115 protein-coding genes and 1 tRNA gene (2 of these 116 cut by a window edge) are annotated in these 111,621 nt (G+C 74.6%); 60 read left to right on the top strand and 56 right to left on the bottom strand.

Annotation, left to right across the window (positions count from 1 at the left end; all coding sequences use genetic code 11):
* The 5 genes from HL054_RS02045 to HL054_RS02065 form a co-directional block, all read left to right on the top strand.
* Positions 1–775, top strand: the 3' portion of a protein-coding gene (locus HL054_RS02045) for a 4-hydroxybenzoate 3-monooxygenase (protein WP_369137021.1). The gene continues 410 nt to the left of window position 1, outside the view; the window shows 775 of its 1,185 coding nt (coding positions 411–1,185); its start codon lies off the left edge, out of view; the stop codon is at positions 773–775.
* A 139-nt stretch (positions 776–914) separates the two neighbouring features.
* Complete coding sequence (locus HL054_RS02050; protein ID WP_369137022.1) at positions 915–1,766, top strand: mycofactocin-coupled SDR family oxidoreductase; 852 nt, start codon at positions 915–917, stop codon at positions 1,764–1,766.
* A 182-nt stretch (positions 1,767–1,948) separates the two neighbouring features.
* Positions 1,949–2,572: a DUF222 domain-containing protein gene (locus tag HL054_RS02055; protein ID WP_369137023.1), complete on the top strand. Its 624-nt coding sequence runs from the start codon at positions 1,949–1,951 to the stop codon at positions 2,570–2,572.
* Positions 2,573–2,609: 37 nt separating this feature from the next.
* Positions 2,610–3,140: an HNH endonuclease signature motif containing protein gene (locus tag HL054_RS02060; protein ID WP_369137024.1), complete on the top strand. Its 531-nt coding sequence runs from the start codon at positions 2,610–2,612 to the stop codon at positions 3,138–3,140.
* Positions 3,141–3,276: 136 nt separating this feature from the next.
* A complete protein-coding gene (locus HL054_RS02065) occupies positions 3,277–4,329 on the top strand; it encodes a GGDEF domain-containing protein (protein ID WP_369137025.1) in 1,053 nt (350 codons plus the stop codon).
* Here HL054_RS02065 and HL054_RS02070 read toward each other — a convergent pair.
* The 3 genes from HL054_RS02070 to HL054_RS02080 all read right to left on the bottom strand — a co-directional run bounded on the left by HL054_RS02070 (position 4,319) and on the right by HL054_RS02080 (position 7,563).
* Positions 4,319–5,086, bottom strand: coding sequence for an aspartate/glutamate racemase family protein (locus HL054_RS02070; RefSeq protein WP_369137026.1), 768 nt, complete (start codon positions 5,084–5,086; stop codon positions 4,319–4,321). The two genes, HL054_RS02065 and HL054_RS02070, sit on opposite strands and share 11 nt — an antisense overlap.
* Before the next feature lie 59 nt (positions 5,087–5,145).
* On the bottom strand, positions 5,146–6,696 hold the full coding sequence (locus tag HL054_RS02075; protein ID WP_369137027.1) for an NCS1 family nucleobase:cation symporter-1: 1,551 nt from the start codon (positions 6,694–6,696) through the stop codon (positions 5,146–5,148).
* Positions 6,697–6,870: 174 nt separating this feature from the next.
* Positions 6,871–7,563 carry a GntR family transcriptional regulator gene (locus HL054_RS02080; RefSeq protein WP_369137028.1) on the bottom strand — a complete coding sequence of 231 codons (693 nt, stop codon included), beginning with the start codon at positions 7,561–7,563 and terminating at the stop codon, positions 6,871–6,873.
* 140 nt (positions 7,564–7,703) lie between these two features.
* On the opposite strand from HL054_RS02080, the gene HL054_RS02085 reads away from it, so the two are divergent.
* On the top strand, positions 7,704–9,104 hold the full coding sequence (locus HL054_RS02085) for a TonB-dependent receptor (protein ID WP_369137029.1): 1,401 nt from the start codon (positions 7,704–7,706) through the stop codon (positions 9,102–9,104).
* Positions 9,105–9,122: 18 nt separating this feature from the next.
* Here the strand turns inward: HL054_RS02085 and HL054_RS02090 are convergent, their stop codons facing one another.
* Positions 9,123–9,752: a cytochrome b/b6 domain-containing protein gene (locus HL054_RS02090; RefSeq protein WP_369137030.1), complete on the bottom strand. Its 630-nt coding sequence runs from the start codon at positions 9,750–9,752 to the stop codon at positions 9,123–9,125.
* The gene (locus HL054_RS02095; RefSeq protein WP_369137031.1) at positions 9,736–10,464 is read right to left on the bottom strand and encodes a molybdopterin-dependent oxidoreductase; all 729 of its coding nucleotides are present in this window, start codon (positions 10,462–10,464) and stop codon (positions 9,736–9,738) included. Before HL054_RS02095 ends, HL054_RS02090 begins: the two co-directional genes overlap by 17 nt.
* Positions 10,465–10,662: 198 nt before the next feature.
* On the opposite strand from HL054_RS02095, the gene HL054_RS02100 reads away from it, so the two are divergent.
* A complete protein-coding gene (locus HL054_RS02100; RefSeq protein ID WP_369137032.1) occupies positions 10,663–12,495 on the top strand; it encodes a lytic transglycosylase domain-containing protein in 1,833 nt (610 codons plus the stop codon).
* A gap of 10 nt (positions 12,496–12,505) precedes the next feature.
* Here HL054_RS02100 and HL054_RS02105 read toward each other — a convergent pair whose 3' ends face one another.
* The 4 genes from HL054_RS02105 to HL054_RS02120 all read right to left on the bottom strand — a co-directional run bounded on the left by HL054_RS02105 (position 12,506) and on the right by HL054_RS02120 (position 15,820).
* Complete coding sequence (locus HL054_RS02105; protein ID WP_369137033.1) at positions 12,506–13,609, bottom strand: maleylacetate reductase; 1,104 nt, start codon at positions 13,607–13,609, stop codon at positions 12,506–12,508.
* Entirely contained in the window at positions 13,606–14,508 is a 903-nt protein-coding gene (locus HL054_RS02110; protein ID WP_369137034.1) for a dioxygenase family protein, read from the bottom strand. The genes HL054_RS02105 and HL054_RS02110 overlap by 4 nt, the downstream gene beginning before the upstream one ends.
* An 85-nt stretch (positions 14,509–14,593) precedes the next feature.
* Positions 14,594–14,989 carry a TIGR03618 family F420-dependent PPOX class oxidoreductase gene (locus HL054_RS02115; RefSeq protein ID WP_369137035.1) on the bottom strand — a complete coding sequence of 132 codons (396 nt, stop codon included), beginning with the start codon at positions 14,987–14,989 and terminating at the stop codon, positions 14,594–14,596.
* An 81-nt stretch (positions 14,990–15,070) separates the two neighbouring features.
* A complete protein-coding gene (locus tag HL054_RS02120) occupies positions 15,071–15,820 on the bottom strand; it encodes an SDR family oxidoreductase (RefSeq protein ID WP_369137036.1) in 750 nt (249 codons plus the stop codon).
* A gap of 117 nt (positions 15,821–15,937) precedes the next feature.
* Between HL054_RS02120 and sigJ the strand changes: the two genes are divergently transcribed.
* Positions 15,938–16,825, top strand: coding sequence for an RNA polymerase sigma factor SigJ (gene sigJ, locus HL054_RS02125; protein WP_369137037.1), 888 nt, complete (start codon positions 15,938–15,940; stop codon positions 16,823–16,825).
* Positions 16,826–16,834: 9 nt separating this feature from the next.
* Here the strand turns inward: sigJ and HL054_RS02130 are convergent, their stop codons facing one another.
* The 3 genes from HL054_RS02130 to HL054_RS02140 all read right to left on the bottom strand — a co-directional run bounded on the left by HL054_RS02130 (position 16,835) and on the right by HL054_RS02140 (position 21,781).
* Positions 16,835–17,803, bottom strand: coding sequence for an anti-sigma factor RsbA family regulatory protein (locus HL054_RS02130; RefSeq protein ID WP_369137038.1), 969 nt, complete (start codon positions 17,801–17,803; stop codon positions 16,835–16,837).
* Between the two features lie 122 nt (positions 17,804–17,925).
* On the bottom strand, positions 17,926–20,022 hold the full coding sequence (locus tag HL054_RS02135) for a SpoIIE family protein phosphatase (RefSeq protein WP_369137039.1): 2,097 nt from the start codon (positions 20,020–20,022) through the stop codon (positions 17,926–17,928).
* A 190-nt stretch (positions 20,023–20,212) separates the two neighbouring features.
* Positions 20,213–21,781 (bottom strand): MFS transporter, encoded by a 1,569-nt coding sequence (locus HL054_RS02140; RefSeq protein ID WP_369137040.1) that lies wholly within the window; start codon positions 21,779–21,781, stop codon positions 20,213–20,215.
* Between the two features lie 237 nt (positions 21,782–22,018).
* On the opposite strand from HL054_RS02140, the gene HL054_RS02145 reads away from it, so the two are divergent.
* Entirely contained in the window at positions 22,019–23,656 is a 1,638-nt protein-coding gene (locus tag HL054_RS02145) for an APC family permease (RefSeq protein ID WP_369137041.1), read from the top strand.
* 78 nt (positions 23,657–23,734) lie between these two features.
* Here HL054_RS02145 and HL054_RS02150 read toward each other — a convergent pair whose 3' ends face one another.
* Positions 23,735–25,294, bottom strand: a complete 1,560-nt coding sequence (locus tag HL054_RS02150; protein WP_369137042.1) for a DHA2 family efflux MFS transporter permease subunit — start codon at positions 25,292–25,294, stop codon at positions 23,735–23,737.
* A gap of 90 nt (positions 25,295–25,384) precedes the next feature.
* Here HL054_RS02150 and HL054_RS02155 point away from each other — a divergent pair, with 90 nt between their 5' ends.
* Both HL054_RS02155 and HL054_RS02160 read left to right on the top strand, forming a co-directional pair.
* Positions 25,385–25,981: a TetR/AcrR family transcriptional regulator gene (locus HL054_RS02155; RefSeq protein ID WP_369137043.1), complete on the top strand. Its 597-nt coding sequence runs from the start codon at positions 25,385–25,387 to the stop codon at positions 25,979–25,981.
* A gap of 108 nt (positions 25,982–26,089) precedes the next feature.
* Positions 26,090–26,272: a hypothetical protein gene (locus tag HL054_RS02160; RefSeq protein ID WP_369137044.1), complete on the top strand. Its 183-nt coding sequence runs from the start codon at positions 26,090–26,092 to the stop codon at positions 26,270–26,272.
* 62 nt (positions 26,273–26,334) lie between these two features.
* Here HL054_RS02160 and HL054_RS02165 read toward each other — a convergent pair whose 3' ends face one another.
* On the bottom strand, positions 26,335–27,576 hold the full coding sequence (locus HL054_RS02165; protein WP_369137046.1) for a DUF2786 domain-containing protein: 1,242 nt from the start codon (positions 27,574–27,576) through the stop codon (positions 26,335–26,337).
* Between the two features lie 197 nt (positions 27,577–27,773).
* Between HL054_RS02165 and HL054_RS02170 the strand changes: the two genes are divergently transcribed.
* The 4 genes from HL054_RS02170 to HL054_RS02185 all read left to right on the top strand — a co-directional run bounded on the left by HL054_RS02170 (position 27,774) and on the right by HL054_RS02185 (position 31,277).
* On the top strand, positions 27,774–28,556 hold the full coding sequence (locus HL054_RS02170; protein ID WP_369137047.1) for an isocitrate lyase/PEP mutase family protein: 783 nt from the start codon (positions 27,774–27,776) through the stop codon (positions 28,554–28,556).
* 40 nt (positions 28,557–28,596) lie between these two features.
* A complete protein-coding gene (locus HL054_RS02175) occupies positions 28,597–29,130 on the top strand; it encodes a class I SAM-dependent methyltransferase (protein WP_369137048.1) in 534 nt (177 codons plus the stop codon).
* Between the two features lie 90 nt (positions 29,131–29,220).
* Positions 29,221–30,399 carry an acyl-CoA dehydrogenase family protein gene (locus HL054_RS02180; protein WP_369137049.1) on the top strand — a complete coding sequence of 393 codons (1,179 nt, stop codon included), beginning with the start codon at positions 29,221–29,223 and terminating at the stop codon, positions 30,397–30,399.
* A 173-nt stretch (positions 30,400–30,572) separates the two neighbouring features.
* On the top strand, positions 30,573–31,277 hold the full coding sequence (locus HL054_RS02185) for a response regulator (RefSeq protein WP_369137050.1): 705 nt from the start codon (positions 30,573–30,575) through the stop codon (positions 31,275–31,277).
* Between the two features lie 132 nt (positions 31,278–31,409).
* Here the strand turns inward: HL054_RS02185 and HL054_RS02190 are convergent, their stop codons facing one another.
* From HL054_RS02190 to HL054_RS02225, 8 genes are all read right to left on the bottom strand, one after another.
* Complete coding sequence (locus tag HL054_RS02190; RefSeq protein ID WP_369137051.1) at positions 31,410–32,114, bottom strand: response regulator; 705 nt, start codon at positions 32,112–32,114, stop codon at positions 31,410–31,412.
* Positions 32,115–32,199: 85 nt separating this feature from the next.
* Positions 32,200–32,835 carry a signal peptidase I gene (locus tag HL054_RS02195; RefSeq protein WP_369137052.1) on the bottom strand — a complete coding sequence of 212 codons (636 nt, stop codon included), beginning with the start codon at positions 32,833–32,835 and terminating at the stop codon, positions 32,200–32,202.
* Positions 32,836–32,885: 50 nt separating this feature from the next.
* Positions 32,886–33,515, bottom strand: a complete 630-nt coding sequence (locus HL054_RS02200) for a TasA family protein (protein ID WP_369137053.1) — start codon at positions 33,513–33,515, stop codon at positions 32,886–32,888.
* Positions 33,516–33,767: 252 nt separating this feature from the next.
* A complete protein-coding gene (locus HL054_RS02205; protein ID WP_369137054.1) occupies positions 33,768–35,234 on the bottom strand; it encodes a sensor histidine kinase in 1,467 nt (488 codons plus the stop codon).
* Positions 35,231–35,617, bottom strand: a complete 387-nt coding sequence (locus tag HL054_RS02210) for a response regulator (RefSeq protein WP_369137055.1) — start codon at positions 35,615–35,617, stop codon at positions 35,231–35,233. The genes HL054_RS02205 and HL054_RS02210 overlap by 4 nt, the downstream gene beginning before the upstream one ends.
* Before the next feature lie 188 nt (positions 35,618–35,805).
* Positions 35,806–36,471: a DUF3618 domain-containing protein gene (locus tag HL054_RS02215; RefSeq protein WP_369137056.1), complete on the bottom strand. Its 666-nt coding sequence runs from the start codon at positions 36,469–36,471 to the stop codon at positions 35,806–35,808.
* Positions 36,472–36,488: 17 nt separating this feature from the next.
* A complete protein-coding gene (locus tag HL054_RS02220) occupies positions 36,489–37,073 on the bottom strand; it encodes a phage holin family protein (RefSeq protein WP_369137057.1) in 585 nt (194 codons plus the stop codon).
* On the bottom strand, positions 37,070–37,879 hold the full coding sequence (locus tag HL054_RS02225; RefSeq protein ID WP_369137059.1) for a hypothetical protein: 810 nt from the start codon (positions 37,877–37,879) through the stop codon (positions 37,070–37,072). The genes HL054_RS02220 and HL054_RS02225 overlap by 4 nt, the downstream gene beginning before the upstream one ends.
* Before the next feature lie 341 nt (positions 37,880–38,220).
* Between HL054_RS02225 and HL054_RS02230 the strand changes: the two genes are divergently transcribed.
* Complete coding sequence (locus HL054_RS02230; protein ID WP_369137060.1) at positions 38,221–39,111, top strand: siderophore-interacting protein; 891 nt, start codon at positions 38,221–38,223, stop codon at positions 39,109–39,111.
* Between the two features lies 1 nt (position 39,112).
* On the opposite strand, the gene HL054_RS02235 is transcribed toward HL054_RS02230, so the two are convergent.
* From HL054_RS02235 to HL054_RS02245, 3 genes are read right to left on the bottom strand one after another with little or no spacing between them, the layout of a single operon-like run.
* The gene (locus HL054_RS02235) at positions 39,113–39,769 is read right to left on the bottom strand and encodes an NADPH-dependent F420 reductase (RefSeq protein ID WP_369137062.1); all 657 of its coding nucleotides are present in this window, start codon (positions 39,767–39,769) and stop codon (positions 39,113–39,115) included.
* Between the two features lie 43 nt (positions 39,770–39,812).
* The gene (gene ypfJ, locus HL054_RS02240) at positions 39,813–40,736 is read right to left on the bottom strand and encodes a KPN_02809 family neutral zinc metallopeptidase (protein ID WP_369137063.1); all 924 of its coding nucleotides are present in this window, start codon (positions 40,734–40,736) and stop codon (positions 39,813–39,815) included.
* Entirely contained in the window at positions 40,733–41,365 is a 633-nt protein-coding gene (locus tag HL054_RS02245) for an SIMPL domain-containing protein (protein WP_369137064.1), read from the bottom strand. Before HL054_RS02245 ends, ypfJ begins: the two co-directional genes overlap by 4 nt.
* 114 nt (positions 41,366–41,479) lie before the next feature.
* On the opposite strand from HL054_RS02245, the gene HL054_RS02250 reads away from it, so the two are divergent.
* The 4 genes from HL054_RS02250 to HL054_RS02265 all read left to right on the top strand — a co-directional run bounded on the left by HL054_RS02250 (position 41,480) and on the right by HL054_RS02265 (position 45,890).
* Entirely contained in the window at positions 41,480–41,926 is a 447-nt protein-coding gene (locus HL054_RS02250) for a nitroreductase family deazaflavin-dependent oxidoreductase (protein WP_369137065.1), read from the top strand.
* The gene (locus HL054_RS02255) at positions 41,830–42,750 is read left to right on the top strand and encodes an SDR family NAD(P)-dependent oxidoreductase (RefSeq protein WP_369137066.1); all 921 of its coding nucleotides are present in this window, start codon (positions 41,830–41,832) and stop codon (positions 42,748–42,750) included. Before HL054_RS02250 ends, HL054_RS02255 begins: the two co-directional genes overlap by 97 nt.
* A gap of 123 nt (positions 42,751–42,873) precedes the next feature.
* Positions 42,874–43,233 carry a HEPN domain-containing protein gene (locus tag HL054_RS02260; RefSeq protein ID WP_369137067.1) on the top strand — a complete coding sequence of 120 codons (360 nt, stop codon included), beginning with the start codon at positions 42,874–42,876 and terminating at the stop codon, positions 43,231–43,233.
* Entirely contained in the window at positions 43,233–45,890 is a 2,658-nt protein-coding gene (locus HL054_RS02265) for a ParA family protein (RefSeq protein ID WP_369137068.1), read from the top strand. The genes HL054_RS02260 and HL054_RS02265 overlap by 1 nt, the downstream gene beginning before the upstream one ends.
* On the opposite strand, the gene HL054_RS02270 is transcribed toward HL054_RS02265, so the two are convergent.
* The 3 genes from HL054_RS02270 to HL054_RS02280 form a co-directional block, all read right to left on the bottom strand.
* Positions 45,887–47,422, bottom strand: a complete 1,536-nt coding sequence (locus tag HL054_RS02270; protein ID WP_369137069.1) for an FUSC family protein — start codon at positions 47,420–47,422, stop codon at positions 45,887–45,889. The genes HL054_RS02265 and HL054_RS02270 overlap by 4 nt on opposite strands.
* A gap of 76 nt (positions 47,423–47,498) precedes the next feature.
* Complete coding sequence (locus tag HL054_RS02275) at positions 47,499–48,470, bottom strand: aldo/keto reductase (RefSeq protein ID WP_369137070.1); 972 nt, start codon at positions 48,468–48,470, stop codon at positions 47,499–47,501.
* Between the two features lie 36 nt (positions 48,471–48,506).
* Positions 48,507–49,562 (bottom strand): winged helix DNA-binding domain-containing protein, encoded by a 1,056-nt coding sequence (locus tag HL054_RS02280; RefSeq protein ID WP_369137071.1) that lies wholly within the window; start codon positions 49,560–49,562, stop codon positions 48,507–48,509.
* 112 nt (positions 49,563–49,674) lie between these two features.
* On the opposite strand from HL054_RS02280, the gene HL054_RS02285 reads away from it, so the two are divergent.
* From HL054_RS02285 to HL054_RS02295, 3 genes are all read left to right on the top strand, one after another.
* The gene (locus HL054_RS02285) at positions 49,675–50,643 is read left to right on the top strand and encodes an isopenicillin N synthase family dioxygenase (protein WP_369137072.1); all 969 of its coding nucleotides are present in this window, start codon (positions 49,675–49,677) and stop codon (positions 50,641–50,643) included.
* Between the two features lie 124 nt (positions 50,644–50,767).
* Entirely contained in the window at positions 50,768–51,199 is a 432-nt protein-coding gene (locus HL054_RS02290; protein ID WP_369137073.1) for a DUF1801 domain-containing protein, read from the top strand.
* A gap of 48 nt (positions 51,200–51,247) precedes the next feature.
* The gene (locus HL054_RS02295; protein ID WP_369137074.1) at positions 51,248–52,867 is read left to right on the top strand and encodes an ABC-F family ATP-binding cassette domain-containing protein; all 1,620 of its coding nucleotides are present in this window, start codon (positions 51,248–51,250) and stop codon (positions 52,865–52,867) included.
* 100 nt (positions 52,868–52,967) lie between these two features.
* Here HL054_RS02295 and HL054_RS02300 read toward each other — a convergent pair whose 3' ends face one another.
* Entirely contained in the window at positions 52,968–54,188 is a 1,221-nt protein-coding gene (locus HL054_RS02300) for an amino acid deaminase/aldolase (protein ID WP_369137075.1), read from the bottom strand.
* 109 nt (positions 54,189–54,297) lie between these two features.
* On the opposite strand from HL054_RS02300, the gene HL054_RS02305 reads away from it, so the two are divergent.
* The 3 genes from HL054_RS02305 to HL054_RS02315 are packed head-to-tail and all read left to right on the top strand — an operon-like array spanning position 54,298 to position 57,447.
* Complete coding sequence (locus tag HL054_RS02305) at positions 54,298–55,626, top strand: D-arabinono-1,4-lactone oxidase (protein WP_369137076.1); 1,329 nt, start codon at positions 54,298–54,300, stop codon at positions 55,624–55,626.
* A 1-nt stretch (position 55,627) separates the two neighbouring features.
* A complete protein-coding gene (locus HL054_RS02310; RefSeq protein WP_369137077.1) occupies positions 55,628–56,233 on the top strand; it encodes a TetR/AcrR family transcriptional regulator in 606 nt (201 codons plus the stop codon).
* Entirely contained in the window at positions 56,230–57,447 is a 1,218-nt protein-coding gene (locus HL054_RS02315; protein WP_369137079.1) for an MFS transporter, read from the top strand. Before HL054_RS02310 ends, HL054_RS02315 begins: the two co-directional genes overlap by 4 nt.
* Positions 57,448–57,562: 115 nt before the next feature.
* Here the strand turns inward: HL054_RS02315 and HL054_RS02320 are convergent, their stop codons facing one another.
* From HL054_RS02320 to HL054_RS02330, 3 genes are all read right to left on the bottom strand, one after another.
* Positions 57,563–58,453 carry an oxidoreductase gene (locus tag HL054_RS02320; RefSeq protein ID WP_369137080.1) on the bottom strand — a complete coding sequence of 297 codons (891 nt, stop codon included), beginning with the start codon at positions 58,451–58,453 and terminating at the stop codon, positions 57,563–57,565.
* Between the two features lie 39 nt (positions 58,454–58,492).
* Entirely contained in the window at positions 58,493–59,731 is a 1,239-nt protein-coding gene (locus HL054_RS02325) for an MFS transporter (protein WP_369137081.1), read from the bottom strand.
* A gap of 160 nt (positions 59,732–59,891) precedes the next feature.
* Complete coding sequence (locus HL054_RS02330; RefSeq protein WP_369137082.1) at positions 59,892–61,073, bottom strand: zinc-dependent alcohol dehydrogenase; 1,182 nt, start codon at positions 61,071–61,073, stop codon at positions 59,892–59,894.
* A 311-nt stretch (positions 61,074–61,384) separates the two neighbouring features.
* Here HL054_RS02330 and HL054_RS02335 point away from each other — a divergent pair, with 311 nt between their 5' ends.
* The gene (locus HL054_RS02335) at positions 61,385–62,551 is read left to right on the top strand and encodes a M23 family metallopeptidase (protein ID WP_369137083.1); all 1,167 of its coding nucleotides are present in this window, start codon (positions 61,385–61,387) and stop codon (positions 62,549–62,551) included.
* A gap of 215 nt (positions 62,552–62,766) precedes the next feature.
* Positions 62,767–63,684, top strand: a complete 918-nt coding sequence (locus HL054_RS02340) for a cation diffusion facilitator family transporter (RefSeq protein WP_369137084.1) — start codon at positions 62,767–62,769, stop codon at positions 63,682–63,684.
* Positions 63,685–63,832: 148 nt separating this feature from the next.
* On the opposite strand, the gene HL054_RS02345 is transcribed toward HL054_RS02340, so the two are convergent.
* Positions 63,833–65,377: an MFS transporter gene (locus HL054_RS02345; protein ID WP_369137085.1), complete on the bottom strand. Its 1,545-nt coding sequence runs from the start codon at positions 65,375–65,377 to the stop codon at positions 63,833–63,835.
* A 78-nt stretch (positions 65,378–65,455) separates the two neighbouring features.
* Here HL054_RS02345 and HL054_RS02350 point away from each other — a divergent pair, with 78 nt between their 5' ends.
* The gene (locus HL054_RS02350; protein WP_369137087.1) at positions 65,456–65,974 is read left to right on the top strand and encodes a metallophosphoesterase family protein; all 519 of its coding nucleotides are present in this window, start codon (positions 65,456–65,458) and stop codon (positions 65,972–65,974) included.
* Positions 65,975–65,985: 11 nt separating this feature from the next.
* On the top strand, positions 65,986–66,819 hold the full coding sequence (locus HL054_RS02355) for a putative RNA methyltransferase (protein ID WP_440347921.1): 834 nt from the start codon (positions 65,986–65,988) through the stop codon (positions 66,817–66,819).
* 140 nt (positions 66,820–66,959) lie between these two features.
* Here HL054_RS02355 and HL054_RS02360 read toward each other — a convergent pair whose 3' ends face one another.
* Positions 66,960–67,238, bottom strand: a complete 279-nt coding sequence (locus HL054_RS02360) for a GlsB/YeaQ/YmgE family stress response membrane protein (protein WP_369137089.1) — start codon at positions 67,236–67,238, stop codon at positions 66,960–66,962.
* A 285-nt stretch (positions 67,239–67,523) separates the two neighbouring features.
* Here HL054_RS02360 and ctaD point away from each other — a divergent pair, with 285 nt between their 5' ends.
* Positions 67,524–69,275 (top strand): aa3-type cytochrome oxidase subunit I, encoded by a 1,752-nt coding sequence (gene ctaD, locus HL054_RS02365; RefSeq protein WP_369137090.1) that lies wholly within the window; start codon positions 67,524–67,526, stop codon positions 69,273–69,275.
* Positions 69,276–69,424: 149 nt separating this feature from the next.
* Positions 69,425–70,654 (top strand): phosphoserine phosphatase SerB, encoded by a 1,230-nt coding sequence (serB, locus tag HL054_RS02370; RefSeq protein ID WP_369137091.1) that lies wholly within the window; start codon positions 69,425–69,427, stop codon positions 70,652–70,654.
* Between the two features lie 7 nt (positions 70,655–70,661).
* On the opposite strand, the gene HL054_RS02375 is transcribed toward serB, so the two are convergent.
* Both HL054_RS02375 and HL054_RS02380 read right to left on the bottom strand, forming a co-directional pair.
* Positions 70,662–71,231 (bottom strand): nicotinamidase, encoded by a 570-nt coding sequence (locus HL054_RS02375; RefSeq protein ID WP_369137092.1) that lies wholly within the window; start codon positions 71,229–71,231, stop codon positions 70,662–70,664.
* Positions 71,232–71,284: 53 nt separating this feature from the next.
* Positions 71,285–72,577, bottom strand: coding sequence for a nicotinate phosphoribosyltransferase (locus HL054_RS02380; RefSeq protein WP_369137094.1), 1,293 nt, complete (start codon positions 72,575–72,577; stop codon positions 71,285–71,287).
* A 62-nt stretch (positions 72,578–72,639) separates the two neighbouring features.
* Between HL054_RS02380 and clpS the strand changes: the two genes are divergently transcribed.
* Together clpS and HL054_RS02390 are read left to right on the top strand one after the other, a co-directional pair.
* The gene (gene clpS, locus HL054_RS02385; RefSeq protein ID WP_369137095.1) at positions 72,640–72,936 is read left to right on the top strand and encodes an ATP-dependent Clp protease adapter ClpS; all 297 of its coding nucleotides are present in this window, start codon (positions 72,640–72,642) and stop codon (positions 72,934–72,936) included.
* Between the two features lie 31 nt (positions 72,937–72,967).
* Complete coding sequence (locus HL054_RS02390; protein WP_369137096.1) at positions 72,968–73,480, top strand: DUF2017 family protein; 513 nt, start codon at positions 72,968–72,970, stop codon at positions 73,478–73,480.
* Here the strand turns inward: HL054_RS02390 and HL054_RS02395 are convergent.
* Positions 73,419–73,775, bottom strand: coding sequence for a hypothetical protein (locus HL054_RS02395; protein WP_369137098.1), 357 nt, complete (start codon positions 73,773–73,775; stop codon positions 73,419–73,421). The two genes, HL054_RS02390 and HL054_RS02395, sit on opposite strands and share 62 nt — an antisense overlap.
* A 124-nt stretch (positions 73,776–73,899) precedes the next feature.
* On the opposite strand from HL054_RS02395, the gene HL054_RS02400 reads away from it, so the two are divergent.
* The 7 genes from HL054_RS02400 to HL054_RS02430 all read left to right on the top strand — a co-directional run bounded on the left by HL054_RS02400 (position 73,900) and on the right by HL054_RS02430 (position 79,123).
* Complete coding sequence (locus HL054_RS02400; protein WP_369137099.1) at positions 73,900–74,373, top strand: Mov34/MPN/PAD-1 family protein; 474 nt, start codon at positions 73,900–73,902, stop codon at positions 74,371–74,373.
* 166 nt (positions 74,374–74,539) lie between these two features.
* On the top strand, positions 74,540–74,818 hold the full coding sequence (locus tag HL054_RS02405) for a MoaD/ThiS family protein (RefSeq protein ID WP_369137100.1): 279 nt from the start codon (positions 74,540–74,542) through the stop codon (positions 74,816–74,818).
* 42 nt (positions 74,819–74,860) lie between these two features.
* On the top strand, positions 74,861–75,811 hold the full coding sequence (locus HL054_RS02410) for a PLP-dependent cysteine synthase family protein (protein WP_369137101.1): 951 nt from the start codon (positions 74,861–74,863) through the stop codon (positions 75,809–75,811).
* The gene (locus HL054_RS02415; protein WP_369137102.1) at positions 75,808–76,479 is read left to right on the top strand and encodes an HAD-IA family hydrolase; all 672 of its coding nucleotides are present in this window, start codon (positions 75,808–75,810) and stop codon (positions 76,477–76,479) included. The genes HL054_RS02410 and HL054_RS02415 overlap by 4 nt, the downstream gene beginning before the upstream one ends.
* A gap of 13 nt (positions 76,480–76,492) precedes the next feature.
* Complete coding sequence (murI, locus tag HL054_RS02420) at positions 76,493–77,308, top strand: glutamate racemase (RefSeq protein ID WP_369137103.1); 816 nt, start codon at positions 76,493–76,495, stop codon at positions 77,306–77,308.
* Positions 77,299–78,039: an MBL fold metallo-hydrolase gene (locus HL054_RS02425; RefSeq protein WP_369137104.1), complete on the top strand. Its 741-nt coding sequence runs from the start codon at positions 77,299–77,301 to the stop codon at positions 78,037–78,039. The genes murI and HL054_RS02425 overlap by 10 nt, the downstream gene beginning before the upstream one ends.
* Positions 78,040–78,163: 124 nt before the next feature.
* On the top strand, positions 78,164–79,123 hold the full coding sequence (locus HL054_RS02430; RefSeq protein ID WP_369137105.1) for a DNA polymerase domain-containing protein: 960 nt from the start codon (positions 78,164–78,166) through the stop codon (positions 79,121–79,123).
* Positions 79,124–79,181: 58 nt separating this feature from the next.
* Here the strand turns inward: HL054_RS02430 and gndA are convergent, their stop codons facing one another.
* The 3 genes from gndA to HL054_RS02445 form a co-directional block, all read right to left on the bottom strand.
* Positions 79,182–80,621: an NADP-dependent phosphogluconate dehydrogenase gene (gene gndA / locus HL054_RS02435; protein WP_369137106.1), complete on the bottom strand. Its 1,440-nt coding sequence runs from the start codon at positions 80,619–80,621 to the stop codon at positions 79,182–79,184.
* A 66-nt stretch (positions 80,622–80,687) separates the two neighbouring features.
* Positions 80,688–81,176: a thioredoxin-dependent thiol peroxidase gene (bcp, locus tag HL054_RS02440; protein WP_369137107.1), complete on the bottom strand. Its 489-nt coding sequence runs from the start codon at positions 81,174–81,176 to the stop codon at positions 80,688–80,690.
* Positions 81,177–81,256: 80 nt separating this feature from the next.
* Positions 81,257–81,661 carry a YjbQ family protein gene (locus HL054_RS02445; RefSeq protein WP_369137108.1) on the bottom strand — a complete coding sequence of 135 codons (405 nt, stop codon included), beginning with the start codon at positions 81,659–81,661 and terminating at the stop codon, positions 81,257–81,259.
* A 49-nt stretch (positions 81,662–81,710) separates the two neighbouring features.
* On the opposite strand from HL054_RS02445, the gene HL054_RS02450 reads away from it, so the two are divergent.
* The gene (locus HL054_RS02450) at positions 81,711–82,199 is read left to right on the top strand and encodes a MarR family winged helix-turn-helix transcriptional regulator (protein ID WP_369137109.1); all 489 of its coding nucleotides are present in this window, start codon (positions 81,711–81,713) and stop codon (positions 82,197–82,199) included.
* Positions 82,200–82,234: 35 nt separating this feature from the next.
* Here HL054_RS02450 and HL054_RS02455 read toward each other — a convergent pair whose 3' ends face one another.
* The gene (locus HL054_RS02455; RefSeq protein WP_369137110.1) at positions 82,235–83,026 is read right to left on the bottom strand and encodes an SRPBCC family protein; all 792 of its coding nucleotides are present in this window, start codon (positions 83,024–83,026) and stop codon (positions 82,235–82,237) included.
* On the bottom strand, positions 83,023–83,601 hold the full coding sequence (locus tag HL054_RS02460; protein ID WP_369137112.1) for an ArsR/SmtB family transcription factor: 579 nt from the start codon (positions 83,599–83,601) through the stop codon (positions 83,023–83,025). The genes HL054_RS02455 and HL054_RS02460 overlap by 4 nt, the downstream gene beginning before the upstream one ends.
* Before the next feature lie 94 nt (positions 83,602–83,695).
* On the opposite strand from HL054_RS02460, the gene rph reads away from it, so the two are divergent.
* Positions 83,696–84,418, top strand: coding sequence for a ribonuclease PH (gene rph, locus HL054_RS02465; protein ID WP_369137113.1), 723 nt, complete (start codon positions 83,696–83,698; stop codon positions 84,416–84,418).
* Positions 84,415–85,017 (top strand): RdgB/HAM1 family non-canonical purine NTP pyrophosphatase, encoded by a 603-nt coding sequence (gene rdgB / locus HL054_RS02470; RefSeq protein WP_369137114.1) that lies wholly within the window; start codon positions 84,415–84,417, stop codon positions 85,015–85,017. Before rph ends, rdgB begins: the two co-directional genes overlap by 4 nt.
* 4 nt (positions 85,018–85,021) lie before the next feature.
* Here the strand turns inward: rdgB and HL054_RS02475 are convergent, their stop codons facing one another.
* Positions 85,022–85,651 (bottom strand): hypothetical protein, encoded by a 630-nt coding sequence (locus tag HL054_RS02475; RefSeq protein ID WP_369137115.1) that lies wholly within the window; start codon positions 85,649–85,651, stop codon positions 85,022–85,024.
* On the bottom strand, positions 85,648–87,732 hold the full coding sequence (locus HL054_RS02480) for a glycosyltransferase family 2 protein (RefSeq protein ID WP_369137116.1): 2,085 nt from the start codon (positions 87,730–87,732) through the stop codon (positions 85,648–85,650). Before HL054_RS02480 ends, HL054_RS02475 begins: the two co-directional genes overlap by 4 nt.
* Before the next feature lie 193 nt (positions 87,733–87,925).
* Here HL054_RS02480 and HL054_RS02485 point away from each other — a divergent pair, with 193 nt between their 5' ends.
* Both HL054_RS02485 and HL054_RS02490 read left to right on the top strand, forming a co-directional pair.
* Positions 87,926–88,189, top strand: coding sequence for a hypothetical protein (locus HL054_RS02485; protein ID WP_369137117.1), 264 nt, complete (start codon positions 87,926–87,928; stop codon positions 88,187–88,189).
* 55 nt (positions 88,190–88,244) lie between these two features.
* Positions 88,245–89,168, top strand: coding sequence for a DUF6910 family protein (locus HL054_RS02490; RefSeq protein WP_369137118.1), 924 nt, complete (start codon positions 88,245–88,247; stop codon positions 89,166–89,168).
* A 9-nt stretch (positions 89,169–89,177) separates the two neighbouring features.
* Here HL054_RS02490 and HL054_RS02495 read toward each other — a convergent pair whose 3' ends face one another.
* Both HL054_RS02495 and HL054_RS02500 read right to left on the bottom strand, forming a co-directional pair.
* A complete protein-coding gene (locus tag HL054_RS02495) occupies positions 89,178–89,789 on the bottom strand; it encodes a class I SAM-dependent methyltransferase (protein ID WP_369137120.1) in 612 nt (203 codons plus the stop codon).
* Between the two features lie 48 nt (positions 89,790–89,837).
* Positions 89,838–89,918: transfer RNA gene (locus HL054_RS02500), tRNA-Leu, on the bottom strand.
* A gap of 88 nt (positions 89,919–90,006) precedes the next feature.
* Between HL054_RS02500 and HL054_RS02505 the strand changes: the two genes are divergently transcribed.
* From HL054_RS02505 to HL054_RS02525, 5 genes are all read left to right on the top strand, one after another.
* A complete protein-coding gene (locus HL054_RS02505; RefSeq protein ID WP_369137121.1) occupies positions 90,007–90,243 on the top strand; it encodes a DUF3618 domain-containing protein in 237 nt (78 codons plus the stop codon).
* 100 nt (positions 90,244–90,343) lie between these two features.
* A complete protein-coding gene (locus tag HL054_RS02510) occupies positions 90,344–90,763 on the top strand; it encodes a DUF427 domain-containing protein (RefSeq protein WP_369137123.1) in 420 nt (139 codons plus the stop codon).
* A gap of 32 nt (positions 90,764–90,795) precedes the next feature.
* Positions 90,796–91,089: a metal-sensitive transcriptional regulator gene (locus HL054_RS02515; protein WP_369137125.1), complete on the top strand. Its 294-nt coding sequence runs from the start codon at positions 90,796–90,798 to the stop codon at positions 91,087–91,089.
* A gap of 44 nt (positions 91,090–91,133) precedes the next feature.
* Positions 91,134–91,340, top strand: coding sequence for a heavy-metal-associated domain-containing protein (locus HL054_RS02520; RefSeq protein ID WP_369137127.1), 207 nt, complete (start codon positions 91,134–91,136; stop codon positions 91,338–91,340).
* Positions 91,337–93,601: a heavy metal translocating P-type ATPase gene (locus HL054_RS02525; RefSeq protein WP_369137128.1), complete on the top strand. Its 2,265-nt coding sequence runs from the start codon at positions 91,337–91,339 to the stop codon at positions 93,599–93,601. Before HL054_RS02520 ends, HL054_RS02525 begins: the two co-directional genes overlap by 4 nt.
* Positions 93,602–93,649: 48 nt before the next feature.
* Here the strand turns inward: HL054_RS02525 and HL054_RS02530 are convergent, their stop codons facing one another.
* Positions 93,650–94,270 (bottom strand): TetR-like C-terminal domain-containing protein, encoded by a 621-nt coding sequence (locus tag HL054_RS02530; RefSeq protein WP_369137129.1) that lies wholly within the window; start codon positions 94,268–94,270, stop codon positions 93,650–93,652.
* A 146-nt stretch (positions 94,271–94,416) separates the two neighbouring features.
* On the opposite strand from HL054_RS02530, the gene HL054_RS02535 reads away from it, so the two are divergent.
* Positions 94,417–95,496: an EAL domain-containing protein gene (locus HL054_RS02535; protein WP_369137130.1), complete on the top strand. Its 1,080-nt coding sequence runs from the start codon at positions 94,417–94,419 to the stop codon at positions 95,494–95,496.
* Positions 95,497–95,635: 139 nt separating this feature from the next.
* Here HL054_RS02535 and HL054_RS02540 read toward each other — a convergent pair whose 3' ends face one another.
* Positions 95,636–96,235, bottom strand: coding sequence for a histidine phosphatase family protein (locus HL054_RS02540; RefSeq protein ID WP_369137132.1), 600 nt, complete (start codon positions 96,233–96,235; stop codon positions 95,636–95,638).
* Positions 96,228–97,493 carry an MFS transporter gene (locus tag HL054_RS02545; RefSeq protein ID WP_369137133.1) on the bottom strand — a complete coding sequence of 422 codons (1,266 nt, stop codon included), beginning with the start codon at positions 97,491–97,493 and terminating at the stop codon, positions 96,228–96,230. Before HL054_RS02545 ends, HL054_RS02540 begins: the two co-directional genes overlap by 8 nt.
* Before the next feature lie 161 nt (positions 97,494–97,654).
* Here HL054_RS02545 and HL054_RS02550 point away from each other — a divergent pair, with 161 nt between their 5' ends.
* Positions 97,655–98,509 (top strand): aldo/keto reductase, encoded by an 855-nt coding sequence (locus HL054_RS02550; protein ID WP_369137134.1) that lies wholly within the window; start codon positions 97,655–97,657, stop codon positions 98,507–98,509.
* Positions 98,510–98,584: 75 nt separating this feature from the next.
* On the opposite strand, the gene HL054_RS02555 is transcribed toward HL054_RS02550, so the two are convergent.
* The 3 genes from HL054_RS02555 to HL054_RS02565 are packed head-to-tail and all read right to left on the bottom strand — an operon-like array spanning position 98,585 to position 101,640.
* A complete protein-coding gene (locus HL054_RS02555) occupies positions 98,585–99,664 on the bottom strand; it encodes an NAD-dependent epimerase/dehydratase family protein (protein WP_369137135.1) in 1,080 nt (359 codons plus the stop codon).
* A 30-nt stretch (positions 99,665–99,694) separates the two neighbouring features.
* A complete protein-coding gene (locus HL054_RS02560) occupies positions 99,695–100,783 on the bottom strand; it encodes a DNA glycosylase AlkZ-like family protein (protein WP_369137136.1) in 1,089 nt (362 codons plus the stop codon).
* A gap of 20 nt (positions 100,784–100,803) precedes the next feature.
* Complete coding sequence (locus tag HL054_RS02565) at positions 100,804–101,640, bottom strand: alpha/beta fold hydrolase (protein ID WP_369137137.1); 837 nt, start codon at positions 101,638–101,640, stop codon at positions 100,804–100,806.
* A 94-nt stretch (positions 101,641–101,734) separates the two neighbouring features.
* On the opposite strand from HL054_RS02565, the gene idi reads away from it, so the two are divergent.
* Positions 101,735–102,280: an isopentenyl-diphosphate Delta-isomerase gene (gene idi, locus HL054_RS02570; RefSeq protein ID WP_369137139.1), complete on the top strand. Its 546-nt coding sequence runs from the start codon at positions 101,735–101,737 to the stop codon at positions 102,278–102,280.
* A gap of 13 nt (positions 102,281–102,293) precedes the next feature.
* Here idi and HL054_RS02575 read toward each other — a convergent pair whose 3' ends face one another.
* Positions 102,294–103,253: an anti-sigma factor RsbA family regulatory protein gene (locus tag HL054_RS02575; protein ID WP_369137140.1), complete on the bottom strand. Its 960-nt coding sequence runs from the start codon at positions 103,251–103,253 to the stop codon at positions 102,294–102,296.
* Positions 103,254–103,395: 142 nt separating this feature from the next.
* Here HL054_RS02575 and HL054_RS02580 point away from each other — a divergent pair, with 142 nt between their 5' ends.
* The 6 genes from HL054_RS02580 (at position 103,396) to HL054_RS02605 (ending at position 108,349) form a co-directional block, all read left to right on the top strand.
* A complete protein-coding gene (locus HL054_RS02580; RefSeq protein WP_369137141.1) occupies positions 103,396–104,424 on the top strand; it encodes a methylenetetrahydrofolate reductase C-terminal domain-containing protein in 1,029 nt (342 codons plus the stop codon).
* Positions 104,421–105,185 carry a class I SAM-dependent methyltransferase gene (locus tag HL054_RS02585; protein ID WP_369137142.1) on the top strand — a complete coding sequence of 255 codons (765 nt, stop codon included), beginning with the start codon at positions 104,421–104,423 and terminating at the stop codon, positions 105,183–105,185. Before HL054_RS02580 ends, HL054_RS02585 begins: the two co-directional genes overlap by 4 nt.
* Positions 105,186–105,231: 46 nt before the next feature.
* Positions 105,232–106,296: an FAD-dependent oxidoreductase gene (locus tag HL054_RS02590; protein ID WP_369137143.1), complete on the top strand. Its 1,065-nt coding sequence runs from the start codon at positions 105,232–105,234 to the stop codon at positions 106,294–106,296.
* Positions 106,297–106,461: 165 nt separating this feature from the next.
* Positions 106,462–107,439, top strand: coding sequence for an ice-binding family protein (locus HL054_RS02595; protein ID WP_369137144.1), 978 nt, complete (start codon positions 106,462–106,464; stop codon positions 107,437–107,439).
* Positions 107,433–108,050 (top strand): class F sortase, encoded by a 618-nt coding sequence (locus HL054_RS02600; RefSeq protein ID WP_369137145.1) that lies wholly within the window; start codon positions 107,433–107,435, stop codon positions 108,048–108,050. The genes HL054_RS02595 and HL054_RS02600 overlap by 7 nt, the downstream gene beginning before the upstream one ends.
* A gap of 47 nt (positions 108,051–108,097) precedes the next feature.
* On the top strand, positions 108,098–108,349 hold the full coding sequence (locus HL054_RS02605) for a hypothetical protein (protein ID WP_369137146.1): 252 nt from the start codon (positions 108,098–108,100) through the stop codon (positions 108,347–108,349).
* Between the two features lie 57 nt (positions 108,350–108,406).
* On the opposite strand, the gene HL054_RS02610 is transcribed toward HL054_RS02605, so the two are convergent.
* The 3 genes in view from HL054_RS02610 to HL054_RS02620 are tightly spaced (each overlapping or abutting the next) and all read right to left on the bottom strand, a layout consistent with a single transcriptional unit that may run on beyond the window.
* Positions 108,407–110,788 (bottom strand): SpoIIE family protein phosphatase, encoded by a 2,382-nt coding sequence (locus tag HL054_RS02610; protein WP_369137147.1) that lies wholly within the window; start codon positions 110,786–110,788, stop codon positions 108,407–108,409.
* Positions 110,785–111,483, bottom strand: coding sequence for a biliverdin-producing heme oxygenase (locus tag HL054_RS02615; protein WP_369137148.1), 699 nt, complete (start codon positions 111,481–111,483; stop codon positions 110,785–110,787). Before HL054_RS02615 ends, HL054_RS02610 begins: the two co-directional genes overlap by 4 nt.
* A protein-coding gene (locus HL054_RS02620) for a PucR family transcriptional regulator (RefSeq protein ID WP_369137149.1) crosses the window boundary here: on the bottom strand, positions 111,480–111,621 show its 3' end. Its footprint extends 1,043 nt past the window's final position; the window shows 142 of its 1,185 coding nt (coding positions 1,044–1,185); its start codon lies off the right edge, out of view; it ends in the stop codon at positions 111,480–111,482. The genes HL054_RS02615 and HL054_RS02620 overlap by 4 nt, the downstream gene beginning before the upstream one ends.

The following is a 111,621-nucleotide window of genomic DNA, read 5'->3' on the forward strand; positions in this document are numbered from 1 at the left end:
CACCGTCGACTTCACCGAGCACGGGCGCCGGGTGCGGGTGGAGTGCGACGTGGTGGTCGGCTGCGACGGGTCGCGGACCTCCACCCGCTTCCTCATCCCCGAGGGCAGCGTGCGGACGGACTACTTCCGCCAGTACCCGTTCGCCTGGTTCGGCATCCTCGCCGAGGCGCCCCCGACGGCGGAGGGGCTGGTCTACGCGCGCTCGGAGCGCGGCTTCGCCCTGATCTCCACCCGGTCGCCCCAGGTGCAGCGGCTCTACTTCCAGTGCGACCCGGCGACGTCGGCTGACGACTGGTCCGACGACCGCATCTGGTCGGAGCTGCAGGCCCGGGTCACGGAGGCGGGCATCAGCGTGCCCACCGGGCGGATCTTCCAGAAGGACGTGCTGCACTTCCGCAGCTTCGTCTGCGAGCCGATGCAGTACGGGCGGCTCTTCCTCGCCGGCGACGCCGCGCACACCGTGCCGCCCACCGGCGCGAAGGGCCTCAACCTCGCGATGGCCGACGTCTACGTGCTGGACCGGGCGCTGGGCGCGCGGTTCGCCGACCACGACTCCCGGCTGCTCGAGTCCTACACCGAGACCGCGCTCGCCCGGGTGTGGCGGGCCCAGCACTTCTCCTGGTGGATGACCTCGATGCTCCACCGGTTCTCCGACGTGACGGACTTCGACCGGCGCCGGCAGACGGCCGAGCTGGAGATGGTCGTCAGCTCGCCGTCCGCGTCCCGGATGCTGGCCGAGAACTACGCCGGCCTGCCGCTGGAGCCGGTCGGCTGACCGCACCCGGCTGCGACGGTGCCCCCGGTCGGCCGGGGGCACCGTCGTCGCTGTTCGTGGCACAGAGTGCCACCAAGGTGGCAGAGTCCGGCGCGGGCCGCTCGGCCCACGCGACGACGCAGACCTGGAGGACGACGCGATGACCAACCCGGTTCCGGAAGCGCCCGTGCCGCACGACCCGATCGCCCGGCGGTTCGAGGGGAAGGTCGCCTTCATCACCGGCGCCGCCCGCGGGCAGGGGCGGGCCGAGGCGGTGCGGCTGGCCGCCGAGGGGGCGGACGTCATCGCCGTCGACATCGCCGCCCAGGTGCCGGAGACCCAGTACGAGGGCGCGAGCCCGGAGGACCTCGCCGAGACGGTCCGCCTGGTCGAGGCGCTGGACCGCCGGATCGTCGCCACCCAGGCCGACATCCGCGACTACGACGCCCTGAAGGCGGCCCTGGACGCCGGGGTCGCCGAGCTCGGCCGGCTCGACGTCGTCATCGCCAACGCCGGGACGACGACCGCGGCGAGGACCTGGGAGATCGACGCGGCGCACTGGAAGGAGCAGATCGACACCAACCTGACCGGGCCGTTCCACACCGCCAAGGTCGCGATCCCGATCATGATCGAGCAGGGCACCGGCGGGGCGATCATCTTCACCAGCTCGGTCGCCGGGCTCCGCGGGCTGCCCTACCTGGCCGGCTACGTGGCCGCCAAGCACGGCGTCACCGGCCTGGCCAAGACGCTGGCCAACGAGCTCGCCGAGTACCGCATCCGGGTCAACACCGTGCACCCGCACGGCGTGCAGACCGGCCTCACCGTGCCCGAGCTGTTCCCGATGATCCAGGACGCCAGCCCGACGCTGAGCACCCTCTACATGGGGCAGCTGCCCGACCCGGTCAGCCAGGCCGACGACATCGCCGCGGCCGTGGCCTGGCTCGCGTCCAACGAGGCGCGGCACGTCACCGGCATCCAGCTCCCGGTCGACCTGGGGCGCACCAACCGCTGACCTGCTCGTCGCGGCCGGCGCCGCTCCTCGGCGCCGGTCGCACGGTCTGTCAAGGGCTGGCCGAGATCTGTGGACGCGCGTCTGACCTGGGGATATGCCTGGTGGACCACCTCGTGACGCGCTAGACTCCGTACAGGTGTTCGAAGCGGTCGGGAGGTGTCGTGGGCGAGTTGCAGTCGGCCGTGGACGCCCTCGCCGCGGAGGACCTGACCCATCTGTTCGGGCCGGCGTTGTTGGAGCGGCTGGGTCCGTTGCTGGTGTTGCAGAACGGGATCGCGGCTGAGGTCGCTCGCACGGTCCGGCAGTGCGAGTTGGCCGGGGCGGCGGAGCACGACGGGTTGAAGTCGATGGCCTCGTGGTTGCGCGGGCACGCCCGCCTGTCGACGGTTGAGGCGGGGCGGGTGGTGCGGACCGGCCGGGCGTTGGAGCACCTGCCGGCCACGGCGGCGGCGTTCGCCGACGGTGCGCTGACCGCTGGTCAGGTGGCGACGATCGCCCCGATCGCGGGGGAGGAGCAGCGGGCGGCGGCCGAGGCGCAGGGAGTGGATCTGGGTGCGGTGGACCGGGCGCTGGCCGAGGTGGCGCAGTCCCCGGCGCACGAGCGGCTGGCGCAGGCGGTGCACCACTACCTCGAAGCGCTCGACCCCGACGGCACCGAGCCGGACCCCACCGAGGGGCGTCGACTGAGCATCGCCAAGCACGCGGATGGCAGCGTCAGCGGCCGGTTCGACCTGGATGCGGTGGGTGGGGAGAAGGTGCAGGCGGCGATCGAGTCGATCGTGCAGGCGAACCGGCCCGCTGGGTGATGACCGCACCCGGGCGCAGCAGAACGCCGACGCCCTGGTGCAGTTGTGCGACAACCAGCTCGCCGCCGGCACCCTGCCCACTCTGCGGACGGTGAAGCCGCACCTGGTGGTCACCATCGACGTCGACGACCTCACCGACACGGGCACGACGGGGCCGGGGGCGGCGCGGACGGGGTTCGGTGCCCGGATCTCCGCCGCCCGGGCTCGCTGGCTGGCCTGCGACGCCAGCATCTCTCGGCTCGTGATGGGCCCGGATGGGTTGCCGTTGGACGTGGGCCGGGAGAAGCGGGTCGTTCCACCGCACCTGCGGCGGGCGGTGGAGCAGCGGGACGGGCACTGCGTGTTCACCGGCTGCGCGGCACCCACGCACTGGTGCGACGTCCACCACCTACGCGAGTGGGTCGCCGATGAGGGCGAGACCAGCCTCGACAACTCCGCGCTGCTGTGCGAACGCCACCACACCAAGGTCCACCACGGGTTCCGGGTCGAACGACGACCCGGCGGGCGGTGGCGCACCTGGCGACCCGACGGCACCGAGATCGTGATCGGCACACCGCTGCTCGTCTGAGCCGCGCCGACCACCGTGACCGGCACCGGACGGGCCGCGCCCTCATCCCTCGGGAGGGGATCGGTGTGTGGCGCTCCAGTCGGGCACCTGCCGTACCGATCCAGCAGGCGTGAGGACCCGCCGACCGTCCCGCCCCGTGCCCTCCCGCGCCCTGCCGGGCTGGTGGTGGCGCGGCGGTGAGGCCGTGGGCTACGGCCGCATGCTCGGACTCGGCTCGCTGCTGGCGACGGCCCTGGCCCTCGCCGTGCTGCACCCGACCGCGGTGCAGTGGCCGCAGCTGGCCGCCGTCGGTGCCTTCCACCTGGTCGCGGTGTGGCTGAGCTTCGCCCTGCCCTGGCAGCGCTGGTCGCCGTGGGCGCTGCTCGCCTTCCCCGTCGTCTCGATGGCCGCCCTCGTGATGGTCACCGACGCGGTGCCCGAGCTGGCCGGCGTCCTGGTCGGCTTCTTCGTGCTCTGCTTCGCCTACGCCGGCCTCTTCCTCCCGGCGCGGGGCGGGTGGGTGCTGCTCCCGCTGGCGCTGCCCGCCTACTTCGGCACGCTCGGCGCGGTCACCTCGCCGCTCGTCCTCCGCACCGCCTTCGTCGCGCTGGCTTGGCTGGTCCTCAGCGAGCTGCTGCACCGGCTGCAGTCCCGGCAGCGCGAGCTCGTCGAGCAGCTGCGCGCCGACAACCTCGTCGACCCGCTCACCGGCCTGGCCAACCGCCGCGGCCAGGCCCGCTTCCTCACCGAGGCCGAACCGGGCGACGTCTTCGTCGTCCTCGACCTCGACCACTTCAAGCTGGTCAACGACGAGCAGGGGCACGCCGTCGGCGACGTCGTGCTCGCCACCTTCGGTCGGCTCCTGCAGCAGCAGCTGCGCACCCGGGACCGGGCCTCGCGCTCCGGTGGCGAGGAGATGCTCGTCCTGCTGCGCTGCGGCGACGGCCGGTGCGGCGAGGAGCTCGTCCGGCGGCTCCGGGCGGCCGCGGCCCAGGCCGACCTCGGCGTCACCTTCTCCGCCGGCCTCGCCGTCTACCGCGCCGGCCAGACCGTCGAGCAGGCCATCGCCGACGCCGACCGGGCCACCTACTGCGCCAAGCACGCCGGCCGCGACCAGGCCTGGATCGCCGGCGACCCGCGCAACGGCGTCCCCGACGTCCGCGTCCGCTACCACGACCCGGTGACCACCGGCCTGGCCGTCACCGGCTGACCTCCCACTCCGGTGCGGCCACGGGCGCCCCGACGCCGAACTGCTCGAGCGCGCCCGTGTACCGCTTCGGCGGGGGAGCGGCGAACTCCCCGCGCTTGCCGGTCGACAGCCCGAGCCGCACCAGCCCCTCGACGATCGTCACCGCGGCGGCCACGCCGTCGACCACCGGCACCCCGATCCGCACCGTCAGCTCGGCGGCGAGGTCGGCCATCCCGGCACAGCCGAGCACGATCGCGTCGCAGCCGTCGGTGCCGACGACGTCCGCGCACTCGGCCGCGATCCGGGAGCGCGCCGCCGGGTCGCTCTCCAGCGCCAGCACCGGGATCTCCACCGCGCGCACCGTCCGGCACTGCTCCCGCACCCCGTACCGGCCGGCCAGCTCCCACGCCCGGCCGGTGGTCCGCTGCAGGGTGGTGACGACGCCGAACGTCCGGCCCAGGTACGTCGCCGTCCGCATGCTGGCCTCGGCGATCCCCACGACCGGACCAGCAGCCAGCTCCCGGGCGGCGTCCAGCCCCGGGTCGCCGAAGCAGGCGACGACGTGGCCGTCGGCGCCTGCGGCCTCGCCGGCCGCGATCCGTGCGAGCAGACCAGGCACGGCCAGCGCCTCGTCGTAGTGGCTCTCGATGGACGCCGGCCCCATCTCCGGGTGGACGGCGACGACCGCGGTGCCCGGGCCGGCGGCGGCCCGGGCACTGCGCCCGATCAGGTCGGTCATCGACGCGGTGGTGTTCGGGTTGACGACCTGGATGAGCACGGAACACCTCTCTGCGATCTGTCCGTCGGCCCCGTCGCGGGGAGGGTGGGGTCCTCCGCCTACGCCACGGTCCCGTCGGAGACGCCGGGCTCGGCCGTGTCCAGCGGCACGATCATCGGCCGCACCCGCTCCAGCAGGGCGAAGAGGAAGAAGCCCAGCCCGCAGCCGATGAACCAGCCGTAGTCGCCCACCGAGGCGAACAGCGTGAGCAGGACCGTCGGCACCCCGGCGCCGACCACCGCCATGACGGCGTTCGGGTTGTAGCCGCCGCGGAACCAGTACCGGCCGGTCGGAGCCATCGAGTACATGTCGTCGACGGCGATCCGCTGCCGGCTGGCCAGGTAGTAGCCGGCGATCAGGATGCCGAACAGCGGGCCGATGAGGCTGCCCAGGATGCCCAGGGTGAAGCGGATGCCCTCGGCGCTGTCGTACCAGTTCCACGGGGTGAGCAGCACCGAGCCCACGGCGGCGATCATCCCGCCGGCCCGCCAGCTGATCTTCTGCGGCGAGACGTTGGAGAAGTCGAAGGCCGGGGCGATGAAGTTGGCGACGATGTTGATGCCCACGGTCGCGACGACGAAGGTCAGCCCGCCGAGCAGGATCGCGAACGTGGAGTCGATGGCCTCGACGGTGGCGATCGGGTCGGTGATCAGCTCACCGAACACCGGAACGGTCGCCGAGGCGCAGACGACGGTGAGGATCGAGAAGAACAGGAAGTTCAGCGGCAGCCCGAGCAGGTTGCCGCGCTTGACCGCGGCAAAGCTCTTGCCGTAGCGGGCGAAGTCGCCGAAGTTCAGCATCGGGCCGGAGAAGTAGGAGACGACCAGCGCGATCGCGCCGAGCATCGTGGAGACCGTCGCCCAGCCGCTCAGCGTGGGGCCGGTGTGCAGGCTCAGGTCGATGTTCGACCAGCCGGCCTGGGACACCAGGTAGACCGCCAGCACGATCATGACGACGTAGACGGCCGGGCCGGCGAAGTCGATGAACCGCCGGATCGTCTCCATGCCCCGCCAGAAGAGGGCGGCCTGGGCCACCCACAGCACCGCGAAGGAGATCCAGCCCAGCGCGGCCAGCCCCAGGAACGACGGCTCGAGCAGCGACTCGGCGCCGGGGACGAACTTCAGCCAGATGATGTTCAGGCTGCTCGCGGCCAGGTAGGTCTGCACCCCGTACCAGGCGACCGCGATCAGGCCGCGGATGATCGCCGGGATGTTCGCGCCCTTGACCCCGAACACCGCCCGGTTGATCACCGGGTACGGGACGCCGGTCTTCTGGCTGGGCTTGGCGACCAGGTTCACGAACACCTGGACGATGACGATCCCGACCACGAGCGCGACCAGCACCTGCCAGGCGGCGATGCCCAGCGCGAACAGGCTGCCGGCGGTGACGTACCCGCCGACGCTGTGCACGTCGGACATCCAGAACGCGAAGATGTTGTAGGAGCCCCAGCGCTGCTGACGCAGCGGCGCGAGGTCCTCGTTGGTGAGCCGGGGGTCGTAGTCGGCGCCGATCAGCGCTCCACCGGGGGCGGCCGCGGACGGCGCTGTCCCGGAGTGGCCGGGCGGGACGTCGGGGTCGAGCGCCGTGGGCTCGGGCGAGGTGGTCGTCATGGGGGCTCCTGCGGATCGTCGGCTGGTGCGGCAGCGGCGGGTGACGAGCGCGTCGTGCCCGGGAGGCGCCGGGGGGTCGGCCGTCCGGGATCGACGGCGCGAACGCTAGGGAGCAGGTGTTGCCCACGCGTGTCCCCGCGGGTATATCCGCGGCGGCGGATCGGCAGCAGGAGATCAGCCGTGCTCGGGGATGCCCGCCACGACGTCCTGCAGCCGGGCGTAGTGCACGCCGGTGAGGGCGATCAGCGCGTCGGCGTCCCGGGCGGCGAAGGCGTCGAGCATGGCCACGTGGTCGTCGGCGAGCGCGGCGGTGGCGGCCGCCGACGCGTGCGACATGGGCCGGCCCGGTTCGGTGACGTTCCAGGCCCGTTCGAACATCTGCAGCAGCCGGTGCATCCGGCACGGCTCGATCAGCGCCAGGTGGAACCGGCGGCTCCACCGGTGGTGGTCGGCCACGCCGCCGGTCGCGTTGGCCGCCTCCAACGCCCGCAGCGCCGTCGCCGCGACCCCGACGTCCTCGGCCGTCGCCCGGGCCACCGCGGTGGGCAGCGCCGCCGTCTCCAGGCTCGCCCGGACGACGTACAGCTCGGCCAGCTCGGCGCGGGTCAGCCTGGCGACGACGTAAGCCCCGCGCGGCTGGTGCTCGACCAGCCCCTCGGCCACCAGCGTCTTCAGCGCCTCGCGCACCGGGATGTGGCTGAGGGAGAACCGGGCCGCGACGTCATCCACCGGGATCGCGGCACCCGGCGGCACCCGTCCGGACAGGATGACCGCCCGCAGCTCCTCGAGCACCAGCGCCTGGGACGGGGTGTCGCGGGCGCTGGCCAGGGCCTGCACCCACGGCGCGGGCGGACGCTGCCTGGACACCCGACCGACCCCCTCCACCCGCTGGAGCCGCGGACGCTAGCCGGGCCGTGTTACGGGTCGTCGTCCGATCGACACGCGGTGTCCACCCGTGGCCGCTACCCTCCCGCCACAGCCGAGCGGCAACCACGACAGGAGCCCCCATGGACGCCGGCGCGGACACCCTGCAGAAGGCGCTGCAGATCAACCTCGACCCCCGCTGGTACGGCACGATCGCCGAGATCGGCGCCGGCCAGGAGGTCGCCCGCTGGTTCTTCCGCGCGGGCGGGGCCGCCGGCACGGTCGCGAAGTCGATGTCGGCCTACGACATGTCGGTCAGCGACGCCGTCTACGGCAAGTCCGACCGGTACGTCTCCAAGGGCCGGCTGCAGGCGATGCTCGACCACGAGTACCAGCTGAACCTCGACCGGCTGAGCGACCAGCGCGGTGACGAGACGGCCTTCTTCGCCTTCGCCGACACCGTCGTCGCGCGCAGCTACCGCGGCGGGAACGAGTGCCACGGCTGGATGGGCGTGAAGTTCCAGTCCCACCCGCGCGACGAGGCGAGTCAGGTCGTCGTCCACGTGCGGATGCTCGACGACGAGGCCGCCCTCCAGCAGGAGGCGCTGGGCGTGGTCGGGGTCAACCTGCTGCACGCCGCGTTCTTCCTGCACCACGAGCCCGAGCAGCTGGTGGAGAACCTGCTCGACCGGCTCACCACCGGCCGGATCGAGATCGACATGATCGAGCTGCGCGGCATCGAGTTCCGGGCCGTCGACAACCGGCTGATGGCGCTGAAGCTGGTCCAGCTCGGGCTCAGCGGCGCGGCGATGTTCGGCCCCGACCGCCAGGTGCTGCAGCCCAGCGAGGTGCTCCGGAAGCGGGCGATCCTGGTCGAGCGCGGCAGCTTCCGCCCGCCCACGGTGGTCAACATCGCCATGCTGGAGCAGGCGCAGGAGAAGTTCGTGCAGGACCCCGCGGTCGACGAGCAGGAGGTCCTGCTGCTCACCGAGCTCACCATGGCCAACCTGCGCGCCGGCGGGGACGTCGTCGACCGGCGCGACTTCCTGGCCCGCGCCGACCTGCTGGCCGCCTGCGGGCTGACGGTGCTGATCTCGGACTTCCTCGCCTACCACCGGCTCGCCGCCTACCTGAGCTGGCGCACCGACCGGCGGATCGGCATGGTCATGGGCGTCCCGAGCCTGATCGACATGTTCGACGAGGCCACCCACGCGCACCTGCCGGGCGGGATCCTGGAGAGCTTCGGCCGGCTGCTGAAGAACGACCTCCGGCTGTTCGTGCACCCGATGCTCCGGGACGGCGAGGTCGTCACCGTCGACACCGTCCAGGTGGCCGACGAGCTGCAGCCGCTCTTCGACTACCTCGCCCGCCGCGGCAGCTTCGTCGGGCTCGACGACTACGACCCCGCCCACCTGCCGATCCTCAGCCGGGACGTGCTCCGGCGGATCCCCACCGACGACGAGTCGTGGGAGGCCATGGTGCCGCCCGAGGTGAGCGGCCTGATCCGCAAGCGCGGGTTCTTCGGCTACCCGCGCGACCGCTGACCGCTCAGCGCCGACCGCTCAGCGGTCCTCGAGCTCCTCGGCCCAGGCCGGGTGCTCGTGCCGGGCCCAGCGGCGGGGCACCGTGCCGGTGCGCAGGCTGCGCATCGCGATCGGGTCGCGGAGGGCGAACGAGAGGTGGCCGAGCACCAGCAGGCCCAGGGCGAGGGCGAACCAGTCGTGCATCAGGGTGGCCCCGGTGCGCCAGGCCAGCGGCGCCAGGTCGGTGGCCTGCATGAACGCGCCGGACAGCAGCAGGACGGCGATGGCCCCGGCGCTCAGCGACCCGTTCAGCTTCTGCCCGGCGTTGAACTTGCCCACCGGGATGCGGCCGTCCCGGCGGGTGCGGGAGCGCAGCCACCGCCAGTCGTGCCGGGTGAACCGGTCCAGCCGGCGCAGCTCCGCGCGGTAGCCGGCCGACAGCAGCCCGGCCAGCAGCGGAACCGGCAGCGCCCAGCCCGCCCAGACGTGCACCAGCTCGACCGCCCGCCGGTGCCCGACCAGCACCTGCAGCGAGCTGTTGTAGAGCACGGCCGCGGTGGCGATGCAGACCAGCACCAGCACGCCGACCAGCCCGTGCACCCACCGCGCCGGCCGGCCGAACCGGGCGAACTCGGGCTCGGCGGGCGGGGCGTCAGCCGGTCGGGTCATCGGCCCGGCCGTTGGAGGAACCCACCCAGGCGTCGACCGAGTACCTGCGGTCCTCCCAGTACCCCGGTTCGACGTCGCGGGTCAGCTCGATCCCCGACAGCCACTTCAGGCTCTTGTAGCCGTACATCGGTGCCACGAACAGCCGCACCGGACCGCCGTGGTCGTGGGTCACCGGTCCGTCGAGCATCTGCAGCGCCACCAGGACGTCGTCCCGCCGGGCCTGCTCCAGCGTGAGGCTCTCGGTGTAGGTGCCGTCGAAGGAGGTGAACCGGACCGCGGTGGCGCGGTCGTCGGCGCCGGCGAGGTCGATCAGGTGCGACAGCCGGACGCCGGCCCAGCGGACGTCGGGCACCCGCCAGCCGGTGACGCACTGGAAGTCGCGCACCAGCTCGGTCTGCGGCATCGCGGCCAGGTCGGCCAGGGTGAACCGGCCCGGCTGCTGCACCAGGCCGCCGACGGTCAACCGGTAGTCGCCGGCGTCCTGCTCGTCGACCGCCCCGGTCACGGAGTAGTAGCGGAAGGTGTTGCCGAGCGGGAGCAGCGAGACCAGGCCCGTCGGGTCACGGGTCTGCACCGGTGCCAGCGCGGCGCTCAGCCCGTCCTGCAGGGCGGTGCCGGTGACGATGCCCAGCGTCCCCAGGCCGAGGAGGCCGAGGAAGACCCGCCGGCCCACCGGGGTGCCGGCGGCGGGATCGCGCTGGTCGGCGGGCACGGCACCACGGTAGGCCGCTCCGTCGACCCCAGGAGTTCAGCTGCGGGCATGGCGCCGGTGGCCCGGTCGGCCTACGGTCGGGCTCGTCCGTGTCGGTGTGCCGTCCGGTGCACGTCGCGGGCTCGGCAGCAGGGTCGGCCGAGGGGGAGCATCGGTGCCGGAGCTCGAGCAGTGCAGCCACCCGCGGGCAGCCGCGTCATGAGCCGACGGGCCGGGCGCGGGCTCGGGGCGGGCCTGGCGGCCGGGTCGCTGGTCGCCGTCCTGGCGGTGCTGCCCGCCGCCAGCGCCAGCCCGACCGCGGCCACCCCGGTGGCCGCACGTGCGACCCCCGGTCCAGCGCCCCAGGACCGCCCCGTCCGGTCGGTCGTCCCGGGCGCCACGGCCCCGGACGTCGCTCCGCCGGCTGCCGACCGCCCCGACGTCGAGCCGGCCGCTCCCACCACAGCCCCTGATCTGCCCGTGCCGGCTCCCCCGGTCGCTGCGCCGGCCGACCCGGTGCATCCGGTCGCGGTGCCGCCCGCGCTGCCCCGCCCTGCCGGCGAGGCGTCGCCGCTGGCCGGGAACGGCATCCCGACGACCGCGCTGGCCGCCTACGCCCGGGCCGCGGCCGGCGCCGACTGCGACATCGACTGGTCGCTGATCGCCGCGATCGGCCGGGTGGAGTCGAACCACGGCCGGTTCGCCGGCGCGGTCCTGCACACCGACGGCACCTCGACGCCCCCGGTCGTGGGCATCCCGCTGACCGGGGCCGGCACCGCCCGGATCATGGACTCCGACGGTGGCCGGTACGACCGCGACACCGTCTACGACCGGGCGGTCGGCCCGATGCAGTTCATCCCGGCGACCTGGGCCCGCTACGGCGCCGACGGCGACGGCGACGGGGTGGAGGACCCGTTCACCCTCTTCGACGCCGCCGCGGCCGCGGCGGACTACCTGTGCGCGGCCGGCGGCGACCTCACCGGCCCGGCCGGTCAGGCGCGCGCCGTGTTCGCCTACAACCACTCCGACGAGTACGTCGCCTCGGTGCTCCGGCTCGCCGCCACCTACGCCGGGACGACGCCGCTGCCGGACCTGCCGCCCGCCGCTCCGGTGCGCCCGCCGGCCCGGGTCCTGCCGGTGCCCGTGCTGCCCCCGCCTGCCCTGCCCCCGCGTGCTCTGCCCGCGCCTTCCCTGCCGGTGCCCGACCCGCCGGTGGTGGCGGCGCCGGAGCCGCGGGCGCCGGAGGTGCCGGTGCCCGGTCCGCCGGTGCTCGCTGCGCCGGCACCAGCCCTGCCCCTGGAGCTGCCGGCTGCCGACCCGGTGGTGCCGCCGGCGCCCGCCGCCCCGGAGCAGCTGCAGCCCGCCGAGCCCGAGCCGACCGCGGACCCCGAGCCGACCACGGAGCCCGAGCCGACCGCGGAGCCCGAGCCGACCGCGGAGCCGGCGCCTCCCGCGGACCTCGCGCCCGTGCAGCCCGCGCCCGAGGTGGTCCCCGGGCCCGGCGACGAGCCGACACCGACCGAGGTGCCCGCGCCCCCTGTCGAGCCGGCTCCCGAGGCGACGCCGGACCTGGTGCCCCGCGACGAGCCGGCACCGACCGAGGAGCCCACACCCCCCGCCGAGCCCGCCCCCCAGCCCGCCCCCGAGCCGGCGCCCGAGGTGACGCCCGAGCCCGGCGTCGAGCCAGCACCGGAGCCGGACCCGGAGCCCGAGCCCGACCCGGAGCCGGCCCCTGACACCTGCCTCGGCGGAGCAGCACCGGCGACGGTCGACCTGGTCGACGGCACCGGCGACCCGGCGGTCGCCGCCGCGGTGGCCGAGGGGCTGACCGCGGCCGGGCTGACCGTCGGCGCGGTGAGCACCGGGGAGGTCGCCGCCTCGGGCATCGAGCACCCGGCGGCTTCAGCGGCCGGCGCCGAGTGGCTGGCCGCTGCACTGGGCACGGGCGGGTCGCGGGTGGCCGACGTCCCGCAGGTCACCCTCGTCCTCGGCCCGGCGGACGCGGCCGGGCTGGTCGCGGCCGTCGCCGCGCTGCCCGACTGCGGCGGCTGATCGGACGCGCTCAGCCTGCGGCGAGCGCCGCCGGGTCGACGCCGGCGACGGCGGCCTCGAGCAGCGCGGTCAGCCTGTCGCCGGTCAGCGGCCGCGGGTTGGCGTACGGGCTGCCCAGCACGGTTGCCACGATCTCCGGCACGTCGGCGGCGGACAGCCCGAGGGCGGCCAGCGCCGTCGGCGCGCCCAGCCGGCGGGCCAGCTGCCACAGCGCGGTCGCCGGGGCGTCGGAGGACAGCGCGGCGGCCAGCGTCCGGTGCGCGAACGGCGCGGCGGGCAGGTTGAACGCCAGCGAGTACGGGAACAGCGCGGCGTGCGTCTCGGCGTGCGGCAGCCCGAAGGCGCCGCCCAGCGTGTGGCAGAGCTTGTGGTGCAGCGCCATCGTGGTCGCCGCCAGGCAGCAGCCGCACAGCCACGCGGCGGTCAGCGCGGCACCGCGGGCCGCGGCGTCGGCGGGGTCCTCGACCAGCCGGGGGAGCGCCGCCAGCATCGCCTCGGTCGCGCTCGCCGCCATCGCGTCGGTGAGCGGGGTGGCGTCCGGCGCGTACAGCGCCTCCGCAGCGTGCGCGACCGCGTTCAGCCCGCTGGTCACCGACGTCGCCACCGGCAGCCCGGTGGTGAGCTGCGGGTCGTAGACCACCGTGCTCGCCCGCACCGCGTCGCTGCGCCCCGTCGTCTTCACGCCGTCGCTGGTCACGCCCCAGACCGGGGTCATCTCCGAGCCGGAGTAGGTGGTGGGCACCGCCAGGTAGGGCACCCCGGCGTCCCGGGCGACCGCCTTGGCCAGGCCGATCGTCGAACCGCCGCCGACGGCCAGGCACGCGTCGGCACCGCGGAGCGCGGCGACCGCGGCCGCGATCGACCCGACCGGCACGTGCTGCACCGCACCGGCGTGCACCCCGGCCGCCCGGTCGCCGAGCAGCCCGGCGACCCGCTCACCCAGCCGCCGCTGCCCCGGCGTGCTCAGCACCAGCACCCGGGACCAGCCCAGCCGGCCGACCTCCGCGGGCAGCTGGTCGACGGCGCCGGGCCCGAACACCACTCGGGGCACCGGCGCGGCGACGAAGGACCGGCCCGCCGCGAACCGCTCGAGCACCGGGTCGGCGCTGCTCATCCCGCCGCCGTCGGCTCGGCGCGCTCCACCACGAGGTCGACCTGGGCGTGCCGGAAGGGGTTGGCGACGCCGGAGCGCGCCGCCTCCGCCGCGTCGTCCACCGGGTCGAAGTCGCGGACCAGGCTGCGCTTGACGGCGAACACCGCGTCGGAGTCCAGGTACGGGCTGCCGGCCACGAAGATGTGCGTCGTCACCGGCACGAATCCGTCGGCGTCGGCGATGAAGTGCACGTGCGCCGGCCGGTTCGGGTGCCGCCCGGTGGCACCGAGCAGCCGGCCGACCGGTCCGTCGGTCGGGATCGGGTACCAGCTGGGGACGACGGTGCTGAACCAGAACCGGCCCTCGTCGTCGGTGGTGAACAGCCCCCGGCCGTTGCCCGCGGGCTGCACGTCGGGGCGCTGGACGTCGTAGAAGCCGTTCTCGTCGGCCTGCCAGACGTCGACCGACGCGCCGGGCACCGGGTCGCCGACGGTGGTGAGCACCCGCCCGGTGACCACGCACGGTTCCCGCCCGCCGACCAGGTCGATGGAGTCGCCGTTGGCCCGGACCGGCGACTCGGTCATGTGGAAGGGACCGAGCACGGTGGCCTCGGTGGCCCCGGCGACCTTGCGGTGGTTGATGTTCTCCACCAGCGCCGAGATGCCCAGCACGTCGGAGAGCAGCACGAATTCCTGCCGGGTGTCGTCGCACGTCTGGCCGGTGCGGGTGAGGAAGTCGACGGCCGCCTCCCACTCCGCGATGGTCGGCTCGACCTCCCGGACGGCGGCGTGCAGGTGCCGCACCACGGCCGACAGCAGGGCCTGCAGGCGCGGGTCCGCGCTGCCGGCGAAGCTGTCGACGACGGCGTCGGTGACGGTGTCCTCGGTGATGTCCTCGGGCACGACGTCGCGGTCGGTCATGGTGCTGCTCCTCTGCGCCGGCGCGGGGCGCCAGGATAGGCGGTCCAGGTCACCGCCGGTGCGGAGCCGCCGGCACGCCGGGAGGTCAGCCCTGCGGCGAGCTGACCTTGTCCGCCTCGATCGTCACCAGCAGCCGCACCTGGTCCCGGCCGCCGTACCAGGGGTACGGACCGCCGGTGTACTTCTGGGACAGCTGGTCGATGTGCTCGGTGGCGCCGTCGGCGGTGATCGACACGACCCGGCCGCGGACGGCGTAGTAGCGGGAGACGTCCGCCGGGTCGGCGACGTTGACGGCCACCCGGGCGTCCCGCTCCATGTTCTGCACCTTCTGGAAGCTCGCGACGGTGTTGATCAGGATGTTCGTGCCGTCGGTGTCCACCCAGGTCTGGGTCATCTGCGGCGCTCCGTCGGGCATGACGGTGGCCACGAAGCAGGGGCTGGGCTGGTTCAGCAGGTCGAGCAGGCCGGCAGGCAGGTCCACGTGGTTCCTCTCGGGCAGTCAGGTCGGGCCGACCCTGTCACGGCCCAGCGGTGCCCGCCTCCCGTCCTGCCGGCCGGTCCGTCACCTCGCGGGGGCCAGCGTCTCCAGGTACTCCGCGAAGGTGTGCACGCCGATCGTGGCCTCGCCCGCCGGGGTCAGCGCGCCCCCGGCCATCAGCTCCCCGGTCCGGCCCGGCACCTCCTGCACGCGCACCTCGACGTCCTCCCCGCGCCGGTCCAGGACGCGGCGGGCCATCTCCGCCACCGTCATCCGCTCCGGCCCGGCGATCGGCACGGTGACGCCCTGGGCCGGGCCGGTGGCCAGCTCGACCAGCCGGGCCGCCAGGTCGGCCGTCGCCACCGGCTGGGACAGCATCGGCGGCACCTCGGCCACCGGCCCGCTCTGCGGGCGCAGCACCTGGGCGGCGAAGTCGAAGAACTGCGTCGCGCGCAGCACCGTCCACGGCACCGGCCCCGCGGCCACCAGCTGCTCCTGCCGGCGCTTGCCGTAGTAGTAGTCCAGGTCGACGACGTCCGCGCCGACGATCGACAGCACGACCAGGTGCCCCACCCCGGCCCGCCGGCAGGCGTCGAGCAGGTGCTCGGCGACCGACGTGAAGAAGGCCTCGGACGCCTCGCGGGTCCAGACCGCCGCGTTCGAGACGTCGATGACCGCGTCCACGCCCTGCAGCGCGTCGTCCAGCCCTGTCCCGGTGGTGAGGTCGACGCCGGTGGACGGTGCGAGCACCACGCTCTCGTGCCCGGTGCGCGCGACCTCTGCGACGACGGCGCGACCGACGGTGCCGGTGCCCCCTGCAACTGCGATCCTCATGATCGTCTCCTCGTCCCGGGCCCCGGGTGGGCCCGTTCGAGGACAGGACGAGCCGGCCGGGAGGGGTGTGACATGGCACCGGTGTCACAGCCGGAGGGCCCCGACCGTCCTCCCCCAGTGGAGATCAACCGGATCGACGAGCTGGCCGCCACGTTCACCGCGCTGCGGTCGCGGCTGACCGGCATCGCCTACGCGATGCTGGGCACGACCGCCGAGGCCGAGGACGTCGTGTCGGACTGCTGGTTGCGGCTGGTCGCCGCCGACCAGCGGGAGGCGGTGCGCGACGTGGAGGCGTGGTGCACCGTGGCCACCTCGCGCCGGGCGCTGGACGTGCTGCGCTCGGCGCGGGTCCAGCGCGCGGCGTACGTGGGGCCGTGGCTGCCCGAGCCGCTGGTCACCTCGGCCGGGCCGGCGGACGACCCGGCCGACCGGGTGACCCTGGACGAGACGGTCAGCTACGCGCTGATGGTCGTGCTGGAGACCCTGACGCCCGCCGAGCGGGTGGTGTGGGTGCTGCACGAGGTCTTCGGCATGCCCTTCCCCGAGGTCGCCGCCGTGGTCGGGCGTTCGCCCGCCGCGGTCCGGCAGCTCGCGGTGCGGGCCCGGGCGCACGTCGCCGACGGGACGCCCCGGGTCGACGTCGGCGCCCGCGACCACTCCCGCACGGTGCAGGCGTTCCTGGCCGCCGCGGGGGACGGCGACCTCGACCGGCTGCTGACGCTGCTGGACCCGGACGTCGTCCTGACCAGCGACGGGGGAGGGGTCGCCAGCGCGGCACGGCGGCCCGTGCAGGGGGCCGACCGGGTGGGCCGGTTCCTTGTCGGGGTGGCGCGCAAGCTGGCCGCGGCCGACGAGGTCCGCGTGCTCCAGCTCAACGGCGGGCCGGGCTTCGAGTACCTGGCCGGTGGCGTCGTCCAGCTGGTCGGCGCGCTCACCGTCGTCGGCGGCCGGGTGCACCGGGTGGACCTGCTGGTCGCGCCGGCCAAGCTGCCCCGGCACCGCTGAGCCGGGCGGTCAGCGCAGCGAGGTCACCAGGCGCACGGTGAGGCCGTCGCCCTCGTCGAGGATGTCGACGTGGTCGCACAGCTGGCGGGCCAGCCACAGGCCCATGCCACCCCGGGAGAGGTCGGCGCCGTGGGCCGGGCCGTAGCCGGCGAAGGGGGCGTCCATGCCGGGGCCGTGGTCCCGGATCCGGCAGACCACCCGTTCGGCCGAGCCCCACAGCAGCAGCTGCACCGGGCGGCTCCCGTGGCGGAGGGCGTTCGAGCTCATCTCGTCGATCGCCAGGTGCAGGTCCTCGGCCAGCTCCGGCGAGCCGCCCAGGTCGGCCAGCCGGTCGCCGACGGTGTGCCGCAGCCCGATGAAGTCGGCGACGTCGTCCACGCGGAGCAGCGGCTCGGTGCGCTCCAGCGGCTCGTCGGGCACCGGCAGGGCCCGGAGCACGTCGGCGGGGTCGCTGTACCCGGGGTTGGCCTGCCGTCCGGCGGCGGTGACCAGGTACGGGTGCGTGGCCAGCCCGGTCGCGACCACCTCGTCGGGCAGCCGGCTGGTGTCGTACACGCACAGGCCCCACAGCGGGTGGTGGCGCAGCGCCTCGTTGATCACCGCCTCGTACCGTTCCCACTCCAGCCAGTCCCGCGGGGTGGGTCCGAAGACGGTCTCCCCGACGACGCGGAGCCGGCGGCCGGCAGGGGTGTGCTGCTCGGCCAGCTGCCGCAGCGCCGTGATGGCCGCGGGTGTGCGCCCGCGGTAGACCGTCGCAGGGTCGAGCACGAGCACCCGGTCGTCGTCCGCGAGCGCCTCGCGCAGCAGTGGCCCGATGCGCGGGCCGGCCGCGACGACCGCGCCGTCACCGGCCGCCAGGCCGGCGCGCAGGAAGGACTCCGCGTGCGCGGCGAGCTCCTCGGGCGAGTCGTCCAGGACGAGGTCGTGCAGGTACCCCAGTGGTCGTTCGGGGTGCTGGTCGGCCCCGGTCGCGGGCACGCGGGTCTCCCTCTTCGGTCGTCGTCGCCGACGTCCGCCGGTGCGGTGGACACCCACGGTAGGTCACCGGACGGCGGGTGCTCGACGATCGGCGCGGATTCCTACTCGGCGTCACCGCCCGATCACGGAACGGTCGGGTCGGACGGGACGACGGACGGGACCCGGTTCGGGCCGGCCTCCGGCGGCCGCGGCCGGTCCTGCGGGTGCAGCCGGACGGCGACCAGCGCGACGTCGTCCTCGGGGCGGCCGTCGACCAGCCGGGTGATCAGCTCGTCGCACAGCTGCTGCAGCGGCAGGCCGGCCAGCTCGGCGAGGTGCGTCCGCAACCGGTCCAGCCCCGCGTCGAGGTCGGCGTCCCGGCGCTCGATCAGGCCGTCGGTGTAGAGCAGCACGGTCGCGCCGCGGTCAAGGGTCACCACCGACTCGGCGCGCTCGGTCGCCGCGTCGACGCCCAGCAGCAGGTCGGCCTTCCAGTCGGCGAGCACCGCGACCGAGCCGTCGGGGTTCAGCGCCAGCGGCGGCAGGTGCCCGGCGTTCGCCCAGACCATCCGGGTCACCCCGCGCCGTCGCTCGTCGGCGGTCTGCTCGAACCGGGCGACCGCCGCGGTGGCCAGCGTGTCGATCTGGAGCACCGCCATCGCCGAGTCCAGCCCGCGGAGCACCTCGGCGGGGCCGGCGTCGCTGTAGGCGGCGATGCCGCGCAGCAGGCTGCGCACCTGGCCCATCGCCGCGGCCGCCGCGGTGTCGTGGCCGACGACGTCGCCGATGACCAGCATCGTCGCGCCGTTGGGCTGCAGGAACGCGTCGTACCAGTCGCCGCCGACCCGGGCCGCCTCGACCGCCGGCTGGTAGCGCACCACGATCTCGGCGTGGTCGGGCTCCGGCGGGTCGGTCAGCATGCTGCGCTGCAAGGTCTCGGCCATCTGCTGCTGCTGGCCGAACAGGCGTGCGTTGTCCCACGCCAGCCCGGCCCGGTCGGCGACGTCCTGGGCGACCGCGACGTCCTCGGGGCTCGGGGCGTGGCCGACGTCGAAGAACAGGGTGAGCAGGCCGAGGGTCCGGCCGCGGGCCCGCAGCGGCAGCGCCACCTCCGACTCGGGGGCGAGGACCGCCAGCAGGTCGTGCGCCCGCCCCGGGGGCAGCAGCCGCAGGACGTCGTCCCCGGCGAAGGTGACCGCCTCGTCGGCGTGCAGCGCCCGGCCCACCGGTGCGGTCATCGGCATCGCGTCCAGCCGCACCTCGGCGTAGCGCTCCAGCACCGCCCGGCGGGCCGGGTCGACGTGCCAGCTGCCGACGTCGCGGGGTTGGCCGTCGTCGTCGATGACGGTGAGGATGCAGTAGTCGGCCAGCGACGGGACGACGATCCGCGGCAACCGCGCGGTCGCGGCCTGCACGTCCAGGGTGCTGGCCAGTTCCGCGCTGACCCGGGCGAGCAGGGCCAGCCGCCGGGCGGCCCGCTCGGCCATCTCCTGGGCGTGCCGGCGCTCGGTGACCTCGAGGAAGTAGACCGACAGGCCGTCGGGGGTGGGCCAGGCGCGCAGCTCGTACCAGCCGTTGAGCGGTGCCGGGTAGTACGCGTCGAAGGCGACGGGCTCGCCGGTGGCCACGGCCTGCCGGTAGCTGTCCTCGAAGACGCTGTTCACCGCGGCCGGGAACGCGTCCCAGATGAGCCGGCCGAGCAGCTCGTCGCGCGCCTGGCCCAGCAGCCGCTCCGCCGTGGCGTTGACGTGGGTGAACCGCCACTCCACGTCCAGCGAGTAGAAGCCGGCCGGCATGGCCTCCAGCACGCGGCTGACCCGGGCCTCGCCGGCCACCTGCGCGGTGACGTCGTAGGCCACCCCGATCAGCCGTTGCGCGCCGCCCTCGGGGCCGCCGAAGGCCTTGCCCCGGGCGCTCACCCAGCGGGTCTCGCCGTCCGGCCGGACCACGCGGTAGTCGGCCTCGAACTCGCCTTGGGTGGCGATCGTGTGCTGCAGGGCGTCGGTGACCCGGGGCAGGTCGTCGGGGTGCAGCCGGACGTTGAAGGCCTCGATGGTCTGCTCGAAGGTGGCCGGCTCGTAGCCGAACATCTCGATCAGCCGGGTGTCCCAGCTCAACCGGCCGGTGCGCAGGTCCCAGTCGAAGGTCCCGATGCCGGCCGCGGCGATCGCCAGCTCGGCCCGCAGCCGGGTCGCCTCCGCGTCGGATGCCCGGACGCCCTCCATGGACGTCGGCTCCACAGCTGCCCACCCTGTCTCACATCGGTCCCCGGGACCCCCGGGGTCGTGCACGGCTGGCCGTCTGAACCGCGATGTCGAGTTATGTCACGGACGACCGGCCCGGGGCAAGCACCGCGCCCGGACGCCCGGGCCGCGTCGGCGGCCGGAGGCCGGGCCCGCCACCGTCGGGGCGGCGGGCCCGGCACCGGCGTCAGTGACCGGCGGGCACCGGCGCGCCGCGCTGGGGGACCGGGTTCGGCCCGCTGGGGAGCACCAGCAGGCTGACCACCGCACCGAGCAGGAACACCCCGGCGGCGATGAGGAACGCCCGGGTCTCCCCGGCCACCGCGGCGTCGGCGAGCACCGACGGCGACTGCCCGTTGGCGCTGACGTAGGCGGCGGTCGCCGAGGCGGCGAAGGTGTTCAGCAGTGCGGTGCCGAGCGCGCCGCCCACCTGCTGGCCGGTGTTCACCAGGGCCGAGGCGACCCCGGCGTCCGCGGGCGCGGTGCCCGAGGTCGCGGTGTTGAAGCACGAGGCGAAGATCAGCCCCATGCCCGACCCCATGACGAACAGCGCGGGGAGCACGTGCACCGCGTACCCGCTGTCCGCCTCGAGCCGCCACAGGTACAGCAGCCCGGCCATGCCGAGCAGCTGCCCGGTGGTGATCAGGTAGCGCGGGCCGATCCGGGGCAGCAGCCGGGGCACGATGACCGTCGAGCTGGTCAGGATGCCGGCGACGAACGGCAGGAACGCCACCCCGCTCCGCAGCGGGCTGAACCCCTTCGTCTGCTGCAGGTAGTAGGTGAGGAAGAGGAAGACGGCGAACATGCCGATGGCGGCCAGGCCGATGGCCAGGTACGCACCGCCGCGGCGCCGGTCCAGGACCACGCGCAGCGGCAGCAGCGGGTGCGCGACGCGCTGCTGCAGGAGCACGAAGACGACCAGCAGGACGACGGAGACGGCGATCAGCGTGATGGTGACCGGGTCGCTCCAGCCGTCGCTCTCGGCGCGGGCGAAGGAGTAGACCAGCCCGCCGAGGCCCAGCACCGCGGTGACGACCCCGGGGATGTCGAGGTGGACCCCGCTGGCCGGGGGCACCTTGCGGACGAAGCGGATCGCGCCGAGCCCGGCGATCACGGCGATCGGCACGTTCACGTAGAGGCACCAGCGCCAGCTGAGGTACTCGGTGAGCACGCCGCCGAGCAGCAGGCCGATGGCCGCACCGGCGCCGGCGATGGCTCCGAAGATCCCGAAGGCCTTGCCGCGCTCCTTGGGGTCGCTGAAGGTGAGGGTCAGCAGCGAGAGCGCCGAGGGGGCGAGCAGGGCGCCGAAGACGCCCTGCAGGGCGCGTGCCCCGACGAGGGTGCCGAAGCCGGTCGCGGCGCCGCCGAGGGCCGAGGCGAGCGCGAAGCCGATCAGGCCGACCAGCAGGGTGCGGCGTCGGCCGAAGAGGTCGGCCAGCCGGCCGCCGAGGAGCAGCAGCCCGCCGAAGGCGAGCGCGTAGGCGGTGACCACCCACTGCCGGTCGGCGTCGCCGAAGCCGAGGTCGGCCTGGGCGCTGGGGAGCGCGATGTTCACGATGGTCGCGTCGAGCACGACCATGAGCTGGGCCAGGCCCAGCGCGGCGAGGGTCCACCACCGGCGGCTGTGGTCGTGCTCCGCTTCGCGGGAGGCGCTGGCCTTGGCGTCGGCGGTGGCCGTCGCGTCGGCAGCGGTGCCGCCACCGGCGGCAGAGGCGCCGGTGGCGCCGGCCCGGGTGGGTGGTGCGGGTTGGGACACGGAGGACTCCTGGCGGGTGTGCGAGCGGGTGAGCGAGCGGGTGTGCGGGCGGGGGCGCACCGTCGCGCCGGCGTGAGACGCCTGTTGCTTGCTAGGCGCAAGCAACCATCTCGGCGGAGCCGATGTTCCCACCCGCGTCCGACGGTTCGGGGAGCGACGCGGGCAGTGCCGACCCCGTCCCGCGGCGGCGCCCGCCGTGTGCGATAACAACGGCATGACTGCGCGCACGGCTCCGGCATGACCCCTCCGTCCACGGCGCCGCGGCCGGCCGCACGGGTCGAGGGCGTCGCCGTCGACAAGGGGCTCCGGACCGGGGCGCTGGGACTGGTGTCCTCGATCGTCCTGGGCGTCTCCTCGACCGCACCGGCGTACGCGCTGGCGGCCACCCTCGGGTTCGTCGTCATCGCGGTCGGGGTGCAGGCCCCGGCGATCATGCTGCTGGCGTTCGTGCCGATGTGGCTGATCGCGGTCGCCTACTCGGAGCTGAACAAGCGCGAGCCCGACTGCGGCACGACGTTCACCTGGGCCGCCCGGGCGTTCGGCCCGCGGACCGGGTGGATGGGCGGCTGGGGGATCATCGCCGCCGACGTCATCGTGATGGCGAACCTGGCCCAGGTCGCCGGCTCCTACGGGTACCGGCTGCTCGGCCTGGACTCCCTCGCGGAGAGCACGCTCTGGACGACGGTCGCCGGCGTCGGCTGGATCGCGCTGATGACCTGGATCTGCTACCGGGGCATCGAGCCGACCGCCCGGGTGCAGATCGTGCTGCTGGCCGTGGAGGTCGTCGTCCTGGTGGCCTTCGCCAGCTACGCGCTGGTCAAGGTCTACGGCGGGACGGCGCCCGAGGGCTCGCTCACCCCGTCCCTGTCGTGGCTGTGGCCCTCGGGGCTGAGCTGGACGGCGCTCACCGAGGCCACCCTGCTGGCGATTTTCATCTACTGGGGCTGGGACTCCGCGGTCGCGGTCAACGAGGAGACCGCCAACCCCACCCGCTCGCCCGGACGGGCCGCGATCGTCTCCACCGTCCTGCTGGTGGGCATCTACACCGTCGTCTCGGTCGCCACGGTGGCCTTCGCCGGCGTCGGCACCGAGGGGATCGGGCTGGGCAACGAGGCCAACGCCGAGGACGTGTTCAACGCGCTCGGGGCCGCCGTCTTCGGCGACGACCTCTTCGGCCACGTCTTCGAGGCGCTGCTCATCATCTCGGTGCTCACCTCGTCGGCGGCGTGCACCCAGACGACGATCCTGCCGACCGCGCGGGGCTCGCTGTCGATGGCCGCCTACGGCGCGCTGCCCCGGTCCTTCGCCCGGATCCACCCCCGCCACCTGACCCCGACGGTCTCGACCATCTGGATGGGGGCGGTGTCGATCGCGTTCTACGTCGGGCTGACGCTGGTCAGCGAGAACGTGCTGATCGACTCGATCACCGCCACCGGCATGCTGATCGCCTTCTACTACGGCCTGACCGGGTTCGCCTGCGCCTGGGAGTTCCGCCGGTCGCTCCGGGGTCCGCGGGACGTGCTCATGCGGTTCCTGCTGCCCCTGCTGGGCGGGCTGCTGATGCTCGTCGTCTTCGTGCTCGCCTGCGTCGAGTACGCCGACCCCGGCTACGGCGAGACGGTGATCAACGGCGTCGGCGGTGTCTTCGTCATCGGCATCGGTGCGCTGCTGCTCGGCCTGGTGCTGATGGTCGTCTACAGCCGCGTCGCGCCGGCCTTCTTCCGCGGCGAGACGATGCTGCGAGGCACCGGCGACCTGCTGCTGACCGCCGACGCCCGCACCGTGGCGCTGCCGGACTCGCACGAGGCGACGGTCATCGCCCCTGACCGCTCCAACCTGCCGCCCGGCCGCGAGCCCTGGGACCCGCGCGCCTGACCGAGTTCGATCAGGTCACCTGGTCGACGGCTGTCCTCCCGCACCAACGTCGGTGCGGGAGGACGGCGTTCGATCAGGTCACCTGGTCATCGCTGCGCCGTCGGGGCGGGGCTGTGCCGCAGTTCCAGCGACTCGGTGCTGGGCGGGCAGGAACGAGAGCACCACCGCGGCGCCGACCGCGCCGGCCGCAGCGCACACCCAGGAGCCGGCGACCACGCCGTCCAGGAACGCCTGCCGGACCAGCTCCGCCGCGTCGCCGGGCAGCTGCCCGGCGACCGCGAGCCCGGCCGCCACCGAGTCCGCCGCACCGTCGGCCGCGGGCGCCGGGGCGCCGGCCGCGGCGAGCCCGTCGGCCACGGCCGGGCCGTACACCGTGCTGAGCACCGAGCCGACGACAGCGACGCCGAGCGTGCCGCCGACCTCGCGCACCGTGTCGTTGACCGCGGACCCGGCACCGGCCTGGTCGCCACGCAGCGCACCCATCACCGCCTCGGTCGCGGGGCTCGTGACCAGCCCGAGGCCGGCGGCCATCAGCACCATCGCGAGCACGATGCGGCCCCAGTAGGCGGAGTCCAACGTCGTGCCGGTGGCGACCACGAACCCGGCGGCCATGGTGAGCAGCCCGGCCGCGACGACCAGCTTGGTGCCGACCGCCCGCATCGCGACGATGGCCAGCGGCGCGGTGACCCCGATGACCGTGGCGAAGGGCAGGGTCGCCACACCGGCGGTCAGGGTGCCGTAGCCGCGGACGGACTGGAAGTACTGGGTGATCATGAAGATGAACCCGAAGAGGCTGAAGAAGGCCAGCGCGATCGCGCCGCTGCCGACCGACACCCGCGGGTCGCGGAACAGCCGGACGTCCAGCAGCGGCGCCGCGGTGCGCAGCTCGTGGACGACGAAGCCGGCCAGCACCAGCGCGGCCGCCGCGTAGCCGCCGAGCGTGGTGGCCGACCCCCAGCCGTGGCCGGGGGCCTCGATCGTCGTCCAGACCAGCAGACCGATGCCGAGCACCGAGGCCGCGGCGCCGGGCAGGTCGAAGCGGTGGACCGTCGGCGCGGAGGACTCGGGCACCAGCAGCCGGCCGGCGACGACGGCGACCGCGGCGATCGGCAGGTTGACCAGGAAGACCGAGCCCCAGGGGAAGAGCTCCAGCAGCAGGCCGCCGGTGACCGGGCCGATCGCCACCGAGAGGCCGGTGACCGCGGACCAGACGCCCAGCGCGGTGGCCCGCTCGCGGCGGTCGGTGAACGTGGTGACCAGCAGGGCCAGGGTCGCCGGGTAGATGGCCGCGGCGGCGACGCCCATGGCCGCGCGGCCGGCGATGAGCTGGTCGGTGGTGGTGGCGGCCGAGGCCAGCGCGGAGGTGAGGGCGAACGCGACCAGGCCGGCCTGGAGCACCCGCCGCCGGCCGAACCGGTCGCCGAGGGCGCCGCCGAGCAGGAGCAGCGCAGCGAAGGCCAGCGTGTAGCCGTCGACGACCCACTGCAGGTCGCTGGTGCTGGCCGACAGCTCGCGGCTGAGGGTCGGCAGCGCGACGTTGACGATGGTGTTGTCGATGCTGACCAGCAGCACGGACAGGCAGAGCACGGCGAGCACCCACCACCGACGGGTGGTGGGCGCAGGTGGGGGAGTGGTCATCGCGGCCTCCGGCTAGTAGAACGACGTACCAGAACAGTAGGACGACGTTCTACATACTGGCAAGGTCGATCTGTGCAGGAGGATGAGGCCGTGACGGATGTCAGGCCCGGAGCGGGGCGCACCCCAAGCCGAGCGGTCGAGCAGGCCCTGGTCGACGCGGCCGAGCGGGTGCTCGTGCGCGACGGCCTCGGCGCGGTGACCGTCCGCGCGGTTGCCGCCGAAGCGGGGGTGGCGCCGATGGGCGTCTACAACCGTTTCGGCAGCAAGGACGGGCTGATCTCGGCAGTCCTGGTCCGCGGCTTCGACGGGCTGCGGGCCGCGGTCGAGGAGGACACCGACCCCGACCCGGTCGTCCGGCTGGTGGCCAGCGGGCGCAACTACCGGCGCTTCGCCCTGGCCCGGCCGCAGCACTACGCGGCGATGTTCGGCGGGCGGCCGCTGCCCGGCGAGGGCGCCGAGGAGTTGGTCGCGCACGCCACGGCGGCCTTCGGGGCGCTGGTCACGCACGTCCGCTCCGCCATGGCCGGCGGTGCGCTGCGGGAAGGAGACCCCACCGAGACCGCCCAGCTGATCTGGAGCTCCGTGCACGGCGCGGTGAGCCTGGAGCTCGGCGGCGCGGTCCTCACGCCGGACCCGGCAGCGACGTACGAGTCGCTGCTGCAGCTGCTCGTCGCCGGGCTGCGCTGACGGCACTCCCGGGACTGCGCACCTCCCCCCACGGGGGGAGGTGCGCGGGTGGGCGTCCAGTTCCGTGCCGGTCCTGCCGACTCATCCCTCCTACGAGAGGAGCCGGTCATGTTGACCTTGGCGTGCAGTGCGGTGGGGCAGGCAGGGACGACGGCGGCGACGGCGTCGCTGGACGACACCCCGGCAGAGGCCCTCCTGTTCGTGGCCGGGTGGCTCACCACCGCGACCGACCTGACCCACCAGGCGATGCTGGTCCGCGACCTCGGGTCCACCTTCGACGTCCTGATCTAGACGAAGGACCCCCGTGCCCCCTGCCCCTCGCAGGCTCGGGGCGGGCCCCTGCACGGGGGCCGTCAACCGCCAGTGAGTGGGGCGCTCCGGGTGCCGCCGAGGTCGGCGGCGTCGGCCGCCTGGCGGCCGGCGTGCCAGCCCGCCGCGTCCACCGTGCGACCGCTCCGGCGGCGCACCGACGGGAACAGCTCCTCCGTGGCCAGGTCGACGGCCGCCTGCCGGTCCGCGAGCACCGGCGCCAGTGCGCTGCCGTAGGTGGCGGTCGCCTCGGCGCGGGCCTGGTCGCGGGCGTCGGTGAGCCGTTCCTCGATCCGCTGCGCGTAGGAGTAGAAGAAGCCGCGCCGGTAGGCCGTCGTCCGGCCCCGGGACCCGGCCAGCCGGACCGCGTCGGCGAGCGCCCGCCCCGACTGCAGCAGCAGCGAGGTGACCAGCAGCTCCACCGCGTCCAGGTCGCCGGGCATCCCGACCAGCGTCGCGATGCCGAACGCCGGCAGCAGCACCACCCGCACCCCGTTGGCGGACCCGACCGCCTGGACGACGGCTGCCTTGGCCTCCGCGTGCGGGTCGTCGAGGTGCAGCCGCCGGGCCTGCACCTGCCCCGCGGTCGCCGGCGTCCCGGCCCGACGGCCGAGCATGGCCGTGTCGATGGCGTGCCGGGCCATCAGCTCCTGCGCCTTGGCGGTGAGCGCCTCCGCCTCGGCCTCGAAGTCGGTGGACTCGGCCTTGGCCAGCAGCCCGCGGATCCGGGCGAGCGCCCGCGCGTCGACGGCGTCGTCCCAGCTGCTGTCGGCCAGCAGCGCCGCCGACCAGCCCGACGGCGGGGGCAGCAGCTGCTCGAGCCTCGGCAGCGTGCGCAGCAGGCCGACCACCCGCAGCACGTCCCGCCAGCCCGCCGCGGGCGGGATCCGCTCGGTCTGCCACCAGCCGGCGACGGTCCGGGTGCCGCTGTCCAGCTCGGCCAGCTGGACGGTCCAGGCCCACGGCGCCCGGTCGGCGGCCTGCTCGGCGCCGGCCTCGGCGGCGATGACCGCGGCCACCAGCCGGGCCGCGCGGGCGCTCACCTTCCGGCGGACGGCGTGCGTGACGTCGGCGGGCTGCCAGCCGCCCTCCCACAGCAGCGGCAGCAGCCCGCGCAGCACCTCCTGGGCGTGGCCGTCGGAGTCGACCGCCGCGTCGCGGACGAGCAGCCGGTCGACCACCCGGTCGAGCTCGCCGCCGGTCACGCCGGGTTGGCCGGCCAGCCGGGCGCCGGCCAGCAGCAGGCGGAGGACGTCGTCCACGGTCGTCGAGCTCCTCGGGGTCACCGGTCCAGGGTGCCCGGCGCCGGGACGGGTCCGCGGCGCCGGCAGGCGGGTGTGGACACCGCCGTCGGCTGTGGACGGCGGCGCGCACGGTTGGGCGGACCGGCCTCCGCTGCCCGGTCGTCCCGCCGCACCAGGCTAGAGAGGCGGACCGCTGGACCGACGTGTCGACGTGTCGACACGTCGATAGGTTGACCGGCATGACCGACCTCGCCGCCCGCGCGCGCACGTTCCTCGAGCTGCACTCCGCCCCGGGGATCCTGGCCCTGCCCAACGTGTGGGACGTCGTCTCCGCCACGGTCGTCGCCGGCACCCCAGGCGTGCGCGCGCTGGCGACGGCGAGCCACTCGATCGCCGCCACCTTCGGCTACGAGGACGGCGAGAACATCCCCTTCGACCTGCACCTGGGCATGGTCGAGCGGATCGTGCAGGCGGTCGACGTGCCGGTGTCGATGGACCTCGAGGCCGGCTACGGCGACGCGGGGGAGACCGCCCGCCGCGCGATCGAGGTGGGCGTCGTCGGCGGCAACCTCGAGGACGAGATGAAGCCGCTGGACGAGGCGGTGGCCGCGGTCGAGGCGGTGCTGCGGGCCGGCCGGGACGCCGGCATCGACTTCGTGCTCAACGCCCGCACCGACGCCTTCGTCCGGGCCGCTGCGGACGCCGACCCGTCGGCGGTCCTGGCCGAGGCCATCACCCGGGGCAGGGCCTACCTCGAGGCCGGGGCGCCGGTGGTCTTCGTGCCCCGCGTCCTCGCCCGCGAGGACATCGCCGCGCTGGTCGACGCCTTCGGCCCCCGGAAGCTGAGCCTGATCAGCGTGCCGGGCGCCTCGCTGCCGGCCCGGGAGATGGAGCAGCTCGGCGTCGCCCGGGTCTCCACCGGTCCCTTCACCCAGCGGGTGGCCTTGACCGCGCTGCAGGACGCCGCCACCGCGATGGTCGGCGGGGGCACCCTGCCGGCCGGCACCCGCCCGCTGAACTGAGGTGGCTGCGGCCTCCGCCCGACTGGCCTGGGCAGCCGACGTGGCGGGGCCACGGCCGGTGCACCGGGTGCTCGAGGTCGGCTGCGGGCACGGGGTGCTGCTGTCCCTGCTGGCTGCCCGGCTCACCAGCGGCACGGTGGTCGGGCTGGACCGCTCGGCGACGATGACGGCCGCCGCAGCCGCGCGCAACGCCGACGCGGTGGCCGCCGGCCGGGTCGTGCTGCGGACCGCGCCACTGCTCACCGCCGACCTGGACGGCGAGGCCTTCGACCTGGTGGTCGCCGTCCACGTCGGGGTGTTCTGGCGGCCGCCGGCCGACGAGCTGGGCGTCGTCCGGCGGGTCCTCGGCCCGGGCGGCCGCTTCCTGCTGGTCGACCAGCCGTTGCGACCACGGCAGGCGGACGAGGCGGCCGACCGGGTCGCCGCACTGGCGGCGCCGCACGGGCTGGTGGTCTCCGCCGTCCGCACCGGCGACACCCCGCCCCGGCCGTCGATCGCCGTCGAGCTGCGGCCACGAGCCGCACCAGGTGGCACCACGACGCCTGGTACCACCGGCGGGCCCTGTGCCGGGTGAGCTGGGGCACCCTCGGTGGCTGGGGCCGCGGATCGGGCGCAGCATCGGGAGCAGGACGTCGACGACGACGAGAGAGAAGGCACCGCCGCCATGACCGAGCTGCTCCTGCCCGCCGACTTCTTCGGGTTCCAGTCGCTGCTGCCCGAGGACGAGCAGAAGGAGCTCCTCGCGCTGCGTGAGTTCCTGGCTGCCGAGGTCAAGCCGCGGGTCAACGCCGCCTGGGCCGCCGCCGAGTTCCCGCACGACCTGATCCCGAAGATCGCCGAGGCCGACATCGTCGGCCGGTCCTACGACTGGGACGGCCGGCCGCGCGCCTCCCGGCTGTTCACCGGCTTCCAGGCGATGGAGCTGTCCCGCGTCGACCCGTCGATGGCGACCTTCCTGGGCGTGCACAACGGCCTGGCGATGGGCTCGATCATGGTGCTGGGCTCGGAGGAGCAGCGGCAGCGCTGGATCCCGTCGATGATGCGGATGGAGACCATCGGCGCCTTCGGGCTGACCGAGCCCGAGGGCGGTTCCGACGTCGCCCGCGGCATGCGCACCACCGCGCGCCGGGACGGCGACACCTGGGTGCTGAACGGCGCCAAGCGCTGGATCGGCAACGGCACCTTCGCCGACGTGGTGGTCGTCTTCGCCCGCGACGTCGCCGACGACCAGGTGAAGACCTTCGTCGTCGAGAAGGGCACCCCCGGCTTCACCGCGACCAAGATCGAGGACAAGTTCGCGCTGCGCACGGTGCAGAACGCCGACCTGACCTTCACCGACTGCCGCATCACGGCCGGCGACAAGCTGGAGGGCGGCAACACCTTCAAGGACGTCAACAAGGTCCTCAAGGTGACCCGCGGCGGCGTCGCGTGGAGCGGCGTGGGGTGCCAGCTCGGCGCCTACGAGGTCGCGGTCGCCTACGCCAAGGAGCGGGAGCAGTTCGGCAAGCCGATCGGCGGCTTCCAGCTGATCCAGGACCTGCTCGCCCGGATGCTCGGCAACGTCACCGCGAGCCTGGGCATGACCGTCCGGCTGTCCCAGCTGCAGGAGACCGACGAGCTGCGCGACGACCAGGCGGCGCTCGCCAAGAGCTACGTCACCTCCCGCGGCCGGGAGACCGTCGCCTGGGCCCGGGAGCTCTTCGGGGGCAACGGCATCGTGCTGGACTACGACGTCGTCCGGTTCTTCAACGACGCCGAGGCGCTGTACTCCTACGAGGGCACCCGCGAGATGAACACCCTCATCGTCGGCCGGTCGATCACCGGGATGAGCGCGTTCGTGTGAGGACCCCCTCTCCCCCCACGCCTCTCAGGCTCGGCGCGGGCCCCGGAGAGCGGGCCGTCACCCCTTCGGGGTGACGCGTGGCCCCGCGGGCTGGAGCACCTGCCGTGGACTGACGATGACCGGGGAGCACGCCAGAACGGCGTGCGCTGGTGACCAGTCGTGGGGGAGGGATCGTGCCGGGACAGTCCGTGCTCGTGGTCGAGGACACCGACGAGATCCGTGAACTCGTCGTCACCGTGCTGCGCCGCGCCGGGATGGACGTCCGCGAGGCGACCACCGGTGCCGAGTGCCTGACGGAGGTCCGCCGCGAGGCGCCGGACGTCGTCGTCCTGGACCTCGGCCTGCCCGACGCCGACGGCACGGAGGTGTGCCGTCAGCTGCGCGCCGAGACCGACTGCTACGTCCTGATGCTGACCGCCCGCGCAGAGGAGGTCGATCTCCTGATCGGCCTCGCCGTGGGGGCGGACGGCTACATGGCCAAGCCGTTCTCGCCGCGTGAGCTGGTGGCGCGCGTGCAGACGATGCTCCGCCGGCCGCGCACCGTGGCCGTCCCGGAGCCGCGCCAGCCGGAGGCGGACTCCGTGCGCCGGCTCGCCGAGCTCGAGGTCGACCCGGACACCCGGGAGGTGCGGGTCGACGGCGCTGCCGTCGACCTGACCCGCACCGAGTTCGACCTGCTGGCGGCGCTGGTCTCCCGGCCGGGCCGGGTGCTGCAGCGGGAGACGCTGCTGCGCGAGGTCTGGCAGACCGACTGGGAGGGCAACCTCCGGCTGGTCGAGGCCCACATGTCCAACCTGCGGCGCAAGCTCACGGCCGCAGGCTTGGCCCACCCCGAGATCAAGACCGTCCGAGGGGTGGGTTACCGCCTGGTGGCGTAGCGGTACCTGCTGCATCCGACGACTCGGCCCGGTCCCCCCGTGGGACCGGGCCGAGTTGTCGTCGCGTCCGGTGTTCGTCGCCGGGGCGTTCGGCGGATGGGTCGGTGGCGGGTGGGGTCGGCGGACGACGGGTCAGCCGGCGGCGTGCCGGCGACGCGCGGCACCCCGGCGGTCGACACCGGTGAGGCCGGCCAGCCGGGAGACCAGCCCGTGGGCGAGGATGCCGCGCCGGGCGTCCGCGGCGATGGCCTGGCAGACCGAGGCGACCTCGGGGTGGCCGAGCTGCCCGGAGGTGCCGGCGAGGGTGTGGGCGGCGTCGGCGACGGCCCGCGGGTCGCCGGACCGGACGCTGCGGTCGATGGCGGTGAACCGGGCGGGGAGCGCGTCGTCGTACATGCCCTGCAGCCGGTCCATGAGGTCGGCGTCCTGGTCGGCGTCGTGCAGGTCCTCGACGTCGACCAGCTCCACGGCGGGCGCCGGGGCGGTGCGGGCGGCGAGCGCGTCCAGCAGCAGGTGGGCGTCGACCGGGGCGGCCAGGCAGGCGAGGGCGCCGGCGGCGGTGACCGCGGCGCGCTGCTCGTCGGTGGGCTCGGCGGTGACGACGAGGAAGCGGGCGGTGCTGCCGGCGTCCCGCAGCTCGCGGAGGAGGGTCGCGCCGCTCTCCGCGCCGGGCACGGTGGCGGCGGTGACCACCAGGTCGGGGCTGGTCGCGGTGCTCAGCCAGCGGGCGTCCTCGGCGTCCCCGGCCTCGTGCACTCCCCAGCCGGCGAGCTCCAGGAGGCCGGTGACCGACTGGCGGGCGGCGGGCGAGGCGTCGATCACGAGGGCGGTCAGCACGGGAGGACTCCTGACGGGGCGGGCGGCGTGGTGCGGCCGGAGCGGGTGCGGGCGGTGGGGTCGACCTGGCGCTCGGCGAGCGGGCTCATCGCTCGTCGGTGTCCTCGACCTCGCGGCGCTCGACCGGGGCCGGCCGCCAGATGGACAGCAGCAGCCAGCCGGCCAGCAGGGCCGGGGCGCCGTAGACCAGGGCCTGGCTGACGACCGGGGTGCGCAGCACCTCGATGACGTGGCCGAGCTCGGGGACGACGGCGCGCACCTGGTAGGCGGTGTCGCCCTGCAGGACCGCCTGCCACGGGTCGACGGCGTCGTTCGCGTCGCCCTTGGTCTCGACGGTGACCGTGCCGTCGGTGCCCTGCTCGACGCTGACCACGCGGTGGCTGACGACGTGGTGGTCGCCGATCGGGACGTGGTAGCTGATGACCATGCCGACCTCGACCTGGTCGACCGGCAGGGGGGTGACGATGGTGACGTCGCCCGGGTCGATGACCGGGGACATGCTCCCGGTCAGCATCGTCATGGTGCGGTAGTCCAGGACGTGCGGGCCGACGGCGAGGACGCCGAAGGCGAGGACGGCCAGGGTGACCAGGAGCCGGACGGTCCAGCGGAACGCCAGGCCGGCGGTGCGCCGCACCAGGCCGGCGGACTGCAGCTGCTCCTGCGCGGGACGGGTCGAGGTGTCCGCGGCGAGGGCGAGGGGGGACAGCAGGGCGGTGGTCATGGCGGGTCCTCCGGGGGAGTGGTCAGCGAGGGGGCGGGTCGAACCGCAGGTCAGCGGTTGGTGCCGGTCTGCTGCGTCCCGGAGAAGGTGAGGCTCAGCGCGCTGGTCTTGTTCTGGAAGTTGTTGTCGGCCGAGGTGGGCAGCGACAGCGTGACGACCAGGTGGTCGACGCCCTTGGGGTTGACGGCGGCGACGTTCGTGAGGGCGGCGTTCGCCTTGACCGCGGAGCCGGTGACCAGCGTCGTGGTCGGGGCGGAGCAGGTGTAGGTGGCCACCCCGTTGGCGACGGACTCGGTCCACACCACCGGGCAGGAGGTCACGGTCAGCTGGAGGCCGTTGACCTTGTCGGTGTCCAGCAGGCTCGAGGTGGTGGCGGTCGAGACCAGCGACATGGTGCCGAAGCCCAGGTTGCCGCTGTTGACCAGGTCGACCGCGCGGCTGACCGAGTCGCCGGGCACGAAGTTGGCGGCGGTCATCGGCAGCGTCGCGGCGGCGCCGACGTTGTTGAGGTCCAGCGAGAGCGTCCCGGAGGCGACGGTGGCGTTCAGCGGGGTGGTGCTGTCGGTGAACGTGCCGAAGGTGCCCATGCCGGCGACCGCGGCAGCGGCGCCGATGACGCCCAGGGAACCGAGGACCTTGCGGGCGGTGCGGCTGCGGGTGGTGGTGGCGGTGGCGGTCATGGCCGGGACTCCTTCGTGTGTGTCGGTGCCGGCGGGTTCTCCCGGCGACAGACATGACTCTGGAGCTCCATCCGCAGGGCACCCGCCAGTGATCCGCAAGAAATCCGCAAGATGAAGGACCTCGTCCTCCTCACCCGTCGCAGGCTCAGGACGAGCTTCGGACGAGGCCGTTCCAGCAGGTCACCAGGACGACGACACCCCCTCCCGGGGGCCGGGAGGGGGTGTCGGTGGAGCGGGCGGGGCGGGCGCTGCCTACAGCGGCAGGGCCAGCGTGAACGTCGTCCCGCGGCCCTCGGCGCTGGTGACGTCCAGCGTGCCGCCGTGCGCGGTGGTGATCGCCTTGGTGATGGTCAGGCCGAGGCCCACACCGGGGACGGCGTTGCGCCGGGCGGTGGACGCGCGGAAGAAGCTGGTGAACAACCGCCCCTGCTCCCCGGTCGGGATGCCCACCCCGGTGTCGCGCACCGAGAGCAGGGCGACCGGCTCGGCGCCGGCCGTCGCGGTCTCGGTCAGTCCGCCGTCGGCGTCCCGCCAGGCGGCGCGCAGCCGCAGCGTCACCTGGCCGCCGGCGGGGGTGAACTTGACGGCGTTGGAGACCAGGTTGTCGCACGCCTGCCCGAGCCGGAGGGCGTCGCCGCGGACCACCAGGCCGGTGGCCGCCACGTCGACGGCCACGGCGACCCCGCGGGCCGCGGCGGTCACCCGCGCGTTCTCCTCCGCGGCACGGACGACCCCGGCCAGGTCGACGTCCGCCGGCTGCAGGGTGAACCGGCCGGCGTCCACCTGCGCGGTGAACAGCAGGTCGCCGACCAGCCGCAGCAGCCGCTGCGCGTTGCGCTCGACGGTGGACAGGTACTGGCGCTGCTCGTCGGTCAGCGGCTGCTCCTCGTCGTCCATGACGAGCTCGAGGTAGCCCAGGATCGACGACAGCGGCGTGCGCAGCTCGTGGGAGATGAGGCTGACGAACTGGTCCTTGAGGCGCTCGGTCGCCCGCACCTCGGTCATGTCGGTGCCGACGAAGTTCCACCCGGCCCGCTCGCCGTCGTCGTCGGTGCGGGGGGTGATCGCCACCGACACGGTCAGCCGTCGTCCGTCGGCGGTCAGGTAGGTCCAGTCCCGGACGTCGCTGCCCTGCTCCTGGGCCACGCGCACCAGGGCCGCGAAGCGCTCGGTCACGGCCGGTGCGCCGTCCTCGCCGCCCAGCTCCTCGGCGGCGTGGAAGTCGGTGATCGAGCGCAACCGGACGACGTCGGCCCGGGGCAGGCCCAGCATCCGCTCGGCACCGGGGTTCCAGACGCGGACCAGGCCGTCCCGGTCGGTGCCGATGATCGACTGCTCGGTCACCGCGTCGATGACGCTGGTCATCGTCTGGGCCCGCGCCCGCATCATCCGGGTGGCCACCTCGAGCTCGTCGGCGGTCGACCGCCCCTGGGTGACCAGGTCCTGCCGCTGGGCCTCCAAGGTCGTCGCGGCGGCCAGCTGGGCACGCAGCCGGCGGGCCAGCTCCACGACCGGGAGCGCCACGGCGACCGCAGCGGCCACGAGCCACGGGGTGCCGGGCCCGGTGAGCAGCACGGCGAGGCCCGCCGTCGCGGTGCCGGCGAGGACCGCGGGTGCCGCCCGGCCGGGCAGCCGGCCGCCGGGCACGGTCCGGTCGGCCGCGGCCGCGTCCGGCCGGGACGGGGGAGCCGGGGCGTCGACCGGGGCGAGCGTGGTCATGCCCGCGGTGCCGCGGTGAGCTCGCGGACCTCCGCGATCAGCCCGGCGATGGTGAACGGCTTGGGCAGGTAGGCGTCGGCGCCGGCGGCGAGGCCGCGGGCGACGTCGTCGGACGACGCGCCGGCGGAGAGCAGCAGCACCCGGCAGCCGGCGGTGGTCTGGTCGGCCCGCAGCGCGGCGCAGACCTCCAGGCCGGTGGCCTCGGGCATGGAGACGTCCAGCACGACGAGGTCGGGCCGCTCGTCCCGGGCGGAGCGGAGCGCCTGGGCACCGTCGGCGACCGCGGCGACCACGGTGCAGCCGGCCTTACGCACCGCCAGGCAGACGAGCTGACGGATGTCCTCCTCGTCGTCGGCGACCAGCACGCGCACGGGTGCCTCCACGGCGCCCCTCCGTTCCGTCGTCGGCCCTGCCCCCGGCTGGGGGACGGGGTCCGTCACGTCGGGCAACGACGCCGCGGTGCCGGTCCTGGAGGGACGGCGGCGGGCCGGTCACCCCATGAGGTGACCGGCCCGGGACGCACGACGGCCCCGGTGCGTGCGCACCGGGGCCGTCGAGAGGTGGAGCAGGATCAGGAGGCTGCGTGCCCCTTGACCGTCTCCTTGGAGTCCTGGGCCTGGCCCTGGACGTCCTGAGCGGCCGACTGACCCTCGGACTTCACGGTCTGGACGCCCTCCTGCGCGGTCGACTTGACCGACTCGACGGCGTCCTGCGCCATCGGCTTGAGGTTGTCGCCGATCTCCTGCGCGACGTTCTTGGCCTGGTCGACGAGGGGCTGCGAGTGCTCCTTGACGGCCGACTCGGCCTGCGAGGCGAGCTGCTTCTCCTTCTCGCTGGTCGGCAGGAGGGACGAGACGAGCCAGCCCACGCCGAAGGCGATGAGGCCCGCGGCCATCGGGTTGCCCTGCGCCTGCCGCTGGATGGTGTCCGGGGCGGACTGCACGGCGCCCATGGCGGAGGATGCGGCGTTCTGCACGCTGCCGGCCGCGGAGGACGCGGCCTGCTGGGCGCTGCCGGCCACGTTCGAGGTCGTGTTGCCCACCTGAGCTCCTGTGTCGTGTGCGGCGCCGAAGACCCGCTCCTTGAGGCCGGAGACGGTGCTCTTGGCCCGGCCGACGCGGCGGTCGACCACGCGGGTCGGGTTGACCTTCTCGTTCAGCGCGTCGACCTCGTAGCTGAGGTTGGCGCGGGTGTCCTCGATCTGGCGGCGGATCACGTCCGGGTCACTGCTGGTCATGTCGGTCTCCGTTCCGGTCAGTTGGGCTTGAGGGCGCCGGGGACCTGCTGGAGGGTCTCCACGGTCTGCTCCGGCTTGGGGTTGATGTTCTTGAGCCCGGTGAGGTCGATCGCCTTGAGCTGCTTGCGGCCCATCACGAACAGGACCGCGGCGATGATGCCCCAGAGGACGGCGACGATCAGGGCGGCCCAGCCGAGCGGGATGGCACTGCCGAGCGCGAACATCAGCGCGAGGCTGAGGAACAGCGCCAGCATGTGGCCGCCGTACCCGGCGCCGCCGAGCATCCCCGCGCCCTTGCCGGCCTTGCTGCCCTGCGCCTTGACCTCGGCCGAGGCCTTGTTGGCGTCCGCCTTGAGCTCGGCCTTGGCGAGGTCCAGCTCCTGGCGCATCAGCGTCGACAGGTCGCGGGTGACGTCCCCGATCAGCTGGCCGACCGAGGTGCCCTCGACGTCCGGGTGGCCGTCGTCGGTCATCGGCTGCGCGGTGTTGCCGTACGCGTACTCGTCGGCGGTGGCTGCGTAACCGGTCGAGCCGGTCTGCGTGTAGCCAGCACCGGCCTGCCCGTAGGGCTGCGCGCCTCCGGCGCCGCTCGGGTGGCTCACAGCTGGCCGGACCCGGGGGTGCGTGCCGGGTCGTCCCAGCCGGCGCCGGTCGACGGCGGCACCGAGGTGCCCTCCGGCGCGACGGTGCCGTACGGCGCCGGCGGGACCGCACCGGTGGTGTAGCCGGTGGTCTCGTAGCCGGCGGTGCCGGTGGTCGCGTACCCGGTGGCCGGGGTGTCGGCGATGTAGTTGGTGCCGGTCGCGTAGCTGTCGGCGGCGTAGGGCGAACCCGAGCCGGTCAGCTGCTGCGTGCCGGTGGAGGGGGAGGCGTCCTTGTGGGCGGCCACGACGCCGGTGGTCAGGCGACCGGCGACCACGCCGGCGACAGCAGCGCCGAGCAGGAACACGCCGGGCTTGCGGCGGGCGAACGCGCGGACCTCGTCGACCAGCTCGCCGGGCTCGCGGGCCTGCACCCAGGTGGCGAGGTCCTCGAGCTTGTCACCGGCCTGGCGGACCAGGTCGGCGGCGGGGCCGGACGGCGTCTCGCCGCCACCCTCCACCATGGTGCGGAGCTGCTGGGCGATGCCGGAGATGCCCTCGCCGGCCTTCTGCTGGCCGTTGCGGGCCTGGTCCTTGAGCTGCGAGCGGCCCTGCTGGATCAGGTCCTGCGCCTGGCGCTTGGTCTCCTGCGTGACCTGCTTGGCCTGGTCGGCGGCGGTCGCGGCGACCTGGCTGCCGGCCTGTGCGGCCGTCTGGCCGACGTTGCGCGCCTCGTCCTTGGCGACGTCCGTGGTGGACGGGGTGCCGGACACGTTGGTCGCACCGCTCGGCGGGGACTGCGTCGGGGTGTCGATGGAGTGAGTCATCGTTCCTCCTCGTCGTGCGTTGGGGTGCATGGCTGGTGCTGGCTGTGCTGGGCGTCCATGCCCGGTCGACCCCGTCCGCACGAGGGCACGACCGAAGACCGACCGTGAGGCCGGGCAACGGGGTGCCGGGTCGCGGGACGGCGGTGGGGGCGCCTGCAGATGCCCAGGTCCAGTCGCTCGGGGGGATCCCACCGTGGCCTCAGTGGGACGCCGTTCCGTTGATGGTCTTGTACCCGCGGCCCGCTACGACGTAAACCGGAAGATCAGTCAAATGTGGATCACGCTCAGGACGTGGCGACCCGGCGCCGGACCGGCTGCGTAGTCTCCGAGGAAGGCGAGCCTTGCCTGACCCGAACGAGGAGGAGCCGGTGAAGGGACCACTACGGGGTGCGCGCGGCCGCCGTCCGCGGACGGCGCGGGTCGGGGAGGTCGTCCGCACGACGCGCCTGACCCCGCACATGATCCGGGTGGTGCTCGGCGGCGAGGGCCTGACCGGCTTCCCGGCCGGGGAGTTCACCGACCACTACGTGAAGCTGCTCTTCCCGCCGGCCGGGGCCACCTACACGGCCCCCTTCGACGTCGAGCAGCTCCGCGCGGAGCTGCCGCCGGAGCTGTGGCCGGTCACCCGCACCTACACCGTGCGGGCCTGGGACGCCGAGGCCGGTGAGCTCACCATCGACTTCGTGCACCACGGGGACGTCGGTCTCGCCGGCCCCTGGGCGGCGCAGGCCGCGCCCGGCGACCGCATCCAGTTCCAGGGGCCCGGCGGCGCGTACGCCCCGAGCCCGGACGCCGACTGGCACCTGCTGGCCGGCGACGAGAGCGCCCTGCCGGCCATCGGCGCGGCCCTGCCACGGCTGCCCGCCGGCGTCCCGGCGCTGGTCTTCGTCGAGGTCGAGGGCCCGGCCGAGCAGCAGTCGGACCTGCACGCGGCCGAGGGCGTGACCGTCGTGTGGGTGCACCGCGGCGACGGCCCGCCGGGCGCGGCCCTGGTGGCCGCGGTCACGGCGGTGGAGCTGCCGACGGGCTCCGGGCACGTGTTCGTCCACGGCGAGGCGGGGCTGGTCAAGGAGCTCCGGCTGCACCTGCGCACGCAGCGGGGCCTCGACCCGGCGTTCACCTCCATCTCCGGCTACTGGCGGCTCGGGCGCACCGAGGACCGCTGGCAGGCCGAGAAGCCGGAGTGGAACGCCGAGGTCGAGGCCGCCGAGCAGGCGCTGGCGGCCGGCTGACTCAGCCGCGGGTGGCGGCGGCCAGGTGCGCCCGCAGCTGGTCGGCGTCGTCCTCGGCGCCGTAACCCGGCGTGCCCGGCTCGATCCGCCAGCTGTCGGCCAGCGTGCCGAGGTCGACGACGTCGAAGCCGATCGCGTCGACGAGGTCGGCGACCCGCTGCTTGGCGGCGGCGTCGTCCCCGGCGACGACGAGGGCGCGGCGGTGCGGGGTGCCGGGGGCCGAGCGGGCACTGACGATCTGCGCGGCCTGGATGTGGTTGAAGGCCTTGACCACGGTGGACCCGGGCAGGTGCCGCTGCAGCAGCTCCGAGCTGGTGCAGCGGCCCTCGTCGAGCTCGGCGACCTGCCCGTCCCGCTGCGGGTAGTAGTTGTTCGTGTCGATCACGACCTTGCCGTCGAGCGGCTCCACCGGCACCTGACCGATCGCCTTCAGCGGGATCGTGACGACGGCGAGGTCGGCCGCGGCGGCCGCCTCCGTGGCGGTGCCGGCGCGGACGGCGCCCCCGGCCGTGGGGCGGGAGGCGAGCTCGGAGACCAGGTCGGCCAGCGTCTCCGGGCCGCGGGAGTTGCTGATCACCACGTCCCAGCCGGCGTCCAGGGCGGTCCGTGCGAGGGCGCTGCCGATGTGGCCGGCGCCGATGAGTCCCAGGGTCGTCATGACCGCAGCGAACCGGTTCGGCCCGCCCTTTCTTCCGTCCCGGTCAGCCCAGGTCGTCGGTGGCGAAGGTGTCGCACTGGTTCGGGTCGCCGGTCTCGTACCCGGTGCTGAACCAGCGCTGCCGCTGCTCCGAGGAGCCGTGGGTGAAGGCGTCCTGGTCGACCGTGCCGCTGCCCAGGTTCTCCTGGATGAAGTCGTCGCCGATCCGCCCGGCGGTGTCCAGCGCCCGGGCGATGTCGTCGTCGGTGATGTCGGAGATCAGCGGCTGGCCGGACTCGTCGGGCACGGTCTCGGCGTGGTTGGCCCAGGTGCCGGCGTAGCAGTCGGCCTGCAGCTCCAGCCGGACGCTGCCGCTGGTCGGGCCGCTCTCCCGCGGGTCGACCTGCTGGTTGGTGCCCAGCAGGTTCTGCACGTGGTGGCCGTACTCGTGCGCCAGCACGTAGGCGTTGACGAACGCCCCGCCGGCGGCGCCGAAGCGGCTCTGCAGGTCGTCGAAGAACGACAGGTCGATGTAGATCAGCTGGTCGGCCGGGCAGTAGAAGGGGCCCGACCCGCTGGTCGCCCCGCCGCAGGCGGTCTGCACGGAGCCGGCGAAGAACACGGTGTCCGCCGGCTGGTAGCGACCGCCCAGGGCCTGCGTCCAGTAGTCCTGGACGGACTCGATGTCGGCGACGATCGCGCACTCCACGGAGTCGTTGGCGTCGGCGCCGGTCTGGCAGGACTGCTCGAGGGCGGAGTTGTCGGCCGTCTCCCCGCTGCCCAGCCCACCCAGCGTGCCGGCCAGGCCGGCCGTGCCGCCGCCCCCACCGCCGCCGCCACCGAGCACCTGGAACAGGACGAGCACGATCACGCCGACCAGCCCGAGCCCCCCGCCGCCGACGGCCAGCCCGCGCCCGCCGCCACCGCCGCCGGCCCGCCGGTCCTGGACGCCGGAGGTGTCCAACCGGCCGCTCTCCCGGAACCTCATCGCTGGAAGACCTCCTCGTCGGGGACGGACATGGTGAACGTGACCTCGACCGAGCCGCGCACCTCCTGCGGCGCCGGCCGCAGCTCGAGCTGCGGGGACGCCGGGGCGAGGGCGGCCAGAGCGCGCACCGCCCCGCCGCCGCCGGTGTCGCGGACCTCGACCAGGCCGGTGAGCCGGCAGCCCAGCGCGGCGGCGTACGCGTTGGCCCGGCCGATCGCGTCGGCCACCGCCTCCGTCCGCACCTGCTGGTGTGCCGGGGAGCTGCGGGACAACCGCCAGTGCGGTCCGTACAGGGAGGTGTCCGGGAGGGCGGCGACGGCGGCGGCCAGCGCACCGGCGGCGTCCACCTGCTCGACCTGCACCCGGGTGACGACGGCGGCCACCTGCCCGGTGACCCGGGTGCCGTCCTGCTCCGGGTGCACCGCCACCGCGTCGGTGGACACCGCGCCCAGCACGTCGCCCTGCGCGGCCAGCAGCGCGGTGAGCGCCCGCTGGCGCGCGGCCAGGGCGGTGAGCGCCTCGTCCCGCCGGCGGTGGCGCACCTCGACGGTGACGACGAGGTCGGCGGCGTCCGGGAGCGCCTCGGTGACGGCCTCGCCCCGCACCACCACGCGCGGGTCCACGGTCACCGCCCCCTCCCGCGCCGGGACGATCCCGACCGCTCGGAGCACTCTGCCGTCACCCCGGCCCGTCCGCACCCCGGCGCCGTGCGGACCACCGCTGCCCGGACCTAGGGTCGGGCCATGCCCCTCGAAGGTGACTACGAGCCCAGTCCGGAGCAGTGGGTCCGCGATCAGGTGGAGCTGTACGAGCGCACCGGCGGGCGGGAGGGCGCGACGCTGCCCGGCCGCCCCGAGCCGGTGGTCGTGTTCACCACCCGCGGCGCGAAGAGCGGGAAGGTGCGCAAGAACCCGCTGATGAGGGTCGAGCACGAGGGCGTCTACGCGATGGTGGCCTCGCAGGGCGGCGCGCCGAAGCACCCCACCTGGTACTTCAACCTCAAGGCCCACCCCGACGAGGTGACGGTGCAGGACGGCGACCGGGTGTGGGACGGCGTGGCCCGCGAGATCGACGGCGAGGAGTACGTGCAGTGGTGGGAGCGCGCGGTCGCCGCCTTCCACGACTACGCCGGCTACCAGGAGAAGACCGACCGGAAGATCCCGATCGTCCTCGTCGAGCCGAAGCGCTGAGCGGCGACCGGCCGGTCGTCGTCGTCACCGGCGCCAGCGACGGCATCGGCGCGGCGGCGGCCCGCCGGCTGCACCGCGGCGGCGCGCAGGTCGTCGTGGTCGGCCGATCCGCGGCGAAGACCGCGGCGGTGACGGCGGAGCTGGCCGGCGCGGTCGGGCTGACCGCGGACTTCGCGCGGCTGGACGACGTCCGGCGGCTGGCCGGGGAGCTGCGCGAGCGGTTCCCGCAGATCGACGTGCTGGCCGACAACGCCGGCGCCTCGAACCGGCGCCGGCAGCAGACCGTGGACGGTCACGAGCTGACCCTGCAGGTCGACCACCTGGCGCCCTACCTGCTCACCCGGCTGCTCGAGGAGCCGCTGCGCGCCGCCCGGGGCCGGGTGGTGGTCACCTCCTCCTTCGCCCACTGGGCCGGCAGCGCGCGCCGCGGGCACGTGCTGGAGCCCCGTGGCCCGTACGTCGCCACCCGCGCCTACGCACACGCCAAGTGGTGCAACGTGCTCTTCACCGCCGAGCTGGCCCGGCGCTGGGCGCCCGAGGTCACCGCCGCCTGTTTCGACCCCGGCGGGGTGGCGACCTCCTTCGGGCGCGCCGCCGGTGGCGTCACCGGGCTGGCCTTCCGGTCGCCGCTGGTCGCGTTCCTGCGCACCCCCGCCCAGGGCGCGGACACCCTGGTGTGGCTGGCGACGGCGGACGGCGGCTGGCGCAACGGCCGCCTCCACTCGGACCGGTCGACCGCCGTCACCCTGCCCACGGCCCGGGACGCGGTGCGGGCCCGCGAGCTGTGGGAACGCTCCGCCCATCTGGTCGGCCTGCCCGCCTGAGCCCTCAGCCGGGCCGGTTGCGCATGCGGCGTCGAGCTTGCCCGGTGGCACCGTGTGGATATGCCAGTCTTACCAGGGGCATCAATCGGGGGAGGGGTTCTGGACGGCTCGCGAAGGGCAGCGATGGAGCGGTGGTCAGACGTGGCCACTGAGCGGGGTGCCGACGCTGCGCACCTTATGACTGGCCAGAGGCAACTCGCAGTTGTCTATATGTTGGGCTACGTCGTCGAGGCGTACGCCAAGGCGCTCAGCACGGCTAGGGGAACCCGGCCTGCAAAAACTCATGAGATTATCGACTTGCTAGAGGCCTGCGGCATTCGTAGGCAGGACTTGCCTCCCGACATGCGGGCATTTGCAGAGCAGCGCTCTGTCGAGATGCGTTACGAAGTCACATTGCAGGGCGATTATGCGTCCACTGTAGCTGTGGCGACCAAGTTGGCTGGCTGGCTGAGGACGCGCGTGAATCGGATGGGTGGGCGATAATGAGCAGTTCAATTACCGACGAAGCAATCTCCCGCATCACCGCCAAGGTGGCTGACGAATTTGGAGGTGAGAGCTCGGCGATCGTTCGCCGTGATTCATATCGAGGCTTTCGCGTTCTCGTCATCACACCGGACGGGAGAGATGACTCGCCTTCCGACCGTCGACGGCGGCTGGCCGACGCCCTTGTAGGCGAAGATGTAGCGCACGTGGAGGTGCTGACACGCGCGGAGGCTGCAATCGTCGGAGCGGACGACGACGCGGCTTCGGAAGATGAGCGGCACCTTCCGCTGTGGCCAGAATCGTTGTTACGAGGGCAAGATGAAATCATCCACCTGAATCTTCCTTCGCGTAGTGATGAATCTCTTGAGCCTCCGGTGGTGGCTACATTCTATTCGCTGCGCGGAGGGGTGGGGCGGTCGACTGCCTTAGCGCATACGGCAATCTCTCTCGCCCGGTCGATGCGCGTCCTTTGTATTGACATGGACTTGGAAGCTCCTGGCCTGGCAGCATTGCTGGACGTCGAAGACGAAGTCTTAGAGGGGGCCGGCGTCGTCTCTCTGCTCCTTGCGGGCGAGATGGCCGGCGAAATCACCTCGGTAGATGAGCACGTCATCCCCGTTGGCCAGTCAGGCAACCTGTATTTGCTGCCCGCTGGGACGCCCAATGCTGACTACGCGCGTAAGCTCGCTCAGCTGGAACCTGCAGCTTGGTATCGAGAAGCCGTCAACCCACTTCGCGACCTCATGCGGGCGGTCAGAACCATGAGACTTCGTCCTGACGTGGTCCTGATTGACTCCCGTACTGGTATTAGTCCACTGTCTGCCCCGCTCCTCTTCGACGTTGCAGATATAGCAGTTGTGACAATGTTTCCTCACCCGCAGGCTCGCGTTGGTACGGCCGCCTTGACCCGCGCTTTGCTGGGAGCGCGGTCTAACCGGCGCGACGCTACGGACACCGATTTCACGCCTGAGCCGCGGTTTCTTATCTCTCCCGTGCCAGGACTCTCGTCTCCAGAATTGAAGAAGCATTTCGAAGACCGATCTGTAGAGTGGGTTCGGGAGTGGCTTGCTCCTGCTCGCGATGACCAAGGCGAGAAGGTGTTTGACGATGTTGAGGAACTAGTTCATGTCGTTGGCTACTCGGAAGAAGTGGCGGCCTCGGATTACGTAGGCGAGTCAACCTTGTCGGCTTATGAGCCAATCGCCGGCTGGATCGCGGGGTTCGTTGGAGAGCGTCCCGGCGAAAGGCGTGATGACGAGCCCGACATCGATGTCAGCGCCAAGTCGGGCTTGCTCGATGAGTTACGCTTTTCCACGGGCACGGCCGAGGCGCAATCGGACGAAGACTTCGAGCAGACCTTCCTCACCACAGATATTGTTGAGCGAGCGATGCGGTCCGACGTCCCACTTGTCCTGGGGCGCAAAGGTACAGGCAAGACTGCGCTGTTCCGACGACTGGCCCAGCGAAACGACTCGGTTGTTGTCACGAGCCCTCCCGGGCTGGTCACGTATCGACCCTGGATGCCCGAAGCTGAATCGTATCGTGCGATCGGCGATGAATTGGCCAGGCTAGAGCGAGATTGGCGCGCCGCCTGGCCGCTGTTGATCGGTATTGCGCTGAAACTGCGTGCGCCCCAACTGCCCGGGGCGAGATGGGTTGATACCACCGATGTTGCTTACGAGACCACATCGGAGGCGGCGTATTCAAACTTGCAACTGGTTAAGGACCTGCGCACCCTGCTAGGACACCCGGATGCCGCGCTGCTCGGGGTCGAGTGGCTTCGTGAGGTTGATGCGGCCCTCGGTGAGTCAATCTTGTTGCTGTTTGACGGACTTGACACCGGCTTCGGGTTGGAAACGGCCGATCTAGAGCGCCGCCAAAAGGGTATTGGTGGCCTGCTCAGTTTTCTCATGTCCCATGGTGACGGTCTCGTCTCCATCGATTTCAAATTGATGTTGCGTGAGGACATCTGGCGGCTCGTCTCCGTTGCAAATAAGAGCCACTTCTACGGGCGCGAGGTGCGTTTGGCTTGGGCCTACCAAGCGGACTACCTGCGCGTCGCCTTGAAGCAATCCTTGCGTTCTGAGCGTTTTGCAGAGTATGTCCACGCTGCCCTTGGGCGGCCGGGTCTCGACCTCCGGCGCACTGCTGTTGAATACTGGCCTGAAGCCCTCGTGTACGACGCGTGGACGCTCTTGGTGGGTGAGCGCGTGTCCGGCGGAAAAACGGCCTTTACCTATAACTGGGTCTGGAGTCGCCTCTCGGACGCGAATGAGAATCACTCGCCGCGAGCGCTATTGCAGCTGTTCAACGAGGCAGTGCAGGTCGAGCGTCGCTTGCAGCGAAGTAATCCATACGAGCGAAGCGTCCTGCGCCCGCGCGCCTTGGTTGAGTCCTTGGACGAGGTCAGTGAGCAGGCAATTACGGCCCTGCGGGAGGAGTTCCGTGAACTGGAGCCTCTCTTTGTGGCCCTCGAAAATGTCGGGCGGACCCCATTTGATGCCATTGATCTAGATGTCGAGGGTGCGGTGGAAAACTTGGCTCGAGAGGTTGGCTTGCTCGGCGTTGATATCGGTACGCGAGACGACGTCGAGCGATACCGTGTCCCGGAGTTATACCGAAAAGCGCTTGGAATGGGGCGTCGAGGGCAGGCCTAGGCCAGGTCGGCGCGGATCTGTGGGCCGACCGCATCGGCCAGGGCCGCGCCGTCCCGGGCCCGGGCCCCCAGCAGCGCCCAGCCGAGGTCGGCCACCTGGCGGGAGCGCCGCAGCGCGGCATCGGCGCCAGGTGCGGCGAAGAGCTCCGCGCGGGCCGCCGTCGCCACCTCGTGCTGGGCCACCAGGGCGTCGCGCAGCGCCCCGTCGGCGGCGGTGCCGGGTGGGGCCGCGGCCGCCGCGAGGGCCTGCCGCACCGTCGCGGCGACGGCGGCGGGCAACCGCCGGCTGCCGGTGCGGGGGAACAGCAGCAGCCCGGCCGCGAGCCCGACGAGGATGCCGACCACCGTCTCGCCGAGCCGGACGGTGATCAGGTCGGCCCCGCCCGGGCTGCCGGCGCCGAGGTGCACCAGCGACAGGGACACCGGGGTGATCAGCGAGACGGCCAGCACGTACTGGTGGACCACCAGCAGCTCGACGCAGACCAGCATCAGGCCGATCACCGCGACGGTCACCCCGTTCGGCAGGTCGAGCCAGAACAGCACCGCGGTGAGCACGGTGCCCAGCAGGGTGCCGGTGACGCGGTGCAACGCGCGGGCCCGGGTGTGCCGCGCGTCGGTGCCGAGCAGCACGGCGACCGCGGCGGTCGCGGCCCAGTAGGGGCTGTGCAGCCCCAGCACGGCGGCCAGCGTGCCGGCGGCCCAGGTGCCCAGGCCGATGCGCGCGGCGGTGGGCAGCCACAGCGGGGGGTGCCGCCGGCGCGGGGCGGCGGACGCGGGCTCCGGGACGGCCGGGTCGATCGCGGGCAGCGTCCGCAGGAACCGGTCCTCGACCTCCGCCAGCCGAGGCCGCAGCGACGGTCGCCGCCGGCTGCCCCGGTCCACGGCTGCGTGCGCCAGCCGGACGGCGCGGGCCGCCGGGTCCGGCCGGCCGTCGCGCGGGGTGCCGGCCGCCACGGCAGCGGCCGCCGCGGCCACGGCGCGGCGTTCCGGGCCGGCCGGGTCCCGGAGCCAGCCGGCCATCACCACCAGCCAGGCCAGCGCCGCGGCGCCCGCTGCCGCGGCGACGTGCTGGCCGACCTCGGCGGCCGTGGCCCCGAGCCCGCTCGCGCTGCCGCCGACCAGCACCGCCATCAGCGGCCCCGGCGGGCCGACGTGCCACACCGCGGTCGCCGCCGTCGCGGCCGCGGCCAGCAGGCCGAGCACGAGCGCCAGGACGACTGGGTGCGGGCCGGCCAGGCCGCCGAGGGCGACCGCCGCGACCAGCACGGCGGCGACCCCGGCCGAGACCGGGGCCCGCCGCCGGTGGGGCAGGGCGTGGCCGTAGACCGCGGTGAACCCGCCCAGCGCGGCGGCCGCCCCGAGGTCGGCGCGGCCCAGCGACACGAGGAGGGCCAGCGGCAGGCCGACGCAGGCCGCAGCCGACAGCGCCCGGCGACCGTGGGCGGCCCACAGCACCCGGGCCGGCGGCAGCGGCGGACCCAGCAGGTGCCCGGCCACCCGGCGGGTGGAGGAGGCGCCGGGCACGGTCGTCATCGTCGCCCGCCCGGGGAGCCCGTGTCGTCGACGCGGGTCACGCCGGGCGGGCGAGCTGGGTCACGCCGGCCGCGGCTCAGGCGAAGCCGACCACCCCGTGCGGGGTGTACGGCTCCTCGAGCCGCGCGACCTCCTCGGCCGACAGCTCCAGGTCGACCGCGGCCACGGCGTCGGCCAGGTGCTGTGCCCGGGTGACCCCGACGATGGGCGCGGTCACCACGGGCTTGGACAGCACCCAGGCCAGCGCGACCTGCGCCCGCGGCACGCCGCGCGCCGCGGCGACCTCCGCGACGCGCTCCACGACGACCCGGTCGGCGTCGTTGTAGAGCTTGCTGCCGAACTCGTCGGTCTCCGAGCGGGTGGTGCTCTCGTCCCAGTCCCGGGTGAGCCGGCCGCGGGCCAGCGGGCTCCACGGGATCACGCCGATGCCCTGGTCGACGCAGAGCGGCAGCATCTCCCGCTCCTCCTCGCGGTTGAGCAGGTTGTAGTGGTCCTGCATGGACACGAAGCGGTGCCAGCCGTGCTCACCGGCCAGGTGCAGCGCCTTGCTGAACTGCCAGGCCCACATGCTGGAGGCGCCCAGGTAGCGGACCTTGCCCGAGCGCACCGCGGAGTCCAGCGCCTCCAGCGTCTCCTCGACCGGCGTGTGCGGGTCCCAGCGGTGGACCTGGTAGAGGTCGACGTAGTCCGTGCCCAGCCGGGTCAGGCTCGCGTCGAGCTCGGCGAGGACGGCCTTGCGGGACAGCCCGGCGCCGTTGGGCCCGGGGCGCATCCGGCCGTGGACCTTGGTCGCCAGGACGACGTCCTCCCGGTCGGCGAAGTCGCGGACGGCCCGGCCGGTGATCTCCTCGCTGGAGCCGGCCGAGTAGACGTTCGCGGTGTCGAAGAAGGTGATGCCGGCGTCCAGCGCCTGCTTGATGACCGCGCGGCTCTCCTCCTCGGGGAGGCTCCACGGGTGACCACCCCGGGTGGGGTCGCCGAAGCTCATCATCCCGAGACAGATGCGCGAGACCTGCAGGCCGGTGGTGCCGAGGCGGGTGTACTCCATGGTCCGGCGGTGCCCGGCCGGTGCGCCCTGCAACCGTCAGGGGAGCGCGGCGTAGCGCTCCTGCACCGCGGCCAGCACGTCGGGGGACAGCTCCGCGAAGGGCTCCAGCTCGATCGGCCGGGCCTTGCCGCGGCCGGTGCGCCACACCCCGACGACGGTGCCGGCGTGCACCACGGTGGCCCGGAACATGCCGTTGCCGCCGGGCACGATCCGGTCGGCGTGCTCCGGCGGGACGGTGCAGCTGCGGTCGAGGTAGCCCAGCACCAGCTCGTCGAAGCCCGGCAGCAGGTGCACCGCCTCCGCCTCCGCCTCGGCGCGGGCAGCGGCCAGCCGGTCCGGCGTGCGCGGGTCCATCCAGTGCTCGGTGCCGTCGACGTCCAGCCGCTCCAGGTGCGGGGCGGCCAGCGCCAGGCCCGCCTTCACGTCGCGCACCAGCACCCCGGCCCAGCGGACCAGGTCCTTGACCGTCGCCGGGCCGTGGCCGGCGAAGAAGCGCCGGGTGAGCTCGCCGAAGGCCTCCTCGCGCTCGAGCCGGCGGGGGGCGGGCACCCACTCGTCGAGCAGCACGAACTGCTGGTCGCCGTCCCGGGTGGGGCCCAGGCACGTGAGGCCGGTCTGCGCCAGCCACCAGAGCAGGTGGTAGCCGCGCTGGCCCGCCGTGGGCACGCCACCCTCGGCCAGCGCCGCGACCAGCTCGGTGCGGCCCAGCCGGCGGCCGCCGGTGAGCGCCGCCTCCGCGACGTCGTGGGCCCGCGCCACGTCGGCGTCGGTGAGGCCCACGGTCGCGCGGCGGCCCGCCGCACCGGCCAGCACGCGGCCGCCGAGCAGCTCGAGCATCCAGGGCAGGTCCTCGGCGGCGACCAGGTGGAGGGTGCCGCGCATCGGCCACGAGCGGACCACCTCACCGGCGTCCAGCGCGGCCGTCACCGCCGCCCGGCTGCACCCGGCGCGCAGCGCCACCGACAGCAGGGCGCCCGGCAGGTCCTGGCCCTGGACGGCGGTGAGCAGCCGCACCGCCTCGGCCGGGCCCGGCGCGCGCGGGCCGACCAGCCGCTGGGCCGCCATCCGCAGCAGGGAGATCTCGTCGTCCACGGCCCCACCCTGGCACCGGGGGCCGACGATCCGCCCAGCACGTCACCGCGACGTCATCCGCAGGCAACCGCGGGTCCCTACGGTCGGGCGCACCCGAGCGGAGAGGAAGCCGATGACCGCCGTCCCGCTGGTCGACCTGGCCCCCTGGTACGAGGGCACCCCGGCGGGCCGCCGGCAGGTGGCCACCGAGGTCGACCGCGCCCTGTGCGAGGTGGGCTTCCTGCTTGTCACCGGCCACCCGGTCGGCGCGCAGCTGCGGGACCGGCTGCGCGCCGGCGTCCGCCCGTTCTTCGCCCGGCCGGGGACGGAGAAGGCGGAGCTGGCCTGCTTCCCCGGTGGGCGCGGCTGGACCCCGCCGGGGCACTCCGGCGCCGTGCCGCCGGACCTCCGGGAGGCGTTCACCTTCGGGCCGGAGCAGCCGCCGCCGGCGCTGGTCGGCACCCCCGAGGAGGACTGGTTCGGGCCCAACGACTGGCCGTCGTCCACGCCGGGGCTGGCCGCCGCCGCGGCCGCCTTCGCGCACTGCTGTGCCGTGCTGCTCGACGACCTGCTGCGGGTCTGCGCCCTCGCCCTCGACCTGGCCGACGACTTCTTCGTCGCGCGCTGCACCGGCAGCCCCTGGTCGGTGGACCTGGCCTGGTACCCGGCGCACTGCACGCTCGGGTCGGTGCTGCCCGGCCAGATGCGGGTCGGCGGGCACACCGACGCCGGGACGCTCACCCTGGCGGACCGCGGGCCCGGGTCCGGCGGGCTGCAGGTGCGCACCCCGGACGACGTGTGGGTCGACGCACCGGCCGTGCCCGGGGCGCTCAGCGTGAACGCGGGGGACCTGCTGGCACGGTGGACCGGCGACCGCTGGCGCTCCGCGCCGCACCGGGTGCTGCCCCCGTCGGCGGAACGGCCCACCGAGGAGCTGCTGGCGCTGGTGTTCTCGCAGGTGGCCGACCCGCTGGCCGTCGTCGAGCGGCTGCCCACCGCCGCGGCCGGCCCGTCGCGCTACCCGCCGGTGACCGCCGGGCAGTTCCTGCGGGACCGCGGGGAGTCCGTCGCCGCCGGTCGAGGACGTACCGTGCGTCCATGATGGGGATGGGCAACCTCGGGCCCGACGGACGACGACGGCAGCGGCTGGTGGCCGGCGTGATCGTCGCCGCGATGCTGCTGGCCGCCGGTGCGGTGCTGCTCGGCTCGGTGCTCTGAGCCCGGCCGTGGACGCGCACACTCCGGACGTCGACGAGTGGTTCGCCGCCGCGGGCGAGCGGGCCGGGGAGCTGCGCCGGGTCGACGCGCTGGTGCAGGCGGCCGCGCCGGGGATCGACCGGCAGCTGGTGCCGGTGGGCAGCGGCGCCATGCTGGGCTACGGGATGATGCCGTACCGGCCGCGGTCGGCGAAGGAGACGGTGCAGTGGCCGCTCATCGCGCTGGCCGCGCAGAAGCGGCACCTCTCGGTGTACGTGTGCGCGGTCGTGGACGGGGAGTACCTCGCCGAGGCCCGGGCCGCGCAGCTCGGCAAGGTCTCCTGCGGCAAGAGCTGCATCCGGTTCACCTCGCTGGACCGGGTCGACACCGTGGCGCTGGACCAGCTGGTGCGCGACGCCGTCGCGAGCACCGCCGAGGGCCGCAACGCCTACAGCGGCTGACCGCCCCCGCCGTCCGAACCGGGTTGCCGGGGGCCGGATGATGGGTCCATGGGCTACGTCGACGTCACCGGTGTCCGGCTCACCCTGCCGGACGGCCGGGTGCTGCTCGACGACGTCGGCTTCCGGGTCGGGGACGGCGCCATCGCCGCCCTGGTCGGCGAGAACGGGGCCGGCAAGACCACCCTGCTGCGGATCATCAGCGGCGACCTGACCCCGGACGCCGGCTCGGTGGCGCTCATCGGCGGGCTCGGCATCATGCGCCAGTTCATCGGCTCGGTGCGCGACGACACCACCGTCCAGCGCTTCCTCGTCGACCTCGCGCCGCCCGCCGTCCGGCAGGCCTGGGACGCCGTCGAGGCCGCCGAGCTGACGATGATGGAGGACGACGACGAGCCCGCGCAGATGGCCTACGCGCACGCGCTCGGGCACTGGGGCGACGTCGGCGGGTACGACGTCGAGGTCACCTGGGACACCGTCACCGTGGCCGCGCTCGGCGTGCCCTACGACGGCTGCAAGTACCGCGAGCTGAGCACGCTGTCCGGCGGCGAGCAGAAGCGGCTGGCGCTGGAGTGCCTGCTGCGCGGCCCCGACCAGGTGCTGCTGCTCGACGAGCCGGACAACTACCTCGACGTCCCGGGCAAGCGCTGGCTCGAGGAGCGGCTGCTGGAGACCCGCAAGACCGTGCTGTTCGTCAGCCACGACCGCGAGCTGCTGGCCCGCGTCGCCGACCGGGTCGTCACCGTCGAGGGCGGCTCGGCGTGGGTGCACGGCGGGAACTGGGCCAGCTACCCGGCGGCGCGTACCGCCCGGCACGAGCGGATGGCCGAGCGGCGGCTGCGCTGGGACGAGGAGCACGAGCGGCTGGTCGAGCTGGTGCGCACGCTGCAGCAGCAGGCCAAGAACTCCCCGGCGATGACGTCGACCTACCACGCGATGCAGACCCGGCTGGCGAAGTACGAGGCGGCCGGCGCCCCGCCGGCGCCGCCGAAGGACCAGCAGGTGACCATGCGGCTGCGCGGCGGCCGCACCGGCGTGCGGGTGGTCGTCGCCGAGCAGCTCGAGCTCTCCGGGCTGATGCGGCCCTTCGACGTCGAGATCGAGTACGGCGACCGGGTCGCGGTGCTGGGGTCCAACGGTGCGGGCAAGTCGCACTTCCTGCGGCTGCTGGCCGGTCAGGACGTCGCGCACACCGGCGGCTGGCGGCTCGGGGCGCGCGTCGTCCCCGGCTTCTTCGCCCAGACCCACGCCCACCCGGAGTGGCTGGAGCGCACCCTGGTCGACCTGCTGTGGCACGGCGAGGCCGACCGTCCGGGCGTCGACCGCGGCCGGGCGATGGCCACGCTGCGCCGGTACGGGCTGGCCGAGGCCGGCGACCAGCTGTTCCGGTCGCTGTCGGGTGGCCAGCAGGCGCGCTTCCAGGTGCTGCTGCTGGAGCTGTCCGGCGCCACCCTGCTGCTGCTCGACGAGCCGACCGACAACCTCGACGTGCTGTCGGCGGAGTCGCTGGAGCAGGCGCTGGACGCCTTCGACGGCACGGTGGTCGCGGTCACCCACGACCGCTGGTTCGCCCGCACCTTCGACCGGTTCCTGCTGTTCGGCTCCGACGGGCACGTCCGCGAGACGCCGGAGCCGGTGTTCGACGAGGGCCGCGTCCAGCGCGCCCGCTGATCGCCGTCCGGGATCAGGTGAGCTGATCTCCCGTGCTCCTGGCTCACGCTGTGCGGTGAGCCAGGAGCACGTGCAGTGATCTCAGCTGATCCCGGGGGCCTCACCCGAAGGTGCGGCCCTCGCCGCGGTAGGTCGGCCACGCCGCGACGACGGCGTCCCCGGACACCGCGTGCAGCTCGTCGACCCGCTCGCACAGCTCGCCGGCCTTGGCGTGCCGGAACCACACCCGGTCACCCACCCGCAGGCCCGCCGTCCCGGGCCCGCGCAGCGGCGTCTGCACCTCGCCCGCGCCCTCGGTCGGTACCAGCCGCAGCCCGGCGGGGTGGGTGGGCACCGGCACCCGGTCCGGCCCCGGCGGGCCGGACGCGATCCAGCCGCCGCCGGCGACGGTGACCAGGCCGGGGCCCGGCAGGCGGGTCACCGGCAGCGCGAACAGCGCCGCCGGGCGGCCGCGGAAGGCCCGGTACCCGTCGAAGAGGGTGGGGGAGTACAGCCCCGACCCGGCCGCCAGCTCGGTGACGGCGGGCTCGGCCGCGGTGCGCTCGAGGCTGCCGGTGCCGCCGCCGTTGACGAACTCCAGCGCGGCGACCTCGCGGACGGCGGCCACCGCGGCGGCGCGCCGCGCGGCCAGCTCCCGGGCCGAGGACCGCTGCATGCCGCGGACGGCGAGCCCGCGCAGCGGCCGCCCCGCGGGGGAGTCGCCGAGCCCGGCGATCTGCGCCTCGTAGGCCATCACCCCGACCAGCGCGACCCCCGGCCGGGCGACCAGGGCGCGGGCCAGGGCGTGCGCCTGGTCGGGGGTGTGCACCGGCGAGCGGCGGACGCCGACGTGCGCCGGCCCGAGCCGCCAGGAGGCGTCCAGGTCGAGGCATACCCGCACGGCCGGCCGGGTCCCGGGTGGTGCGACGGCGTCGAGCACGTCGAGCTGGTCGGCCGAGTCGACCATCAGGGTCACCCGGGCGGCGGCCTGCTCGTCGGCGGCCAGCCGGCGCAGCGCCGCGCGGTCCACCGTCGGGTAGCCGACGACGACGTCGGTGCTCACCGGGTCGTCACCGTCCGCGCCGGCCAGCCACAGCGCCTCGGCCAGCGAGTACGCCAGCACCCCGGCGAAGCCCGGCCGGGCGAGCACCCGGCGGAGCACCGCGCGGTTGCGCACCGACTTGCTGGCCACCCGGACCGGCCGTCCGGCGGCCCGGCGCACCAGGTCGTCGGCGTTGGCGTCCAGCGCCCCGAGGTCGACCACGGCCAGTGGCGGGTCGAGCCCGGCGGTCGCGGCGTCCAGCCGCGCCCGGGTGGCGGCTGCGGACTCCCCGGGCGTCATGGGAGCGCAGCATCCAGGTCGCGACACGAGTGGGTCAAGCGTCCCAGTCCCTTGACCGGCGTGGTGCGCGGCGTCAGGCTGCCGCCGACACACCAGCCAGGGAGGTCGCGTGCCGGGGCAGGACAGCTGGCGGAACTGGGCGGGCAACCAGTCCGCGACCGGCGTCACCGCCGTCCACCCCGTCGGCACCGCGGGCATCGCCGCCGCCGTGCGCGCGGCGGCGGCCGCCGGGCAGCGGGTCCGGCCGATCGGCAGCGGGCACTCGTTCTCCGCGATCGGCCGGCCCGAGGACGTCCAGCTGGTGCTCGACCGGCACGCCGCGCTGGTCGACGTCACCGCCGACGGGCTGGTCACCGTGCAGGCGGGCATGCCGCTGCACCGGCTCACCGCCGCGCTCGCCGCCCGGGGCTGGACGCTCACCAACCTCGGCGACATCGACCGGCAGACCGTGGCCGGCGCGCTGTCCACCGGCACGCACGGCACCGGGGCGGAGTTCGGCGGGCTGGCCGACCAGCTGCGCGCCCTGGAGCTGGTGCTCGCCGACGGGTCGGTGCTGCGCTGCTCGGCGACCGAGCACCCGGACGTGTACAGCGCCGCCCGGGTCGGGCTGGGCGCCCTCGGCGTCCTGGCCACCGTGACGCTGCAGGCGGTGCCGGCCTTCGCGCTGCGCGCCGAGGAGGGGTCGGCGTCGCTGCCCGAGCTGTGCGCGGACTTCGACGCCTTCATGACGTCGGCCGACCACGTCGAGTTCTACTGGTTCCCGCACACCGACCGCTGCGCCACCAAGCGCAACACCCGGGTGCCGCTCGCCGAGGTCGCCCCGCTGCCGCGCCGGCGTGCCTTCTGGGACGACGAGGTGCTGGCCAACGGCGCCTTCGCCGCGGTCGTCGCCGCCGGCCGGCTCGCCCCGCCGCTGGTGCGGCCGCTGGCCCGGCTCAGCTCCCGCGCGCTCACCGCCCGGACGTTCACCGACGCCGCGCACCGGGTGTTCGTGTCGGCCCGGCGGGTGCGGTTCCGGGAGATGGAGTACGCCGTCCCGCGGGACGCCGCCCCCGACGTGCTGCGCGAGCTGCGGCGCGCCGTCGACGCCTCGGAATGGCGGGTGCCGTTCCCGGTCGAGGTCCGGGTCGCCGCGGCCGACGACGTCCCGCTGTCGACCGCCTCGGGCCGGGCGACCGCCTACGTGGCGGTGCACGTGCCGGCGGCCAGCGAGCCGGGGGAGTACTTCGCCGCCTTCGAGGCGATCGCCGGGGCGGTCGGCGGCCGCCCGCACTGGGGGAAGCTGCACGGCCTGGACGCCGCCGCGCTGGCCGGCCGGTACCCGCGGTTCGCCGAGTTCACGGCGGTCCGCGACCGGCTGGACCCGACCGGCGTCTTCGGCAACGCCCACCTCGACCGGGTGCTCGGCCCCGTGACCGCGCGCTCCGGGCGGGCCTGAGGTGCCCCGGCTGCCGGCCGAGGCCCGGCGCGCCGCGCTGGTCGAGGCGGCGCTGCGGGTGATGAGCCGGGACGGCCTGGCCGCCGGCACCACCCGGGCGATCGTCGCCGAGGCCGGGATGTCGCTGGCCAGCTTCCACTACGCCTTCGCCTCCCGCGACGAGCTGCTGCGCGAGCTGGTGCACCGGGTGGTGGGCCACGAGCTGTCCGCCGCCACCGCCGACCTCCCGCCCGGCGCCGGGCCGGCAGACTGCCTGCGGGCCGCGGCGGCCGGCTACCTGGACCACCTGGAGCGTGAGCCGGGCGCCGAGCAGCTGATGTTCGAGCTGGCGATGCACTCGCTGCGCGACCCCGCGCTGCGGCCGGTGGCCCGCCAGCAGTACCGCGCCTACACAGCGGCGGCCACCCGGCTGCTGGAGCAGGTCGCCGCCGCGACCGGGACGGCGTGGCGCCGGCCGGTGCCCGACCTCGCCCGGCTGCTGGTGACCCTCATCGACGGGGCGACGACCACCTGGCTGGTCGACCGGGACACCGCGGCCACCCGGACCGTGCTGGACGCCGCGGTGGAGCTCTTCGTGGCCCAGCACGCCGAACTGCCCGCGGGATGACGGCGGTCCGGGCACCCGCCCCGGTGGGCCGGGCGTGGACGGCGCGGTTCGGGCTGGTCTGGCTGGGCCTCTGGGCCGCCCAGCTCGCGCCCGTGCAGCTGCTGCTCCCGCTCCAGCTGGAGGAGCTGGACCCGGTGCACAAGGTGCGCGACCTCGGCCTGGTCAACGGCGTGGCCGGGCTGGCGGCGCTGGTGGCGCTGCCGGTGTTCGGCGCGCTGTGCGACCGCACCCGCTCCCCGTACGGACGGCGCCGGGTGTGGGTGGCCGGGGGCGTCACGGGCTACGTCGCCGGGCTGCTGCTCACCGGTGCCGCCGACGACTGGCGGTCGGTGGCCGGCGGCTGGTCGGTGGCCCAGCTGGGCATGTACGCGGCGATGGCCGGGCTGACCGCGACCCTCGCCGACCAGGTGCCCGCCGGGCAGCGGGGCACCGTGTCCGCCGCCGTCTACGCGCCGCAGGCCCTGGGCATCCTGGTCGGCCTGCTGCTGGTCACCGGCCTGGGCGGCGGCACCGGCACCGGGTACGCCGGGCTCGCCGTCCTGCTGGTGCTCGTCGCGCTGCCCTGGCTGCTGCGCAGCCGGGACACCGCGCCCGACGTCCGCCCCCGGTCCCTGGGCGCGGCGCTGCGGGCGAGCTGGGCGGCGCCGACCCGGCACCCGGACTACGGCTGGGCGTTCGGCGGGCGGCTGCTGGTCAACCTGGGCAACGCCCTGGGGACGACGTACCTGCTGTACTTCCTCACCGACGGCCTCCGCCGCGAGGACCCCGAGGGCTCGCTGCTGGTGCTCACGGTCGTCTACCTGGTGGCCACCGTCGCCGCGACGTGGGGCGGCGGTGTGCTGTCGGACCGCACCGGGCGCCGGCGGGTGTTCGTCGCCGGCGCCGCGGTGCTGCAGGCCCTGGCGTGCGCCGTCCTGGTGGTGGCGCCCAGCTGGCCCAGCGCGCTGGTCGCCGGGCTGCTGCTGGGTGCGGGCTACGGGGCCTACACCTCGGTCGACCAGGCGCTGGTGACCCAGGTGCTGCCCGACGCCCGCACCGTCGCCGGCGACCTGGGGGTGATGAACGTGGCCGCGGTGGCCCCGCAGGCGCTGGCCCCGCTGCTGGCCAGCCTGGTCATCGCCGAGCTCGGTGGTTACGACGTCCTCTTCGGGCTCGCGGGCACCGTCACCGTGCTCGGCGCCCTCAGCGTCGCCCGCATCCGCTCCGTCCGCTGACCACCCCCGCGTCCCGGCGTGGATCAGGTGACCTGGTCCCGCGTGCTCCTGGCTCACGGTGGGACGTGAGCCAGGAGCACGTGCGGTGAGCTCACCTGATCACCGGCCGGCGTCGTCAGAGGTCGGGGTCGAGGGTGCCGTCGCCGCCGATCCGGTCCAGCTCCGCCAGCTCGACCGGGCCGAGCACCCGCGCCGCGGACTCCAGGTTCTGCTCCAGGTGCGCGATCGACGAGGTGCCGGGGATGAGCAGCAGGTTCGGCGACCGGGCCAGCAGCCAGGCCAGCGCCACCTCCATCGGCGTGGTCTCCAGCGCACGCGCCACCGACTCCAGCGCCGCGGACTGCAGCGGGGTGAACCCGCCGAGCGGGAAGAACGGCACGTAGGCGATGCCCTCCCGGGCGAGCGCGTCGACCAGCGGGTCGTCGTCCCGGTGCACCAGGTTGTAGTGGTTCTGCACGCACACCACCGGCGCGATGCCGCGGGCCTCGGCGAGCATCTGCGGGGTCACGTTGCTGACCCCGATGTGCCGGACCAGCCCCTCCTGCTGCAGCTGGGCGAGCGTCTCCATCGGCTCGGCGAGCGAGCGCTGCACGGGCTCGGCGAACCCGGGCATCCGGAGGTTCACCACCTCCAGCGCCTCGAGGCCGAGGTGGTCGAGGTTGTCGTGCACGGCCTGGCGCAGCTCGTCGGCACCCAGCGCCTCCGGCCACTCGCCCTCCGGCGTCCGGCGGGCCCCGATCTTGGTCACGATGGTCAGCTGCTCGGGGTAGGGGTGCAGCGCCTCGCGGATGATCTCGTTGGTCACGTGCGGGCCGTAGTAGTCGCTGGTGTCGATGTGGTCCACGCCCAGCTCGACCGCGCGGCGCAGCACCGCGACCGCGCCGTCCCGGTCCGCCGGGGGACCCATGATGTGCGGCCCGGACAGCTGCATGGCGCCGTAGCCGATGCGGTGCACCGTGCGGTCGCCGAGGGTGAACTGGCCGGACTTCTCCGCCGTCGTCGTCATGCCCCCGGCTTACCCCCGGGGACCGGGGCGGTCAAACGATCAGCGGACGGCGGCCGGTGCGGGGTCGGCGACCCGGGCGAGGGCCCGCTGCCAGACCTCGACGTCGGCCCCGGCGGCCGCGGCGAGGGCGGCCCGTTCCCGGCGCTCGGAGCGGATGGTCACCACGGCGATCGCGGTGCCCAGCAGCGCGAGCCCGGCGCCGACCCAGATCGGCGCGGTGTAGCCCAGCCCGGCGGACAGCACGGCCGCGCCGAGGGCGGCACCGAGGGCGTTGGCCAGGTTGAACGCCGCCTGGTTGGCCGCGGAGACCAGGCTTCCGCCGGGCACCCGGGCCGCCTCGATCACCCGGTTCTGGACGACGGGCCCGAGGGCGAACGCGAGCGTCCCGAAGAACACCAGGACGGCGATGGCCGCGGCCGGGGTGCGGGCCACCAGGGCCAGCACGGCGAGCGCGGCGGCCGTGCCCAGCAGCCCGACGGCGACGAAGGACATGCCCCAGCGGTCGCCCAGCCGGCCGCCGAGCAGGGTGCCGACGGTGGTGCCCGCGCCGAAGAGGCCCAGCACCGGGGTCACCCACGCCTCCGGGATCCCGCCGAGCTCGGTGAGGATCGGGCTGACGTAGCTGTAGACGGAGAACAACGCGGCGAAGCCGACCATCGTGGTGCCCAGCACCAGCCAGACCCCGCGGCGGCGGAACGCGGCCAGCTCGCTGCGCAGGTCGGTGCGCTGGCCGCCCACGGCCGGCATCCAGGCCAGCAGCCCGACGATGGTCACCAGGCCGATCGCGGCGACGGCGGCGAAGACCACCCGCCAGCTCAGCTGCTGGGCGATGAACGTGCCCAGCGGGACGCCGATGACGTTGGCCAGGGTCAGCCCGGTCATCATCAGCGAGATCGCCTGGGTGCTCTTCTCCTTGGGCACCAGCCGGCGCGCGGCGACCGCGCCCACCCCGAAGAACGACCCGTGCGCCAGGGCGGCGAACACCCGGGCGGCGACCAGCCAGCCGTAGCTCGGCGCGAGCGCGGACAGCAGGTTGCCGACGGTGAACAGCACCATCAGCGCGACGAGGGTCTGCCGGGCGGTGAACCGCACGCCCAGCGCCGTCAGCGTGGGCGCCCCGATGACCACCCCGATGGCGTACGCGCTGATCAGCAGCCCCACCGCCGAGACGGAGACGTCCAGGCCCTCGGCGATCTGGGGGAGCATGCCCATCACCACGAACTCGGTGGTGCCGATGCCGAAGGCACCGATGGCGAGCGCGAGCAGGGCGCGGGGCACGGCGGAGCTCCTCGGGGTCGGGCGGGGTGGGGGACGGGGACGTCGGCGTCCCCACCACAGCCAAGAGGAGCGGGCCGCGGATCCTTGCACCCGACCGGCATGAGCCTGGTCACGTCGCGGGCCGGGCCCCGGTGGGGCCGGCCCGCGACGCACCGCTGGCTCAGGGCTGGAGCAGCACCTTCACCGCGCCGTCCTGCTTCTGCCGGAAGGTCTCGTAGGCCTGCGGCGCCTGCTCGAGCGGGACGTGGTGGGTGGCGAAGGTGTCCACGCCGAGCGGGTCGCCGTCGGTGAGCAGCGGCAGGATGTCGGGCACCCAGCGCCACACGTTGGCCTGGCCCATCCGCAGCTCGATCTGCTTGTCGAACATCCGCATCAGCGGCATCGGGTCGGTGGCCCCGCCGTAGACGCCGGACAGCGAGATGGTGCCGCCGCGGCGGACCGCCTCGATCGCGGTGTTCAGCGCGGCCATCCGGTCGACGCCGACGACCTGCATGACCTTCTCCATGACTGCGTCCGGCACGAGCGCGGTGGCCTTCTGCGCGAACTTGGCGCCGGGGGAGCCGTGCGCCTCCATGCCGACGGCGTCGATGACGGCGTCCGGGCCGCGCCCGTCGGTCTTGTCCCGCACCCAGGCGACGACGTCGGCCTGCGTGGTGGAGTCCAGGACGTCGATGCCGTTGGCGCGGGCCCGGGCCAGCCGCTCGGGCACGGTGTCGGACGCCAGCACCTGCGCGGCACCGAGGTGCTTGGCGATCCGGGTGGCCATGTCGCCGATCGGGCCCAGGCCCAGCACGAGCACCGTGCTGCCGGGCTTGACGTTGGCGTACTGCACGGCCTGCCACGCGGTCGGCAGCACGTCGGACAGGTAGACGAACCGGTCGTCGGCCGGGCCCGCGGGCACCTTGATCGGCAGGGTGTTGCCGAACGGCACCCGCAGGTACTCCGCCTGCCCACCGGGCACCTGGCCGTAGAGCTTGGTGTAGCCGAACAGCGAGGCGCCGAAGCCCTGCTCGCGGTTCTGGGTGGTCTCGCACTGGCTCTGCAGCCCCTGCGCGCACATCCAGCACGTGCCGCAGGAGATGTTGAACGGGACGACGACGCGGTCGCCGGCCCGCAGCTCGGTGACGCCGGGCCCGACCTCGCGGACGACGCCCATCGGCTCGTGGCCCATCACGTCGCCGACGGTCATGAACGGCGCCATGACCTCGATCAGGTGGAGGTCGGAGCCGCAGATGCCGGAGGAGGTGATCTCGACGATGACGTCGGTCGGCTCCTGGATGGACGGGTCCGGGACGGTGTCCACCCGGACGTCGTCCCGGCCGTGCCAGGTGACTGCGCGCATGGGTGTGCTCCTCGGTCTGGGGATGGCGTTCAGGGGCGTGGTCGCGGGTCACGGACGTCGCGAGCGCGATCCGTCGTGCGTGACCTTCCTCGCTCCGTACCCGTCACGGCGCGTTCGATTCATGACCTGCCAGCAGTCATGACGTAACGGAGGGTGCCGGTTTGGCAGGAAGTGTTGTGACGCTGCTCACTTGACCCCGTGTGCATCGATGGTTGAACACATCACGAACTCATCACGACGTGTTTACATGGGCCCCGTCATCGAGCTCCGGCCCAGGCCAGGAGAGCTCGCCCCCGACGGAAGACAGGTGCATGGACCCGCAACATCTCGCCCGGCTCGACGACGACGGGACGGTGCGTCGCAACCGCACCCGCTCCGCTGGTGGCCCCTCCGCCACCGGGTCGCCCGAGGGCCCCGAGGTGCCGGCTCCGGCGCCCGTCCCGCTCTTCTCCGCACCGGGTTCCCGGCCCGGCCGGCGCGCCCTGACGCTCCTCCGCGGCGGCCGCGCCGAGCACACCACGATCGTGCTGCGCCCCGACGGTCTCTCCGACGCCTGGCCGCTCCCGGTCGAGCCGGAGGGCCCGGTCCTCACCGACGCGTGGCCGCTGGTCGACGTCGACGCCCTGCAGCTGGCGGGCATCGCCGAGACCGGCCCCGAGCCGTCCGACGCGCGGCCGTTCGACGCCGACGCCGTGGTCGCCGCGGTGGCCGCCGGGTCCGGCCCCCGCCACCGCGCCCCGACCACGCTGCGGGTCCGCCGTCCGGCGGTGTACGTGGCCGCCGCCCTGATCGGCGCCGCCGGCGTCGCGGCCACCACCGCCGCCAGCGGCCCCGGCTCCACCGCGCAGGCCGACGAGCCGATCAGCGTCGCCGAGGAGCTCGGCCTGGTGCAGGCCGAGCAGCCGGTGCTCAGCGAGGACGAGGCCACCGCCCGCCTCCAGGAGTTCGCCGCCACCCGCGCCGAGCGCGAGGACGCCCAGATCGCCGCGGCGCAGGTCCAGGCGCAGGCCGACCAGGCAGCGATCGACGCGGCTGCGGCGGCCCAGGCGGCGGCCCAGGCGGCTGCCGCCGAGGCGGCCCGGCCCAAGGCCGTCCTCCCGGTCGACGGTGCGCGCCTCACCAGCGGGTTCGGCTACCGCTGGGGCACCCAGCACGCCGGCGTCGACTTCGCTGCCCCGCTCGGCACCCCGGAGTACGCGGCCATGGACGGCGTCGTGGTCCGGGCCGGTGCGGCCAGCGGGTTCGGCCTGGCCGTGTACGTGCAGCACGAGAACGGTGACGTCACCGTCTACGGCCACATGCAGGAGATCCTGGTGGCCGAGGGCCAGTCGGTGAAGGCCGGCGAGACGATCGCGCTGCTGGGCAACCAGGGCCAGTCGACCGGTCCGCACCTGCACTTCGAGGTGCACGTCGGCGGCATGGACGGCACCAAGGTCGACCCGCTGCCGTGGCTCCGCGAGCGCGGCGTCCAGGTGTAAGGACCCCGCTGCCCCCCACGCTTCGCAGGCTCAGCGCGGGCCCCTGCAGCGGGGCCGCTCCAGCACGTCACCTGCTCAGGGCGGGCCCCGGGGAGGGGGCCGTTCCGGCACGTCGCGAGGAGCCCGGCTCGCCGCGCCCTGAGCCCCTTCCTGGCGTTCCCGTCTGACATGCGGCATCCTGCATACCAGGAGCAGTCGGCAGCAGGGGGACCTCGATGGGGCACGACCACGGTGCTGCGCACGGCACGGCGTCCGCGGCGCACCGCGGGCGGCTGGCGGTCGTGCTGGCGCTCACCGGTGGGGTGTTCGTGGTCGAGCTCGTCGGCGCGCTGCTCTCCGGCTCGCTCGCGCTGCTCGCCGACGCCGCGCACATGGCCACCGACGCCCTCGGCATCGGCATGGCGCTGGGCGCCGTCACGCTCGCCCAGCGGCCGGCCCGCGGTCGCCGCACCTTCGGCTGGCAGCGGATCGAGGTGCTCGCCGCCGTGGCCAACGGGCTGCTGCTGCTCGGCGTCGGCGGCTACGTCGTCGTCGAGGCCGTCCGGCGGATCGGGGACCCGCCGGACATCGACCCCGGCCTGATGTTCGCGGTGGCGTCCCTCGGCCTGCTGGTCAACCTGGTCTCGCTGCGGTTGCTGCACGCCGGGCAGTCGGCGTCGTTGAACACCCGGGGCGCCTACCTCGAGGTGGTCGGCGACGCGCTCGGCTCGGTGGCCGTCATCGTCGCCGCCGTCGTCATCGTGACCACCGGCTGGACCGGCGCCGACGTGGTGGCCTCCTTCGCCGTCGGTGCGCTGGTGCTGCCGCGGGCCTGGACGCTGCTGCGGGAGGCGTTCGACGTGCTGCTCGAGGCGGCGCCCAAGGGCGTCGACCTGGCCCGGGTGCGAGCCCACGTGCTCGGCGTCGACGGGGTGCTGGACGTGCACGACCTGCACGCCTGGACCATCACCTCCGGCCAGCCGGTGCTCTCCGCCCACGTCGTCGTCACCGACGAGGCGCTCGCCGACGGCCACGGCGGCCGGGTGCTCGACGCCCTCTGCAGCTGCCTGGGCCACCACTTCGACCTCGAGCACTGCACCTTCCAGCTCGAGTCGCCCGGGCACCGCAGCCACGAGTCGCCGGTCCACGACTGACGAAGGACCCCGCTGCCCCCCACCGCTCGCAGGCTCGCGGCGGGACCCTGCAGCGGGGCCGTTCCAGCACGTCGCCCGGACGGGGCCGGGAACGGCAGGACGCCCGCCTCCCGGGGGGAGACGGGCGTCCGGGTGCGGTGGAGCGGGGTCAGCCGGCGTGCACCATCGCGGCGTCGGTCGGGAGGTCGTCCTTGGTGGCCTTGATCAGCACCGCGGACACGATCGCGCCCAGGACCAGCAGGCCCGCCGCCCAGGTGAAGGCCGTGGTGTAGCCCTCCACCTGCGCTGCGAGGGCCAGCGCCGGGTCGGCCGGGTCGGCCCCCTCGGCGACGCGTTCGGTGATCGTCGAGGTGATCGCGCCGACCGAGATCGTCGCCAGCAGCGCCGTGCCGATCGAGGCGCCCACCTGCTGGGTGGCGTTGAGCATCGCGCTCGCCGCACCCGCGTCGTGCTCGCCGGCGCCGATCAGCGCCAGGTTGGACAGCGGCACGAAGGTGAAGCCCAGGCCGAGGCCGAGCAGCACCTGGCCGGGGAAGGCCAGCGTCCAGAAGGAGCTGTCGGTCCCCAGGAAGGAGAAGGTGAACAGCCCGGCCGCGGCGAGCAGGCCGCCGAGCACCATCAGCGGCTTCGGTCCGATCCGGGGCACCAGGACGCTGGCGGACCCGGCGGCGATGAGCACGCCCAGGGTGACCGGCAGCGAGGCGAAGCCCGCCTCGACGGGCTCGTAGCCGAGCACCTGCTGGAAGTACAGGCTCAGGAAGAAGAAGGCACCGATCAGCCCGGCGCCGACCAGGGTCGACGTCAGGTAGGCGCCACCGCGGTTGCGGTCGAGCACCAGCCGCATCGGCAGCAGCGGGTTGCGGGTGCGCAGCTCCACGACGACGAAGAGCGCCACGAGCACCAGGCCCACCGCGATGAACGCCAGCGCCGGCCCGTTGGCCCAGGCGTTGTCGGTGCTGCCCTCCGCGGCGTTGTCCTGCGAGGCCTCGGCGACCCGGGTGAAGCCGTAGACGAACGAGGCGATGCCCAGGGTGACGAGCACCGCGCCGGGGATGTCGTAGGTCGAGTCGCCGGGCGCCTTGCTCTCCGGGACGGTCGGGATCGCGGCCACGATGGCGATGATCGCCACCGGCACGTTCACCCAGAAGCACCAGCGCCAGTCGGCGTACTCGGTGAGCACCCCGCCGAGCAGCAGCCCGACGGCCGAGCCACCACCGGCGATCGCGCCGTAGACGGCGAAGGCCTTGGCGCGCTCCTTGGCGTCGGTGAAGAGCACGGTCAGCAGGGCCAGCGACGCCGGGGCGAGCAGTGCGCCGAAGGCACCCTGCAGGGCGCGCGCGGCGAACAGCAGCTCCTCGTTGGGCGCGAAGCCGCCGAGCGCGGAGGCGACCGCGAAGCCGGCGGCGCCGACCAGGTAGGTCCGCTTGCGGCCCCAGAAGTCGGCGATGCGACCGCCGAGCAGCAGGAGACCGCCGAAGGTCAGCGTGTAGGCGGTGACGATCCACTGCTGGGTCGCGGGGGAGATGTCCAGGTCCGTGGAGACCGCCGGCAGCGCGATGTTCACGATCGTCGCGTCCAGGATGACCATGAGCACGGTCACGGCGATGACCGCGAGGGCCAGCCAGCGCTTCGGGTACGGCTCTGCCCCGGGGGAGGTGTCCCCGGCCGCGGAGGTGGGGGCGGTGTCGCTCACGTGGGTCCTCGATCGTGGGAGATGGTCGGCCGGGTCGCCGGCCGCGACCTGAAGCTATCGCCCTGGGACGATGTGGTCGTGCCGGTTTCAGTGGTGTTCGTCTCGGACACCCACCTGCCCAAGCGGGCCCGTGACCTCCCCGATCCACTCTGGGACCGGATCGAGACCTGCGACGTCGTGGTGCACGCCGGCGACTGGGTGGACGTCGCCCTGCTCGACGAGCTCGAGCGCCGGGCGCAGCGCGTCGTCGGGGTGTACGGGAACAACGACCACGGCGAGCTGCGGGTGCGGCTGCCCGAGGTGGCCCGGGTCGAGCTCGGCGGGGTCCGCTTCGCCGTCGTGCACGAGACGGGGAGCGCCGCGGGGCGCGAGCAGCGGTGCGCCGCGCGGTTCCCGGACGTCGACGTCCTGGTCTTCGGGCACAGCCACATCCCCTGGGACACCACGGCCGCCACCGGGCTCCGGCTGCTGAACCCCGGTTCGCCCACCGACCGCCGCCGGCAGCCCTTCGCCACCTACCTGACCGGCACCGCCGACGCCGGCCGGCTCACGGACGTCACCCTGCACCGGCTCCCGGTGCGCCCGGGCCGCAGGTGAGCCCGCCCGTCCTGCCCCCCGCCGCGGTGCGGCTGCTCGCCTGCCCGGTCTGCGGGGCGGACCTCGGCACCGACCCCGCGGGGCTCCGCTGCACCGGCGGCCACGCCTTCGACCGGGCCCGGCAGGGGCACGTCACGCTGCTGCCGGCGGGTGGGTCGCCGCACGAGGGGGACTCCGCGGCGATGGTCGCCGACCGCGCGGGCTTCCTCGCCGCCGGCCACTACGCCGGGGTCACCGCCGCGCTCGCCGACGCCGTGCTCGCACCGGGACGGCCGCGCACGGTGCTCGACGTGGGCGGTGGCACCGGTGCCCACCTGGCCGGCGTGCTCGACCGGGTGCCGGACGCCGTCGGTGTGGTGCTCGACGCCTCCCGTTACGCGGCGCGCCGGGCGGCCCGGTCGCACCCGCGGGCGATGGCCGTGGTCGCCGACACCTGGGCGCGCTGGCCGGTCCGCGACGGCGCGCTGGACCGGGTGCTCGTCGTCTTCGCGCCCCGCAACGGCGCGGAGACCGCCCGGGTGCTGGCCGCCGGGGGACGGCTGGTCGTCGTCACCCCGGCCGCGGACCACCTCGCCGAGCTGGTCGGGCCGCTCGGGCTGCTCTCGGTCGACCCGGACAAGGCCGGCCGGCTCGCGGCGGGCCTCGGCCCGCACCTGCAGCCGGCCGGGACGGCGCAGCACCGGGAGCGGCTGAGCCTCGACCACGCCGCGGTCGGGACGCTGGTCGGGATGGGCCCGCACGCCCGCCACCTGACCGGTGACGTGCTGGCCACCCGCATCGCCGCGCTGCCCGACCCGGTGGCGGTGACCGTGGCGGTCGACGTCGGGACGTGGCGCCGGCCCTGACGCCGACCGCGCCGGAGCGCCAGGCGACCCCGGCACACGCACGAGGGCCCGGCCAGATCGGCCGGGCCCTCGTTCGAGCGGTGCTGGAGACCCGTCCGGAGGCTCACCCCGCGGGTGCGGGAGAGGGGACGGGTGCTCGGTCAGCGGGTGATGCGTCGCTTGTTGGTCGCCATCACGTAGATGCCGAGCACGACGATCGCGCCGATGATCGAGCCGATGATGCCGGACGTGCCGAGCTCGAACCGGTGCGGCTCGAAGATCAGGCTGCCGAGCAGGTTGCCCACCACGGACCCGACGATGCCGAGCACGATGGTGAGGCCGATGCCGATGTCCTGCTTGCCCGGGATGACCGCGCGGGCGATGAAGCCGGCGATGGCCCCGATGATGATCAGGACGATGATGTTCCAGAGAACGTCCACGTGAGCCTCCTACGCATGACGGCGGTGCCGTCGTGCGCTGGGCTGTCCAGCGCAAGATCATCAATGCCCGCTGGTGATCCACTCCAAACTTCCGGAACCATGTGGTTCCGTCGGTTGCACCCCATCGGGTGATGCACCACAGGCTTCCGACCTGCGCTTCCCCAGGGGCCGCGGGGGAGCGGCCGGCCGCCGCCGCATGCCGGTCCGGGAGGGGTGCCCAGCCCGCGGCTCACCGACGCCCGCTCCCGCCGCGTGCCCGTCCAGGTGACGGTCTAAGCTCCGGGCGTGACGATCGCACCCGCCCCGATCGTGAGCCGGCCGAGCCCGGCGCACGAAGCCGAGAAGGGGTCGCGGCTCCTCAGCCTGCTGCGCACCACCGACCACAAGACCATCGGCCTGATGTACACCACGGTGGCCTTCATCTGGTTCTTCGTCGGTGGCTTCATGGCGTTGCTGATGCGTGGTGAGCTGGCCCGCCCGGAGCTGCAGTTCCTCTCGCCCGAGCAGTACAACCAGCTGGTCACGATGCACGGCACGATCATGCTGCTGTTCTTCGCGACGCCCATGTTCTTCGCCTTCGCGAACCTGATCATGCCGCTGCAGCTGGGCGCTCCCGACGTCGCGTTCCCGCGGCTGAACGCCTTCTCCTTCTGGCTGTTCTTCTTCGGGGCGTCCCTCGCGGTCTCGGGATTCCTCACCCCGGGTGGTGCGGCCGACTTCGGTTGGTACGCCTACACCCCGCTGTCCACGGGTGCGCACAGCCCGGGCGCCGGCGGTGACCTGTGGATCGCCGGCCTGGCGGTCAGCGGTCTCGGCACGATCCTCGGTGGCGTCAACTTCATCGCCACGATCGTCTGCCTCCGCGCCCCCGGCCTGACGATGTTCCGGATGTCCATCTTCACCTGGGCGTCGCTCGTCACCAGCGTGCTGATCCTGCTCGCCTTCCCGATCCTGACCGCCGCGCTGATGGCGCTGCTGGCCGACCGGCACCTCGGGGCGCAGGTCTACACCGCCGAGAACGGCGGCCCGATGCTGTGGCAGCACCTCTTCTGGTTCTTCGGGCACCCCGAGGTCTACATCATCGCGTTGCCGTTCTTCGGCATCATCAGCGAGGTCATCCCGGTCTTCAGCCGCAAGCCGCTGTTCGGCTACAAGGGCATGGTCTTCGCGCTGATCGCCATCACCGCCCTCTCGCTGGCCGTGTGGGCGCACCACATGTTCGCCACCGGCGCGGTGCTGCTGCCGTTCTTCGCCTTCCTGACGTACCTGATCGCCGTGCCCACCGGCATCAAGTTCTTCAACTGGATCGGCACGATGTGGCGCGGTCAGCTGACGTTCGAGACGCCGATGCTCTTCTCGATCGGCTTCCTGATCACCTTCCTCCTCGGTGGCCTGACCGGCGTCCTGCTGGCCAGCCCGCCGCTGGACTGGCACGTCAACGACAGCTACTTCGTCGTGGCCCACTTCCACTACGTCGTCTTCGGCACCGTCGTGTTCGCCGCCTACGCCGGCCTGTACTTCTGGTTCCCGAAGATGTGCGGCCGGATGATGGACGAGAAGGTCGGCAAGCTGCACTTCTGGCTGACCTTCATCGGCTTCCACGCCACGTTCCTCATCCAGCACTGGCTGGGCAACGAGGGCATGCCGCGTCGCTACGCCGACTACCTGCCCAGCGACGAGTTCACGACGATGCACACGATCTCCACGATCGGGTCGTTCATCCTGGGCGCCTCGGTGATCCCCTTCGTCTACAACGTGGTCAAGTCGTGGAAGCACGGCCGGCTGGCGCTGCGCGACGACCCCTGGGGTCACGGCAACTCGCTGGAGTGGGCGACGTCGTCCCCGCCGCCGCGGCACAACTTCGTCGAGATCCCGCGGATCCGGTCGGAGCGCCCCGCGTTCGAGCTGCACTACCCGCACCTGAAGGACCGGCTGCAGGTCGAGGCCCACGCCGGCAAGCGGCACACGCCGTACGCCGGGGAAGCCGGCCTCACCGGCGGCAGCCGGGCTGGGGCCAACGACCCCGACCCGACGTAGCAGGCAGCTCCACCGCAGCACGTCACCTCGGACGCCCCGTCAGCCACCCGGCCGGCGGGGCGTCCGCGTGCCCGGGCCAGCTGCTCGCGGGTGGCCAGCCCGTCGGGGGCTCCGTCGTCCCGCGCAGTGGGGTCCGGCACGATGGCCCGGTGACCGACGCCGCCGCCCCCGCGCCGATCGACCCCACCGGAGCCCTGCTCACCCTCACCGGTCCCGACCGGCCGGGCGTGACGGCGACGCTGTTCGCCGCGCTGGAGACCGCCGGGGCGCGGTCCATCGAGGTCGTCGAGGTCGAGCAGGTCGTGGTGCACCGCCAGCTGGTGCTCGGCGTGGTCGTGCGCGAGGTGGGCGGCAGCGGCTCGCTCGCCGACCGGCTGGCGCCCCTGGTGGCCGGGGTGGCCGAGCGCACCGGCATGCACGTCACCGTCGAGCCGGCGAGCGCGACGCCGGCCCCCGAGGAGCGCACCGCCCGGCACCACGTGATCGTCCTGGGGCGGCCGGTCCCGCCCGCGGCGATCGCCGGGGCGACCCGGGCGATCGCCGGCGTCGGCGGGAACATCGAGGCGATCCGCCGGCTGTCGGACTACCCGGTCACCAGCTTCGAGCTCACCGTCTCCGGGGCCGGTTCCACCGAGCTGCGGACCGCGCTGGGCACCGTCGCCGCGGAGACCGGCACCGACGTGGCGGTCGAGCAGACCGGGCTCGCCCGGCGCAGCAAGCGGCTCATCGTGCTGGACGTCGACTCGACGCTGGTGCGCGGCGAGGTCATCGACGAGCTCGCCGCCCGGGCCGGCCGGGCCGCCGAGGTCGCCCGGCTCACCGCCGCGGCGATGAACGGCGAGCTGGACTTCGAGCAGTCGCTGCGCGCGCGGGTCGCCGTCCTGGCCGGGCTGCCGGTCGGCGTGCTCGACGAGGTGCGCGAGCACCTGGTCCTCACCCCGGGGGCGCGCACGCTGATCCGCACGCTGCAGCGGCTCGGCTTCCGCTGCGGCATCGTCAGCGGCGGCTTCAGCCAGATCACCGACCCGCTGGCCGCCGCGCTCGGGCTGGACTTCGCCGCCGCCAACACCCTGGAGGTGGCCGACGGCAAGCTGACCGGCGGGCTGGTCGGTGAGGTCGTCGACCGGGCGGGCAAGGCGCGGGCACTGGCCCGGTTCGCCGCCGAGTACGGCATCCCGCTGGAGCAGACCGTCGCCGTCGGCGACGGCGCCAACGACCTCGACATGCTCAACGCGGCCGGGCTGGGCATCGCCTTCAACGCCAAGCCGGTCGTCCGCGAGCAGGCGCACGCGGCGCTCAACCAGCCCTACCTGGACGCCGTCCTGCAGGTGCTGGGCTTCACCCGCGACGAGGTGCTGGACGCCGCACCCGCCGAGTGACGCGGGGTCAGCGGACGGGGCCGACCCGGCCCTCGAGCTCGACACCGGCGGTGCGCAGCTGCTCCAGGGCGGCCTCGGTGGTCGCCTCGGCCACCCCGGCGGTCAGCGGGAGCAGCACCCGGGTCGCGAAGCCCGCCCCGACGGCGTCCAGCGCGGTGGCCCGCACGCAGTGGTCGGTGGCGATGCCGACGACGTCCACCTGGTCCACCCCGTGCGCCCGCAGCCAGTCGGCGAGCCCCTGGCCGTCGAAGCTGCCCTCGAAGCCGGAGTAGGCGGCCTCGTACTCGCCCTTGTCGAACACCGCCTCGACCGGCCGGCGGTCGAGGTCGGCGTGCAGCTCGACGCCGGGGGTGCCCACGACGCAGTGCCGGGGCCAGGTGTCCAGGAAGTCGGGCTCGGTGGAGAAGTGCGCGCCGGGGTCGACGTGGTGGTCGCGGGTGGCGACCACGTGGTCGTACCCGGCCCCGGCGACGTGCGCGCTGATCGCCCGGGCCACGGCGGTGCCACCGGCGACGGCGAGGCTGCCGCCCTCGCAGAAGTCGTTCTGGACGTCGACGATCACCAGTGCGCGCGTCATGTCCCCATCCTCCCCCGGCCCCCGTGCACGGTGGGGGGCACGGGGGTCCTTCATCAGGCGGTGACGGTGTCGATCGCCGGCTCGCCGCGGGACAGCGACCACGCCTCCTGCGGCAGGGCGCCGCGCACCCGCTCGTGCAGCTCCCGGGCGTGGGTCAGCGCCTCCGCCGGGGTGCGCGGCTCGACCAGCTCGCCGCCGCGGACCAGCGGCACGACCAGCTCCCGGTCGTGCGGCCGCCCGGCGATCGGGGCGGCGCTGACCACCTCGGCGGTCGCCGTCCCGTCGGGGTCGTGCCGGCGGACGGCGTGCTTGCGCCCGCCCACCGACCGCTTGCCCTCGGAGTTCTTGGCGACCGGCACGCCGTCCCGCTCGACCAGCTTGTAGACCATCCCGACGGTGGGGGAGCCCGAGCCGGTGACCAGCGAGGTGCCCACGCCGTAGCCGTCGACCGGGGCGGCGGCGAGGGCGGCGATGGCGTACTCGTCCAGGTCGCTGGTGACGATCACCCGGGTCTTCGTCGCCCCGAGGGAGTCCAGCAGCTCCCGCGCCCGGGTGGCCTGGACGGTCAGGTCGCCGGAGTCCAGCCGGACGGCGCCGAGCCCGGTCCCGGCGACCTCGACCGCCGTCCGGATGCCCTGCTCGGTGTCGTAGGTGTCGACCAGCAGGGTGGTGCCGACGCCGAGGGTGTCCAGCTGGGCGCGGAAGGCGGCGGCCTCGTCGTCGTGCAGCAGGGTGAAGGCGTGCGCGCTGGTGCCGGTGGTCGGGATGCCGTAGCGAGCACCGGCGGCGAGGTTGGACGTCGCGGCGAACCCGACCAGCGCGGCGGCCCGGGCGGCGGAGACCGCGGCCTCCTCGTGGGTGCGGCGGGAACCCATCTCGATGCACGGCCGACCGCACGCCGCCCCGACCATCCGGGCACCGGCGGCGGCGATCGCGCTGTCGTGGTTGAGCATCGACAGGGCGAGGGTCTCCAGCAGCACCGCCTGCCCGAACGGCGCCCGCACGGTGAGCACGGGGGAGCCGGGGAAGTAGAGGTCGCCCTCGGCGTAGCCGTCGACGTCGCCGGTGAAGCGGAAGCCGGCCAGGTGGTCGAGCAGCCGCGGGTCGTCGATGCCCTGGGCGCGCACCGCCGCCAGCTCGGCCGCGCCGAACCGGAAGTCGGCCAGCGCGTCCAGGAAGCGGCCGGTGCCGGCGAGCACCCCGTAGCGGCGGCCGTGCGGGAGCCGGCGGGCGAAGACCTCGAACACGCAGTCGCGATCGGCGGTGCCGTCGGCCAGCGCGGCGGCCAGCATCGTCAGCTCGTAGCGGTCGGTCAGCAGCGCGGGGCTGAGCGGGCTCTGCGGCATGGAGCAGCACGATAGGGGCCTCCCCCCTGGGACGCCCCGGGAGGGCGTCCTACAGTGCTCCCGTGGCCGGACCGCTCGCGCCCGTGTGGACGCCGGAGACGACGACAGGGGAGGAGTCCGACCTCGACCGCCCCTGGGTGACCATCGTCTGGGACGACCCGGTCAACCTGATGACCTACGTGACGTTCGTGCTGCAGGAGCTCTTCGGCTTCGACGAGGCCACCGCCACCGAGCTGATGCTGCAGGTGCACCACGAGGGCAAGGCGATCGTCAGCTCGGGCCCGCGCGAGCGGATGGAGCACGACACGAACCGGCTGCACGCCTACGGGCTGTGGGCGACGTACCAGAAGGACGCGTGAGCGCGGCCGCGAGCGCCGGCGAGGAGACCCGATGAAGCCGTTCCGTCGCAGGGGGGACGAGCTGGTCGCCCGGCTGGTCGACGCCGAGGCCGGCATCGTCGGGCTGCTGCTGGACCAGCTCGAGCAGCTGCTCGCCGCCGACCCCGACGACTCCGGGGGCGACCCGGTGCTGGAGCGGCTGCTGCCGCCGGGCAACACCACCGACCCGGAGATCGCCGCGGACTACCGCGACCTGACCGAGGCCGGGTTGCGCAGCGGCAAGGCCGACGACCTGGCGATGGTGCGCGCCACGCTCCCGCCGGAGGGCGGGGAGGTCCGGCTGGACGACGACCAGGCCCGTGCCTGGCTGCGGACCACCAACGACCTGCGGCTGGCGCTGGGCACCCGGCTGGGGGTCACCGCCGAGACCGAGCCGCCGGAGATCGACGGGTCCGGGGACGGTGCCGACGAGGAGGACTCCCAGCTGGCCGTCTACTACTGGCTCACCGCCGTGCAGGGCTCGCTCGTCGACGCGTTGGCCGCTGGTCGCGCCGGCCGACGGTGAGCACCACGAGCGTGGCGACCAGCAGGTCGGCGACGAAGAACACGTAGACCAGGCTGGGCACCCGCAGGCCCCTGACCAGCCCGCCGATGCAGGCCAGCAGCGTGATCCCGGACAGCGCGAGCAGCATGAGCAGCCCGATCACCCGGCCGGTCACCAGGAGGGCGAACTCGAACCGGTCGGCGCGGTCGTCGGTGCTGGTGTGCCCCACGCGCACCAGCAGCCGGCGGGCGCCCAGGACCAGCGCCGGCAGCGGGAGCACCAGCACGCCGACGATCATCAGCACCTCGATCACCACGGTCAGCGACGTTATCGGTCCGACACCCGATCGACACAGTCCGTTCCCCGGGACCTCACCCGGAGGGCGCCGCCGGCAGGCCCTCCTCGGCGCACCGGGCAGCACGCCGCCTAGACTCGGGCCCGTGCTGCGCATCGACCGCGCGACCTACGACGCCATCGTGGCCCACGCCCGGGAAGACCACCCGGACGAGGCCTGTGGTGTCGTCGCCGGCCCCGAGGGCAGCGACCGCCCCGAGCGCTTCATCCCGATGCTGAACGCGGCCCGGTCGCCCACGTTCTACGAGTTCGACAGCGCCGACCTGCTGCGGCTGTACCGGGACATGGACGCCCGCGACGAGGTGCCGGTCGTGGTCTACCACTCGCACACCGCCACCGAGGCCCACCCGTCGCGCACCGACGTCGCGTACGCCTCCGAGCCCGACGCCCACTACGTGCTGGTGTCCACCCGTGAGCACGGCGCCCGGACCGGCCTGGCCGGCGACGACGTCGAGTTCCGCAGCTTCCGCATCGTCGACGGCGAGGTGCGCGAGGAGGACGTCGAGGTCGTCGAGTCCTACCTCTTCGGCCACTCGCCGACCACCGTCGTCTACGAGTAAGGACCCTCCTGCCCCCCACGACGCGCTCCGCGCGCCGCGGGCCCCTGCAGGAGCGCCGGAGCCCGGCGGAATCGTCGTCCGGTCCAGGGCGTTCCCCCCAGCACGACCTCCCGCGTCCCCGCACGCGGTCCCCCCGTACACCACCGCCCGAGGAGATCCCCGAACCATGGCCATCCAGGTCCGCATCCCGACCATCCTGCGCACGCACACCGGCGGCAACAAGACCGTCGAGGGCCGCGGGGACACGCTGGCCGCACTGGTCGACGACATCGACGCCCAGCACCCCGGGATCAAGAACCGCCTGGTCACCGACGAGGGCAAGCTGCACCGCTTCGTGAACGTCTACGTCAACGACGAGGACGTGCGGTTCACCGGCGCGCTGGACACCGCGGTCAAGGACGGCGACTCGGTCACCATCCTCCCCGCGGTCGCCGGCGGCTGCTGAGCCCGGAGCCTCCCCGCCCGGCACCGCTCTCCAGGAGACCCCATGGCCCGCTTCGCCTCGCTCGTCGACTCGCTCGGCAACACCCCGCTCGTCGGGCTGCCATCGCTGTCGCCCACCGCCGACGTCCGGCTGTGGGCGAAGCTCGAGGACCACAACCCCACCGGTTCGATCAAGGACCGGGCCGCCATCGCGATGATCGAGGCGGCCGAGAAGGAGGGGCGGCTGCAGCCGGGCAGCACGATCCTGGAGCCCACCAGCGGCAACACCGGCATCTCGCTGGCCATGGTCGCGCGGCAACGGGGCTACCGGCTGATCTGCGTGATGCCGGAGAACACCTCCATCGAGCGGCGGCAGCTGCTGGAGGTGTACGGCGCGCAGATCATCAGCTCGCCGGCCGCCGGTGGCAGCAACCAGGCCGTCGCCGTCGCCAAGGGCCTGGCCGCCGAGCACGACGACTGGGTGATGCTCTACCAGTACGGCAACCCGGCCAACGCCGAGGCGCACTACACCGGCACCGGCCCGGAGATCCTGGCCGACATGCCCTCGATCACCCACTTCGTCGCGGGCCTGGGCACCACCGGCACGCTGATGGGCGTCTCCCGGTACCTGCGGGAGAAGAAGCCCGAGGTGCAGGTCATCGCGGCCGAGCCGCGCTACGGCGAGCTGGTGTACGGGTTGCGCAACATCGACGAGGGCTTCATCCCCGAGCTCTACGACGCCGACCTGCTCGACTCCCGCTTCTCGGTCGGGCCGGACGACGCGATCCACCGCACCCGCCAGCTGGTCGAGCGGGAGGGCATCTTCGCCGGCATCTCGACCGGGGCGATCCTGCACGCCGCGCTGGGCATCGCGGACAAGGAGGTCGCGGCCGGCCGCAAGGCCGACATCGTCTTCATCGTGTGCGACGGGGGCTGGAAGTACCTGTCCACCGGGGCGTACGCCGGCACGCTCGAGGAGGCGTCCTCCGCCCTGGAGGGCCAGCTCTGGGCGTGATCAGCGACGTCATCTTGCCGGCCCGGGGCCTGCTGTTCGACAACGACGGGGTGCTGGTCGACTCCGAGGAGAGCGTCGTCACCTCCTGGCGCCGGTGGGCCGTCGAGCACGGTCTCGACCCGGACGAGGTGATGGCGGCCGTGCCCGGTCGCCGGGCCGCGGACACCGTCGCGCTGTTCGTCGGAGCGGACGAGGTCGCGGAGGCGACCGCGACCGTCACCCGCTACGAGCTGGAGGGGGCGGCGACCACCTCCGCGGTGCCCGGGGTGCTCGACCTGGTGCCGCAGCTGGCCGGCGTGCCGTGGGCCGTGGTCACCTCCGGCGTGCGCGCGCTGGCGACCGGCCGGCTGCGCGGTGCCGGCATCGAGCCGCCGGAGGTGGTGGTCACCGCCGAGGACGTCACCGCCGGCAAGCCCGACCCGCAGCCCTACCTCACCGGCGCCGCCCGGCTCGGGTTGCCGCCGGCCGACCTGCTCGTCCTGGAGGACAGCACCAGCGGCGTCGCCGCCGGGCAGGCCGCCGGCTGCCGCGTGGTCGGCATCGGCCGCGACGCGCTCCGGACGACGGCCGACGTCGTCGTCCGCGACCTGACCGGGGCCCGCTGGACCGGCACCGGTCTGCTGCTGCCCACCGCGGGCCTGCTGCGGGCCGTCGGCACCGCCGGATAGCCTGGCCCGCGTCATGACGAGCGCCGACGCCCCCATCGGGATCTTCGACTCCGGGGTCGGTGGGCTCACCGTGGCCCGGGCCGTCCTCGACCAGCTGCCGACCGAGTCGATCCGCTACGTCGGCGACACGGCGCACAGCCCCTACGGCCCGCTGCCGATCGCCGAGGTCCGGCGGCACTCGCTGGCGGTGATGGACGACCTGGTCGCCGCCGGGGTGAAGATGCTGGTCATCGCCTGCAACTCGGCCAGCGCCGCCTGCCTCGGCGACGCCCGGGAGCGCTACGACGTCCCGGTGGTCGAGGTGGTGCTGCCCGCGGTCCGCCGCGCGACCGCCGCCACCCGCAACGGCCGGGTCGGCGTCATCGGCACCCAGGCCACCATCACCAGCGGTGCCTACGAGGACATGTTCGCCGCCGCCCCGCAGCTCACCGTCACCAGCGCCGCCTGCCCCAGCTTCGTCGACTTCGTCGAACGCGGGGTCACCAGCGGCCGGCAGCTGGTCGGGCTCGCGCAGTCCTACCTCGACCCGCTGCTGGCGGCCGACGTCGACACGGTCGTGCTGGGCTGCACGCACTACCCGCTGCTCACCGGTGTGCTGTCGCTCGTCCTGGGCGACGAGGTGACCCTGGTGTCCAGCGCGGAGGAGACGGCCAAGGACGTGTACCGGGTGCTCACCCGCACCGACCTGCTGCGCGACCCCGGGTCACCGCCGCCGGTGCACGCGTTCCTGGCCACCGGCGACCCGGAGCCGTTCGCCCGGCTCGGCCGCCGGTTCCTCGGCCCCGAGGTCGACGTCGTCACCCGCACCGGGGCGGCCGCGTGGAGCTGACCGTCGTCGGGTGCGCCGGCAGCGCCCCCGGCCCGCTCTCACCCGCCTCCTGCTACCTGGTGCGGCACGACGAGTTCACCCTCGTGCTGGACCTGGGCAACGGCTCGTTCGGGGCGCTGCAGTCCCTCGTGGACCCGGTCGACGTCGACGCCGTCTACCTCAGCCACCTGCACGCCGACCACTGCCTGGACGCCGCGCCGTTCGTGGTCTGGCACCGCTACTCGGGCCGCTCCGACGGGCGGTCGGTGCCGCTGTACGCCCCGGTCGGCGCCGACCGGCGGCTGGCGACGGCCTACGACCCCGACGGCGGGCCCATCGACGACGTCTTCGACATCACCCCGATCGGCCCGGGCAGCTGGCGGCTCGGGCCGTTCGAGGTGACGACGGCGCGGACCGCCCACCCGGTGGAGTGCTACGCCGTGCGGCTGACCGCCGGTGGCCGGTCGCTGGTCTACACCGGCGACACCGGGCCGAGCGCAGCCGTGGTCGAGCTCGCCCGCGGCGCCGACCTGCTGCTCGCCGAGGCCGCCTACGCCGAGGGGCCCGACCTGCCGCCGGGGCTGCACCTGACCGGCCGGCAGGCGGGCGAGCACGCTGCCGCGGCCGGGGTGGGGCGGCTGCTGATCACGCACGTGCCGTCGTGGGTGGACGCCGACGCCCAGCTCGCCGCGGCCCGCACCGTGTTCCCGGCCAGCGAGCTCGCCCGGCACGCCGCCGTCTACCCCGTCTAGGCCCGGCGTGGATCAGGTGACCTGATCCCAGGTGCTCCTGGCTCACCATGCGCGCTGAGCCAGGAGCACATGCGGTGAGCCAGGACGGGTTGCCGCGAGCTGCCACGGCGGGCACGGTGGCGCGGTGGCCACCGAGCACGAGGAACGGGACGGCGTCCGGCTGAGCAGCCTGGACTCACCGCTGGGCGACGGCCTGGAGGTGACCAAGCGCCAGCTGGTCGACCACCTCGACGCCTTCGCCGACCGGCTGGTGCCGCTGCTGGCCGGCCGGCCGCTGACCATCAAGCGGGTGCGGCCCGGCGCCGACCCGTTCATCCAGCGCGACGTGCCGAAGGGCGCGCCGGACTGGGTGCGCACCGTGGCCACCTGGTCCGACCGTGCCCGGCGTGAGGTGCACCAGGTGCTCTGCGACGACCGGCGCACCCTGCTGTGGCTGGGCAACCAGCGCGCGGTGGAGTTCCACGTGCCGTTCAGCCGGGTGGACGACGAGCACCCGACCGGGCTCGTGCTCGACCTCGACCCGCCGGACGGCGCGGACTTCGACGTCGTGGTGCGGACCGCGCAGCTGTGCCGGCAGGCGCTGGCCGACGCCGGCCTGACCGCGGCGGTGAAGACCAGCGGTTCCTCCGGCGTGCACGTCGTCGTCCCGGTGCACGGCTCGCCGGCCGAGGACGTCGCCGCGGCGACCCGGGCGCTGGCCGCACGCGCGGAACGGCTGGACCCCGAGCTCGCCACCACCCAGTACGTCGTCGCGGAGCGCGGCGACCGGGTGTTCGTCGACTCGACCCGGTCCGGCCGCGGCACCATCGCCGCCGCGTACAGCCCCCGCGTCCGCCCCGGGCTGCCGGTCTCCGCACCCGTGGGCTGGGACGGGCTCGCGGGCGTGCGCCCCGGCGACGTCACCGTCCGCACGGCCGCCGACCGGTACGGCGACACCGACCCGTGGGCGGCCTCGCTGCCCGAGCCCCAGCTTCTGCCGGCCGACCTGGTCGCCGAGGGCCACACCATCCCGATCGCCCGGGTGGCGGCGATGCACGAGGGCAAGCGCCGGGCGCGGGCGAAGGCCGCCGCGAGCGGGGACTGAGCCCCACCGGCCGCGGGCGGACCCCCCGGGAGGGCCCGCCCGCGGCGGGGGCAAGTCCTCAGGCGGTCTGCACCTCGCGGCCGTCCTCGCCCCACATGGTGTGGAACGAGCCCTCCTTGTCGGTGCGCCGGTAGGTGTGCGCGCCGAAGAGGTCGCGCAGCCCCTGGATCAGCGCGGCCGGCAGCCGGTCCGCCCGCAGGCCGTCGTAGTAGGCCAGCGCGCTGGCGAAGCCGGGCGCGGGCACACCGTGCCGGGCCGCGCCGGCGACGACCTGCCGCCAACCCTCCTGGCCCTCGCTCACCGCACCGCGGAAGTAGTCGTTGGTGAGCAGCGTGGTGACGTCGGGCTCGTCGGTGAACACCTGCGCGATCCGATCGAGGAACTTGGCCCGGATGATGCAGCCGCCCCGCCAGATCCGGGCCAGCGCCGCCCGGTCGATGTCCCAGCCGTACTGGTCGGCGCCCTGGGTGATCTGGTCGAACCCCTGGGCGTAGGCGACCACCTTCGACGCGTACAGCGCCTGGCGCACGGACTCGATGAAGGCGTCCCGGTCGGCGACCTGCTCGTCCCACTCCCGGCCCGGGCCCGGCAGCACCGCCTGTCCGGCGCTGCGCTGCTCGCGGTGGCCGGACAGCGCGCGGGCGAAGACGGCCTCGGCGATGCCGCTGACCGGCACGCCCAGGTCCAGCGCCGACTGCACGGTCCAGCGGCCGGTGCCCTTCTGCTCGGCCTCGTCCACCACGACGTCGACGAACGGCTTCCCCGTCTCGGCGTCGGTGTGCCGCAGCACCTGGGCGGTGATCTCGATGAGGTAGCTCTCCAGGTCGCCCTCGTTCCAGCCGGCGAAGACGTCACCGATCTCGGCAGGGGTGAGGCCGAGCCCCTGCCGCAGCAGGTCGTAGGCCTCGGCGATGAGCTGCATGTCGGCGTACTCGATGCCGTTGTGCACCATCTTCACGAAGTGCCCGGCGCCGCTGGCCCCGACGTGGGTGCAGCACGGCTCCCCGTCGACGACGGCGGCGATCGACTCCAGCAGCGGGCCGACCAGCTCGTAGGCCTCCTTCGAGCCGCCGGGCATGATGCTCGGCCCGTTGAGCGCGCCCTCCTCGCCCCCGCTGATGCCGGTGCCGACGAAGTGCAGGCCCTGGGCGGTGAGGGCCTCGGTGCGGCGGATGGTGTCGCTGAACCGCGCGTTGCCGCCGTCCATCAGCACGTCGCCCTCCTCGAGGAGGGGGGCGATCTCGTCGATGACGGCGTCGGTGGCCGGGCCGGCCTGCACCATGATGATGATCTTGCGAGGGCGCTGCAGGGCGCCGACGAACTCCGCCACCGAGCCGGTCGGCACGAAGTCGCCCTCGCTGCCGTGCTGCTCGACGAGGGTGTCGGTACGGGCCCGGCTGCGGTTGTGCAGCACGACCTGGTGCCCGTGCCGGGCGAGGTTGCGGGCGAGGTTGGCGCCCATGACGGCGAGTCCGGTGACGCCGATCTGATCACTCATGCGGCTGACCCTGCCGCATCGCCCCCGGCCGGTGCCAGGCCCTGGGGGTCCCAGGTCCGTCCTCGGCTAGGAGAGACCGAGGTCCCGGCGGAGCTTGGCGACGTGGCCGGTGGCCTTGACGTTGTAGGCGGCCTTCTCGACCGTGCCCTCGGCGTCGATGACGAACGTCGAGCGGATGACCCCGACCACCTCCTTGCCGTACAGCTTCTTCGGGCCGTAGGCGCCGTAGGCGGACAGCACCTGCTTCTCCGGGTCGGCCAGCAGGGTGATCGCCAGCTCCTCCTCCTCGCGGAAGCGGTGCAGCTTCTCGGGGGAGTCGGGGGAGATGCCGACGATGTCCAGCCCGGCCTCGGCCAGGTCGCCCGCGGCGGCGGTGAAGTCGACGGCCTGGGTGGTGCAGCCGGGGGTCAGCGCGGCGGGGTAGCAGTAGACGATCACCCGGCGGCCGCGGTAGTCGGACAGCGACACGGAGCTGCCGTCGGCGTCCGGGAGGGTGAACTCCGGCGCAGGGTCACCGGCGGCGAGGCGGACGGGAGCGACGTCGGTCTCGGTCATGCGCGCATCCTCCCGCACCGGGGCGGTGCTCACCCAATCCGGTCGCCCGTCCGGAGGACCGGTCGGGCTCCGGACGCCGGTCAGCCCGCCAGGAAGGTGAAGCGCACGTGCCGGGACGGGTTGTCGACGTTGGTGTCGACGAAGCAGATCCGCTGCCAGGTGCCCAGCGTCAGCCGGCCCTCCAGCACCGGGACGGAGGCGTGCGGCGGCACGAACGCCGGCAGCACGTGGTCCCGGCCGTGCCCGGCGGCGCCGTGCCGGTGCCGCCAGCGGTCGTCCCGGGGGAGCAGCACGTCGAGCTGGGCGAGCAGGTCGTCGTCGCTGCCGGCGCCGGTCTCGATGATCGCGATGCCCGCCGTGGCGTGGGGCACGAACACCTGGAGCAGCCCGTCGCCCTCGTCGCGGACGAACTCCGCGCACTCGTCGGTGAGGTCGACGATCGAGGGCACGCCCCCGGTCCGGACGGCACGGAGCTCGGAGCGCATGCGCCCACGATGGCATCCGGCGCGCCCGGGCGCTGGCTACCATCGCGCGGTGTCCCGCTCCGGAGCCGACCTGGCGCTGCTCCTGCTGGGCGGGTTCCGCTCGCTGGTCGACGCCGCGCAGGCCGAGCTGGCCAGGCGCGGTTACGAGGACGTGCGGCCGGTGCACGACTTCGCCCTGCGCGCCATCGCGGCGGGGGCCGACAGCGCCTCCGAGCTGGGCCGCCGGATGTCGGTCTCGAAGCAGGCGGCGGCCAAGACGATCGCCGTCCTGCAGGAGCGCGGCTACGTCGGCCGGGAGGCGGACCCCGCCGACGCCCGCCGCAAGCGGCTGCAGGTGACCGGGCGCGGCCAGGCGCTGCTCCGGGAGGGCGAGGCGGTGTTCGACGAGCTGCGCGAGCGGTGGGCCCAGCAGCTCGGCGCCGACGAGCTCGGCCGGCTCGAGGCACAGCTCACCGCCCTGGTCGGCAGTGACCCGGTGCGCCTGGACCAGCCGGGCTGGGTCGCCGGCCAGGACCTCGGCGACCCGCCCCAGGCCTGACTCGCGGGGCGGGGGAGCCGGGCGGGGGCCGGGCGTCAGCCCCCGACCGGGAGCTCCTGCAGCCAGGTGCGCCAGGCCGGCTCCTCGCGCTGCACGAAGGCGGCCGCGTCGGGGGAGAAGAGGTACGCCCGGACGCCGGCCATCGCCGTCCCCTCGCCCTGGTCGAACACGAAGACGCTGAGCATCCCGGGCACCGGGGCGGTGAGCCGGACCATGGCCTGGTCCTCGCCGGCCCGCTCGACCGTGCCGGTGGCGCCGCACACCTCGACCGCCGCGCCGACCTCGCCCAGCCCGAGCGCCTCGGACATCGCCGACCAGAGCTCCTTCGCGTCGGCGGAGCGGGTGACGGTGGCCTCCAGGTGCGTGGCCGCCTGGCCGGGGAAGTGCGTCAGGTAGAGGCGCAGGTTGTCGGAGAACGACATCCAGCCCGGGCCCATCTCGGCCCACCACTCCGACTCCCAGTCGGCGCCGGTGCCGAAGCCGCTGCTGGTGACCCGGACGACGCAGGTGCCACCGGACCGCGCCTCGACCAGGAACTCCGACGTGAGCGGGCTCAACGCCTCCGGGTCCTTGCCCATGAGGGCGGCCCAGTCCTCCTCGTAGGCGAGGCGGCGCGGCGGGTCCCAGCCGGTGACCCGCCCGTCCGAGCCCATTCCCGGGCCCATCGAGAAGTGCAGCGACCCGCCCTCGTGCTCCTCCAGCTCGGTCGGCAGGAACCAGGCGCTCAGGCCCTGGGCGGTCGCGACGGCCTGCCAGACCTGCTCCGGGGTGCCCGGCACCTCGACGCTGAAATCCAGCCGGTACGGGACGGTCGTGGTCGTGCTCATGGCGTCTCCTCGGGAAGGGGGTGGGCGGCGATGACGAGCCGGTGCATGCGCCCGTCGTCGTGGTGGTGCCGGGCGGCCAGGTCGAGCACCGCGGCGGTCAGCTCGTCGGCGAAGGCGGCCCGGTCGGCGGCCGACCGGAAGCCGATCCGGGTGTCGATGGTCAGCGTCGGCAGGCGCGTGCCGGACGCGCCGGCCCGGCGGACCAGCGAGCCGACCTCGCGGACCAGCCGGCCGGCCAGCGCGACGAGGTAGCCCGCGGACAGGTGGTCCGCGTTCGCGCCCGGGTCGGCCGCGGACGGGCTGACGGCGGCCGGGGACACGACGTAGGACGCCGCCGACGCCTGCAGCACCCGCTCGGTGAGGCCCCCGTGGCGGCGCTCCTCGGCCAGCTCCACCAGGCCGTGCGCCTCGAGCGCCCGGAGGTGGTAGTTCACCTTCTGGCGCGTGGTGCCGACCCGGGCGGCGAGCCCGGCGGCGGAGGCGGGGACGGCCAGCTCGGCGAGCAGCCGGGCCCGCACCGGGTCCAGCGCGGTGGCGGCGGCCTGCGCGTCCTCGATGACCTCGACGTCCTGCATGACGCCACGCTGACATTGACAGATTTCCTTGTCAAGGCCTCGGCGAGCGGACGGCCACCGGCCCGGGGCGGGGGCGTCAGTACCCTCGGTCCACGTGACCCGCCCCGACGGCCGCTCGGCCGACCAGCTCCGCCCGGTGACCATCACCCGCAACTGGCTCGACCACGCCGAGGGCTCGGTGCTGGTGGAGTTCGGCCGCACCCGCGTGCTGTGCGCGGCCAGCGTCACCGAGGGCGTGCCGCGCTGGCGCCGCGGCTCGGGCCTGGGCTGGGTCACCGCCGAGTACTCGATGCTCCCGCGGGCCACCCACACCCGCAGCGACCGGGAGTCGGTCAAGGGCAGGATCGGCGGGCGCACCCACGAGATCAGCCGGCTCATCGGCCGGTCGCTGCGCGCCAGCATCGACCTCTCGGCGCTGGGCGAGAACAGCATCGCGCTGGACTGCGACGTCCTGCAGGCCGACGGCGGCACCCGCACCGCGGCGATCACCGGCGCCTACGTCGCCCTGGCCGACGCCGTCGGGTTCCTCGGCGAGCGCGGCAAGCTGGCCAAGGCCACCCCGCTGCCGAACTCGGTGGCCGCGGTGAGCGTCGGGGTCATCGACGGCGAGCCCCGGCTGGACCTCGCCTACGAGGAGGACGTCACGGCCGGCACCGACATGAACGTGGTGTGCACCGGCGACGGCGGCTTCGTGGAGGTGCAGGGGACCGCGGAGGGCGCCGTCTTCGACCGGGCCACCCTCGACCAGCTGCTCGACCTCGCCGTCGCCGGGTGCGCCGAGCTCACCGCGCTGCAGCAGCAGGCTCTGGCCGCATGAGCCGGCTGCTGCTCGCCACCCGCAACGCCGGCAAGCTGGCCGAGCTGCAGCGGCTGCTGGCCACCGCCGTCCCCGGGGTCGAGGTGCTCGGCCTGCGCGACGTCGCCGAGTACCCCGAGGCGCCCGAGACCGGTGCGACGTTCGAGGAGAACGCGCTGCTCAAGGCCCGGGAGGCGGTCCGGCACACGGGCCTGCCCGCGGTGGCCGACGACTCCGGGATCACCGTCGACGCGCTCAACGGGATGCCGGGCATCCTGTCGGCGCGCTGGTCCGGCCGGCACGGGGACGACGACGCGAACACCGCGCTGCTGCTCGGTCAGCTCGCCGACGTCCCGGACGAGCGGCGCGGCGCCGCGTTCGTCTGCGCCGCGGCCCTGGTCACCCCGGACGGCGACGAGCGGGTGCTGCGGGCCGAGTGGCGCGGTGCGGTGGTCCGGGAGGGGCGCGGCACCAACGGCTTCGGCTACGACCCGGTGTTCGTGCCCGCCGGCCTGGACCGCACCTCGGCCGAGCTGTCACCGGCCGAGAAGGACGCGATCAGCCACCGCGGACAGGCGTTCGCCGCGCTGCTGCCGGTCATCGCCGAGGTGCTCGGCTGACCGCTCAGCGGCCGGCGCTCCAGTGCGTGAACCACAGCGCGAAGGCCGCCAGCAGCGGGTGGAAGGCCAGCACCAGGAACGCGGCGAGCACCCGGTCGGTGCGCCAGTAGTTGCGCAGCCGGACGCCGGGGGACCAGCCGCGGGACCGGCCGCCGTCCAGCGCGCGCTGGCCGACCGCGGCCTCCTCCTCCGCGGTGAGCGGGCGGGAGTGCGCGGCCTGCCACGCCTCGACCCGGGCCCAGCCGGGGGCGAAGCCGCAGCCCAGGGCGAGCACCGCGGCGCCGCCGAGCAGCGGGAGCAGGGCGCCGGGCTGCAGCACGACCAGCCCGGCGCCCGCGGCGCCGGCCGCGAACCCGGCCACGGTGACCGCGCCGAGGCAGAACACCAGGCCGAAGGTGGTCATCAGGATCAGGTAGCCGGGCAGCAGCACGTCGTGCAGCGACTGCCCGGTGACGAGCATGACTGCGGTCTCCACGACGAGCACGGCCGCCGACAGGCCCAGCACCCGGCGCATCGGCAGCCGCGGGGGCGTGACCCCGGAGACGGCCAGCCGCATCCGGGCCTCGGCGAAGCTCTCCGCCTCGGCGGGGGAGGCGCCGGGGCGCAGCTGGGACAGCGGGTTCGCGGCGGTCACGGCTGGTCCTCCTCGGGGGCGCGGCGCACCGGGGGCGGCGGCACGGTGGCGGGGTCGATCAGCCGGACGACGTCGGCCGCCGGTTGGACGGGGTCCGGCGCCGAGGTGCGGACCGGTGCCGCTGCGACGGGCGCGGCGGGCGGCTCCTCGAGGCCGGCCGACTCGTCGACCTGCACGTGGCTGGAGAGGCCGTGGTCAGTCTTCTCCCAGTAGAACGGGTTGACCACCAGCTGCCAGAGCGCCTTGTAGGAGGCGATCGAGTGCAGCAGCCAGTAGACCGGCGAGAACAGCGCGAAGGGCACCAGCCCGTAGGTGCGGCGCTTGAAGCCGGCCAGCAGCGACAGGTAGATGATCACGCCGTTGCCGAGCAGCAGGTTCGCCAGGCTGACGTGCACCAGCCACTCGGGCAGCACCGGCACCAGCGCGCCGGGCCACACCAGCTGGACGACGAACAGCGCGTAGAGCCACGGCGCGGCCAGGAACATCAGCGGGGTCCCGCCGATGAGCAGGGCGAAGCCGGCGGTCTGCCGGGGGCCGACGCTGCGCAGCAGCCGCCACGGGTGGCGGGTGTGCACGAGCACCGTCTGCATGTAGCCCTTGATCCAGCGGCTGCGCTGCCGGATCCAGTTGCCGACGGCCATGTTGGCCTCTTCGTACGTCGTGGAGTTCACCACGGCGACGCGGTGCCCCTGGGCCGAGGCGCGGATGCCCAGGTCGGCGTCCTCGGTGACGTTGTAGGGGTCCCAGCCGCCGAGGTCGCGGAGCATGTCGGTGCGGAAGTGGTTGCTCGTGCCGCCCAGCGGGATGGGCAGCCGCATCTTGTCCAGGCCGGCCAGGGTGTAGTCGAACCAGGAGGAGTACTCCAGGGTGAACATCCGGGTCAGCAGGTTCTCCCGGGCGTTGAAGTAGTTCAGCGCGGCCTGCACGCAGACCAGGTCGTCCCCGCCCTTGCGGAAGGCGATGAGCGCCTTCTTCAGCTGGTCGGCGTCCGGGCGGTCCTCGGCGTCGTAGATGACCACGTACTCGCCGCGGGCGAAGGTCAGCCCCACGTTGCAGGCGCGCGGCTTGGTCTTGGGCAGCGAGTGCGGGACGACGACGATGCGGACCAGGTCCGGCGGCGCGGCGGCCAGCGCGGCCGTCAGCGTCTCGGGGTCGTCCTCCTCCAGCAGGAGCAGGATCTCCAGCTTCTCGCGCGGGTAGTCGAGGTCGGCGAGGTTGCGCATCAGCAGGCCGACGATGCCGGCCTCCTTGTAGACCGGGACGAGGATCGTGTAGACGGGCAGGTCGGCGTCCTCGAGCGCGGCGACCTCGGCGGCGGTGACCTGCTCGACGGTCTCCCAGGCGGTGCCGACGGTGCTGATCAGCGCCTTGGTGCCGACGGCGAGGGCCACGGCGACGTTCACCGTCGCCACCAGCACGACCATGGTCAGCGAGAAGTCGAGCACCAGCCCGGTGACGGTGGCGACGAGCAGCCCGATCGCAGCGGCGACCTGCGGCCAGACGAACACGGTGGACGCCGACTCCTCGGGGCGGCGCTCGGCCAGGGACTTGACGGCGTCGTGCACCAGCTCGTCGCGCCACACGGTGCGCAGCGCGCGCTGGACGTCCCAGTCGGTGGTGACGACCTGGCGCACCCGGGGGATGCCGGTGCGCTGCACGACCTCCTCGGCGATGTGCGCCGACGGGCGGCCGGCGGTGGCGACGACGACCTGCGGCAGGCCGTCGCCGTCCTCCTCGACGCGCAGCGGCACCCAGGTCTCCCGGGCGAGCATCGCGGCGGGGAAGCGCCGGGCCAGCTCCTCGTCGACCTCGACCGGGTCGACGAAGGCGAGGTCGGCGCCCCACACCTCGGCGAGGGCCACGTACAGCTGGCGGCGGGTGACCATGCCGCGGGCCAGGACGACGGCCCCGAGCGGCGCGCCCACCCGTCGGTGCTGGTCGAGTGCTTCCTGGAGCTGTTCCCGGGTGAGGGCGCCCTGCTCCACCAGCACGTCACCGAGTCGTTCCGGGGCAGCGTGCCGGCCGCGGCCACGGCGGGGTGCCGGACCGGAGGCGGCGCCGCTCGGCGCGAAGACTGTCACCGTGCAGTGGTCGGCAGTCCGGCACCCGGGCTGTGGTCGCCGCGACCCGGGCTCACCCCTCGGGGGTGGTCGACCCGATCGGGCGACGGGGGGTGCGCGGACCGGCCGGCGACCCGCACCGGCGGGCGTGCGCCGTCCGTGGCTACCGTCCGGGGAGCGGCCGCGCCGGGCGACCGGGGAGCGGAGGTGCCCGATGGCCGACCTGGAGGCGCTGCGCCGGTTCGGGCTGGTGCTGGAGATGGCCGAGGCGGCGGGCGACGGGGACTGGGCGGCCTGGCTGTCGGTGTTCGGTCCGCTGGACGTGGACACCCGGGCCGACGTCGTCCGCCAGTCGTCGCTGGTGATCGCCATGCTCTGCGAGCGCGAGGCGGAGCGGCGGGGCGTGACCCGGGACCAGTTCATGGCCCAGTTCCGGGCCGAGGCGATGCAGGGCTGGGCCGACGAGGACGCCGTCTGACCCCGGCGTGACCCGACCCGGCGTGAGCGGGCCCCGGGCTGGGCACTGCAGCGCCGTGCAGGTCTTCGTGGACGGCGTCCGCCAGCTCCGGTTCGACGACGGGACGCCGGTCACCGCCGCGTCGGCGATCGCGCCGCTCGGCGACGGGTGGCTGGTCGCGCAGGACGACGCCACGTCCGCGGCGTGGCGCCGGCCCGCCTCCACCACGCCGGTCCGGCTCTTCCCCCCGGTGGACGGCCTCGACCGGTTCAGCGAGCGGGCCGGCACCAAGCACCTCAAGCCCGACGTCGAGGTGGCGTGCCCGGCCGAGGTCGACGGGGCGCCCGCCGTCCTGCTCCTGGGTTCGGGCTCGACGGCGCGGCGGATGCGTGCGGCGCTGGTGGTGCTGGACGACGACGGACGGCCGGTGGTGCACCAGGCCCAGCTCGGCCCGGTGTACGCCCGGGTCGCTGCGGCCCTGCAGGTGCCGCTGGACCAGCTGAACCTGGAGGGGGCCAGCCGGCACCACGGCACGGTGCGCTGGTTCCAGCGCGGCAACCTGGCCGCGGGGCTGCCCTCGGCCAGCGTCGAGCTGTCCCTGGACGCGCTGGTCGCCGCCGTCCTCGGTCGGGCTCCGGTCGAGGACGTCGACGTGCGCCGGCCGCTGGTCCACGAGCTGGGCGAGGTCGAAGGGGTCGGTCTGGCGGTCACCGACGCGGTGGCGCTGCCGGACGGCCGGCTGCTGCTCAGCGCGGCGGCCGAGGACACCCCGAACGCGGTCGACGACGGTCCGGTGGTCGCCACCGCGCTCGCCCTCGTCGACGGGGACGACGTGGTGGCCGTCGTGCCGGTGCCCGAGGTGGCCGGCCGGGTGCACAAGCTGGAGGGACTGGGCCTGGTCGACGTCCGGGACGGCGTGCTCCGCCTGCTGGCGGTGGTGGACGACGACGACCCGGACGTGCCGTCGGCCGAGCTCGACCTGCGCGTCGTCCTGGGCTGACCCCGGGGCTCAGGCGGTCGCGCGGCCCTCGAAGAGGTGCCCCGCCGGCCGCGGCACGCCCTCCTCGTACCGGGTGGTCAGCTCGACCACCGTCAGGGGCGAGGCGGCCAAGAGCCCCGCGACGTCGGTGTCCAGCGAGCAGCCGGCCAGCACCCGGTTGACCGGGTTCCCGCGGCGCTGCCACCGGCGCACGCCGGGGTCGGGTGACAGGCCGTGCTCGACGAGGTGCAGCGCGCCGCCGGGCCGGAGCACCCGGGCGACCTCGGTGAGCGCGCGGCCGGCGTCGGGCAGCCCGCAGAGCACGAAGGTGCACAGCACCGCGTCGAAGCGGTCGTCGGGGAGCAGCAGCTGCTGGGCGTCGTCCCCCGCGACGACGACCGGGACGGCGGCGGCGTCCTGCCGGGCGCGGGAGAGCCGCAGCGCGGTGGCCGACGGCTCGACCGCCCAGACGCCGGTGACCGCCGGCGGCAGGTGGGGCAGGTTCAGCCCGGACCCGAAGCCGATCTCCAGCACGTCGCCGGCCAGCCCGGCGCACACCCGGTCGCGCAGCACGCCGAAGGTGGCGGTGCCGAGCTGCCGGTCGTGCAGCCGCGGGCGCAGGTGGCGGCTGTAGAGGCCCATGCCCGGCACGGTCCTCCGGGCGACCCGGCGCCGCAAGGACCGGCCGCGTGCGGGAGAGGGGAGTCGAACCCCTACGCCCGAAGGCACCAGATCCTAAGTCTGGCGTGGCTGCCGTTACACCACTCCCGCGTGGTCCCGGAGTCTAGGAGCACCCGGTCGGGTGGCCCGGGGAGCACTGACCGGGCCGTCCGGCACACGATCTGGCAGGCTGTCGCCCGTGCCGCGCAGCCCCGAGCAGATCCAGCAGGAGATCGACGCCGCCCGTGAGTCGTTGGCGGCCACGTTGGACGACCTGGCGTTCCGGACCAGCCCCCAGCGTCTGAAGGCCCAGGGCGTGGCGAAGGCCCAGGCGTTCCTGCAGAGCCCGCCCGGGATCGCCGTCGTCAGCGGCGTCGGGCTGCTGGTGACCTTCGTCGTCACCCGGAAGATCGTGAAGGCCGTCCGCAGGCGTTGATCCGGAGGCGCACACTCAGGTGGTGCGCCATCCGCAGCCAGACCCGGTCGGCCCCGGTCAGGAGTCAGTCTGGGACTACCCCCGCCCGCCGTCCGCCGCAGTGACCGGACGCCGGGTCGAGGTCAGCCTCGGCGGCCGCGTGATCGCCGCCACCCATCGCGCCGTCCGGGTGTGCGAGACCAGCCACCCGCCGGTCTTCTACGTGCCCCGGGACGACGTCGCGCCCGGCGTCCTGGAGCGCGCGGTCGGCTCGTCGTGGTGCGAGTTCAAGGGCACGGCCACCTACTGGGACGTCGTCGTCGACGGGGTCCGCCACTCCTCGGTGGCCTGGTCCTACGAGCGGCCCACCGCCGGGTACGAGCTGCTGCGCGGTGCGCTGGCGTTCTACCCGAGCCGGGTGGACGGCGCGACGGTCGACGGCGAGCCGGTGCGTGCGCAGGCGGGGGACTTCTACGGCGGCTGGATCACCGCCGACGTGGTCGGGCCGTTCAAGGGCGAGGCCGGCACCCGCGGCTGGTGACAGATGTACCCCCGGGGGGTATGTTGGGCGTCATGACGGGCTACGCCGGCAACAAGGACCAGGTCCTCGCACGCCTCAAGCGGGTGGAGGGGCAGGTCCGGGGCATCGCGCGGATGGTCGAGGACGACACGTACTGCATCGACGTCCTCACCCAGGTCTCCGCGGCCACCAAGGCCCTGCAGGCGGTCGCCCTCGGCCTGCTCGACGACCACCTCGGCCACTGCGTCCGGGACGCGGTCGCCAGCAGCGCCACCGACGACGGGGCGGCCGCCGACGCCAAGATCGCCGAGGCCTCGGCCGCGATCGCCCGGCTCGTCCGCTCCTGACCGCCCGACCCACCCCGATCCCGCTCGACCCCTGGAGGACCACCGTGCCCACCCTCGACTTCACCGTGACCGGCATGACCTGCCAGCACTGCGTCGCCTCCGTCACCGAGGAGGTCTCCGAGCTGCCCGGCGTCAGCGAGGTCGACGTCGACCTGGCCGCGGGCCGGCTGCACGTGGTCGGCGACGTGACCGCCGAGCAGGTGCAGGCCGCCGTGTCCGAGGCCGGCAGCTACACCGCGCAGCCGGCATGAGCGCCGGGCCCTCCGCGGCCCGTCCGGCGGTGGGGGCCCCGGACGAGCTGGCCGGCGAGGTCCGGCTCGACATCGCCGGGATGACCTGCGCCAGCTGCGCGAACCGGATCGAGCGCAAGCTCAACAAGCTCGACGGCGTGCAGGCCAGCGTCAACTACGCGACCGAGGCGGCCACCGTCCGGTTCGACCCGGTGCGGGTCGACACCGACCGGCTGCTGGAGACCGTCGCCGCCGCCGGCTACCAAGCCGCCCTCCCGGCGCCGCCGGTCGAGGAGGCGGGCCCGACCACCGGCGACCCGCTGCCCGTCGACCCGGACGCCGCGCTCCGCCAGCGCCTGCTGGTGAGCGCCGCGCTGACCCTGCCGGTGCTCGTGCTGTCGATGGTCCCGGCGCTGCAGTTCGACGACTGGCAGTGGCTGGTGCTCGCCCTGGCCGCCCCGGTCGCGGTCTGGGGCGCATGGCCGTTCCACCGCGCCGCCGTGGTCAACGCCCGGCACGGCGCCAGCACGATGGACACGCTGGTCTCGATCGGGATCACCGCGGCGTTCCTGTGGTCGCTGTGGGCGCTGTTCCTCGGCGACGCCGGCATGACCGGCATGCGGATGTCCTTCGAGCTCGTCCCCGAGCGGGGCAGCGGGCACGACGAGATCTACCTCGAGGTGGCCTCCGCGGTCACCGTCTTCCTGCTGGCCGGCCGGTACGCCGAGGCCCGGGCCAAGCGCCGCTCCGGCTCCGCGCTGACCGCGCTGCTGGAGCTGGGCGCCCGGGACGCCGCGGTGCTGCGGGACGGCGTCGAGGTGAGGGTGCCGGTCGGCCGGCTCGCGATCGGTGACCGGTTCGTCGTCCGGCCGGGGGAGAAGGTGGCCACCGACGGCGTCGTCGTCAGCGGCACCTCCGCGGTCGACGCGTCGATGCTCACCGGCGAGAGCGTGCCGGTCGAGGTCGCCGCGGGTGACCGGGTCACCGGGGCGACGGTCAACGTCGGCGGCCGGCTGGTGGTCGAGGCGACCCGCGTGGGGGAGGCGACGACGCTGGCCCAGCTCGGCCGGCTGGTCACCGCCGCGCAGAGCGGCAAGGCCCCGGTGCAGCGGCTGGCCGACCGGGTGTCGGCGGTCTTCGTGCCCGTGGTCCTCGTGATCGCCGTCGCCACCCTGGTCGGCTGGCTGGTGACCACCGGCGACGTGACGGCGGCCTTCACCGCCGCGGTCGCCGTCCTGGTCATCGCCTGCCCGTGCGCGCTGGGGCTCGCCACCCCGACGGCGCTGCTCGTCGGCACCGGCCGCGGCGCGCAGCTCGGCGTGCTGATCAAGGGCCCCGAGGTGCTGGAGAGCACCCGCCGGGTCGACACCGTGCTGCTGGACAAGACCGGCACGGTCACCACCGGCCGGATGAGCCTGCTCGAGGTCGCCGGCCACCCGGACACCCTGCGGCTGGCGGCCGCCGTGGAGGCCGGCTCCGAGCACCCGATCGCGACGGCGATCGTCGCCGCGGCCGGCACCCCGCTCGCCCCGGTCGAGGACTTCAGCAGCCGGCCCGGCATGGGCGTCAGCGGCCGCGTCGAGGGCCACGACCTGGTCATCGGCTGCCGCGGCGAGCTGCCGCCGCTGCCCGCCGACCTGGCCGCCGTGGTCGAGGCCGCCGAGGCGGCCGGCCGCACCGCGGTGCAGGTCGCCTGGGACGGCGAGGTGCGCGGCGTGCTCGTCGTCGCCGACACCGTGAAGCCGACCAGCGCCGCCGCCATCGGCCGGCTGCGCGCGCTGGGGCTCTCCCCGGTGCTGGTGACCGGTGACAACGCCGGTGCCGCCGCCGCAGTGGCCCGGGCGGTCGGCCTGGACCCCGACCGCGGCGAGGTGGTCGCCGGCGTGCTCCCGGCCGGCAAGGTCGACGTCGTCCGCGAGCTGCAGGCCCGCGGCAAGGTGGTCGCCATGGTCGGGGACGGCGTGAACGACGCGCCGGCGCTGGCCCAGGCCGACCTGGGCCTGGCGATGGGGTCGGGCACCGACGTGGCGATCGAGGCCAGCGACCTGACCCTGGTGCGGGCCGACCTGGACGCCGCGGTCGACGCGGTCCGGCTGTCCCGGCGCACGCTCGCGGTGATCAAGGGCAACCTGTTCTGGGCGTTCGCCTACAACGTCGCCCTGGTGCCGCTGGCCGCGCTGGGGTTCCTCAACCCGGTGCTCGCCGGGCTGGCGATGGCGGCGTCCTCGGTGCTGGTGGTCACCAACAGCCTGCGGCTGCGCCGGTTCCGCTCCGCGGCCTGAGCCGGTCCCGCTCCGCCGTCCGAGCCCGGGCCGCCCTGCGGGTCGGGCTCAGGCGGCGGAGCGGCGGGCGATGAGCGGCAGCACGATCTCGGCGAGCACCTCGTCGGCGAACTCGACCGACACCGCCTCGCCGCCGAACAGCCAGCGCTGCAGGATCGGTGCGCTGGCCGTGGAGGCGACGGCGGTGCCCATCACGGGGCGCTGCACCTCGCCGCGGGTCTCCGCCCGGACCCACACCTCGCGGAACACCGCGCTCCACACGCCCATCGGGCCGCTGCGGAACGCCTCGCGCAGCTCGGGCTCGTGCGGCATCGCCGACAGCAGCGACAGGGTGGCCGCGCCGAGCGGGCCGTTCACCGCGCCGACCAGCCAGTGCAGCAGCACCCGCAGGTCGCCCTCGAGCGAGCCGGTGTCCGGCACCTCGACCGACACCGAGCTCAGCTCGGCGACCGCGTCGGCCACGAGCTCGGACTTGGTGCGCCAGCGGCGGTAGATCGTCGCCTTGCCGACGCCGGCCGCCGCGGCGACGGCGTCCATGGTCAGCCCGGCGTAGCCGGACTCGGCCAGCACCTTCAGGATCGCCGCCCGGATCGCCCCGTCGCGGGACGGGTCCCGGGGGCGGCCGCCTCGACCGGGTCGCGTGCCGTCGGCGGGCGGAAGGTGAGGCACACCTCAACTGTAGCCGAGTTGATCATTCAACTGAACGCGTCGGCCCGTGTCGGAGGCCACCAACTGGGACGACCGTCCCACTGCTCGCCGGGCCGCCTCCCGCGCGCCTGCGTGAGGGGTTGCCTACGGTCGGTCATCCTGCAGACGTGAACGGTCCTGTCGACGTCGTGCGTCCCTCGTGGGACACCCCGCAGCGTGCCCGCCGGCTGCTGCTGGCCAGCTCGCTCAGCCACGTGCTGCCGAGCATCTCCCGGGTGGCCGGTGCGATGGGACTGCGGATCGGCACCGCGCCGGGGCTGCTCGACATCGTCGACGACGACGGTGGCCGGCGGATCGACCGGCTGCTGCAGCGGCTGGCCCGGGAGCTGACCGCGGCCGAGACCGAGGCGGTGCGCATCACCGCCGACCCGCCCGCGGACGGCGTGGCGCTGGCCACCCGCCTGCTCACCGCGCCCTCGCTGGCCGTCGAGCTCGCCCGCCGTGGCGTGACGGTGGAGATGTCGCTGCTCACCGACGCCGTGCTCTGGCCGGTCTACCAGCCGATCATGTCGCTGACCTCCGGCGGGATGGTGGGCCACGAGGCGCTGCTGCGCGGCCGGGTCGACGGCCGCGAGGTCGGCGGCGGCGACCTGTTCTTCCTCGCCGAGCGGGCCGGTTGGCTGCGCCGGCTGGACCGGCTGGCCCGGGAAGCTGCCATCGCCGGCGCCGCCGGCTGGCTGGGCAGCGCCGACCTCTACGTGAACTCCGACCCCGCCGCGATCCACCGGCCCTCGGTCTGCCTGGCCACCACCGAGCGGGCCGTGCACGACAGCGGCATCGACCCCCGCCAGCTCGTCTTCGAGGTCGTCGCCTCGCACGCCGTCACCGACCGGGGCCACCTGCTCTCGGTGCTCGAGCACCACCGCTCGCTGGGCTGGCGGGTCGCGCTGGACGACGTCGGCGTGGGCTGGTCGAGCCTGGCGCTGGTCTCCGTCGTCCGGCCCGACGTGGTCAAGCTCAGCAAGGCGCTCGTCGCGCGGCTGGCCGAACCGGGCCCGCAGGCGATCGCCCGGGCGCTCTGCGAGCTCACCCACCTGCAGGGCGGGGTGGTCGTGGCCGAGGGCGTCGAGTCCGAGCAGATGGCCGACCAGGCGCGGTCCGTCGGCGCCGACCTCGGGCAGGGCTGGCTGTTCGGCCGGCCGGTGCGCCCCGAGCCGGAGTCCGAGCCCGAACTCGTCCTCGCCTGACCCGCCGCCGTCCGCCGTCCGCGCGTGGTGGGTGCCCCCGGGATCAGGTGACCTGATCAAAGACCGTCTTCCCGCACCGACGTTGCTGCGGGAGGACGGCGTTTGATCAGGGACCTGATCCAAAGCCGGCGCGCGCCCGCTACGCGCAGCCGACGTTCCAGCCGGTGAGCGCGGGCCAGTCGTGCTCGTGCCCGAGGACGCCGTAGCGCCCCGTCGCCAGCGGGAACAGCGCCCCCCGCTCCGGGCCGAAGCCGAGCCAGCGCGCGGTCAGGATGCGCAGCACGTGCCCGTGGGCGACCAGCGCGACGTCCCCGTCGGCGAGCAGCGGCCGGGCTCTCTCCAGCACCCGGTCGACCCGCTCGGCGACCTGCCCCAGCGACTCACCGGGGGTCTCGCCGGGCTCGGTCCCGTCCTGCCACAGCGACCACGGGTGACCGAGGGCCTCGGCGATCTGCGGCGTGGTCCGGCCCTCCCAGCGGCCGTAGTCGACCTCGACCAGGTCCGGCTCGAGCGCGGTCTCGATGCCGCCGTCGAACAACCCGGCCAGCTCGGCGGTGCGCCGGGCCCGGGTCAGCGGGCTCACGAAGGCGTGCGTGATGTCGCGGGCCGCCAGCACCGGCCGCAGCCGGCGGGCGTCCTCCTCACCGCCGGGCAGCAGCGGCAGGTCGGTCGACCCGGTGTGCTGCCCGCTCGTGCTCCACTCGGTCTGCCCGTGCCGGACGACCACCAGTTCACCCACGTCGGTCCTCTCCTGCGGGCACCGGTACCGGCCCCGCCTCGTCCTCGTCGTCGATCCGGCCACCGGCGGACGCCGTGCCGGCCACGGCCATCACGACCACGGCACCCAGGACGACCAGCAGCGGGACGCTCCAGCCCCCGGTCGCGTCGTGCACCGCGCCCAGCACCAGCGGCCCGGTCGCGGCCACCACGTACCCGCCACCCTGCACCATCGCCGACAGCCGGCGGTTCTCGGTCAGGTCGCCGGACCGCCGCACGATGGCGATGAAGACGACGGTGAGGCCGCCGCCCTGCGCGATCCCGGCCAGGCAGCACCACAGCGCCCACAGCGACGGCGCGAGCAGCAGCCCCACCGGCAGCGTCGCCCACACGACCGTGATCGCGAGCAGCACCAGCGACGGCCGCTGCCACCAGGCCACCAGCGCCGGGACGGCGAACGCACCGACGATCGCCAGCACCTGGAACAGCGAGGAGCTGATCCCGGCGGCGGCCCGGGTCATGCCGTTCTCGTCGGCGAGCAGCGTCGGCAGCCACGCCGTCGTCCCGTAGTAGGCGAAGGCCTGCCCGGCGAACGCGAGCGTCAGGCCCCAGGCGACCGGCCGCCGCCACACCGAGCGGGTCGGGCCGGGCGGCGGCGGAGGAGGAGGCGCGTTGCCGGCGGCCTCCGCGGCGGCCGCCCGGGCGACCTGCCGGCGCAGCGCCGCGGTCCACACGGCGGCGGCGACCGCGACCAGCAGGCCCCACGACGCCAGTGCCGCCTGCCAGCCGACCACCTCGGCCAGCGGCGCGGTCAGGGCGGAGGTGAGCGTGGACCCGAGGTTCAGCGCGGCGGTGTAGGCGGCGGTGACGACGTTGGTGGCGCCGGGGAAGTCGCGGCCGATCACGACCGGGACGACGACGTTCGCCACCGTGATCGCCAGCCCCAGGACGACGGTGCCGGCGATGGCGGTGCCCGGGGAGCCCAGCGAGCGCAGCAGCGTGCCGGCCAGCACCCCCGCCATGGACACCAGCACCGCGCGGTGGACGCCGGTGCGCGCGATGAGCAGCGAGGCCAGCGGGGCGGCGAGACCGAAGCAGAGCACCGGGATGCTGGTCAGCAGGCCGACCGTGCCGGCGGTGACGTCGAGGTCGCGGCGCAGGTCGTCGACCACCGGGGCGATCGCCACCAGCGGTCCGCGCATGTTCAGCGCGACCAGCAGCACACCCGTCAGCAGCAGGACCGGCAGGACCGCCGCACCCGCCCGTCGTCCTCGTTGCACCAGTCCACCTTCCTCCGCCGGTCGGCCCGGCCGGCAGCGGGGTGGGCGGCCGTGCACCGGGTCACATCGGCTGCCCGCGGGAAGGGCCGGCCGGGGCACTCGGTTGTGCACCACGAGTCCTGGGCAGCACGAGCCCGACGTCCGACCTCTCGAGGAGCCCCATGACCACCGCCACCGCCACGACCACCTTCGACCTCGGCGGCGACCTCACCGTCCACCGCCTCGGCTACGGCGCCATGCAGCTGACCGGCCCCGGCGTCTGGGGCCAGCCCGTTGACCGGGAGGGCGCGCTGGCCGTCGTCCGCGCCGCCGTCGAGCAGGGCGTCGACTTCATCGACACCGCCGACTCCTACGGCCCGCAGGTCAGCGAGCAGATCATCGCCGACGCCGTGCACCCGTACCCGGAGCAGCTCGTCATCGGCACCAAGGCCGGCCTGCTCCGCACCGGACCCGGCGAGTGGCCGGTCTGCGGCCGCCCCGAGTACCTCACCCAGCAGGTCGAGCTCTCCCTGCGGAACCTGCGGGTCGACCGGATCGACCTCGTCCAGCTGCACCGGATCGACCCCGAGGTGCCGTTGGCCGACCAGCTCGGCGCCTTCGCCGCGCTCAAGGAGCAGGGCAAGGTCCGGCACATCGGCGTCTCGGAGGTCTCCGTCGAGGAGCTGAAGGCGGCCCGCGAGATCACCGAGATCGCCAGCGTGCAGAACCTCTACAACCTGACCACCCGGCAGAGCCAGGACGTGCTCGACTACGCCGAGGCCGAGGGCATCGCCTTCATCCCGTGGTTCCCGATCGCCACCGGTGACCTCGCCAAGCCCGACAGCCCGGTCGCCGCGATCGCGCAGGAGCTCGACGCCACGCCCTCCCAGGTCGCGCTGGCCTGGCTGCTGCAGAAGTCGCCGGTCCTGCTGCCGATCCCCGGCACCAAGTCGGTCGACCACCTGACCGAGAACCTCGCCGCCGCGCAGCTGACGCTGTCCGCCGACGACATGGCCCGGCTCGACGCGCTGGCCTAGCCACCACCGCGAAGATGGCCATCTTCGCCCTCTGGACGGGGGCGGAGATGGCCATCTCCGTCTTGTGGTGGGGTCTCAAGCGGGGGTGTGCTCCGGGCCGGTGCCGGGGTGCAGCAGTGCGCCGGTGTGCCCCTCGCCCTTGCTGAGCGCGGCCACGAACTCGCGGAGCAGGTCGCCGCCGCGGTGGTGGGCCACCCAGCCCAGCTCCGTGCGCGCCTTCGTGGTGTCCAGCTGCGGCACCCCGATGCCGAGGTCCAGCCAGCCCGGCTCGATCTGCAGCACCCGCGCCAGGAAGGCCGCCTGCATGCCGGTGCGCAGCACGACCGCCGGCACCGGCACCCGGCGTGAGCCCAGCGCGGCGGCGATCCCGTCGGCGTCGAAGTTCGGCGGGGCCGTGAGGTTGAACGGGCCGGGTGCCTGGCGGTCGAGGATCCGGGCGATCGCGTCGCCGACGTCGTCCGCGTGCACGAAGCCCAGGTGCAGCGAGCCCGGCAGCGGCAGGGGGAGCAGCTTGGCCACCGGGCCGGGGAGCGCGCGGGCGGCCGGGAAGAGGATCGGCCCCAGGAAGTAGCGGCCGATCTCGCTGGCGGCGTCGGGCTGCAGGACGAGCGTCGGACGGGTCACCGACACGGTCGTCTGCGGGTGCGCGGCGTCGAAGTCGCGCACCATCTGCTCGCACTCGACCTTCTGCCGGCTGTACTGCGAACTCGGGATGCCGGTGGTCGGCCAGTCCTCGCGCACCGGGTGGTCCTGCGGCCCGGCGGCGTAGGTGCCGATCGACGACATGTGCACCACGTGCGGCACCCCGGCCGCGCCGGCCGCGGCCAGCACCCGCCGGGTGCCCTCGATGTTCACCGCGTGCAGCACGTCGGGCTCCCGGTCGGGGATGAGCGCCCAGGCCAGGTGCACGACCGCGTCCGCGCCGTCGAGGAACTCGGCGAGCACCGGCTCGCTGTCCGGGGTGCCGAGGTCGGCGGAGAACCACCGCACGCCGGCGTAGGGCTCGGTCTCCGGTGGCCGGCGGCGGGCCAGGCCGCGGACCTCACCCACCCCGGCCTCGGCGAGCCGGCGCAGCAGCGCCGTGCCGACGTTGCCGCTGGCGCCGGTGATCGCCACGGTCATGCCCGGGAGGAGTCCGCTGGGAAGCTCAGCCATGCCCTGCGGCTACCCGGTGGCGGGCACCCCTCAACCGCTCACCTCGACACCGGCCGGTTCGACCCCGCGGACGGCGGCCAGCTGCTCCGCCTGGGCCTCCAGTGCGGCGAGCGGCACGTCCTGCCAGAGCTCGACCTGCACGCGCAGCCGCCTGCCGGTCTTGCGCGGCCGCCAGGTGCCGACGACCTCGCCGTCGGCCAGCACGCCGCCGGGCCGGCCGAGCGTGCGCCACACGTCCTTCGCCCGCACCGGGTCGGGCAGCAGCAGTGACCGGTCGCGGGTCTGCAGCCACGGGTCGAAGGGGCCGAGCAGCCGGGTGGTGCGCACCGGACCCGCGGTCAGCCCGTCGAGGTCGCCGGCCAGCGCCCACCGCCGCTCGCCGTCGACCCGGACCTCGACGGCGTCCTCGGGCCAGTGCGCGCGCACGTCGGCCACCGGGGCGTCCAGGTAGGCCGCGACCTGCTGCGGGGTCGCCGGCCCGTGCAGCCGCAGGTAGCCGCGGACGACGTCCAGGTGCGCGGGCACCACGTCGGCGGGGGTGAACCCGGGGACCGGCTGGAGCACCGGGGGAGAGGTGTCCGGCTGCAGCTCCAGCCCGGCCCGCAGGGCGGCGAGCCGGAACGGCTGCTCGTAGAGGTGCACCGCGTCGCACGGCCGGCAGTACCGCAGGTACGGCTCCTCTACGAGGGCGGTGAGCTGCCGGGACATCTCGCCCTTGACGGTGGGCACGGTGACGATCTCGCGCATCCGGGCGGCGACGGTGTCCAGCGCCGTGAGCACCGGGATGCCGGCGGCGGTGAGCGGCTTCGCGGCGTCGAACACCCGCTTCGCCGCGTCGGCGTCGGAGAACGGGGCGGTGGCCGCGGCGACCCCGGGCAGCTCGGCCCGGCGGTACAGGTGCGGTGCGCCGCGCAACGTCCAGACCAGGGCGAGGTCGTCGGCGCGGACGTCGGTCAGGCCGCGGACGGCGAGCGCCCAGCGGCCGGCGTCCGCGCCGGTGTCCTGCACGCCGAGGTCCAGGACGGCGGTGTCTGCGACGGTGCCGGTCTCCCGGTCGAGCTGGTGCGCCCGCACCCGGGAGGCCAGCACGTCCGCGCGGGTCAGCTGCTGGGGAGCCACGCGGGAACGGTACGACCGCCCTACGACGAACGGGTGCGGACGTGCGCGGTGACGAGTTCTCCGGTGCGCTCGGCGGCCAGCTCGGGGATCCAGTGGTTGACGCCCTCGAGCACCTCCAGCGCGTAGGGCGCGTCGACGAACCGGGCGGTCGCCTCGGTGGCCGCCCGGCCGAGGAACGCGTCGCCGTCCCCCCACACGTGCAGCGTCGGCACCCGCACCGTGCCGACGGGCGTGCGCCCGGCGGCCGGCATGGCCCGGTACCAGTTGAGCGCCGCGGTGAGCGCGCCCGGCTGGCGCATCCGGTCGACGTACTCCTCGACCCGGTCCGCCGGCAGCCCGCCGGAGGTCAGCATCCGGCGCAGCACCGTGCCGCCGCCGGCCAGCAGCACGCCCTCGGGCACCCGCGGCAGCTGGAAGAGGCCGATGTAGGACGACCGCAGCGCCTGGTCGCTGTGCACCATGGCCTGCCCCATCGCCGCGGGGTGCGGCACCGACAGCGCGGTCAGCGTGCGCACCCGCCACGGGTGCCAGGCCGCCAGCGCCCAGCCGGCGATGCCGCCCCAGTCGTGGCCGACGACGTGCGCGGAGGAGAGCCCGGCCGCGTCCAGCAGCGCCAGGACGTCGTCCACCACCTCCCGCAGGGCGTACGCCGACCGCCCCGCCGGCCGGGCCCGCGGGGAGTAGCCGCGCTGGTCGGGGGCGAGCGTGCGCAGCCCGGCCGAGTGCAGCACGGGGGCCATCCGGTCGAACGCCCCGGCGTCCTGCGGGAAGCCGTGCAGCAGGACGACGGGCTCGCCGTCGGCCGGGCCGGAGTCGCGGACGTCGAAGACCAGGTCGCCGCGGGAGAAGCTGTCCATCCACCCGGGGTGCCCGCTCCCACCGGCGCGCACACCCGCCGACCGGGCCCCGTCCGCGCGCCCCGTCCGCCCGTCGGGGACGATGGTGGCCGTGGTGGCATCCCCAGCGGTTGAGCTGATCGTGCTGGTCGACGAGGACGGGACCGCGATCGGCGCGATGCCGAAGCCGCTGGTCCACCACGGCGAGACCCCGCTGCACCGGGCCTTCTCCGCCTACCTGTTCGACGACGACGGCCGGCTGCTGGTCACCCGGCGCGCGGCGCGGAAGGCGACGTTCCCGGGGATGTGGACCAACACGGTCTGCGGGCACCCCGGCCCCGGTGAGGCCGACGGAGACGCGGTCGCCCGCCGGGCCGACTACGAGCTCGGCCTCGGCGTCGCCGACCTGCGGCCGGCGCTGCCGTCCTACCGCTACCGCGCGGAGTTCCGCGGCGTCGTGGAGAACGAGGTCTGCCCGGTCTACCTCGGCCGGTTCACCGGCGCGCCGGCACCGGACCCCACCGAGGTGGGGGAGTGGGAGCTGCTGGGCTGGTCGGACTTCCGCGCGCGCCAGGAGACCACCCAGTACGACGACTGGTCGCCCTGGTGCCGCGAGCAGGCGCGGCTCATCGAGGCGGCCGGGCTGGCGCCTGCCTCCTGAGCCGGGGCCCCCCTCAGGAGGCGTTGACCACCAGGCGCACGGTCGTCCCCTCGCCGGCCCCGTCGGCCGGGGAGGCGGTGAGGCTGTCGACCGAGCGGCGGGCCAGCCACAGCCCCATCCCGCCGACGGCCATGTCGCCGTGCGCCGGGCCGTAGCCCACCAGCGGGTCGTCGAAGGCCGCGCCGCGGTCGGTGATCGCGCACAGCAGCCGCTCCGGGGAGCACCACAGCGTCACGTCGACCGGCGGGATGCCGTGCTCGGCGGCGTTGGCGGTGACCTCGTCGATGGCCAGCACGAAGTCCTGCGCGGCGTCCGGTGACAGGGCGCTGTCGGCGAGCACCGCGTTCAGCGCCCGGCGCAGCGTCCGCATGTCGTCGAGGTCGTCGAAGGCCAGCGCCGGCTCGGTCTCCTCCAGCGGGTCCGGCGGCAGCGCGCGCTGCATCTCCCGGAGCAGCTCTGCCGGCGGCCGGTAGTCGGCGTTGGCCACGGCGCCCTGGTCGGTGAGCAGCCACGGGTGGGTGGCCCGCGCCAGCGCCCCGCCGTCGGAGCCGTCGTCCGCCGGCGCGAGCAGGCAGAGGTGGTCGACGGGGCGCGCCGCCAGCACGTGGTTGAGCAGCGCCTCGGTCTGCGTCCAGGTGGACCAGTCGGCGTCCCGGCCGTCGGGCCCGGTGACCAGGTGCAGCCGGCGGCCGTCCCCGGGCAGCTCCCGGTCGACGAGCGCGGTGATCGTGGCGATGGCGTCCGGCGGCCGCTGCCCGGTCGCCCCGGCCGCCACCACCTGCACGTCCCGGGCGCCGTCCAGCGCGGAGGCCAGCTCCCCGGCGACCGGCTCGGGGCAGGCGATCACCACCGGTTCCCCGGCGGACAGCGCGCTGCGGAGGAAGGGCGCCACCAGGGTGGCGACGGACTCCTCGGCACCCATCACGTGGCCGACGTGCCGGTACTGCTGCTGGTCGTGGCTCGGCTGCACCACTGACCTCCCCGTCTGTGTCGGATGCTTCGACAGTGCTGCTGTGCCCCCGCGTCGTGATCGGGAACCATCCCCGGCCCAGGTCACACCGGATCAGCGCGCCGTCCGGCGTTTCGCGGGGTGCCGCAGCGGTCAGCGTCCGGGGGTGACCACCACGTCCCCGCCGCGCCGGGAGGGCTGTCCGAAGCGGATGGTCTTCGGGCCGTGCGGCGGCGTGCGGGACGACGGCCGGTGCGAGGTGGCCGAGCACGACTGCGTCTTCCTGGCGCCGCCGCTGCCCCGCTGGACGGCGGCCCGGCTGCCCGCGCCCACCGCGCGACCCGGCGGGCTGCTCCAGCGGGCCCGGCGCGGACCGGTCGTGCTGACCGACCTGACGGTGACGCCCTTCGACCGGGCGTCGGTGCGCGCGGTGGTGGGGGCGCTGGCCCCGGTCAGCGACGCGCTGCTGATCGGGGAGCACCAGGGGCGCCCGGACTTCCCGCCCAGCCTGATGGCCGAGGAGGTGCTCGACGCCGGTGGCCGGCCGTGGACGACGCTGGCCTGCCGCGACCGCAACCGCCTGGTGCTCGAGCAGGAGCTGGCCGGGCTGGCCGCGGTCGGCGTCGACGGGGTGCTGTGCGTGACCGGCGACGGGCGGCAGCCCGGTGCCCGGCCGGAGGTGTCCTCGGTGTTCGACCTCGACGGCACCCGGCTGACGGCGCTGGCGACCGCGGCCGGGCTGTCCGCGGCGGTCGCCGAGTCGCCCGGTGCGCCGCCGCACGCGGTGCGCCCCACGCGGGTGGCGGACAAGCAGCGGGCCGGTGCGCAGCTGTGCGTGCTCAACCACGTGGCCGGGCCGGCGGAGCTGGCGGCCTTCACCGCCGCGGCGCGGGCCGCCGGCGCCACGCTGCCCTTCGTGGCCTCGGTCGCGGTCTACACCGACGAGCGCTCGGCCCGGGTGCTGCAGCGGTTCCCTGGGCTGCGCCTGGACCCGGCGGTGGTCGAGCGGGTGCTCGCCGCGCCGGACACGGTCGTGGCCGGCGTGCAGGCAGCGGTGGCCGAGGCCCGCGCGCTGCTCGCCGTCCCGGGGGTGGTGGGGGTGAACCTGTCGGGGCTGGCGTCGGCCCACGGCGTGGAGACGGCCGCAGCGGTCAAGGCCGCGGTGGCCACGAGGATCCGGGAAGAGGACGCATGAGCGAGCTCGCCAGCGAGGCGATGGAGTCCGAGTTCGGCACGGTGGCCGGCTGGACGGAGGAGGCGGTGCGGGCGCTCGGCCCGGAGCACGCCGTGCCGGCCGGGTGCCGGGGCAGCGGCAGCGCCGGCGCGCTGCGCTGGCTGGCCGACGCCCTCGCCGTCCGGTCCGGCGACCGGGTGCTGGACTCCGGCGCCGGGGTCGGCGGGCCCGCCGGGTGGCTGGCCGCCGAGCGGCAGGTGCGGCCGGTGTGCGCCGAGCCGATGGAACCGGCCGTGCGCGCGGGCCGGGGCCTCTTCGGCTTGCCGTCGGTGGTCGCGCTCAGCCAGTCGCTGCCCTTCGTCGACGACGCCTTCGACGTCGCCTGGTGCCTCGGGGTGCTGTGCACCACCGAGGAGAAGGCGGCGCTGCTGGCCGAGCTGCGCCGGGTGCTGGTCGACGGCGGGCGGCTGGGCCTGCTGGTCTTCGTCGCCGACGGGCCGCTGCCGCCCCCGCTGCCCGACGGCAACAGCTTCCCCTCGACGACGGAGGTGGAGCAGCTGCTGGCCGGCGCCGGGTTCGGCATCACCGGCACCGCCGACGCCGACCTCTCCGACAGCCCCGAGGAGTGGCTGCAGCGCGCCGACGCCGTCGACGCGGAGGTGGAACGCCGGCACGGTGACGACCCGGAGTGGCAGCAGGCGCAGGAGAACGCCCGCCGGGTCGGCCGGCTGATCGGCTCCGGCGCGCTGCGGCCCTGGCTGGTCTCCGCCGTCACCCGCTGACCGGGCGCCCGGTATCGACCGCCCGGGCCGCGGTGTTGCAGCGGGCGTGCACGCAGACGTGGTGGTGATCGGAGCCGGCCAGGCCGGGTTGTCGGCGGCGTACGCGCTGCACCGGGCGGGCGCGGACTTCGTCGTCCTGGACGGCGACGAGGGCCCCGGCGGCGCCTGGCAGCACCGCTGGCCCTCCCTCCGGCTGGACCGGGCGCACCGCATCCACCCGCTGCCCGGGTCGGAGCTGCCCGACGCCGACCCCGCCAGCCCGGCCAGCGAGGTGGTGGCCGGCTACTTCGCCGACTACGAGCGGCGCTTCGGGCTCCCGGTGCGCCGGCCCGTCGCCGTCCGGGCCGTGCACCGCACCGACGACGGGTTCGTGCTGGACACCAGCGCGGGCAGCTGGACGGCGCGGGGCGTGCTGAACGCCACCGGCACCTGGACCCGGCCGTTCTGGCCCGCCTACCCCGGCCGCGAGCTGTTCCGCGGCCGGCAGCTGCACGCGGCCCACTACCGCGGGGCGGCGGAGTTCGCCGGGCAGCACGTGGTGGTCGTCGGCGGCGGCACCTCGGCCGTGCAGCAGCTGGTCGAGATCAGCGAGGTCGCGACCACCACCTGGGTCACCCGGCGGCCACCGGTCTGGCGGACGGCGGCCTTCACCGAGGACGCCGGCCGCGCGGCGGTGGCGCTGGTCGACGAGCGGGTGCGCGCGGGCCTGCCGCCGGGCAGCGTCGTCGGCGTCACCGGGCTGGTCGAGACCGACGCGGTGCTGGCGGCCCGGGCCCGCGGCGTGCTCGACCGGCTGCCGGTGTTCGACCGGCTGACCCCCGACGGCGTGGCCTGGGACGGCGACCCCGGGCGGGAGGTGCGGGCCGACGCCGTGCTCTGGGCCACCGGCTTCCGGGCGGCGCTGGACCACCTGGCGCCGCTGCACCTGCGCGGCTCGGGTGGCGGCATCGTCATGGACGGCACCCGGGTGGTCGCCGAGCCGCGGCTGCACCTGGTCGGCTACGGGCCGTCGGCCAGCACGATCGGTGCCAACCGCGCCGGCCCGCGAGCAGCTCGCGAGCTGCTGCGCACGCTCGCCGCGCCGGTGCCGGGTTGGCAGATCGCCACCTGATCGGTGCGGCAGCTCGTCACTCGTAGGGACTACAAAGCGTCATCCACCGATTACGCTCGGGTAATCTGCTGACCGAGGGCACCCCGAGCTCGGCATCCACGCCGGCGACGTCTTCAGCGCACCACGATCCCGGCGCGATCCGCTGCCGGAGACAGGAGCGCCGACGTGACGTCGGTCAGCCCTCCCACACGTGCTCCCGGCCGGACCGGACGCCGCCGTACCGGTGCGGCCGCCACCAGCCTGTTCGCGATCACCACCTTCGGCGTGCTCGCGGGCCTCACCGGCACCGCCCAGGCGGCGACCTCGGTCCCGCTCGCCGGAGCCGACGTCTACGGCGTGCTGGGGTCGACGGTCACGAACACCGGGCTGTCCACCGTCGCCGGCGACGTCGGGGGCAGCACCAGCACCGGCACCGGCCCGAACGGGGCGGACTCGATCGTGCACACCTCGGGGATCGACCGGAACGACGTCGGCGCCGGCCTGGCCGGCCTGGCCGCGGCGATCACCAACGCCCGGGGGCAGACCCCGGCCACCGACGTCGGCACCGCGAACCTCGCGCTGTCCAGCCCGCTGGGCCCGGGCGTCTACACGTCGGGATCGGACCTGGCGCTCACCGGACCGCTGCTGCTCGACGGCGGCGGGAGCTACGACTCGGTCTTCGTCTTCCGCGCCACCGCCGGCCTCACCACCGCCTCGGGCAGCACGGTCACGCTGGTCAACGGCGCCCAGGCCTGCAACGTCTTCTGGGAGATCGGCAGCTCGGCGTCACTGGGTGCGGGCTCCACGTTCCGGGGCACGATCCTGGCCACGACCAGCATCTCCGTCGACGCCGGCGCGACCATCGACGGCCGCCTGCTGGCCCAGGACGCGGTCACCCTGATCAGCGACACGGTCATCCGGTCCGGCTGCCAGACCGGTCTGGTCACGCCGGTGGTCGTCCCGCCGGTCGTCCCGCCGGTCGTGGCGCCTCCGACGAGCCCCCCCACGGCTGAGCCGACCCCCACCTCGCCGGCGACCGCCCGGCCGAGCGGCAGCACGCCCCGCCCCACCACCTACGGCCAGGTCGGCCGCGTGCCGGTCGGCTCGGTCGACACCGGTGACGGCAGCACCGCCGACGCCGCCGCGGAGCCGCCCCGGTGCTGACCCCGCGCCGCCGGGCCGGGCTCGGCGCGCTGCTCGTCGGCCTCACGGTCGCCCTGACCGGCTGCGCCACCGAGCCCGCCGCCGCACCGGCCGCCGTCCCGACGACCAGCACGGCACCCACCACCGTCGCGCCGGCCGCCGTCCTGCCCGCCGTGCTGGCCGCCTCCCGGCCGGTCCGGGTGCAGATCCCGGCGATCGGTGTCGACTCGGAGCTGATGGACCTGGGGCTGCAGGCCGACGGCACCCTCGAGGTGCCGCCGACCGGCTTCCCGGCCGGCTGGTTCACCGGCGCGCCGACCCCCGGTGAGCGCGGCCCGGCCGTCATCGCCGGGCACGTCGACTGGGGTGGCTCGCCCGGGGTCTTCTCCGCGCTCCGCGACGTGGTCGCCGGCGACGAGATCACCGTGCAGCGCGAGGACGGCAGCACCGCGCTGTTCCGGGTGACCGAGGTCGGGCAGTACCCGAAGGACTCGTTCCCGACCGCCGCGGTCTACGCCGACCTCGACCACGCCGGGCTGCGCGTCATCACCTGCGGCGGCGAGTTCGACCGCGCCGCGGCCAGCTACCTGGACAACACCGTCGTCTTCGCCGACCTGGTCACCAGCGGCTAGGGCCCCGTGACGGTTGAGGGGACCGTCCGGCAGGTAGGACACCGGGCATGAGCGAACTCCCGGACACCGCGATGGCCACCGGCAACGACGAGGGCACCCCCGGCGAGCGGAGCACCGGACCGCTGGCCAAGGACGAGCGCAAGCTGCTCAAGGAGCTGAAGAAGCCGGCCGGCGGCACGGCCGAGCCGGCGCTGGAGGACTCGCCCGAGGTCGCCGCCGCGGTGGCCGACGACGCCCCGCTGCCGGGCAGCGGCGGCGCCAACCAGGACGGCCTGGACGCGGAGTTCACCGACCGCTGAGCGGCCGGGTGCCCAGCGGCGGGGTGCTCAGCGGCTGGGTGCTCAGCGGCTGGGTGCTCAGCGGTCCTGCGGGTTGAGCCGGACGGCGATCAGCGCGACGTCGTCCTCGGACCGGGCGGGCAGCAGCCGGTCCAGCAGCTGGTCGGCGAGCTCGGACATCGGCAGCCCGGTCAGCGTGCCGAGCTCGGCGGCGAGGTGCTCGATGCCGACGTCGAAGCCCTGGTCCCGGCGCTCGACCAGGCCGTCGGTGTAGAAGAGCAGGGTCGAGCCGCGGGGCACGGTCACCGTGTGGTCGCTGCGGACGGCGCCGACGTGCACCCCGACCAGCAGCTCGGCCCGCTCGGCGGCGAGCACCCGGGTCGAGCCGTCGGGCAGCAGCAGCACCGGCGGCGGGTGCCCCGCGTTCGACCACCGCAGCCGGGTGACGCCCTGCTCGTGCTCCTCCGGCGTCTGCTCCAGCCGGGCCACGACCAGCGAGGCGAGCGTCTTCAGCTGCAGCCCGTCCATCGCCCGGTCCAGCCGGCCGAGCACGCCCGCCGGGCCGTCCGCGCTGTCGAAGCTGATCCCGCGCAGCAGCCCGCGGAGCTGGCCCATGCAGGCCGCGGCCTCGGTGTCGTGGCCGACGACGTCGCCGATCACCAGCGCGGTCGCGCCGTCCGGCTGCTGGAAGACGTCGTACCAGTCACCGCCCACCGAGGCCTCGCGGGCCGCCGGCACGTAGCGGACGGCGAACTCGAGGTGGTCGGGGTCCGGCGGCTCGGACAGCAGGCTGCGCTGCAGGGTGAGCGCGGCCTGCGCCACCCGCCGGGAGCGGGCGTAGAGCGCCTCGAGCACGTTGGTGCGCAGGTCGCCGACCTCGGCCAGCTGGGCGGGTGCCCAGTCCTCCGACCTGTTGCGCACCGTCTCGCGCCACCGGTCGAACGACTTGCGCGGCGAGAGCCGGACGGAGTCGCCCTCCCGCTCGGCGATCGCCTTGTTGTGCGGGTCGCCGCCCCAGTCGACCGAGTGCACGGTCTCCCGCCGGGTCCAGATCACGTACTGCCCGTCGGGCAGCGGCAGGGCGAGCACGCCGCAGGCCAGGTCGGCGGGCACGTCCAGCAAGGGGGCGACCAGCGGAAGCCGGTCGGTGTGCACGACGTCGACCCCCTGCGATGCGGCCCAGCCGGCGAGGGTCTGCACGACGTCGGCGGGCAGGGGCACCCCGGCGGCGCCGGTCATGCCCTGCAGGTTCACCACGACCGAGTCGGCCGGGACCACGTCGAGCAGGCCCGGCCGGCCCAGCAGCGTCTCGGCCAGCGGCCGGTCCTCGTCCAGCGCGGCGGCGGTCAGCCAGGCCATGGTGGAGCGCACCTGCAGCGCCCGGCGGTGCTCCTCGTCCTCCGACCGGTCGACCAGCCGCAGCGACAGCGTCGAGCCGAGGAACTCCGCGGCCGCGCGGGTGGCGTACGGCGGGGCGTGCGGGCCGGCGTAGTGGTGGCAGGCGATGAGGCCCCACAGCTCGTCGTCGCGCAGCAGCGAGATCGACATGGACGCCCGGACGCCCATGTTCTGCAGGTACTCGCAGTGGATGGGGGAGACGCTGCGCAACGTCGAGTAGGTGAGGTCCAGCGGCTGCCCGGTGGCGGGCAGGGCGACCGGCTCCAGCGGGGACGGCGTGTAGCTGACGTCGGAGATCAGCCGGATCCAGTTCTTCTCGTACAGCGCCCGGGCCTGCGCCGGGATGTCCGAGGCCGGGTAGTGCAGCCCGAGGAAGGAGTTGAGCCCGGCGGCCTTCGCCTCGGCCACCACCTCGCCGTTGTAGTCGGTGTCGTAGCGGTAGACCATCACCCGGTCGAAACCGGTCAGCGCGCGCACGGCCCCGGCGGTGATGTCGTAGAGCTCCTGCAGGCTGCTTGCCCGGTTGAGCTCGGTGATGGTGCCCCGCACCGCCTGGTAGGTGTTGGGGAAGGAGAACGGGCGCGGGCCGCGGGCCGGCTCCAGCTCGACCACCAGCGTGCTCACCGGCCCGACCGACGACTGGCCGCTGACCGGCGGGCCGGGCTCGACCAGCGCGCGCAGCGCGTCCTCCGCCGAGTGCGTCACCCGGTGCAGGATCGCGTCGACCGGGCACGGGGTGCCGTCGCAGTCGAGGGTCAGCTCGACCGGGTTCCGCTCGCGCAGGTCGCCGAAGGCCCGGGCGGAGCGGGCGACCGCCTGGGCCGGTCCCACCCCGACGACCTCGGCCAGCGGACGGCCCACCGCGTCGTCCCAGGCCATGCCGACCAGGTCGGCGAGGTTCCGCGAGACCTGCCGCACGACCATGTCCGGCTCGCTGACCGCCAGCAGCACGCCCCGGGGCTGGATGCTGCCCGGCACGTGGATGGGCTCGCGCTCGCAGTTGGTCAGGTCGACCGTCTCGCCCGGCGCGAGCCAGGGGCCTGGCAGGAGCTGGTCGGTCATGCGGGGGCCTCGTTCGACGCAGGGGAGGGCCGCCGCTCGTCGACGGGGGGAGCAGCGCCGCACCACCGGGCGAGCGCGCCGAAGGTCTGCCGGGCCGAGCCGACGAGCCGGTCGGCGTCCCCGCCGGCGGCCACCCGGGCGCGGGTCGCCGTCCGGAAGGCGTGCCACATGGCCCCGGTCCGCTCGCCGTAGGGGGAGAACGCGGTGAGCCGGCCCGCGCCGGCCAGCCGGGGGAGCGTGGTCAGGTGGCGGTCGATGAAGACCCCGCCCAGCGACGACCCCTCCAGCACGTACAGCCGGCCCAGCGCGGTGTCGGTGTCGGGCACCGCGGGCAGCCCGGCGCGCGGCGTGCTGCCGGCCGGGGCGCCGAGCGCGGTCAGGTCGCCGGCGAACAGGTGGCTGCGCCGCCGCCCGGCCCAGCCGACCCGGTCGGCCTCGGCGGGCTCGTTGCGCGCCCAGGCGTCCAGGCCGGCCTCCGCGGCCAACCAGAATCCGTGCAGCCGGGTCAGGACGTCGACCAGCCGGCCCCGGGTCAGCCCGGGGGAGAGCAGGTCCAGGGTGTCCTCGACCGCCTGGTGCTCGGCGGCGGTCTCGGTGCGCAGCCGGCGCAGGACGTCCCGGTCGTCGGCCACCCGTTCCCCGTCGTCCGTGGCGCCGACCGGGATCCGGGCGGGAGCCTTGCTTGCAGAAGTCATCGGTCGACCGAGCTTAGGTCACTCCACCGACGGGGCGCTGGACGCTCCGGGTGTGCGGACGTGAGCCTGGCCGCACGGACGCCGAGGTGCAGGAGGAGCCGGTCGGCGCCGTCGGCGAGGTCGAGACCGGTCAGCTCC

Source organism: Modestobacter versicolor, assembly GCF_041028285.1.
Taxonomy (GTDB): Bacteria; Actinomycetota; Actinomycetes; order Mycobacteriales; family Geodermatophilaceae; genus Modestobacter; species Modestobacter versicolor_A.

Coding starts and splice junctions, on each gene's coding strand:
- HL054_RS02050 (WP_369137022.1), top strand. CDS start 915: ATGACCAACCCGGTTCCGGAAGCGCCCGTGCCGCACGACCCGATCGCC.
- HL054_RS02075 (WP_369137027.1), bottom strand. CDS start 6,696: ATGACGACCACCTCGCCCGAGCCCACGGCGCTCGACCCCGACGTCCCG.
- HL054_RS02085 (WP_369137029.1), top strand. CDS start 7,704: ATGGACGCCGGCGCGGACACCCTGCAGAAGGCGCTGCAGATCAACCTC.
- HL054_RS02090 (WP_369137030.1), bottom strand. CDS start 9,752: ATGACCCGACCGGCTGACGCCCCGCCCGCCGAGCCCGAGTTCGCCCGG.
- HL054_RS02100 (WP_369137032.1), top strand. CDS start 10,663: ATGAGCCGACGGGCCGGGCGCGGGCTCGGGGCGGGCCTGGCGGCCGGG.
- HL054_RS02105 (WP_369137033.1), bottom strand. CDS start 13,609: ATGAGCAGCGCCGACCCGGTGCTCGAGCGGTTCGCGGCGGGCCGGTCC.
- HL054_RS02110 (WP_369137034.1), bottom strand. CDS start 14,508: ATGACCGACCGCGACGTCGTGCCCGAGGACATCACCGAGGACACCGTC.
- HL054_RS02120 (WP_369137036.1), bottom strand. CDS start 15,820: ATGAGGATCGCAGTTGCAGGGGGCACCGGCACCGTCGGTCGCGCCGTC.
- HL054_RS02145 (WP_369137041.1), top strand. CDS start 22,019: ATGACCCCTCCGTCCACGGCGCCGCGGCCGGCCGCACGGGTCGAGGGC.
- HL054_RS02150 (WP_369137042.1), bottom strand. CDS start 25,294: ATGACCACTCCCCCACCTGCGCCCACCACCCGTCGGTGGTGGGTGCTC.
- HL054_RS02160 (WP_369137044.1), top strand. CDS start 26,090: ATGTTGACCTTGGCGTGCAGTGCGGTGGGGCAGGCAGGGACGACGGCG.
- HL054_RS02170 (WP_369137047.1), top strand. CDS start 27,774: ATGACCGACCTCGCCGCCCGCGCGCGCACGTTCCTCGAGCTGCACTCC.
- HL054_RS02180 (WP_369137049.1), top strand. CDS start 29,221: ATGACCGAGCTGCTCCTGCCCGCCGACTTCTTCGGGTTCCAGTCGCTG.
- HL054_RS02195 (WP_369137052.1), bottom strand. CDS start 32,835: ATGACCACCGCCCTGCTGTCCCCCCTCGCCCTCGCCGCGGACACCTCG.
- HL054_RS02200 (WP_369137053.1), bottom strand. CDS start 33,515: ATGACCGCCACCGCCACCACCACCCGCAGCCGCACCGCCCGCAAGGTC.
- HL054_RS02205 (WP_369137054.1), bottom strand. CDS start 35,234: ATGACCACGCTCGCCCCGGTCGACGCCCCGGCTCCCCCGTCCCGGCCG.
- HL054_RS02215 (WP_369137056.1), bottom strand. CDS start 36,471: ATGACCAGCAGTGACCCGGACGTGATCCGCCGCCAGATCGAGGACACC.
- HL054_RS02225 (WP_369137059.1), bottom strand. CDS start 37,879: ATGACTCACTCCATCGACACCCCGACGCAGTCCCCGCCGAGCGGTGCG.
- HL054_RS02235 (WP_369137062.1), bottom strand. CDS start 39,769: ATGACGACCCTGGGACTCATCGGCGCCGGCCACATCGGCAGCGCCCTC.
- ypfJ (WP_369137063.1), bottom strand. CDS start 40,736: ATGAGGTTCCGGGAGAGCGGCCGGTTGGACACCTCCGGCGTCCAGGAC.
- HL054_RS02250 (WP_369137065.1), top strand. CDS start 41,480: ATGCCCCTCGAAGGTGACTACGAGCCCAGTCCGGAGCAGTGGGTCCGC.
- HL054_RS02260 (WP_369137067.1), top strand. CDS start 42,874: ATGGAGCGGTGGTCAGACGTGGCCACTGAGCGGGGTGCCGACGCTGCG.
- HL054_RS02265 (WP_369137068.1), top strand. CDS start 43,233: ATGAGCAGTTCAATTACCGACGAAGCAATCTCCCGCATCACCGCCAAG.
- HL054_RS02270 (WP_369137069.1), bottom strand. CDS start 47,422: ATGACGACCGTGCCCGGCGCCTCCTCCACCCGCCGGGTGGCCGGGCAC.
- HL054_RS02275 (WP_369137070.1), bottom strand. CDS start 48,470: ATGGAGTACACCCGCCTCGGCACCACCGGCCTGCAGGTCTCGCGCATC.
- HL054_RS02285 (WP_369137072.1), top strand. CDS start 49,675: ATGACCGCCGTCCCGCTGGTCGACCTGGCCCCCTGGTACGAGGGCACC.
- HL054_RS02295 (WP_369137074.1), top strand. CDS start 51,248: ATGGGCTACGTCGACGTCACCGGTGTCCGGCTCACCCTGCCGGACGGC.
- HL054_RS02300 (WP_369137075.1), bottom strand. CDS start 54,188: ATGACGCCCGGGGAGTCCGCAGCCGCCACCCGGGCGCGGCTGGACGCC.
- HL054_RS02315 (WP_369137079.1), top strand. CDS start 56,230: ATGACGGCGGTCCGGGCACCCGCCCCGGTGGGCCGGGCGTGGACGGCG.
- HL054_RS02320 (WP_369137080.1), bottom strand. CDS start 58,453: ATGACGACGACGGCGGAGAAGTCCGGCCAGTTCACCCTCGGCGACCGC.
- HL054_RS02330 (WP_369137082.1), bottom strand. CDS start 61,073: ATGCGCGCAGTCACCTGGCACGGCCGGGACGACGTCCGGGTGGACACC.
- HL054_RS02335 (WP_369137083.1), top strand. CDS start 61,385: ATGGACCCGCAACATCTCGCCCGGCTCGACGACGACGGGACGGTGCGT.
- HL054_RS02340 (WP_369137084.1), top strand. CDS start 62,767: ATGGGGCACGACCACGGTGCTGCGCACGGCACGGCGTCCGCGGCGCAC.
- HL054_RS02375 (WP_369137092.1), bottom strand. CDS start 71,231: ATGACGCGCGCACTGGTGATCGTCGACGTCCAGAACGACTTCTGCGAG.
- HL054_RS02380 (WP_369137094.1), bottom strand. CDS start 72,577: ATGCCGCAGAGCCCGCTCAGCCCCGCGCTGCTGACCGACCGCTACGAG.
- HL054_RS02390 (WP_369137096.1), top strand. CDS start 72,968: ATGAAGCCGTTCCGTCGCAGGGGGGACGAGCTGGTCGCCCGGCTGGTC.
- HL054_RS02405 (WP_369137100.1), top strand. CDS start 74,540: ATGGCCATCCAGGTCCGCATCCCGACCATCCTGCGCACGCACACCGGC.
- HL054_RS02410 (WP_369137101.1), top strand. CDS start 74,861: ATGGCCCGCTTCGCCTCGCTCGTCGACTCGCTCGGCAACACCCCGCTC.
- murI (WP_369137103.1), top strand. CDS start 76,493: ATGACGAGCGCCGACGCCCCCATCGGGATCTTCGACTCCGGGGTCGGT.
- gndA (WP_369137106.1), bottom strand. CDS start 80,621: ATGAGTGATCAGATCGGCGTCACCGGACTCGCCGTCATGGGCGCCAAC.
- bcp (WP_369137107.1), bottom strand. CDS start 81,176: ATGACCGAGACCGACGTCGCTCCCGTCCGCCTCGCCGCCGGTGACCCT.
- HL054_RS02445 (WP_369137108.1), bottom strand. CDS start 81,661: ATGCGCTCCGAGCTCCGTGCCGTCCGGACCGGGGGCGTGCCCTCGATC.
- HL054_RS02455 (WP_369137110.1), bottom strand. CDS start 83,026: ATGAGCACGACCACGACCGTCCCGTACCGGCTGGATTTCAGCGTCGAG.
- HL054_RS02460 (WP_369137112.1), bottom strand. CDS start 83,601: ATGCAGGACGTCGAGGTCATCGAGGACGCGCAGGCCGCCGCCACCGCG.
- rdgB (WP_369137114.1), top strand. CDS start 84,415: ATGAGCCGGCTGCTGCTCGCCACCCGCAACGCCGGCAAGCTGGCCGAG.
- HL054_RS02485 (WP_369137117.1), top strand. CDS start 87,926: ATGGCCGACCTGGAGGCGCTGCGCCGGTTCGGGCTGGTGCTGGAGATG.
- HL054_RS02495 (WP_369137120.1), bottom strand. CDS start 89,789: ATGGGCCTCTACAGCCGCCACCTGCGCCCGCGGCTGCACGACCGGCAG.
- HL054_RS02515 (WP_369137125.1), top strand. CDS start 90,796: ATGACGGGCTACGCCGGCAACAAGGACCAGGTCCTCGCACGCCTCAAG.
- HL054_RS02525 (WP_369137128.1), top strand. CDS start 91,337: ATGAGCGCCGGGCCCTCCGCGGCCCGTCCGGCGGTGGGGGCCCCGGAC.
- HL054_RS02550 (WP_369137134.1), top strand. CDS start 97,655: ATGACCACCGCCACCGCCACGACCACCTTCGACCTCGGCGGCGACCTC.
- HL054_RS02555 (WP_369137135.1), bottom strand. CDS start 99,664: ATGGCTGAGCTTCCCAGCGGACTCCTCCCGGGCATGACCGTGGCGATC.
- HL054_RS02565 (WP_369137137.1), bottom strand. CDS start 101,640: ATGGACAGCTTCTCCCGCGGCGACCTGGTCTTCGACGTCCGCGACTCC.
- HL054_RS02585 (WP_369137142.1), top strand. CDS start 104,421: ATGAGCGAGCTCGCCAGCGAGGCGATGGAGTCCGAGTTCGGCACGGTG.
- HL054_RS02605 (WP_369137146.1), top strand. CDS start 108,098: ATGAGCGAACTCCCGGACACCGCGATGGCCACCGGCAACGACGAGGGC.
- HL054_RS02610 (WP_369137147.1), bottom strand. CDS start 110,788: ATGACCGACCAGCTCCTGCCAGGCCCCTGGCTCGCGCCGGGCGAGACG.
- HL054_RS02615 (WP_369137148.1), bottom strand. CDS start 111,483: ATGACTTCTGCAAGCAAGGCTCCCGCCCGGATCCCGGTCGGCGCCACG.